The 111,467-nt window shown below is 63.4% G+C and carries 108 protein-coding genes and 1 pseudogene (2 of these 109 running past the window's edge); 54 read left to right on the forward strand and 55 right to left on the reverse strand.

All coding sequences use genetic code 11. The features are described from left to right. A protein-coding gene (locus AC1RMG_RS10905) for a low temperature requirement protein A (RefSeq protein WP_493169202.1) crosses the window boundary here: on the forward strand, positions 1–944 show its 3' portion. The gene continues 244 nt to the left of window position 1, outside the view; 944 of the gene's 1,188 nt are visible here — the last part of the coding sequence; its start codon lies beyond the left edge, outside the window; the stop codon is at positions 942–944. Between the two features lie 82 nt (positions 945–1,026). Further along, complete coding sequence (locus AC1RMG_RS10910; RefSeq protein ID WP_123473808.1) at positions 1,027–1,392, forward strand: 5-carboxymethyl-2-hydroxymuconate Delta-isomerase; 366 nt, start codon at positions 1,027–1,029, stop codon at positions 1,390–1,392. A 3-nt stretch (positions 1,393–1,395) separates the two neighbouring features. On the opposite strand, the gene AC1RMG_RS10915 is transcribed toward AC1RMG_RS10910, so the two are convergent. From AC1RMG_RS10915 to AC1RMG_RS10935, 5 genes are all read right to left on the reverse strand, one after another. Continuing rightward, positions 1,396–2,334 carry a LysR family transcriptional regulator gene (locus AC1RMG_RS10915; protein ID WP_011059825.1) on the reverse strand — a complete coding sequence of 313 codons (939 nt, stop codon included), beginning with the start codon at positions 2,332–2,334 and terminating at the stop codon, positions 1,396–1,398. Between the two features lie 180 nt (positions 2,335–2,514). After that, a complete protein-coding gene (locus AC1RMG_RS10920) occupies positions 2,515–3,423 on the reverse strand; it encodes a DMT family transporter (RefSeq protein ID WP_072443275.1) in 909 nt (302 codons plus the stop codon). A gap of 16 nt (positions 3,424–3,439) precedes the next feature. Further along, complete coding sequence (locus AC1RMG_RS10925; RefSeq protein WP_072443277.1) at positions 3,440–4,624, reverse strand: cyanate transporter; 1,185 nt, start codon at positions 4,622–4,624, stop codon at positions 3,440–3,442. A 208-nt stretch (positions 4,625–4,832) separates the two neighbouring features. Then, entirely contained in the window at positions 4,833–5,303 is a 471-nt protein-coding gene (cynS, locus tag AC1RMG_RS10930; RefSeq protein ID WP_011059828.1) for a cyanase, read from the reverse strand. Between the two features lie 36 nt (positions 5,304–5,339). Next, entirely contained in the window at positions 5,340–5,999 is a 660-nt protein-coding gene (locus AC1RMG_RS10935; RefSeq protein WP_011059829.1) for a carbonic anhydrase, read from the reverse strand. A gap of 109 nt (positions 6,000–6,108) precedes the next feature. Here AC1RMG_RS10935 and cynR point away from each other — a divergent pair, with 109 nt between their 5' ends. After that, positions 6,109–6,999, forward strand: a complete 891-nt coding sequence (gene cynR, locus AC1RMG_RS10940; protein ID WP_011059830.1) for a transcriptional regulator CynR — start codon at positions 6,109–6,111, stop codon at positions 6,997–6,999. Here cynR and AC1RMG_RS10945 read toward each other — a convergent pair. Further along, on the reverse strand, positions 6,972–7,760 hold the full coding sequence (locus AC1RMG_RS10945; protein WP_011059831.1) for a transporter substrate-binding domain-containing protein: 789 nt from the start codon (positions 7,758–7,760) through the stop codon (positions 6,972–6,974). The two genes, cynR and AC1RMG_RS10945, sit on opposite strands and share 28 nt — an antisense overlap. A 163-nt stretch (positions 7,761–7,923) precedes the next feature. Here AC1RMG_RS10945 and AC1RMG_RS10950 point away from each other — a divergent pair, with 163 nt between their 5' ends. The 4 genes from AC1RMG_RS10950 (at position 7,924) to AC1RMG_RS10965 (ending at position 11,185) form a co-directional block, all read left to right on the forward strand. Beyond that, positions 7,924–8,586, forward strand: coding sequence for a class I SAM-dependent methyltransferase (locus AC1RMG_RS10950; RefSeq protein WP_011059832.1), 663 nt, complete (start codon positions 7,924–7,926; stop codon positions 8,584–8,586). A gap of 122 nt (positions 8,587–8,708) precedes the next feature. Continuing rightward, positions 8,709–9,842, forward strand: a complete 1,134-nt coding sequence (gene rnd, locus AC1RMG_RS10955; RefSeq protein ID WP_011059833.1) for a ribonuclease D — start codon at positions 8,709–8,711, stop codon at positions 9,840–9,842. Beyond that, positions 9,839–10,132 (forward strand): YcgL domain-containing protein, encoded by a 294-nt coding sequence (locus AC1RMG_RS10960; protein ID WP_011059834.1) that lies wholly within the window; start codon positions 9,839–9,841, stop codon positions 10,130–10,132. Before rnd ends, AC1RMG_RS10960 begins: the two co-directional genes overlap by 4 nt. Positions 10,133–10,252: 120 nt before the next feature. Further along, on the forward strand, positions 10,253–11,185 hold the full coding sequence (locus tag AC1RMG_RS10965) for a D-2-hydroxyacid dehydrogenase (protein ID WP_011059835.1): 933 nt from the start codon (positions 10,253–10,255) through the stop codon (positions 11,183–11,185). Positions 11,186–11,298: 113 nt separating this feature from the next. Here AC1RMG_RS10965 and AC1RMG_RS10970 read toward each other — a convergent pair whose 3' ends face one another. Further along, on the reverse strand, positions 11,299–11,892 hold the full coding sequence (locus tag AC1RMG_RS10970) for a nitroreductase family protein (protein WP_011059836.1): 594 nt from the start codon (positions 11,890–11,892) through the stop codon (positions 11,299–11,301). A gap of 274 nt (positions 11,893–12,166) precedes the next feature. On the opposite strand from AC1RMG_RS10970, the gene AC1RMG_RS10975 reads away from it, so the two are divergent. Both AC1RMG_RS10975 and AC1RMG_RS10980 read left to right on the forward strand, forming a co-directional pair. Further along, positions 12,167–12,616, forward strand: a complete 450-nt coding sequence (locus tag AC1RMG_RS10975; RefSeq protein WP_015634549.1) for a YcgN family cysteine cluster protein — start codon at positions 12,167–12,169, stop codon at positions 12,614–12,616. Between the two features lie 45 nt (positions 12,617–12,661). After that, positions 12,662–13,897, forward strand: a complete 1,236-nt coding sequence (locus AC1RMG_RS10980; protein WP_493169206.1) for a hypothetical protein — start codon at positions 12,662–12,664, stop codon at positions 13,895–13,897. Between the two features lie 44 nt (positions 13,898–13,941). Here the strand turns inward: AC1RMG_RS10980 and AC1RMG_RS10985 are convergent, their stop codons facing one another. The 4 genes from AC1RMG_RS10985 to AC1RMG_RS11000 all read right to left on the reverse strand — a co-directional run bounded on the left by AC1RMG_RS10985 (position 13,942) and on the right by AC1RMG_RS11000 (position 16,174). Continuing rightward, a complete protein-coding gene (locus tag AC1RMG_RS10985; protein WP_011059839.1) occupies positions 13,942–14,313 on the reverse strand; it encodes a YgaP family membrane protein in 372 nt (123 codons plus the stop codon). Between the two features lie 82 nt (positions 14,314–14,395). Next, positions 14,396–14,863 carry an RNA methyltransferase gene (locus AC1RMG_RS10990; protein WP_011059840.1) on the reverse strand — a complete coding sequence of 156 codons (468 nt, stop codon included), beginning with the start codon at positions 14,861–14,863 and terminating at the stop codon, positions 14,396–14,398. 197 nt (positions 14,864–15,060) lie between these two features. Further along, positions 15,061–15,438 (reverse strand): YajD family HNH nuclease, encoded by a 378-nt coding sequence (locus AC1RMG_RS10995; protein WP_011059841.1) that lies wholly within the window; start codon positions 15,436–15,438, stop codon positions 15,061–15,063. A 49-nt stretch (positions 15,439–15,487) separates the two neighbouring features. Then, entirely contained in the window at positions 15,488–16,174 is a 687-nt protein-coding gene (locus AC1RMG_RS11000) for a spermidine synthase (protein ID WP_493169208.1), read from the reverse strand. A 75-nt stretch (positions 16,175–16,249) separates the two neighbouring features. On the opposite strand from AC1RMG_RS11000, the gene AC1RMG_RS11005 reads away from it, so the two are divergent. Further along, positions 16,250–16,561: a hypothetical protein gene (locus AC1RMG_RS11005; RefSeq protein ID WP_011059843.1), complete on the forward strand. Its 312-nt coding sequence runs from the start codon at positions 16,250–16,252 to the stop codon at positions 16,559–16,561. Between the two features lie 30 nt (positions 16,562–16,591). On the opposite strand, the gene AC1RMG_RS11010 is transcribed toward AC1RMG_RS11005, so the two are convergent. Together AC1RMG_RS11010 and AC1RMG_RS11015 are read right to left on the reverse strand one after the other, a co-directional pair. Next, on the reverse strand, positions 16,592–17,065 hold the full coding sequence (locus AC1RMG_RS11010; protein ID WP_011059844.1) for a cyclic nucleotide-binding domain-containing protein: 474 nt from the start codon (positions 17,063–17,065) through the stop codon (positions 16,592–16,594). 102 nt (positions 17,066–17,167) lie between these two features. After that, entirely contained in the window at positions 17,168–19,222 is a 2,055-nt protein-coding gene (locus AC1RMG_RS11015) for a S9 family peptidase (protein ID WP_493169210.1), read from the reverse strand. A gap of 100 nt (positions 19,223–19,322) precedes the next feature. Here AC1RMG_RS11015 and AC1RMG_RS11020 point away from each other — a divergent pair, with 100 nt between their 5' ends. From AC1RMG_RS11020 to AC1RMG_RS11030, 3 genes are read left to right on the forward strand one after another with little or no spacing between them, the layout of a single operon-like run. After that, a complete protein-coding gene (locus AC1RMG_RS11020) occupies positions 19,323–19,820 on the forward strand; it encodes a hypothetical protein (protein WP_011059846.1) in 498 nt (165 codons plus the stop codon). Positions 19,821–19,853: 33 nt separating this feature from the next. Beyond that, positions 19,854–20,630, forward strand: a complete 777-nt coding sequence (locus tag AC1RMG_RS11025) for a class II glutamine amidotransferase (RefSeq protein ID WP_011059847.1) — start codon at positions 19,854–19,856, stop codon at positions 20,628–20,630. 10 nt (positions 20,631–20,640) lie between these two features. Beyond that, a complete protein-coding gene (locus tag AC1RMG_RS11030; protein WP_011059848.1) occupies positions 20,641–21,183 on the forward strand; it encodes a DUF2937 family protein in 543 nt (180 codons plus the stop codon). Between the two features lie 212 nt (positions 21,184–21,395). On the opposite strand, the gene AC1RMG_RS11035 is transcribed toward AC1RMG_RS11030, so the two are convergent. Further along, positions 21,396–22,316, reverse strand: a complete 921-nt coding sequence (locus AC1RMG_RS11035) for a LysR family transcriptional regulator (protein ID WP_053156822.1) — start codon at positions 22,314–22,316, stop codon at positions 21,396–21,398. 137 nt (positions 22,317–22,453) lie between these two features. On the opposite strand from AC1RMG_RS11035, the gene AC1RMG_RS11040 reads away from it, so the two are divergent. The 4 genes from AC1RMG_RS11040 to AC1RMG_RS11055 all read left to right on the forward strand — a co-directional run bounded on the left by AC1RMG_RS11040 (position 22,454) and on the right by AC1RMG_RS11055 (position 26,176). Further along, positions 22,454–23,737, forward strand: coding sequence for an MFS transporter (locus tag AC1RMG_RS11040; RefSeq protein WP_011059850.1), 1,284 nt, complete (start codon positions 22,454–22,456; stop codon positions 23,735–23,737). Between the two features lie 71 nt (positions 23,738–23,808). Further along, positions 23,809–24,561, forward strand: a complete 753-nt coding sequence (locus AC1RMG_RS11045) for a 5-oxoprolinase subunit PxpA (RefSeq protein WP_015634555.1) — start codon at positions 23,809–23,811, stop codon at positions 24,559–24,561. Further along, positions 24,558–25,262, forward strand: coding sequence for a 5-oxoprolinase subunit PxpB (pxpB, locus tag AC1RMG_RS11050; protein WP_053156828.1), 705 nt, complete (start codon positions 24,558–24,560; stop codon positions 25,260–25,262). Before AC1RMG_RS11045 ends, pxpB begins: the two co-directional genes overlap by 4 nt. Then, the gene (locus AC1RMG_RS11055) at positions 25,259–26,176 is read left to right on the forward strand and encodes a 5-oxoprolinase subunit C family protein (protein ID WP_019093317.1); all 918 of its coding nucleotides are present in this window, start codon (positions 25,259–25,261) and stop codon (positions 26,174–26,176) included. The genes pxpB and AC1RMG_RS11055 overlap by 4 nt, the downstream gene beginning before the upstream one ends. A gap of 71 nt (positions 26,177–26,247) precedes the next feature. Here the strand turns inward: AC1RMG_RS11055 and AC1RMG_RS11060 are convergent, their stop codons facing one another. The 3 genes from AC1RMG_RS11060 to AC1RMG_RS11070 form a co-directional block, all read right to left on the reverse strand. Then, positions 26,248–27,426: a vWA domain-containing protein gene (locus AC1RMG_RS11060; RefSeq protein WP_011059854.1), complete on the reverse strand. Its 1,179-nt coding sequence runs from the start codon at positions 27,424–27,426 to the stop codon at positions 26,248–26,250. Positions 27,427–27,438: 12 nt separating this feature from the next. Then, positions 27,439–28,284 (reverse strand): AAA family ATPase, encoded by an 846-nt coding sequence (locus AC1RMG_RS11065; RefSeq protein ID WP_011059855.1) that lies wholly within the window; start codon positions 28,282–28,284, stop codon positions 27,439–27,441. 143 nt (positions 28,285–28,427) lie between these two features. After that, on the reverse strand, positions 28,428–29,504 hold the full coding sequence (locus tag AC1RMG_RS11070; RefSeq protein WP_053156838.1) for a DUF748 domain-containing protein: 1,077 nt from the start codon (positions 29,502–29,504) through the stop codon (positions 28,428–28,430). Positions 29,505–29,752: 248 nt separating this feature from the next. Between AC1RMG_RS11070 and cysK the strand changes: the two genes are divergently transcribed. From cysK to AC1RMG_RS11090, 4 genes are all read left to right on the forward strand, one after another. After that, positions 29,753–30,727 carry a cysteine synthase A gene (gene cysK / locus AC1RMG_RS11075; protein WP_011059857.1) on the forward strand — a complete coding sequence of 325 codons (975 nt, stop codon included), beginning with the start codon at positions 29,753–29,755 and terminating at the stop codon, positions 30,725–30,727. Positions 30,728–30,953: 226 nt separating this feature from the next. After that, on the forward strand, positions 30,954–31,892 hold the full coding sequence (locus AC1RMG_RS11080) for an aspartyl/asparaginyl beta-hydroxylase domain-containing protein (RefSeq protein WP_011059858.1): 939 nt from the start codon (positions 30,954–30,956) through the stop codon (positions 31,890–31,892). A 352-nt stretch (positions 31,893–32,244) separates the two neighbouring features. Continuing rightward, positions 32,245–33,108 (forward strand): DMT family transporter, encoded by an 864-nt coding sequence (locus AC1RMG_RS11085; RefSeq protein ID WP_019093320.1) that lies wholly within the window; start codon positions 32,245–32,247, stop codon positions 33,106–33,108. Between the two features lie 348 nt (positions 33,109–33,456). Then, the gene (locus tag AC1RMG_RS11090) at positions 33,457–33,834 is read left to right on the forward strand and encodes a type 1 fimbrial protein (protein ID WP_493169213.1); all 378 of its coding nucleotides are present in this window, start codon (positions 33,457–33,459) and stop codon (positions 33,832–33,834) included. A gap of 110 nt (positions 33,835–33,944) precedes the next feature. Here the strand turns inward: AC1RMG_RS11090 and AC1RMG_RS11095 are convergent, their stop codons facing one another. Together AC1RMG_RS11095 and AC1RMG_RS11100 are read right to left on the reverse strand one after the other, a co-directional pair. Next, positions 33,945–37,097 (reverse strand): autotransporter outer membrane beta-barrel domain-containing protein, encoded by a 3,153-nt coding sequence (locus AC1RMG_RS11095; RefSeq protein ID WP_368994411.1) that lies wholly within the window; start codon positions 37,095–37,097, stop codon positions 33,945–33,947. Between the two features lie 562 nt (positions 37,098–37,659). Then, positions 37,660–38,559 (reverse strand): DMT family transporter, encoded by a 900-nt coding sequence (locus AC1RMG_RS11100; protein WP_077933554.1) that lies wholly within the window; start codon positions 38,557–38,559, stop codon positions 37,660–37,662. Between the two features lie 248 nt (positions 38,560–38,807). On the opposite strand from AC1RMG_RS11100, the gene aceK reads away from it, so the two are divergent. The 6 genes from aceK to AC1RMG_RS11130 all read left to right on the forward strand — a co-directional run bounded on the left by aceK (position 38,808) and on the right by AC1RMG_RS11130 (position 48,651). Continuing rightward, the gene (gene aceK, locus AC1RMG_RS11105; protein ID WP_011059868.1) at positions 38,808–40,529 is read left to right on the forward strand and encodes a bifunctional isocitrate dehydrogenase kinase/phosphatase; all 1,722 of its coding nucleotides are present in this window, start codon (positions 38,808–38,810) and stop codon (positions 40,527–40,529) included. Positions 40,530–40,664: 135 nt separating this feature from the next. Then, positions 40,665–44,576, forward strand: coding sequence for an ATP-dependent RNA helicase HrpA (hrpA, locus tag AC1RMG_RS11110; protein WP_015634569.1), 3,912 nt, complete (start codon positions 40,665–40,667; stop codon positions 44,574–44,576). 274 nt (positions 44,577–44,850) lie between these two features. After that, positions 44,851–45,972 carry a beta-ketoacyl-ACP synthase III gene (locus AC1RMG_RS11115; protein WP_019093329.1) on the forward strand — a complete coding sequence of 374 codons (1,122 nt, stop codon included), beginning with the start codon at positions 44,851–44,853 and terminating at the stop codon, positions 45,970–45,972. A gap of 77 nt (positions 45,973–46,049) precedes the next feature. Beyond that, a complete protein-coding gene (locus AC1RMG_RS11120; protein WP_011059871.1) occupies positions 46,050–46,664 on the forward strand; it encodes an RNA polymerase sigma factor in 615 nt (204 codons plus the stop codon). After that, positions 46,658–46,891, forward strand: coding sequence for an anti-sigma factor family protein (locus AC1RMG_RS11125; RefSeq protein WP_011059872.1), 234 nt, complete (start codon positions 46,658–46,660; stop codon positions 46,889–46,891). Before AC1RMG_RS11120 ends, AC1RMG_RS11125 begins: the two co-directional genes overlap by 7 nt. A 425-nt stretch (positions 46,892–47,316) precedes the next feature. Next, the gene (locus tag AC1RMG_RS11130; RefSeq protein ID WP_011059873.1) at positions 47,317–48,651 is read left to right on the forward strand and encodes an OprO/OprP family phosphate-selective porin; all 1,335 of its coding nucleotides are present in this window, start codon (positions 47,317–47,319) and stop codon (positions 48,649–48,651) included. A 103-nt stretch (positions 48,652–48,754) separates the two neighbouring features. Here the strand turns inward: AC1RMG_RS11130 and AC1RMG_RS11135 are convergent, their stop codons facing one another. After that, on the reverse strand, positions 48,755–49,156 hold the full coding sequence (locus tag AC1RMG_RS11135) for a nuclear transport factor 2 family protein (RefSeq protein ID WP_026019998.1): 402 nt from the start codon (positions 49,154–49,156) through the stop codon (positions 48,755–48,757). After that, complete coding sequence (locus AC1RMG_RS11140; protein ID WP_011059875.1) at positions 49,137–50,504, reverse strand: MFS transporter; 1,368 nt, start codon at positions 50,502–50,504, stop codon at positions 49,137–49,139. Before AC1RMG_RS11140 ends, AC1RMG_RS11135 begins: the two co-directional genes overlap by 20 nt. A gap of 84 nt (positions 50,505–50,588) precedes the next feature. On the opposite strand from AC1RMG_RS11140, the gene AC1RMG_RS11145 reads away from it, so the two are divergent. Both AC1RMG_RS11145 and AC1RMG_RS11150 read left to right on the forward strand, forming a co-directional pair. Beyond that, positions 50,589–51,494 (forward strand): LysR family transcriptional regulator, encoded by a 906-nt coding sequence (locus AC1RMG_RS11145; RefSeq protein WP_368994412.1) that lies wholly within the window; start codon positions 50,589–50,591, stop codon positions 51,492–51,494. A gap of 75 nt (positions 51,495–51,569) precedes the next feature. Next, positions 51,570–52,694, forward strand: a complete 1,125-nt coding sequence (locus AC1RMG_RS11150) for a GNAT family N-acetyltransferase (protein WP_011059877.1) — start codon at positions 51,570–51,572, stop codon at positions 52,692–52,694. 16 nt (positions 52,695–52,710) lie between these two features. On the opposite strand, the gene aqpZ is transcribed toward AC1RMG_RS11150, so the two are convergent. The 5 genes from aqpZ to AC1RMG_RS11175 all read right to left on the reverse strand — a co-directional run bounded on the left by aqpZ (position 52,711) and on the right by AC1RMG_RS11175 (position 57,861). Next, a complete protein-coding gene (aqpZ, locus tag AC1RMG_RS11155) occupies positions 52,711–53,409 on the reverse strand; it encodes an aquaporin Z (protein WP_011059878.1) in 699 nt (232 codons plus the stop codon). Positions 53,410–53,613: 204 nt separating this feature from the next. After that, positions 53,614–55,446, reverse strand: coding sequence for an ABC transporter ATP-binding protein (locus tag AC1RMG_RS11160; protein ID WP_015634574.1), 1,833 nt, complete (start codon positions 55,444–55,446; stop codon positions 53,614–53,616). 90 nt (positions 55,447–55,536) lie between these two features. Next, positions 55,537–56,100 (reverse strand): peptidylprolyl isomerase A, encoded by a 564-nt coding sequence (locus AC1RMG_RS11165; protein WP_011059880.1) that lies wholly within the window; start codon positions 56,098–56,100, stop codon positions 55,537–55,539. A 3-nt stretch (positions 56,101–56,103) separates the two neighbouring features. Further along, positions 56,104–56,907 carry an alpha/beta fold hydrolase gene (locus AC1RMG_RS11170; RefSeq protein WP_011059881.1) on the reverse strand — a complete coding sequence of 268 codons (804 nt, stop codon included), beginning with the start codon at positions 56,905–56,907 and terminating at the stop codon, positions 56,104–56,106. 30 nt (positions 56,908–56,937) lie between these two features. Beyond that, positions 56,938–57,861 (reverse strand): PA3225 family LysR-type transcriptional regulator, encoded by a 924-nt coding sequence (locus AC1RMG_RS11175; RefSeq protein ID WP_011059882.1) that lies wholly within the window; start codon positions 57,859–57,861, stop codon positions 56,938–56,940. A gap of 49 nt (positions 57,862–57,910) precedes the next feature. Here AC1RMG_RS11175 and AC1RMG_RS11180 point away from each other — a divergent pair, with 49 nt between their 5' ends. The 3 genes from AC1RMG_RS11180 (at position 57,911) to AC1RMG_RS11190 (ending at position 60,106) form a co-directional block, all read left to right on the forward strand. Continuing rightward, positions 57,911–58,225: a hypothetical protein gene (locus AC1RMG_RS11180; protein WP_011059883.1), complete on the forward strand. Its 315-nt coding sequence runs from the start codon at positions 57,911–57,913 to the stop codon at positions 58,223–58,225. A gap of 158 nt (positions 58,226–58,383) precedes the next feature. Then, entirely contained in the window at positions 58,384–58,983 is a 600-nt protein-coding gene (locus AC1RMG_RS11185; RefSeq protein WP_011059884.1) for an FMN-dependent NADH-azoreductase, read from the forward strand. A 259-nt stretch (positions 58,984–59,242) separates the two neighbouring features. Next, on the forward strand, positions 59,243–60,106 hold the full coding sequence (locus AC1RMG_RS11190; RefSeq protein WP_011059885.1) for a carboxylate/amino acid/amine transporter: 864 nt from the start codon (positions 59,243–59,245) through the stop codon (positions 60,104–60,106). A gap of 89 nt (positions 60,107–60,195) precedes the next feature. Here AC1RMG_RS11190 and AC1RMG_RS11195 read toward each other — a convergent pair whose 3' ends face one another. Next, the gene (locus AC1RMG_RS11195) at positions 60,196–61,494 is read right to left on the reverse strand and encodes a mechanosensitive ion channel family protein (RefSeq protein WP_011059886.1); all 1,299 of its coding nucleotides are present in this window, start codon (positions 61,492–61,494) and stop codon (positions 60,196–60,198) included. 193 nt (positions 61,495–61,687) lie between these two features. Between AC1RMG_RS11195 and AC1RMG_RS11200 the strand changes: the two genes are divergently transcribed. After that, positions 61,688–63,028: a DEAD/DEAH box helicase gene (locus AC1RMG_RS11200; RefSeq protein WP_011059887.1), complete on the forward strand. Its 1,341-nt coding sequence runs from the start codon at positions 61,688–61,690 to the stop codon at positions 63,026–63,028. 61 nt (positions 63,029–63,089) lie between these two features. On the opposite strand, the gene AC1RMG_RS11205 is transcribed toward AC1RMG_RS11200, so the two are convergent. Continuing rightward, positions 63,090–63,365, reverse strand: coding sequence for a hypothetical protein (locus AC1RMG_RS11205; RefSeq protein WP_011059888.1), 276 nt, complete (start codon positions 63,363–63,365; stop codon positions 63,090–63,092). 312 nt (positions 63,366–63,677) lie between these two features. On the opposite strand from AC1RMG_RS11205, the gene AC1RMG_RS11210 reads away from it, so the two are divergent. From AC1RMG_RS11210 to AC1RMG_RS11220, 3 genes are read left to right on the forward strand one after another with little or no spacing between them, the layout of a single operon-like run. Beyond that, positions 63,678–65,420 carry a ShlB/FhaC/HecB family hemolysin secretion/activation protein gene (locus AC1RMG_RS11210; protein WP_493169219.1) on the forward strand — a complete coding sequence of 581 codons (1,743 nt, stop codon included), beginning with the start codon at positions 63,678–63,680 and terminating at the stop codon, positions 65,418–65,420. Between the two features lie 27 nt (positions 65,421–65,447). After that, a complete protein-coding gene (locus AC1RMG_RS11215; RefSeq protein WP_493169221.1) occupies positions 65,448–73,142 on the forward strand; it encodes a two-partner secretion domain-containing protein in 7,695 nt (2,564 codons plus the stop codon). A gap of 12 nt (positions 73,143–73,154) precedes the next feature. Further along, on the forward strand, positions 73,155–73,637 hold the full coding sequence (locus AC1RMG_RS11220) for a hypothetical protein (protein ID WP_011059894.1): 483 nt from the start codon (positions 73,155–73,157) through the stop codon (positions 73,635–73,637). Positions 73,638–74,803: 1,166 nt separating this feature from the next. On the opposite strand, the gene AC1RMG_RS11225 is transcribed toward AC1RMG_RS11220, so the two are convergent. Then, the gene (locus tag AC1RMG_RS11225; RefSeq protein ID WP_072444256.1) at positions 74,804–75,076 is read right to left on the reverse strand and encodes a hypothetical protein; all 273 of its coding nucleotides are present in this window, start codon (positions 75,074–75,076) and stop codon (positions 74,804–74,806) included. Positions 75,077–75,365: 289 nt separating this feature from the next. Here AC1RMG_RS11225 and AC1RMG_RS11230 point away from each other — a divergent pair, with 289 nt between their 5' ends. Beyond that, positions 75,366–75,950 carry a hypothetical protein gene (locus tag AC1RMG_RS11230; RefSeq protein WP_493169224.1) on the forward strand — a complete coding sequence of 195 codons (585 nt, stop codon included), beginning with the start codon at positions 75,366–75,368 and terminating at the stop codon, positions 75,948–75,950. A gap of 137 nt (positions 75,951–76,087) precedes the next feature. On the opposite strand, the gene AC1RMG_RS11235 is transcribed toward AC1RMG_RS11230, so the two are convergent. Both AC1RMG_RS11235 and AC1RMG_RS11240 read right to left on the reverse strand, forming a co-directional pair. After that, positions 76,088–77,035 carry an AraC family transcriptional regulator gene (locus AC1RMG_RS11235; protein ID WP_493169226.1) on the reverse strand — a complete coding sequence of 316 codons (948 nt, stop codon included), beginning with the start codon at positions 77,033–77,035 and terminating at the stop codon, positions 76,088–76,090. 117 nt (positions 77,036–77,152) lie between these two features. Continuing rightward, positions 77,153–77,896, reverse strand: coding sequence for a DUF899 domain-containing protein (locus AC1RMG_RS11240; RefSeq protein ID WP_053149676.1), 744 nt, complete (start codon positions 77,894–77,896; stop codon positions 77,153–77,155). A 197-nt stretch (positions 77,897–78,093) separates the two neighbouring features. On the opposite strand from AC1RMG_RS11240, the gene AC1RMG_RS11245 reads away from it, so the two are divergent. Continuing rightward, on the forward strand, positions 78,094–78,486 hold the full coding sequence (locus AC1RMG_RS11245) for a hypothetical protein (protein WP_011059899.1): 393 nt from the start codon (positions 78,094–78,096) through the stop codon (positions 78,484–78,486). 7 nt (positions 78,487–78,493) lie between these two features. Here AC1RMG_RS11245 and AC1RMG_RS11250 read toward each other — a convergent pair whose 3' ends face one another. From AC1RMG_RS11250 to AC1RMG_RS11260, 3 genes are all read right to left on the reverse strand, one after another. Then, complete coding sequence (locus AC1RMG_RS11250) at positions 78,494–79,363, reverse strand: DUF6279 family lipoprotein (protein WP_493169228.1); 870 nt, start codon at positions 79,361–79,363, stop codon at positions 78,494–78,496. 65 nt (positions 79,364–79,428) lie between these two features. Continuing rightward, a complete protein-coding gene (locus AC1RMG_RS11255) occupies positions 79,429–80,148 on the reverse strand; it encodes a TorF family putative porin (RefSeq protein WP_065363342.1) in 720 nt (239 codons plus the stop codon). Positions 80,149–80,345: 197 nt separating this feature from the next. Further along, positions 80,346–80,534 carry a PFL_1563 family small protein gene (locus AC1RMG_RS11260; RefSeq protein WP_016962619.1) on the reverse strand — a complete coding sequence of 63 codons (189 nt, stop codon included), beginning with the start codon at positions 80,532–80,534 and terminating at the stop codon, positions 80,346–80,348. Positions 80,535–80,876: 342 nt separating this feature from the next. Between AC1RMG_RS11260 and AC1RMG_RS11265 the strand changes: the two genes are divergently transcribed. From AC1RMG_RS11265 to AC1RMG_RS11275, 3 genes are all read left to right on the forward strand, one after another. Next, positions 80,877–81,713, forward strand: coding sequence for a CvfB family protein (locus tag AC1RMG_RS11265; RefSeq protein WP_493169231.1), 837 nt, complete (start codon positions 80,877–80,879; stop codon positions 81,711–81,713). Positions 81,714–81,741: 28 nt separating this feature from the next. Next, entirely contained in the window at positions 81,742–82,164 is a 423-nt protein-coding gene (locus AC1RMG_RS11270) for a DUF2177 family protein (protein WP_493169233.1), read from the forward strand. Between the two features lie 86 nt (positions 82,165–82,250). Further along, positions 82,251–83,174: a DMT family transporter gene (locus AC1RMG_RS11275; RefSeq protein ID WP_053150154.1), complete on the forward strand. Its 924-nt coding sequence runs from the start codon at positions 82,251–82,253 to the stop codon at positions 83,172–83,174. Between the two features lie 8 nt (positions 83,175–83,182). Here the strand turns inward: AC1RMG_RS11275 and AC1RMG_RS11280 are convergent, their stop codons facing one another. Next, positions 83,183–84,343, reverse strand: a complete 1,161-nt coding sequence (locus AC1RMG_RS11280; protein WP_011059906.1) for a YbfB/YjiJ family MFS transporter — start codon at positions 84,341–84,343, stop codon at positions 83,183–83,185. Positions 84,344–84,447: 104 nt separating this feature from the next. Here AC1RMG_RS11280 and ptrR point away from each other — a divergent pair, with 104 nt between their 5' ends. Together ptrR and AC1RMG_RS11290 are read left to right on the forward strand one after the other, a co-directional pair. Next, on the forward strand, positions 84,448–85,341 hold the full coding sequence (gene ptrR, locus AC1RMG_RS11285) for a putrescine utilization regulator PtrR (protein ID WP_011059907.1): 894 nt from the start codon (positions 84,448–84,450) through the stop codon (positions 85,339–85,341). A 133-nt stretch (positions 85,342–85,474) separates the two neighbouring features. Next, positions 85,475–85,603 (forward strand): PA1414 family protein, encoded by a 129-nt coding sequence (locus AC1RMG_RS11290; protein ID WP_011059908.1) that lies wholly within the window; start codon positions 85,475–85,477, stop codon positions 85,601–85,603. 88 nt (positions 85,604–85,691) lie between these two features. On the opposite strand, the gene AC1RMG_RS11295 is transcribed toward AC1RMG_RS11290, so the two are convergent. From AC1RMG_RS11295 to speB, 6 genes and pseudogenes are all read right to left on the reverse strand, one after another. Beyond that, positions 85,692–85,952, reverse strand: coding sequence for a hypothetical protein (locus AC1RMG_RS11295; RefSeq protein WP_011059909.1), 261 nt, complete (start codon positions 85,950–85,952; stop codon positions 85,692–85,694). A gap of 27 nt (positions 85,953–85,979) precedes the next feature. Continuing rightward, a complete protein-coding gene (locus AC1RMG_RS11300; RefSeq protein ID WP_019093736.1) occupies positions 85,980–86,237 on the reverse strand; it encodes an acyl carrier protein in 258 nt (85 codons plus the stop codon). Positions 86,238–86,541: 304 nt separating this feature from the next. Beyond that, the gene (locus tag AC1RMG_RS11305; RefSeq protein ID WP_011059911.1) at positions 86,542–87,921 is read right to left on the reverse strand and encodes a sodium:solute symporter family protein; all 1,380 of its coding nucleotides are present in this window, start codon (positions 87,919–87,921) and stop codon (positions 86,542–86,544) included. 132 nt (positions 87,922–88,053) lie between these two features. Beyond that, positions 88,054–88,269: a hypothetical protein gene (locus AC1RMG_RS11310; protein ID WP_072451701.1), complete on the reverse strand. Its 216-nt coding sequence runs from the start codon at positions 88,267–88,269 to the stop codon at positions 88,054–88,056. A gap of 21 nt (positions 88,270–88,290) precedes the next feature. Next, positions 88,291–88,482, reverse strand: a pseudogene (locus tag AC1RMG_RS11315) (DUF4440 domain-containing protein); the annotation flags it as partial. Between the two features lie 165 nt (positions 88,483–88,647). Then, a complete protein-coding gene (speB, locus tag AC1RMG_RS11320) occupies positions 88,648–89,598 on the reverse strand; it encodes an agmatinase (protein WP_011059912.1) in 951 nt (316 codons plus the stop codon). A 359-nt stretch (positions 89,599–89,957) separates the two neighbouring features. Here speB and AC1RMG_RS11325 point away from each other — a divergent pair, with 359 nt between their 5' ends. Together AC1RMG_RS11325 and AC1RMG_RS11330 are read left to right on the forward strand one after the other, a co-directional pair. Further along, positions 89,958–90,851, forward strand: coding sequence for a LysR family transcriptional regulator (locus tag AC1RMG_RS11325; RefSeq protein WP_011059913.1), 894 nt, complete (start codon positions 89,958–89,960; stop codon positions 90,849–90,851). Positions 90,852–90,860: 9 nt separating this feature from the next. After that, the gene (locus AC1RMG_RS11330) at positions 90,861–91,457 is read left to right on the forward strand and encodes a tRNA-uridine aminocarboxypropyltransferase (RefSeq protein WP_011059914.1); all 597 of its coding nucleotides are present in this window, start codon (positions 90,861–90,863) and stop codon (positions 91,455–91,457) included. An 80-nt stretch (positions 91,458–91,537) separates the two neighbouring features. On the opposite strand, the gene AC1RMG_RS11335 is transcribed toward AC1RMG_RS11330, so the two are convergent. Together AC1RMG_RS11335 and AC1RMG_RS11340 are read right to left on the reverse strand one after the other, a co-directional pair. Beyond that, positions 91,538–91,933, reverse strand: coding sequence for a YbaN family protein (locus tag AC1RMG_RS11335; RefSeq protein ID WP_011059915.1), 396 nt, complete (start codon positions 91,931–91,933; stop codon positions 91,538–91,540). A 10-nt stretch (positions 91,934–91,943) separates the two neighbouring features. Then, entirely contained in the window at positions 91,944–92,531 is a 588-nt protein-coding gene (locus AC1RMG_RS11340) for a UPF0149 family protein (protein ID WP_011059916.1), read from the reverse strand. 274 nt (positions 92,532–92,805) lie between these two features. Here AC1RMG_RS11340 and recQ point away from each other — a divergent pair, with 274 nt between their 5' ends. Then, positions 92,806–94,932 carry a DNA helicase RecQ gene (gene recQ / locus AC1RMG_RS11345; protein WP_011059917.1) on the forward strand — a complete coding sequence of 709 codons (2,127 nt, stop codon included), beginning with the start codon at positions 92,806–92,808 and terminating at the stop codon, positions 94,930–94,932. A 119-nt stretch (positions 94,933–95,051) separates the two neighbouring features. Beyond that, a complete protein-coding gene (locus AC1RMG_RS11350) occupies positions 95,052–95,486 on the forward strand; it encodes a MarR family transcriptional regulator (protein WP_011059918.1) in 435 nt (144 codons plus the stop codon). A gap of 96 nt (positions 95,487–95,582) precedes the next feature. Here AC1RMG_RS11350 and AC1RMG_RS11355 read toward each other — a convergent pair whose 3' ends face one another. Next, on the reverse strand, positions 95,583–97,772 hold the full coding sequence (locus tag AC1RMG_RS11355; RefSeq protein WP_015634596.1) for a patatin-like phospholipase family protein: 2,190 nt from the start codon (positions 97,770–97,772) through the stop codon (positions 95,583–95,585). A gap of 71 nt (positions 97,773–97,843) precedes the next feature. Here AC1RMG_RS11355 and AC1RMG_RS11360 point away from each other — a divergent pair, with 71 nt between their 5' ends. Continuing rightward, entirely contained in the window at positions 97,844–98,131 is a 288-nt protein-coding gene (locus AC1RMG_RS11360) for an Rdx family protein (protein ID WP_011059920.1), read from the forward strand. Here AC1RMG_RS11360 and AC1RMG_RS11365 read toward each other — a convergent pair. Together AC1RMG_RS11365 and AC1RMG_RS11370 are read right to left on the reverse strand one after the other, a co-directional pair. Then, entirely contained in the window at positions 98,125–99,018 is an 894-nt protein-coding gene (locus tag AC1RMG_RS11365; protein WP_015634597.1) for a DMT family transporter, read from the reverse strand. The genes AC1RMG_RS11360 and AC1RMG_RS11365 overlap by 7 nt on opposite strands. A 51-nt stretch (positions 99,019–99,069) precedes the next feature. Next, on the reverse strand, positions 99,070–99,885 hold the full coding sequence (locus tag AC1RMG_RS11370; protein ID WP_015634598.1) for a helix-turn-helix transcriptional regulator: 816 nt from the start codon (positions 99,883–99,885) through the stop codon (positions 99,070–99,072). A 132-nt stretch (positions 99,886–100,017) separates the two neighbouring features. On the opposite strand from AC1RMG_RS11370, the gene AC1RMG_RS11375 reads away from it, so the two are divergent. Continuing rightward, positions 100,018–100,839 carry a UDP-2,3-diacylglucosamine diphosphatase gene (locus AC1RMG_RS11375; RefSeq protein WP_011059923.1) on the forward strand — a complete coding sequence of 274 codons (822 nt, stop codon included), beginning with the start codon at positions 100,018–100,020 and terminating at the stop codon, positions 100,837–100,839. Positions 100,840–100,861: 22 nt separating this feature from the next. Here AC1RMG_RS11375 and AC1RMG_RS11380 read toward each other — a convergent pair whose 3' ends face one another. Both AC1RMG_RS11380 and AC1RMG_RS11385 read right to left on the reverse strand, forming a co-directional pair. Then, positions 100,862–101,452: an HD domain-containing protein gene (locus tag AC1RMG_RS11380; protein WP_011059924.1), complete on the reverse strand. Its 591-nt coding sequence runs from the start codon at positions 101,450–101,452 to the stop codon at positions 100,862–100,864. Positions 101,453–101,526: 74 nt separating this feature from the next. Further along, entirely contained in the window at positions 101,527–101,838 is a 312-nt protein-coding gene (locus tag AC1RMG_RS11385) for an Mpo1-like protein (RefSeq protein WP_011059925.1), read from the reverse strand. A 159-nt stretch (positions 101,839–101,997) separates the two neighbouring features. Here AC1RMG_RS11385 and AC1RMG_RS11390 point away from each other — a divergent pair, with 159 nt between their 5' ends. Next, positions 101,998–103,059 carry an AraC family transcriptional regulator gene (locus AC1RMG_RS11390; RefSeq protein WP_011059926.1) on the forward strand — a complete coding sequence of 354 codons (1,062 nt, stop codon included), beginning with the start codon at positions 101,998–102,000 and terminating at the stop codon, positions 103,057–103,059. Here AC1RMG_RS11390 and AC1RMG_RS11395 read toward each other — a convergent pair. Beyond that, positions 103,016–104,470, reverse strand: a complete 1,455-nt coding sequence (locus AC1RMG_RS11395; RefSeq protein WP_011059927.1) for a TrkH family potassium uptake protein — start codon at positions 104,468–104,470, stop codon at positions 103,016–103,018. The two genes, AC1RMG_RS11390 and AC1RMG_RS11395, sit on opposite strands and share 44 nt — an antisense overlap. 122 nt (positions 104,471–104,592) lie before the next feature. Between AC1RMG_RS11395 and AC1RMG_RS11400 the strand changes: the two genes are divergently transcribed. Continuing rightward, the gene (locus tag AC1RMG_RS11400) at positions 104,593–105,159 is read left to right on the forward strand and encodes a nitroreductase family protein (RefSeq protein WP_011059928.1); all 567 of its coding nucleotides are present in this window, start codon (positions 104,593–104,595) and stop codon (positions 105,157–105,159) included. An 81-nt stretch (positions 105,160–105,240) separates the two neighbouring features. Here the strand turns inward: AC1RMG_RS11400 and AC1RMG_RS11405 are convergent, their stop codons facing one another. The 6 genes from AC1RMG_RS11405 to AC1RMG_RS11430 form a co-directional block, all read right to left on the reverse strand. Then, complete coding sequence (locus AC1RMG_RS11405) at positions 105,241–106,581, reverse strand: sensor histidine kinase (protein WP_011059929.1); 1,341 nt, start codon at positions 106,579–106,581, stop codon at positions 105,241–105,243. A gap of 66 nt (positions 106,582–106,647) precedes the next feature. Next, a complete protein-coding gene (locus tag AC1RMG_RS11410) occupies positions 106,648–107,085 on the reverse strand; it encodes a Spy/CpxP family protein refolding chaperone (RefSeq protein ID WP_015634603.1) in 438 nt (145 codons plus the stop codon). A gap of 143 nt (positions 107,086–107,228) precedes the next feature. Further along, positions 107,229–107,906 carry a response regulator transcription factor gene (locus AC1RMG_RS11415; RefSeq protein WP_011059931.1) on the reverse strand — a complete coding sequence of 226 codons (678 nt, stop codon included), beginning with the start codon at positions 107,904–107,906 and terminating at the stop codon, positions 107,229–107,231. 7 nt (positions 107,907–107,913) lie between these two features. Continuing rightward, entirely contained in the window at positions 107,914–108,324 is a 411-nt protein-coding gene (locus AC1RMG_RS11420) for an SH3 domain-containing protein (RefSeq protein ID WP_019093743.1), read from the reverse strand. A 110-nt stretch (positions 108,325–108,434) separates the two neighbouring features. Further along, the gene (locus AC1RMG_RS11425; RefSeq protein WP_011059932.1) at positions 108,435–108,734 is read right to left on the reverse strand and encodes a YciI family protein; all 300 of its coding nucleotides are present in this window, start codon (positions 108,732–108,734) and stop codon (positions 108,435–108,437) included. Between the two features lies 1 nt (position 108,735). Continuing rightward, positions 108,736–109,332, reverse strand: a complete 597-nt coding sequence (locus AC1RMG_RS11430) for a septation protein A (RefSeq protein WP_011059933.1) — start codon at positions 109,330–109,332, stop codon at positions 108,736–108,738. A gap of 87 nt (positions 109,333–109,419) precedes the next feature. On the opposite strand from AC1RMG_RS11430, the gene AC1RMG_RS11435 reads away from it, so the two are divergent. The 3 genes in view from AC1RMG_RS11435 to AC1RMG_RS11445 are tightly spaced (at most 13 nt apart) and all read left to right on the forward strand, a layout consistent with a single transcriptional unit that may run on beyond the window. Beyond that, positions 109,420–110,280, forward strand: coding sequence for a PHP domain-containing protein (locus AC1RMG_RS11435; protein ID WP_011059934.1), 861 nt, complete (start codon positions 109,420–109,422; stop codon positions 110,278–110,280). A gap of 13 nt (positions 110,281–110,293) precedes the next feature. Continuing rightward, positions 110,294–110,923 (forward strand): L-threonylcarbamoyladenylate synthase, encoded by a 630-nt coding sequence (locus AC1RMG_RS11440; protein WP_041120586.1) that lies wholly within the window; start codon positions 110,294–110,296, stop codon positions 110,921–110,923. Then, a protein-coding gene (locus AC1RMG_RS11445) for a segregation and condensation protein A (protein ID WP_011059936.1) crosses the window boundary here: on the forward strand, positions 110,924–111,467 show its 5' portion. 275 nt of this gene lie beyond the right edge of the window; 544 of the gene's 819 nt are visible here — the first part of the coding sequence; it begins with the start codon at positions 110,924–110,926; the stop codon falls past the right edge of the window.

Below are 111,467 nucleotides of genomic sequence, written 5' to 3' on the forward strand. Positions count from 1 at the left end.
GCCTCGGCCTGTTCGTGCTGATGGTGGCCGGGTTGCTGCTGTCGTCGTCGATTCCCCAGGCCTTCGGCGAGCGTGGGCTGCTGTTCGCCGGCGCCTATGTGTTCATGCAGGTGGGGCGCACCGCCTATTCACTGTGGGCAGTGCGCGGCGAGCCGCTGAACATGACCCGCAACTTCCAGCGGATCCTCTTGTGGCTGATGTTCTCGGGCGTTTTCTGGATCACCGGTGGCCTGCTCGAAGGCCCGCAGCGCCTGGCGTGCTGGGGGCTGGCCCTGGCCATCGAGGTGCTGTCGCCGTCGCTGTATTTCTGGGTACCGGGGCTCGGCCGCTCGACCCTGGAAGACTGGAATGTCGAAGGCAACCACATGGCCGAGCGCTGCGCTCTGTTCGTGATCATCGCCCTGGGTGAATCCCTGCTGGTCACCGGCGCCACCTTCGCCGAGCTGGCCACCAGTGCCGAAGGGGTACTGGCTTTCGTGGTGGCGGTGCTGGGCAGCATTGCCATGTGGTGGGTGTATTTCGACAGCGGCGCCGAGCGTGCCCACCACCGCATCGCCCACTCCAGCGACCCGGGGCGCCAGGCGCGTATTGCCTACACCTACCTGCATGTGCTGATCGTCGCCGGGATCATCGTCAGTGCGGTGGCCGACGAACTGGTGCTGGTGCACCCGCAGCATGCCAGCCAGGCCGCGGTGCTGGTGATCGTCGGCGGGCCCTGGCTGTTCCTGCTCGGTTGCGCGCTGTTCAAGTGGGTGATGAACGAGCGGCCGTTGCCGCCGCTGTCGCACCTGGCCGGGCTCGCGGCCTTGCTGCTGTTGTTGCCCGCGGCCTGGAACCAGTGGTTTTCCGCCCTGGCGCTGGGCAGCCTGACCACCCTGGTGATGCTGCTGGTGGCGGCCTGGGAAACCCTGGCCCTGCGGGAAAGGGCGGCGGCCAGGCAATGAGGCTAACGGCTACTGCGGCGGCGTGGGGCGGGTTGTGTAGTATGGAGCGCCTTTTTACCCCTGACTGACCGGGAGCTTTGCCATGCCGCACCTGCATATGGAATACACCGCCAACCTGCCGCAACTGGACGTCGACAAGGCGCTGCTGCGACTCAATCATGGGCTGGTGGCGTCCGGGCAGTTCTCCGATGAGTTCGACATCAAGAGCCGCGCAGTCAAGGTCGAAGCGTTCCGGGTCGGCACCGGGATTGGCGAGCGCGGCTTTGTCCACGTCAAGCTGGCCTTGCTCAGCGGCCGCTCGCCAGAGATCAAGAAGCAGTTGTCCGAGAGCCTGCTGGCGGTGTTGCAGGATCTGGCGCCATGGCCGGCGGATGTCCAGGTGCAACTGTGCGTGGAGATCGTCGATATCGACCGCGCGTCCTACAGCAAGGCCGCCGTCGGCCGCTGAGGATCAGGCCAGCCCCTGCTCGGCGCAGACCTTGACTATCTGTTCACGGAACCAGGTCTGCGCGCTGTCCTGATCGGTGTGCTGGCTCCACTGCATGTCCAGGCTGAATCCCGGCAGGCCGCTGGGGGCCTCGCAATGGTTGAACACTGCCTCGTTGGCCAGCAGTGCCTGGATGCGCCGGGGCAGGGTGAGGAGGAAGTCGGTGCCGGTGATCATCTTCAGCGCTGCGCTGTAGCTGTTGGAGCGGGCGACGATCTGCCGCTTGTGGGCCTGGCGCGCCAGCCAGCCGTCCACCATGTTGCTGTCCGACGTCCAGGGCGTGGGAAACACGTGCCGCCGCTCGACGAACGACTGCAGGCTGAAGCGCGGTTCCCTGGGCGGGGTCGCACGCTTGTCGAAGACACACACCAGGTCGTCCTCCAGCAGCATCTGCGACTTGAAGTCGGCGTGGCGGCGATGGAAGTCGGGCCCGAAACAGATCACCAGGTCGACGCTGCCATCGCGCAGGTCCTCGGCGGGAATATCACTTTCCAGCTTCTGCACGTTGACTGTCACCGGCAGGTCGGCGTAGTCGAAGCCCTTGAGCAGGCGCGGCAGGATCAGCAGCTCGAAGTATTCCGGGGCACAGAGGTTGAAGGTCACGGCCTGGCGGGTCGGGTCGAAGGCCGGCACACCGCTGTGGCACAGGTTGATGCTCTCCAGGATCCTCAGCACGTGGTTGTACATGCTGGTGGCCTTGTAGGTCGGGCGCATGCCGGTGCGGGTGTTGATGAACAGTTCATCCTCGAAGCCGTTGCGCAGTTTCTTCAGGCAGTAGCTGACGGTCGACTGGCTGACGCAGAGGGTTTCCGAAACCCCGGTGACACTGCTTTGCTCGTACACCGCGATAAAGACCATGAGGTCCTGCATGTCGAGTTTTCTGAGCACATTGCTGATGAGCATCCGTTCCATCCCGCTGAGCACCTGGCGCCGGTGGCGCGCAAACCGGATCGATGCTAGCGGAACGATCGTCCTAATTAAATGCCCGGGGCGGGGATTCGCGGACAGCATCGGGACATAAATGTCCGATAACACGACCTGCGCAGTTTCGCGCACTGCAATGGTGCTTGTCCCGGGTAGATTTCAGGCCGCCGCGGCTGTCGGGCGGCTGCCGCGCACCAGGCCGAGCATGCCCAGGGCCACCAGCAGGGCGCCGAGCATTTCTGTCAACTGTGGCCCCTGGCCCAGCCACAACCAGTGGAACAGCGTGAGGAACAGGGTGCTCAGGTAGATGTAGGAAATCACCGTGGACGGGGCGATGACGCCGATGGCCCGATGCAGCAGCCAGAAGGTTGCCAGGGTGGCGAACAGCGCCAGGTACAGCAGCCACAGCAGGTCGTTGCCGCGCAGTAGCGCGGCACTGCGCCAGCCGCCACTGGCCAGGCTGGCGACAAACAGGAACAGCGATCCGAACAGCATGTTCCAGAAGGTCATGGCCGCCGGGCTGCGCCCTTGCAGGCTGCCGGCCTTGAAGCGCTGGCTCAGCGGCGAGTAGGCGGCCATGGCCAGGCAGCCCAGGGCGTAGATACCCATGGCGTACAGCGACGGCAATTGCCCTGGCGCGCCGCCCTTGAGGATCAGCAGCAGCGCCCCGGCCCCCGCCACCAGCATCGGCAGCAGGCGGCGCCGCTGGCCGCTGCCAGGCAGCAGCCAGGCTTCGAACACCAGGGTCAGGAGCGGCACCAGCGTGAACAGGGTCCCGGTGTTGACCGCCGAGGTATAGCGCAGGGCTTCGAACAGCGAACCGAAATACAGCGCCAGCAGCAGGCCCAGCAGCCCATGGGCGCGCAAGCCGGCCAGGGTCATGGGCGCCGAACCCTTGAGCCACAACAGAGGCACGAACATCAGCGCCGAGAACAACAGGCGCAGGGCAGTCAGCAGCACCGGGTCGATGGCCTGGCTGACCTCGGCGGCGGCAAAGAATGAAGCGGCAATCAGCACCGCCCACAGCAGCATGCCGAGGTTGGCCTGGGTGAAGTTCACCGGGTTCATGATGGCCTCTCCCGGCTCAGCGGATGTGCTGGCGGTAATGCTTCGGATCGAAGCGCAGCACCATGAGGATCATCACCAGCATCACCGCGGCCAGTGACCACCAGGCCCATTCGAAGCTGCCCAGCTGGTCGCGGATCATGCCCGCCAGCAACGGCGACATCCCGGCAATCAGGTAGCCGATGCCCTGCACGAAAGCGGTCAGGCCACCGGCGCGGCGCGGGTCGCTGAGGTGGTCCAGGGAGACGATCAGGCTCATGGGAAACAGCCCGCCGATTCCCAGGCCCAGCAGGCACGGCCACAGCAGGCTGAGGTGTTTGGGGCTGAGGATCAGGCCGCAGAAGCCGGCGATGATCAGTACCAGCAGGGCCACCAGCACCAGGCGCCGGTCCTGGCTGCGGTTGGCGATGGCCGGGGTGACCAGCCCGGAAATCACTTCCATGGCGGTGAGAAAGCCCAGTAACAGGCCCGCGTTCTGCTCGCTCCAGCCGTTCTCCACGTAGTAGGGCGCCAGCCATGCCAGCACGCAGGTGTAGGAAGCGGTGCCGAGGCCGAAGAACACCGCCAGCAGCCAGGCCCGGCGATTACCGGCAAAGGACTCCCGTGCTCCACCTTTGCCCGGCAGCCTGGGCAGGGCCGCGCGCTGGGCGTACCAGAACACCAGGGCCAGCAGCGCCAGGGCGGCCCAGATCGCCAGGGCCAGGCGCCAACTGCCACTGTGGTTCATCACCAGGGGGGAGAAGGACGCGGCCAGTGCTGCACCGCCCATGATCGAGGTGACGTACAGGCCCATGAACAACGAGACATTGTCGGCAAAGCGCGACTTGATCAGCGCCGGCAGCAGTGCCTGGATCAGGGCGATGCCGATGCCGGCCAGCACCGCGCTGAGAATCAGCTCGGCCGCCGAATCCATGAACAGCCGCGAGACCGTGGCCAGGCCGATGACCAGCAGCGACAGGACCACGGTGCGGTGCTCGCCCAGGCGCTGGCTGATGCCCATGCCGAAGAACATCGCCAGGCCCATGGCCATGACCGGCAGCATGGTCAGCAGGGAAGCCAGGCTGAAGCTCAAGGGGATATCGCCACGAATGCCCGACAGCAGCGGGCCGACGGCGGCCATCGACGGACGCAGATTGAGCGCCACCAGAATCACACTGACCATCAGCCAGAGTGCGGGGCGGGAAGTTGCACGAACGTTTTCCATGGTCGGACCTTCAACAAACAAGGACCCGATTAGGCGGCTCGGTCTGGAGTGGGGGCAAATCAGAAAGTCCGCGGTGTTATTTAAAAACTAAATAACACCGCGGACCTGTAGCCGCTGCCGCAGGCTGCGATCCGGGCCGCAGGGCCGCAAACCGGACGATACGCACGCCCGGCAGGCACCTACCGCTGGAGCAACCTGCAACCCGGGATCAGAACGGCTTGGTCGGCAGGTACTTGCCGTCCAGGGTGATCACTGCGCGGGAACCGCCTTCCGGATCTTCGACCTTCTTGATGTCCAGCTTGAAGTTGATGGCGCTGATGATGCCGTCGCCGAACTGCTCGTGGACCAGGGCCTTGAGGGTCGAACCGTAGACCTGGAGCATTTCATAGAAGCGATACACGGTCGGGTCGGTGGGGATGCCGCCGGCGATGCTGCCGCGCAGGGGAATGCTCTGCAGCAGGCGGCTGGCGTCCTGGTCCAGGCCCAGCTTGTCGCACACCAGGTCGGCGGCGGTGGCCGGCAGGGCGTGCTGGCCCAGCAGGGCGGCGGTGACGAAGGCCAGGCTCAGCCCGGTGCCGTCGGTGAGGTCCTGCCACGACAGGTTCTTGCGCGCCTTGGCGTCGATGATGGTGTCGGCCAGGGCCAGGCGTGGAGCTTGGGCGAATTGGGATTGCAGCATGGGGTGACTCCTCTTGAGTGACGAAACGGGGGCTGCTCAGGCAGCGCTGGAAGCTTGGCTGGCCAGGGCACAGGTGTGCGGGTACTCGGCCAGGGAGACGAAACGCTGGGTGTTGCCGTCGAGGGCGACGATGGCGCCGCTCTCGATGTCATAGACCCAGCCATGCAGGTTGAGCCGGCCCTGCTCCAGGGCCAGGGCCACCGAAGGATGGGTCTTGAGGTTGGCCAGTTGGGCGATCACGTTGTCGCGCACCAGGGCGTCCAGGTGCTCGGCGGGCGAGGCGTGCTGGCGGGCGGCATTGATCACCTTGGCCGACTCGGCATGGCGCAGCCAGTTGGCCACGGCGGGCAGGTGGTCGAGGCACTTGCAGGTGGAAATGGCGGTCATCGCGCCGCAGTCGGAGTGGCCGCAGATGACGATGTCGCTCACCCCCAGCACTGCCACCGCGTATTCCACGGTGGCCGATACGCCACCCGGCTCGGGGCCGTAGCTGGGCACGATGTTGCCAGCGTTGCGGATCACGAACAGGTCGCCGGGCTCTTGCTGGGTCAGCAGTTCGGGCACCACCCGGCTGTCGGAGCAGGTGACGAACAGGGTGCCGGGGTTCTGGGTGCTGGCCAGTTGCTTGAACAGTTCACTGCGTTGGGGAAAGGCTTCGCGCTGGAACTTGAGGAAGCCGTCGATGATGTTCTGCATGGGGTTCTCCTTGCGTCGCTGATGGGGCAAGGATGGAAGTTTTCAGCTATAGCGTCCAAGACCGGCTTATTATGCTTTCCATAAGTACAGCCTATAGTTGGAATTCCCCATGCTGTTGCGTCACATCCGTTACCTGCTGGCCGTGGCCGAGCATTGCAACTTCACCCGGGCTGCCGAGGCGCTGCATGTGTCCCAGCCGACCCTGTCGCAACAGATCAAGCAGTTGGAGGAGGGTCTGGGGGCGCCGCTGTTCGACCGTTCCGGGCGCAGCGTGCGCCTCACCGATGCCGGCCAGGCCTATGTCGCCTATGCCCGCCGCGCCCTGCAGGACCTGGAGGCGGCCAGGCGGGCGATCCACGATGTGCAGGACCTGAGCCGCGGCTCGCTGCGCCTGGCACTGACCCCGACCTTTACCGCCTACCTGGCCGGGCCCTTGCTCAGCCGCTTTTACCGGCAGCACCCGGGAATCGGCCTGAGCATCGAGGAAATGACCCAGGACCGCCTGGAAGCGGCCCTGGCCGAAGACCGCCTGGACCTGGGTATCGCCTTCGCCGGCGAGCACCTGGCGGAGATCGAGAGTCAGGCGCTGTTCATCGAGACCCTGAGCCTGATGGTCGGCCCGCAGTATCCGCAGCCCGAGCGCCTGCCCCTGAGTGCCGAGGCCCTGGGCCGCCAGCCCCTGGTGCTGCTCAGCGCCGACTTCGCCACCCGCCGGCACATCGACCTGTATTGCCGGCAGCAGGGCATTGCCCCGCCGATCGCCGCCGAGGCCAATTCGGTCAGTGCGATTGTCGAGATGGTCCGGCGCGGGCAACTGGCGACCATCCTGCCCAGCTCCATTGCCCGGGAGCAGCCGGGGCTGCGCACCCTGGCCTTGCAGTCACCACCGGCGCCGCGCAGCGTGGTGCTGCTGGGGCGCAAGGGCGCCTATCGCAGCGCCGCCTGCCAGGCTTTCCGGCAGCTGCTGCTGGATCAGGACGAGGGCGCGGCCAGCCACTGATTGACCACCCGGTCGTAGGCGCCGGTGGCCTTGCTCAGGTGCAGCCATTGGTCGACGTAGCTTTTCCAGGCCACATCGTCCCGAGGCAGGAGAAAGGCCTTCTCGCTGTATTGCAGGTAGCGCTCGGGGTTGACTGCGCACAGCCCCGGCTTGTGCCGTTGCTGGAAGCGCGCCTCCGAGGCGTCGGTGATCATCACGTCGGCGCGGTGGGTCAGCAACTGATCGAAGATCGTCACGTTGTCGGCGAACAGGGTCAGGCTGGCCTTGGGCAGGTGGGCCCGGGCGAAGATTTCGTTGGTGCCGCCCGGTGGCTCGATCAGGCGCACCTCGGGCTGGTTGATCTGTTCCAGGGTCTGGTAGCGCTTGAGATCCTGGCAGCGCACCAGGGGGATCTTGCCGTCGATGCCCAGGGGCTGGCTGAAGAAGGCTTTTTTCTGCCGCTCCAGTGACACCGAAATACCGCCGACGGCGATGTCGCACTGTTGGCTCTGGAAGTCCGCCATCAGGCCTTTCCAGGTGGTGTTGACCCACTTCACCCGCACCCCGAGGCTCTCGGCCAGGGATTCGGCCAGGCTGATGTCGATGCCTTCGTAGTGGCCGTCGTCGCGCAGGTAGCTGTAGGGCTTGTAGTCGCCGGTGGTGCAGACCGTCAGGTGGCCGCGCTCGATCACCTGGTCCAGGTGCGAGGAGGGCTCCTGGGCGAAGCTCAGGGCTGGGGCGCTGAGGCCCAGCAGGGTACACAACAGCAGGCGCGGGAGCATGGAATCGTTCCTTGAGGGGCAGGGGGGCGGAGCATTATTGGCGCCAGCCGCCGACCAGGCAAGGCAAGTACCGGTGCTGGAAGGCGATGCGGGCTTTCGACCTTTTTTTCACGAATGGCACGTTAACCTGTGGCCCCTGGATTCCAAAAAGAGTTCGCCGTTCATGTCGTCCCATCCCCCACCGTCCATCGAACTGGAGTTCGCTCGGCGCTACGACCAGGAGCACGCGCGCGTCTGCCGCGAGCCCCGGCCAGCCGGGATTGGTGCGCGCCTGGCTGTCTGGCGCACGGCACGCCTGGTGCGTCACGCCCTGAAGGAAGCCGGCGAGCCGGGGCTGATCCTGGATGTGGCCTGCGGCGCCGGGCGCTACTGGCCGGTGCTGGGCGAGCACGGCAACCGGGTGATTCTGGCGGCGGACCCTTCCCAGGACATGTTGAACCATGCCCAGACCCACCACCCGGCCAGCCTGCTGAAACGGGTCAAGACCTTTCACAGCTCGGCGTTCAATATCGGCCTGTCGGCCAATGCGGTGGACTGCATCATCTGCATGCAACTCTTTGCCCACGTGACCCGGGGCGAGGATCGCCTGGCCCTGCTGCGCGAGTTCTACCGGGTCAGCCGGGACACGGTGATCCTGGCCACGCGGATCGAACCGCTGTTGCAGATCGCCCGACCCGCTTCTGCCAGCTCCGGCATGCTGCCGCTGGCCAGCAAGGTGCAGCTGGAAGCGGAGTTCCGCGAAGCCGGTTTTGAAGTGCTCGACCATCGGGACCTGCTGCCCGGTTGGGCGCCTTCGCGAGTCTATGTGCTGAGAAAACAGGGTTAGCCCAGAGTCTCGGACTATTCTTGCCCTCCGGCAGATGGTTTCTCACTTGCTCTTGTCGGGTGAATGCTCGGAAATCGCCGGAGGCGATATATACTGCGCGCCATTCTTCAAGGGAGAGCCGTGTGGCCATCGATATACATTGGATTCGCGACAACGATAGCCTCGGTCAGCTTTGCGCCCAGTGGCAGCAGTTGCCATTCGTCGCCCTCGACACCGAATTCATGCGGGTCGACACTTTCTATCCCATTGCCGCCCTGTTGCAGATTGGCGATGGGCAGCGCGCCTACCTGATTGACCCTTTGACCATCGACAACTGGCAGCCACTGGCGGCCCTGCTGGAGAATCCGGCAGTGGTCAAGGTGGTGCACGCCTGCAGCGAGGACCTTGAAGTCCTGCTGCGCCTGACTGGCAGCCTGCCGGCGCCGTTGTTCGACACGCAACTGGCGGCCGCCTACCTGAACCTGGGTTTCTCCATGGGCTATTCGCGCCTGGTGCAGGAAGTCCTGGGCATCGACCTGCCCAAGGGCGAGACCCGTTCCGACTGGCTGCAGCGCCCGCTGTCGGAAACCCAGGTCAGCTACGCCGCCGAAGACGCCGTGCACCTGGCCCAGGTGTTCACCGAACTGCGGCCCAGGTTGTCCGAGGACAAGTACCGCTGGGTGCTGGAAGACGGCGCCGAGCTGGTGGCCAACCTGCGCCGCGAAGTGGACCCCTACGAGGTCTACCGCGAAGCCAAGCTGGCCTGGAAACTGTCCCGCGCCCAGCTGGCGGTCTTGCGTGAGCTGTGTGCCTGGCGCGAGCGCGAGGCCCGTGCCCGCAACCTGCCGCGCAACCGTATCGTGCGCGAGCATGCCCTGTGGCCCCTGGCCAAGACCCAGCCGGACAACCTGTCGGCGCTGGCCAAGATCGAAGACATGCACCCGCGTACCGTGCGCCAGGACGGCGAGTTCCTCCTCGACCTGATCAAGCGCACCGCCAGCGTCGGCCCGGATCAATGGCCGCCGGCCGTGCCCGAACCCCTGCCGATCGAAGCCGCGGCCCTGCTCAAGCGCCTCAAGGCCGTGGGCCAGGCCCAGGCCGAGCGCCTGGGGATCGCCCCGGAAGTGATGCTGCGCAAGAAAACCCTGGAGAGCCTGCTCAAGAGCGGCTTCCCCAACGGGCCTTACCAATTGCCTGATTCGTTGCGTGGCTGGCGCCGCGAATTGATGGGCCAGGCGCTGCTGGACAGCCTGGCCACCGCCGGAGAACAGCCTTGAAACGTATCTGCTCCATCTACAAAAGCCCGCGCAAGAACGAGATGTACCTCTACGTGCTCAAAAGCGAGGCTCTGGAACGCGTGCCGGAAAACCTGCTGCTGGCCTTCGGCAAGCCGCAACATGCCTTCGACCTGGTGCTGAGCCCGGAGCGCAAGCTGTCCCGCGAGGACATCCACCAGGTGCTGGAAAACCTCGACAAGCAGGGCTACCACCTGCAGATGCCACCGGCAGAAGACGAGTACATCGAGCACTTGCCCGAAGAGCTGCTGCGTCGCAATGATCCGGTCTGACCTGTAGGCGCCCGGTCCCGGGCCTCCTTGTAAGTGCAACTGACTGACCTGGCAGCCGCCTTGATCGATGGAGCGATTCTCCGTCGGCGGCTGCCTGCACCGTTTTTTAAGGTTTGAGCCATGCGCGTTCTGATTGCCGAACACGATCACGCTGTTTATGCCCGCCTGTTGCGTCAGGCGGCCCCGGAGCTGGAAGTGCTGACCAGTGGCGACTCCGCCGAGCTGGCACGGTTGGCGGCGGATTGCCCGGTCTGGCTGGGGCAGCCGGACCTGCTGGCCACCCTGCTGCGCCAGGGGCACCAGCCCCAGTGGCTGCAGTCCACCTGGGCCGGCATTACCCCGCTGCTGGCCGACGGCCTGCCGCGGCACTACCGCCTGACCCGGGCCGTGGGCATCTTCGGCCAGGTGATGGCCGAGTACGTGCTGACCTACATCCTGGGCCATGAGCGCGAGGTGCTGGCGCGCCTGGTGAGCCAGGTCGAGCGCAAGTGGGACAACCGCCTGGGCCAGAGCCTGGTGGGGCGCAAGGTGCTGATCGTCGGCACCGGCGACATCGGCCAGAGCGTGGCGCAGTTCCTCCTGCCGTTTGGCGTGAAGCTGTACGGCATCGCCAGCCAGCCCCGGGAGCAGGCGCCCTTTATCGAAGTGGCCGGCCTGCAAGACCTGGGGCGCCTGGTGGGGGAGGTGGACTACGTGGTCAACCTGCTGCCCAACACCCCGAGCACCCACGACCTGTACGACGCGGCGCTGTTCAAGCAGTTCAAGCCCACGGGGTTGTTCATCAATGTTGGCCGGGGCGTGGCGGTGGTCGATGCGGACCTGGTGCAGGCCCTCAAGGATGGACATCTGGCGGGGGCGGTGATCGATGTCTGCCGCCAGGAGCCCTTGCCGCAACGGCATCCGTTCTGGACCGCCTGGGGCTTGCTGCTGACGGGCCACAGTTCGGCGCCGACCTCGCCGGAATTGATGGTGCAGTTGTTCGTCGACAACCTGCGGGCTTATCAGGCTGGGCAGGCCCTGCGCGGCGAAGTGGATTTCGCCCGGGGCTATTGAAACGTGCCTGATCGCAGGAGCGAGCTTGCTCGCGAAAGCCGCGCTTGCCAGGCAAGCGCGGCGCCCTTCAGGGCTTCGCGAGCAAGCTCGCTCCTACAGAGGCGATCGCGGCTTTAGAGGCTGAAATCGCCTTCGGCCACGGTTTCGCTCAGGGGGCGACGCGGGCTTGGCTCTTCCCGGGCCTGGAGGTAGTCGGCCAGGGTCGACTTGTCTCCCAGCTTGCCCACGGCCACGGCGGCGTGCACGGCATAGCCTTCGGGGATCTTCAGTTCCTTGCGGGTCAGTTCCTGGTCGAAACCGGCCATGCCGTGGGTGTGCCAGCCACTGAGGCTGGCTTGCAGGGCCAGGTGGCCCCAGGCCGAACCGGTGTCGAAGGTGTGCCACAGGGCCGGGGTTTCCTCGCTGGCGCCGGGCACGGTGAAGGTGGTCTTGGAAATCACGATCACCAGGGCCGAAGCGTGTTGCGCCCAGCCACGGTTGAATTCGTTGAGCAGGCCGAGGAAGCGTTCCCAGTTCGGCGTGTCGCGGCGGGCATAGAGGAAGCGCCAGGGCTGCGAGTTGTAGGCCGAAGGCGCCCAGCGTGCGGCTTCGAAGAAGCTCAGCAGGGTTTCTTCGGGGATGCTTTCGCCGGTGAAGGCCCGGGGCGACCAGCGCTGGGTGAACTGCGGGTGGATGGCGTAGTCGGCAACGCGAGTGTTGGCGCTCATGGAAAAACTCCTGGCAGCATGTGAGATGAGTGGAATAAACCGGCAAGCGCAGATGAGCTGAGCGAAGGGGTATTCCTGACCCCGTGCGGTTTGCCGGGTGCAACGCGGTCAAGCGTTAATGGCACACGGACGCGGGTCGGTCCGAGGGGCAAAGCTACTGTGCCCATGGCCCGCTGACAAGTCCCGGCCTACCGACAGTCGCCAGCGCTTGGCCCGCCGGTTCTTCGGCACTAGACTGGCGGCCTTTTCACCCTCGGATATTGATGCTTGAGCCATGGCCGCCAAAGTCGAACCTTTCTGGATACGCAAAACCCTCGAACAACTCGACCAGGACGAATGGGAGTCGTTGTGCGATGGCTGCGGTCTGTGCTGCCTGCAAAAGCTTGAAGACGAGGACGACAACAGCGTCTATTACACGCGCATCGCCTGCAAGCTTTTGGACCTCAAGACCTGCCAGTGCAGCGATTACCCCAACCGCCGCGACTCGGTGCCCGACTGCATCCAGCTGACCCCGGGCAAGGCCGACGAATTCAAGTGGCTGCCTCCCACCTGCGGCTACCGCCTGGTGAGCGAGGGCAAGGACCTGCCCCTTTGGCACCACCTGGTGTGCGGCGACCGCGATGCGGTGCACCACGAGCGTATTTCCCAGTCCGGCCGCATGCTCGCCGAAGGCAGCGTGGCGGAAGAGGATTGGGAGGATCATCTGATTTTCCGCGCAGGCTGAGGGTTCGCCGCGCCGGCTTCAAGGTTTCAATAGCAAGGAGAGGGTATGAGGGTGGGGGCGAAGCTGGCGCTGGCCGCTGCGATGCTGGCATTGAGCGCATCGGCGTTTGCGGCGAAGAAGGTCGATCTGGATTATCACGTGCGCTTCCTGCCCCAGAGCGATCAGGCCGAAGTGCGCCTGACCCTGGCCGACGGCGCGGCGCTGCGCAGCCTGGATTTCGATCTGGGCTCGACCGGCGACTACAGCGACTTCAAGGCCGACGGCCAATGGCAGGCCGCCCCCGCCGGTGCCGGCGGTCAGCGTGGGGTCTGGCGCCCGGCCAGCGGCAAGGCCAGCCTGAGCTACCGGGTACGCCTGAACCACAGCATCAAGAAGGGCAGCTATGACAGCCGCAGTACTGCCAACTGGGCCCTGCTGCGCGGCGAAACCCTGGTGCCGCCGGCGCACCTGGACCAGCAGGACGGCATCGAGCTGGTGGCGCGCCTGGATTTCGAACTGCCCGCCGGCTGGAAGAGCATCGAGACCTCCTGGCCGCGGATCGGCAAGCACCGTTTTCGCATCGACAACCCCTCGCGGCTGTTCGACCGTCCCGCCGGCTGGATGCTCGCCGGCACCCTGGGCAGCCGCCGCACGCGCCTGGGGGAAACCGACGTCAGCGTGGTCTCGCCACTGGGCCAGGGCATGCGGCGCATGGATGTGCTGACCCTGCTGACCTTTGTCTGGCCGCAGGTGCAGGCGGTGTTTCCCCGCCAGCCGAGCAAGCTGTTGATCGTCGGCGCGGCCGATCCGATGTGGCGCGGCAGCCTGGCCGGGCGCGATTCACTGTTCCTGCACAGCCGCCTGCCGCTGGTCAGCGAGAGCGGCGCCAGCCCCTTGCTGCGGGAGCTGGTGCAATCTCTGGCACGGATCAACGACAGCCAGCGCAGCGACTGGATCAGTGAAGGGCTGGCGCAGTACTACGCCATCGAGCTGCTGCGCCGTGCCGGTGGCATCAGCGATGAACGTTACCAGGTGCTGGAGAAGCGCCTGGCCCGGGACGGCCACAAGGTCACCAGCCTGCGCGGCGAACAGGTGGACAGCGCCACAGTGGCCAAGGCGGTGTTGCTATTGCAGGAGCTGGATCGGGAGATTCGCCTCAAGACCCGCAACAAGCGCTCCCTGGACGATGTCCTGCAAGCGGCGATGCGCCTGGAAAGCGTCAGCACCGCCGAATTCATCCAGCTCAGTGAAAGCGTGCTGGGCGAGCCCTCCAGGGTCCTCGACACCAGCCTGCTGCGCTGACCCGGCGCGGCTGGGGCCCAGGCGTCCATGAGGACGCCCCGGCCTCAGGCCTTGGGCACCTTCACTTCATCATTGCTGGCGGCCTTGGCGTTGCGGCCGGCGGCTTCGGCATCGGCTTTCAGGTTGCGCAGCTCTTCTGCAGCGCGTTCGATCTTGTTGCGCACGTTGTTCATGTCCTGGCGGCTTTTCTCCAGCAGGCTTTTCGCCGAGCTGTGCCCGGTGATGCCCCGGGCCAGGGCCACGCCGCCGATGGCTACCTGGATCAGGCCGAATACGCCGCCACGGCGCAGGCCCTTGCCCATCATCACCACGCCGCCGGCCAGCGAGCCGATGCGCTCCCAGCCCTGGACATTCTGGGTGGGCTGGCTCTGGAACGGGGTCGATTCGATGGTTTGCAGCTGTTTGCGCTCGCTCATGATCTGTCTCCAAGGGCGGTAAGGGATACAAGGCTGACTGCACGAAGGCGTCACAGGTTCCCGGGCAATGACCGGCGTGTGCTCAGAACTTGGGACCGGAGCGGGTGTTGTTACCCTTGGCCAGGCGATCGTAGAGCACCACGTTGACTGTCGCTGCCAGGTTCATGCAACCGGTGGTGGGGATGTAGACCACGTCCTCGCACCAGTCGCGGATCTCCTTGTCGAGGGAGCCGTCTTCCGGGCCGAAGATGTACAGGGCGCGATCCGGGTGGGTGTATTCGGGCAGTGGGCGGGCACCCTCGACCAGTTCCACGGCCACCGGTATGCAGCCCAGGGGGAGGATTTTCTTCAGGTCGTCGATGCCGATCAGCGGAATGTCCTGGTGGACCTTCTTGGTGTCGGTGACGAAGTCGCGGGCCCGCTCATAGCGCTTGCCGGTGTAGAACACCGAGGCGACGCCATAGCAGCCGGCGGCGCGCATCACCGAACCGACGTTCTCCGGTGATTTGGGGTTATACAAACCGATGCAGCTGTACCTTTTGTTTGCCACGAACAAAGCGCCTTGGGGGAAAAGAGCGCGATTATACGGGGATTGCCCACGGCTCGGTGGCTTGTTGTGGCGAGGGAGCGTGCTCCCGACGCCGGCCAATGCGGTATAGCAGGCCGGCCGGGGACACAGGGTTTACAGCTGCCTTGCCGCTGAACGGGAGCACGCTCGCTTGCCACAATATGCCCGGCGGCTGGTGCTTACTCCGGGTCTTTCTTCATCAACCCGGCCAGGGCGGCGAACGGGTTGTGGGTCGCCTTGGCGACTTTCGGGGTGCTCAGGGAGCCTTCGCCGAAGTACTGCTGGTCGGTGTAGCGCGAGTGCTCGTTATCGTGGCAGTACAGGCACAAGAGTTCCCAGTTGGAACCGTCCTGGGGGTTGTTGTCGTGGTTGTGATCGCGGTGGTGCACGGTCAGCTCGCTCAGGCGCTTGCCGGAGAACTCCCGGGCGCAGCGGCCGCAGACATGGGGGTACATTTTCAGTGCCTTGTCGCGGTAGCCCATTTCCCGGTCGCGCTGGGCGTCGGCAAGGATACGGTCCAGCTTGGCGGTGTTGGACGGGGGAGTGGACGAACTCATGGGTTCACCTTTGTAGAAGGACTAATGACGGTAATGGACAAAGTTTAGCTCAGGCCTTGAGCTTCTCGGCAATCCAGATGGTGTGCCGGGTGCCGCGATTGCCATGGGCGAAGACCTGCACTTCCTCGGCCTTGAAGCCGGCCTTGCGCAGGCGCTCGGAGAACTGCCGGTCGGCGCTGGCCGACCACACCGCAAGAATGCCCTTGGGCCGCAGGGCCCGGGCGCAGGCGGCCAGGCCGGCGCTGGAGTAGAGCCAGCTGTTGGCTTTCTGGGTCAGGCCTTCGGGGCCGTTGTCGACGTCGAGCATGATCGCGTCGAAGCCCTGGGGCTCGGCCTGCAGGACCTTGGCCACGTCTTCCAGGCGGATCACCGTGCGCGGGTCCAGCAGCGGCCGGCCGGACTTTTCGCCGAGCGGGCCACGGTTCCATTCCACCACCCCGGGCACCAGCTCGGCGACCACCACCTCGGCGCTCTTGCCCAGGTGCTTGAGAGCCGCGGCCAGGGTGAAGCCCATGCCCAGGCCGCCGATCAGCACCCGTGAGTTCGGGCGCCCGGCGACCTTGTTGCAAGGGATCTGCGCCAGGGCGTCCTCGGAACCGTGCATGCGTGTGTTCATCAACTGGCCGCCGTCGCCGCCCTGGATCTTGATGACGAAATCCTCACCGTATTCGAACAGGCACAAGGCACCGCCGTTTTCAGGAATCGCAGTAGTGTCCAGCAGTACGAAACGTTTCATGGAGATCTCATTGAGGAAGGCAAAACGCCCCGGTTGGGAGTAGCCTGACGCCAGACAATAGCAATGGAGCCATTGATGAAGCGCACTATTCTAACGGTGATTGCCCAAGCGGCGCTCGCCCTCACCGCTGCCCTGGCGCTTGGTGCCGGCCCGGCTTTGGCCGACGAGCCGCAAAGTGCCCCGGTGGTGACCCCGGCGCCGACCCTCGGCACCCCGGGTACCGCGACCCCTACGCCTTATCCGCAAGTCACCCCGCCCAGCACGCCGAAAGCCGGCAGCAGTGGCAGCGCGCCCCTGCTGCCGCCGATCGACATGCCCAAGCCGCCCAAGGACCAGACCCTGCCAGGGCTGGAGCAGAACGACAGCAAACCCAAGGTTCAGGGTTGATGGATGTAGCGGGCGAGGGTACCCCGGGGCTCAGATCTGCTGCGCGAGCAACTGGCCGTCGGCCATGCGCAGCCGCTTTGACAGCGACACGGCCAGGGCGCGGATGATCTTGGCGGCGATCTTTGGCGCATCGTTGAGCATCTTCTCCAGGGAGTCCTTGCCCAGGTTGAGCAACTGGCAATGGCTGGCGGCCACGCAGGTAGCCGAACGTCGCTCGCCATCGAGCACCGCCATTTCGCCAAAGGCCCGGCCGCTGCGCAGGGTCGCGATGGTCAGGGGCTGGCCGTCGTGGTTGCGCTTTTGCACAGCTACCTGGCCGCTGTGGATGATGCACATGAAGCTGCCGGCATCGCCCTCATGAAAGATCGCTTCGCCCTCGGCGATGCTGCTGATGCTGAAGTAGCCGGCCGCAGCGTTGAAGTCGGCGGGCAACAACTGGTCGAACAGGCCGCAGTCCATCAGCCAGTCGCGGATCTCGTTGTTCAGTAAGGTGGGTTCGGACATGGGATCACGGTCTTTTTCTTGTGTCTGTTGCACGGGCGCAGGCCCGGTCCGGCGGTTGCCGGCGGCGTTCTGGGTTAAGACAGGTACGCCGCCGGGAGTTCCTCAGGTCAGGCCCAGAATGTTCAGGATAAAGGCGTATTCGAGGGCTACGTCACGTAATCCCTGGTAACGCCCGCTCATGCCGCCATGGCCGGCCCCCAGCTCGGTCTTGAGCAGCAGCGGGTTGCCGTCGGTCCTGGTGGCCCGCAACCTGGCCACCCATTTGGCCGCTTCCCAGTACTGCACGCGGCTGTCGTTGTAGCCAGCGATCACCAGGAGCGCAGGGTAGGCCTGGGCGCGCACGTTCTCGTAGGGCGCGTAGGCCTTGATCCGTGCGTAGACCTCGGGCTCCTCGGGGTTGCCCCATTCGTCGTATTCGGTGACGGTCAGCGGCAGCTCCGGGTCGAGCATGGTGTTGAGCACATCGACGAAGGGCACTTCGGCGATGGCGACCTTGAACAGCTCGGGGCGCTGGTTGAGTACCGCGCCGATCAGCAGGCCGCCGGCGCTGCCGCCACTGATGGCCAACTGCTGGGCGCTGGTCAGGCCCTGGGCGATCAAGTGTTCGGCGCAGGCGATGAAGTCGCTGAAGGTGTTCTGCTTGTGTTCCTGCTTGCCGGCGCGGTACCAGGCCTCACCCAACTCGCCGCCGCCGCGCACGTGGGCGATGGCAAAGGCCACGCCGCGATCGAGCAGGCTCAGGCGGGCGTGGGAGAACCAGGGGTCGAGGCTTTCGCCGTAGGCACCGTAGCCGTAGAGGTACAGCGGCGTCGGCTGGCCCAGGCAGTCGCGCTTGACCACCAGGCTGATGGGCACTTGGGTGCCGTCGGCGGCGGTGGCCCAGAGGCGCTGGCTGACGTAGGCCTCGGGGTCGAACGGGCCCAGTACCGGGGTTTCCTTCAGCACCTGCTGCTGGCCGTCGGCCAGTTGCAGCTGGCGTACCTGGGCCGGGCGGTTCAGGGCCTCGTAGCGCAGGCGGATGCGCTCGCTGGAAAACTCCAGGCTGTTCTGCACGTGCAGGCTGTAGGCCGCATCCGGCAGTTGCACGCGGTACACCGGCAGGTCCCGGGGGTGCACTTCGATGATCGGCAGGCCGCCTTCGCGCAGGCTCAGGGTCATGGCTGCGGCGTTGAGGGTCACGCCGTCGAGCATTACCTCGGGGTTGTGCGGCACCAGCAGTTGCCAGTCGTCCTGCTCGGGGATCGCGCCGTTGTCCGCGGCCTGGTAGAGGGCGAAGTTGATGCCGTCGCGGTTGCTGCGGATGAACCAGGTCCATTGGCCGTCCAGCAGGCCGTGGTCGACATCGTATTCATGGCCTTCGACCCGCGGCGCCAGGCAAGTGAACGGCAGCTGTGGCTGCGTGGCGTCCAGGGCCCAGGTCTCGCCGGTGGTCTTGCTGCCCAGGGACAGCAGCAGTTGGCGTTCGGAGCTGGAACGGTAGCAATGCAGGAAGAAGCGTCCGTCCGGCTCGTGGAACACTTCCTCGGCGGCGGTGCCATCCAGCCGGTAGCGCAACAGCTTGTGCGGGCGGTGGGTATCGTCCAGCTCGCCGAAGAACAGGGTCAGGCTGTCGTTGGCCCAGGTCATGCTGCCGTCGCAGTTGTCGAAGGACAGCTCGCTGACTTTGTCGCTGGCCAGCTCCTTGACGAACAGGGTGTAGATTTCCTCCCCAGTGGTGTCGAGGCTGTAGGCCAGGCGCTGGTGGTCGGGGCTGATGCTGAAGGCCCCGAGGGAGAAGAAGCCGCCATTGGCCAGGGCGTTGGGGTCCAGCAGCAGTTGCTCGCGGCTTTCGTCCACCGTCAGGCTGTCGTCCGCCGGGCGCGGGCAGCGGTAGTGGCGGGCGTATTCGTCGCCGGCGGTGGTGCGGGTGTAGTACAGGTATGGGCCCCAGGGCGAGGGCAGGGACAGGTCGGTTTCGAGGATCCGCCCCTTGATCTCCTGGAACAGCGTTTCACGCAGGGGCCCCTGATGCGCCAACTGGGCGTCCAGGTAGCTGTTTTCAGCCTTCAGGTAATCGAGCACCGCGTCGGTGTCGCGTTCCTGCAGCCAGGCATACGGGTCAGCGCCTTCGGCCTTGTGGGCAATCGGGGCGCTGCTGTCGTTGGCGGTTAAGGGCATGGGTGGCTCTCGGGCGATGACAAATGAGGGCTGGGCAGACGGCGGTGCAGCCTGACACGGCAAAAGTCGTTATCATAAGCGCCTCTTTGCCTGCCTTGCCATGGACACCATGACCGAGAACGACTATCTGATCGCCTGGGGGCTCTATGCCTTCGCCGCCTTGGGCTGCCTGCTGGTGTGGATGCGCCTGACCCGCTGGATGTGGCGCTGGCTGCGCGAACCGCTGCGAGTGCTGGTGGCGGTGCTGCTGTTCAGCCCGACCATCATCGACCCGGTCAAGGAAAAATTTGCCCCGGCCGTGGCCATCACCGCCCTGGATATAGCCTTCAAGGTCGGCAACAACGCCTGGCGTGCGGTATCCGACCTGTTCATGTACGGCATGATCGCCTTTGGCGTCTACCTGCTGTTCGTGCTGATCCGCTGGCCCATCGAGCGCGCGGCCAGGGAGCGCCGGGAACGCAACGAAGCGGCGAAAGCTGCCGCCAAGGCTGCCGAAGTGGAGGATGACCAGCCCTTCGGTGGCGCCGGCAATGACCGTTACGGCCGCCAGCCTGCAGCCGGTACCCCCCTGAATACGCGGGTCGAACCGCGTTTGTAACGCTGCCCCCGGCATTGAAGCGAGAGTCCGAGCATGTGTGAGTTGTTGGGCATGAGCGCCAATGTACCGACCGATATCGTCTTCAGCTTTACCGGGCTGATGCAGCGCGGCGGCCGCACCGGCCCCCATCGCGACGGCTGGGGCATCGCTTTCTATGAAGGCCGCGGCCTGCGCCTGTTCCAGGACCCGGCGGCCAGCAGCGAGTCGGAAGTGGCCAACCTGGTTCAGCGTTACCCGATCAAGAGCGAAGTGGTGATCGGCCATATCCGCCAGGCCAACGTCGGCAAGGTCTGCCTGGCCAATACTCATCCTTTTGTCCGCGAGCTGTGGGGCCGCAACTGGTGCTTTGCGCACAATGGCCAGTTGGCGGATTTCCAGCCCCAGGCCAGCTTCTACCGCCCGGTGGGCGATACCGACAGCGAAGCGGCTTTCTGTGACCTGCTGAACCGGGTGCGGGCCGCCTTTCCCGAGCCGGTGGAAATCGAGGAACTGCTGCCGACCCTGATCCAGGCCTGCAGCGAATACCGCAGCAAGGGCGTGTTCAATGGCCTGCTCAGCGACGGTGACTGGCTGTTCTGCTATTGCTCGACCAAACTGGCGCAGATCACCCGGCGCGCCCCATTCGGCCCGGCGCGGCTGAAGGATGTGGATGTGATCGTCGACTTCCAGGCCGAAACCACGCCCAACGACGTGGTCACGGTGATCGCCACTGAACCCTTGACCGAAAACGAAACCTGGACCCGCTACCAGCCGGGCCAGTGGAGCCTGTGGCGGCGCGGTGAATGCGTCAGCCATGGCCAGACCGAATAAGGACATCCCTATGTTGCTCAGTTATCTGCGGCTGGTGCTGTTCGCCGCCGGCCTGTTGATCGGTGTGCAAGTGCCGGGTTTCATCAGTGATTACGCCAAGCGCGTCGAGGCGCATCTGATCGAGTCGCAGCACAGCCTGCAGGGCTTCCAGGGCACCGCGCAGCAATTCTTCAAGGGCGACATGAACGCCCTGGTGGCCCATTACCGGGCCAGCGACGATCCGGTGTTTCGCAGCGATGCCGAGAGCCTGAGCGGCTTGCTCAGCCGCCAGCTGGCCCTGGACAAGCAATACCAGGCGATGCAGGGGCCCTGGTACATCCGCCTGCTGCAAGTGGCCCTGGCCCCTGACCCGGAAATCCGCAAGGAAACCTGGGACGGCTACAGCTACCAGATCCTGCTGACCCCGGAAGCCATGATCTGGGGCATCAGTGGCGCCTTGCTGCTGTCCTTCGGCCTGGAATGCCTGTACCGGCTGATCGACTGGGTAGTGCTGGGCGGCAAGCGCCTGCGCCAGAGCCGCCCGATTGAAGAGCGCGACCTCAAAGGCCTCTGACCCCCTGTAGGAGCCGGCTTGCCGGCGACGGGGGCCGCGTGGCTTGCGCCTGACTGAAGATCGCCTTCGCTGGCAAGCCAGCTCCTACGGGAGCCGTATCGATTTTGTTTTCTGTGTAGGAGCCGGCTTGCCGGCGAAAGCGGCGCGCCTGACACACCGCAGCGCGCGGTTCGCTGGCAAGCCAGCTCCTACGAGAGAGGGGATGGCGATGTTCACTGGGGTTCGCTGAGCACCAGGTAATCCGCGCCGACCTTCTGCCCATAGCGCTGCACCACGCGCTGGCACAGCTCGACTATGTCCTCCACCAATTCCACTCCCACCCGCCACGACACCACCACTTGCAGGTTCGGCGGGCGCTGTTCGATGGCCAGCAGGGTCAGTTCGCCCCGGGCCAGTTCCTCGCGCACCAGCACCGGCGGCAGGGCGCCGATGCCGAAGCCGTCCCGCAGCAGGCGGGTGATGGCCGACACCGAGTTGACGCAGTTGAGCCGCGGCGCCAGCACGCCGTTGGCCTGCATCAGGCTCAGCACCTGCTGGTGGGGCAGGGAGTTCTTCGAGTAGGTGACGATCCGTTCCCGGGCCAGCTCGGCGACGTTGGCGTAGTCGCGGTTGTAGATCGAGTTGCTGGCGGCGATCCAGCCCATGGGATAGCTGGCCAGTTCCAGGCTGCGGATGCTTTCCTGGCGCAGCAGGTCGGTTTGCAGCACCAGGTCCAGAAAGCCCTTTTGCAACTGTTCGCACAGGTTCAGCGACGTGTCGGCCACCAGCTCGATTTCCACCTGCGGGTAGTGGTCCATCATCTCCGCCACCAGGGGGCTGAGCCAGGTGTGGATCACCGTATCCATGACCCCGATGCGAACCCGCCCGACCTTGCTCGACGGCGCTTGGATGGACTGTTTCAGCACCTGCAGGGTGTCGAGCATCTGCTCGGCGTGCTCCAGCACCTTGACGCCTTCCGGGGTCAGGCTGACGCCCCGGGAGTCGCGCAGGAACAGCTTCACGCCCAGTTCGCCCTCCAGCACCGCGATGCGGCTGGAGATCGCCGCCTGGGTGGTAAAGAGTTTTTCCGCGGTGTGGCTGAAGCTCTTCAGCCGCGCGACCCAGACGAAGGTTTCGAGGAACTTGAGGTTCATGGGATCAACTTTTCTTATGCATAAGGGCAGTTTTTATTAGTTGGACGCAGTTGGCGCTCGAGCCGAAGAATGCGCCAACCCACGATATGCGTCGTCGGGGCCCAGAACAACACCAATAAATTACCCTGGAGATCGCCATGAGTGCGCCCGAAACACTGGCCGCCAAGGCCCCGCGCCGCGCCGGCCCGTTTGACTGGTACCGGGACATCAACCAGCAGGAGCGCCGGACATTCTGGAGCTGCAAGCTCGGTTATGGCCTGGATGGCATGGACACGCAGATGCTCAGTTTCGTGATCCCGACCCTGATCGCACTGTGGGGCATCACCTCCGCCGAAGCCGGGCTGATCCATACCAGTACCTTGCTGGCCTCCGCCCTGGGGGGCTGGATCGCCGGGATCCTCTCCGACCGCATTGGCCGGGTGCGCACGTTGCAACTCACGGTCCTGTGGTTCGCATTCTTTACCTTTCTGTGTGGCCTGGCGCAGAACTACGAGCAGTTGCTGATCGCCCGGACCCTGATGGGCTTCGGCTTCGGTGGCGAGTGGACCGCCGGGGCGGTACTGATCGGCGAGGTGATCCGTGCCAAGAACCGTGGCAAAGCGGTGGGCATGGTGCAGTCCGGCTGGGCCCTGGGCTGGGGCATAACGGCGTTGCTATATGCGCTGCTGTTCTCCCTGCTGCCGCCGGAAGACGCCTGGCGCGGGCTGTTCCTGCTGGGCATCCTGCCGGCGATCTTCGTGATTTTCGTCCGCCGCCTGGTCAAGGACCCTGAGGTCTATCGCCAAACCCGGGCCCGGGAAGAGCCCAGCAACCCGGCCCGGTTCTACGAGATCTTCGCCCCGGGGATCCTCAGCACCACCCTGCGCGCATCGCTGTTGGCGGCGGGGGCCCAGGGCGGCTACTACGCCATCACTTTCTGGCTGCCGACCTTCCTCAAGACCGAGCGTGGCCTGAGCGTGCTGAGCACCGGCGGCTACCTGGCCATGGTGATCTTCGGCTCCTACATGGGCTATGTGATCAGCGCCTACCTGACCGATATTCTCGGGCGCAAGAAGAACTTCGTACTGTTCGCCGCCGGCTCTTTCACCATCGTCCTGCTCTATACGCAAATGCCGGTGAGCAACGCGGTGATGCTCTGGCTGGGCTTTCCCCTGGGCTTTTTCGCCTCGGGCATCTTCAGCGGCATGGGAGCGTTCCTCACCGAACTGTTCCCCACCCGCATCCGCGGTTCCGGCCAGGGTTTCTGCTACAACAGCGGCCGGGCGCTGGCGGCGCTGTTCCCCCTGCTGATCGGCCTGCTCAGCCAGCATGTGCCGCTGGGCGCGGCCATCGGCACCTTTGCCGCGGTGTCCTACGGCGTGGTGGTGCTGGCAGCCTTGAGCCTGCCGGAAACCCGCGGCAAGGAACTTGAGGCACGCTAACTGATAATCTGCGGGGCATTGCCAGCGCTGCCCCGCAGCGGACCCCTTATAAAAACACAGGAACACTGACCATGAGCCGCCTGTTATTGAATTGCGACATCGGCGAAAGCTTTGGCAACTGGACCCTGGGCCTGGATGCCGAAGTCATGCCCTTTATCGACTGCGCCAACATCGCCTGCGGTTTCCACGCCGGTGACCCGGGCATCATGCGCAAGACCGTGGCCCTGGCCCTGGCCAATGGCGTGCGCATCGGTGCCCATCCGGCGTACCAGGACCTGGCCGGCTTTGGCCGCCGCTCCATGAGCTACTCGCCCGAGGAAATCCAGGACCTGCTGCACTATCAGATCGGTGCGCTGGACGGCATCTGCCGAGCCCAGGGCGGCCGGGTCGAGTACGTCAAACCCCATGGCGCGATGTACAACGACATGATGGCCAAGCCTGCGCAACTGCGGGCGGTGATCCAGGCCGTGGCAGCCTACGACCCGCAACTGCCGCTGATGCTCATGGCCACCCGCGACAACAGCGCGGCCCAGGCCCTGGGCGATGAGTACGGCGTGACCCTGTGGTTCGAAGCCTTTGCCGATCGCGCCTACGACAACGCCGGGCATCTGGTGTCGCGGCAGTTGCCGGGGGCGGTGCACCATGACGCGCAAACCATCCTCCAGCAGGCCCTGACCATCGCCCGCGGCGAGCCCCTGGCCGCCAGCGACGGCAGCGCCTTGCTGCTGCACGCCAACACACTGTGCGTGCATGGCGACAACGCCAGTTCGGTGGCGGCGGTGCAGCGCATTCGCGAGGCCCTGAACCAGCAGTCCGGCCTATGAAGCCACAGGTTGAAGTAGTCGCCATCGACTGCCTGATGGTGCGGCTGTTCGAGGTGATCGCCGAGGACAACATGCCCTGGATGCTGGCCGCCGCCGAAGGGCTGCGGCGGGCCTTCGGCGAGTCTCTGGTCGATCTGGTGCCGTCCTATACCACGCTGATGGTGCATTACGATTTGCTGGCGCTGAGCCCGTCCGAGGCCCGGCAGCGGATCGAGATCGCCTTGGCCGACCTGGCGCCCGGCACCACCCAGGCCGGGCGCGAGCACGTGCTGCCGGTGTGGTACGACCTCAGTGTCGGGCCGGAACTGGTGCTGTTGTCCCGGCGCAGCGGGCTGTCGGTGGCCGAGGTGATCGAGCGTCACAGCCAGCGTGAATATCAAGTGTTTGCCCTGGGCTTCGCTCCCGGGTTTGCCTTCATGGGGCTGGTGGAGGAGGCACTCGCGGCGCCGCGGCTGAACACCCCGCGCAAGCGGGTGGCGGCGGGCAGTGTGGGGATCGCCGAACGGCAGACCGCGGCTTACCCGGTGGTATCACCCGGGGGCTGGAACCTGATCGGCCGCACCCCGAGCCGGTTGTTCGACCGCGAGCGCGACGGCTACAGCCTGATGCAACCGGGGGACCGGGTGCGCTTTGCCCCAGTGGAGCGGGCCGAGTTCCTGCGCCTGGGGGGCGATGACACGCCACTGGAGGTGCCGGCATGAGCCGACTGACGATCGAGGCCAGCACCCCGCTGTGCCTGCTGCAGGATGCCGGGCGCTTTGGCGTGCGCCACCTGGGCGTGACCCAGGGCGGCGCGCTGGACTGGGTGTCGATGTCCTGGGCCAACTGGCTGCTGGGCAATGCCCTGGATGCGCCGGTGGTGGAAATCACCCTGGGCGGTTTCACCCTGCAGGCCGAGGACTATTGCCTGCTGGCTTTGGCCGGGGCTGATCTTGGGGCCTATGTGGATGAGCGGCCTTTGACCCCGGGGCGCAGTTTCATCCTGCAAAAGGGCCAGCGGCTGCGATTCACCCAGCCATTTTCTGGGGCCCGGGCCTATCTGGCCGCCCCTGGCGGTTTCGACGCGCCCAAGGTGTTGGGCAGTTGCGCCAGTGTGTTGCGTGAAGCCCTGGGTGGCCCCGATGGTTATGGCCGCGCCCTGAGCGAGGGTGGGGTGTTGAGTTATTCGGGAGCTGGCGGTGCGCTCAAGAGCCTGTCGGCGGAGCAACTGCCGGATTGGCAATCCGCTGCACCGCTGGAGGTGATCCTGGGGGCGCAGATCGGCCAGTTCAGCGGTTTGAGCCTGTTCGATGCCTTCAATAGCAGTTGGAGCCTGGACAGCCGGGCCGACCGCATGGGCGCGCGCTTGCTCGGGCCGGTCTTGCAGTACCAGGGCCGGCCGATGATTTCCGAGGGCATTCCCCTGGGGGCGATCCAGGTGCCGCCGGACGGCCAGCCGATCATCCTGCTCAATGACCGGCAGACCATTGGCGGCTATCCGCGATTGGGAGCGTTGACGCCGCTATCACTGGCGCGGTTGGCGCAGTGCCTGCCGGGCAGCGAAGTGCGCCTGGCGCCGGTGGTACAGGAGACGGCGCATCGGCAGCAGGTGGCGTTCCTGCGCCGGTTCGGGTGAGGGGCTGAAAGCTTCGCCGGCAAGCCGGCTCCTACATCGCCCTGTAGGAGCCGGCTTGCTGGCGAACGGGTTTATTTGGACAGGAAGCGCATGCCTTCTTCCAGGCCACGCAGGGTCAGGGGGTACATCTGGTCTTCGATCAACTCGCGAACGATATTGGTCGAAGCGGTGTAGCCCCAGGTGTCCTTGGGATAGGGGTTGATCCAGATGAGCTTCTTGTACTTCTCCATGAAGCGCTGCATCCACACGTAGCCGGCTTCTTCGTTCCAGTGCTCCACGCTGCCGCCGGCCTGGGTGATTTCATAGGGCGCCATGGCGGCATCGCCGACGAAGATCACTTTGTAGTCGGCGCCGTACTTGTGCAGCAGGTCCTGGGTCGAGGTGCGCTCGGAGCCGCGGCGCATGTTGTTCTTCCACACCGACTCATAGATGAAGTTGTGGAAGTAGTAGTACTCCAGGTGCTTGAACTCGGTCTTGCAGGCCGAGAACAGTTCCTCGCAGATCTTCACGTGGGCATCCATGGAACCGCCGATGTCGAACAGCAACAGCAACTTGATGCTGTTGCGCCGTTCCGGGCGCATCTGGATGTTCAGCAGCCCGGCATCCCGGGCGGTGTGGTCGATGGTGCCGTCGATGTCCAGCTCCTCCGCCGCACCCTGGCGCGCGAACTTGCGCAGCCGGCGCAGGGCCACCTTGATGTTGCGGGTGCCCAGTTCCACCGAGTCGTCGAGGTTCTTGTACTCGCGCTGGTCCCAGACTTTCACCGCCTTGCCCTGGCGCTTGCCGGCATCGCCGACGCGGATGCCTTCCGGGTTGAAGCCACCGGAGCCGAACGGGCTGGTGCCGCCGGTGCCGATCCACTTGTTGCCGCCGGCATGGCGTTCCTTCTGTTCTTCCAGGCGTTTCTTGAACTCTTCGATGAGCTTGTCCAGGCCGCCCAGGGACTGGATCTGCGCCCGCTCTTCATCCGTCAGCGAGCGCTCGAACTCCTTGCGCAGCCAATCCTCGGGGATCAGCGCCTGCAGGTGGTCGTCGAGTTTTTCCAGGCCGTTGAAGTAGGCGCCGAAGGCCCGGTCGAACTTGTCGAAATGCCGTTCGTCCTTCACCAGGATCGCCCGGGCGAGGTAGTAGAACTCGTCCATGTCGGCGAAGGTCACGCGCTGCTTGAGCGCGTTGATCAGGTCCAGCAGCTCGCGCACCGACACCGGCACCTTGGCCGCGCGCATTTCATTGAACAGGTTGAGCAGCATGGCATCAGCCTCTTAACGACTACCGCGACGGCTCATGAACGCCAGGCGTTCGAGCAATTGCACATCCTGCTCGTTCTTCACCAGGGCGCCGGCCAGGGGCGGGATGGCCTTGGTCGGATCGCGCTCGCGCAGCACCGCTTCGCCGATGTTGTCGGCCATCAGCAGCTTGAGCCAGTCCACCAGTTCCGAGGTCGAGGGCTTCTTCTTCAGGCCCGGCACTTTGCGCACATCGAAGAACACGTCCAGGGCTTCGCTGACCAGGTCCTTCTTGATGTCCGGGTAGTGCACATCGACGATCTTCTGCAGGGTGGTGCGGTCGGGGAAGGCGATGTAGTGGAAGAAGCAGCGACGCAGGAAGGCGTCCGGCAGCTCTTTCTCGTTGTTGGAGGTAATGATGATGATCGGCCGCTGCTTGGCCTTGATGGTCTCGTCGATCTCGTAGACGTAGAACTCCATCTTGTCGAGTTCCTGCAGCAGGTCGTTGGGGAACTCGATGTCGGCCTTGTCGATCTCGTCGATCAGCAGGATCACCCGCTCCTCGGATTCGAAGGCCTCCCACAGCTTGCCCTTCTTCAGGTAGTTGCGGATGTCGTGCACCTTGTCCACGCCCAGTTGCGAATCGCGCAGGCGGCTGACCGCGTCGTACTCGTACAGGCCCTGGTGGGCCTTGGTGGTGGACTTGATGTGCCAGGTGATCAGCTTGGCGCCGAAGGATTCGGCCAGTTGCTCGGCAAGCATGGTCTTGCCGGTGCCGGGTTCGCCCTTGACCAGCAGCGGACGCTCCAGGGTGATGGCGGCATTGACTGCCAGCTTCAGGTCATCGGTGGCGACATATGCGCTGGTGCCTTCGAACTTCATCTGCAATTCCTCGAACGGTGACGGCGAGCTGCCCGGGGCAGGTCGATTGAATGGGGAGTGATGGCGCGACTATAACGCGCTGCCCGGTCGACTGTGAACGTGGACGCCCCATTCAGTCTCTGAATGGAGCGTCACGGGGTGACTCAGTCAGGCGACGGCTTGGGCTGCTCGTAGCGGGCATTGAAGGCCTGGATGAAACCGTTGCGCAAGATCTGCAAAAACGCCTGGAACGCGCTGATATCTTGCTGGTGCACACTGCCGCTGAGTTCGACCCGGGTGGCGAACTGGTTCTTGCGCTGGTTCTTCAGGAGGTTCTCCCCGGCGCCCACCAGGGCCTCCCACACCGAGCGGAAAATGCTCTTGTTGCGGTTCTCCACGTCCTGCTGCCAGTTGAAGACTTCCACGTCCCGCAACAGCGGCTTGATATAGCCGTGCAACTGGCCCTTCTCGGCCTGGGCTTCGATCACCACGTCACCGTGCCCGGCATTGAAGTCGAACTTGCCGTAGGCCGAGGCGAAGTCGTTGAAGCGCTTGAGCTCGATATCCCGGGCCCGCAGGCGGAACTCGAAGTTCTCGAAGTTGCTCAAGGGGTCGAAGGTGGCGGTGCTTTCCATGGGCGCCTGGCCCTGGAGCAGGGCCTTGCCGTCGAAGCGCGCATCGCGCTTGCCCTGGGTGTCCACCACGTTGGTCAGGTTGTAGAAGCTGGCGTTGACCTGGGTCGCGCCGATGTTCACCGGCGGCTTGGAGCTGAAGTTGCGAAAGTGGATCTTGCCGTCATCGATCCGCACTTCGTCGAGGGTGATGGGCAGCAGCTTGCCCAGTTGGGCCCGCCAGTCGGTGCCCTCACCGGTCTGCGATGCCTGCTTGTCGGCCCCGCCGTCGACGAAGTTCAGCTCCGGCTGGATGAACTGCACCTTGGCCACTACCGCGTGGTCGTACCACAGCGAATGCCAGCTCACCGAGAGGTCGATCAGCGGCGCCTTGACGAAGGGCACCGGCACCTTGCCGCTGACCTTGACGATCTCCAGGCCATTGATGCGGTAGGCGCCGCGCCACAGGGCCAGGTCAATGTCGCTGATGCGTCCGCGGTAGTCGCCCATGTCCGCCAGCTTGTCGTTCAAGTAGTCGCGCACCAGGTAGGGCAGGGCGATATGCAGGGCCACCAGCAGCACCACCAGGCTTGCCAGGACCCACAGGGGCCAACGGTAACGAGCTTTCATGATCAGCAGCCTCCAGCCGTATACAGGCATTGACTGCGTCCGTTGGCAGACGTTCGAGTCAATGTTCCCGGGGTGGCCTGGGGCGCAGGTTCGGGGAACGCAGGAGCCGGGCCATGAACTCGGCGTCGCTGATGTGTCTCTTGCATAGGCGCGACCGGCCCGGCTGGCCCGGGTGTTGCGCGACTGGACGCTCAAGGGCGCCAGGCATACCCTTGGGGACTTCTTCACTGCTGCATAAGGACCCAGCCATGAGCCGAATTTTTGCTGATAACGCCCATTCCATCGGCAATACGCCCTTGGTGCAGATCAACCGCATCGCCCCGCGCGGGGTGACCATCCTGGCCAAGATCGAAGGGCGCAACCCGGGCTATTCGGTGAAGTGCCGGATCGGCGCGAACATGATCTGGGACGCCGAAAGCAGCGGCAAGCTCAAGCCGGGCATGACCATCGTCGAGCCCACGTCGGGCAACACCGGGATCGGCCTGGCCTTCGTCGCCGCCGCCCGTGGCTACAAGCTGATGCTGACCATGCCGGCGTCCATGAGCATCGAGCGGCGCAAGGTGCTCAAGGCCCTGGGCGCCGAGCTGGTGCTCACCGAGCCGGCCAAGGGCATGAAGGGGGCGATCGAAAAGGCGGCGGAAATCGTTGCCAGCGACCCGGCCAGGTACTTCATGCCGCAGCAGTTCGATAACCCGGCCAACCCGGCGATCCACGAAAAGACCACCGGTCCGGAAATCTGGAACGATACCGACGGCGCGGTGGACGTGCTGGTGGCCGGGGTTGGCACAGGGGGCACCATCAGCGGTGTGTCGCGCTACATCAAGAAGACCCAGGGCAAGCCGATTCTCTCGGTGGCGGTGGAGCCGGCGACTTCTCCGGTGATCACCCAGAAACTCGCCGGTGAAGAGATCAAGCCCAGCCCCCACAAGATCCAGGGCATCGGTGCCGGTTTCGTGCCCAGGAACCTGGACCTGGCGATGGTCGACCGGGTGGAGCTGGTGACCGATGAAGAGTCCAAGGCCATGGCCCTGCGGCTGATGCAGGAAGAGGGCATCCTCTGCGGCATCTCCTGCGGCGCGGCGATGGCGGTGGCGGTACGCCTGGCGGAAACCCCGGAAATGCAGGGCAAGACCATCGTGGTGATCCTGCCGGACTCCGGTGAGCGCTACCTGTCGAGCATGCTCTTCAGCGACCTGTTCACCGAGCAGGAAAACCAGCAGTAAGCACGGATCAGGCATTCGCCCGCAGGAGCCGGCTTGCCGGCGAATGCTGACCCATATCAGGCCAGGGCCTGGCTGCTTATGCTACTTAACGCCTTTGTTGCATAACCGTTAACGCTGAATGTTGGGTTGTGCGGGTTTTTCCAGGGCCCAGGAGTGTTTATCATTGCCGGCTGCCAGGTCGGGTGAACGCTCCCCCTACAGGTGCCTATTTCCAAGGAGTCGTTGCATGAGCTTTTCCTTTACCGCCAAGGTCGCGGTGTTGTCGCTGTTCGTCGGCAGCATTCTCTACGTGCACCTGCGCGGCAAGGCGCGTCTGCCGGTACTGCGCCAGTTCGTCAACCATTCGGCGCTGTTCGCCCCCTATAACGCCCTGATGTACCTGTTCTCCGGGGTGCCTTCCAAGCCGTACCTGGACCGCAGCAAGTTTCCCGAGCTGGACATCCTGCGGGACAACTGGGAAGTGATCCGCGAAGAGGCCATGCACCTGTTCGACGAGGGTTACATCCGCGCCGCCGAGAAGAACAACGATGCCGGTTTCGGTTCCTTCTTCAAGAAGGGCTGGAAGCGCTTCTACCTCAAGTGGTACGACAAGCCGCTGCCTTCGGCCGAGGCCCTGTGCCCGAAGACCGTCGAGCTGGTGAGCGCGATTCCCAACGTCAAGGGCGCGATGTTCGCGCTGTTGCCCGGCGGCAGCCACCTCAACCCGCACCGCGATCCCTTCGCCGGTTCCCTGCGTTATCACCTGGGCCTGTCGACCCCCAACTCCGATGCCTGCCGGATCTTCGTCGATGGCCAGGAGTACGCCTGGCGCGACGGTGAAGACGTGATGTTCGACGAGACCTACGTGCATTGGGTGAAGAACGAAACCGAGATCACCCGGGTGATCCTGTTCTGCGACATCGAGCGTCCGCTGAGCAGCCGCCTGATGACCCGCATCAACCGCTGGGTCAGCGCCCAACTGGGCCGCGCCACCGCGCCGCAGAACCTGGACGACGAGCGTGTCGGCGGGATCAACCAGGCCTACGCCTGGAGCAAGCGCTTCAGCGACAGCTTCAGTGGCGTGGTCAAGCAGTGGAAGCGCCGCCATCCCAAGCTGTACCGCATCCTGCGCCCGGTGCTGGCAGTGGTGGTGCTGGTAGTCCTGTGGAAGTGGCTGTTCGGATAAATCTTGCAATGAATATCGGGCGCTGGTTATATTCGGCGTCCGATGAGTCCAGCGACTCAGGTTTTTCCTCTCTCGAGAACCATCAGTACATGGCCTTTTCCCTTCTCAGCGCGGTAGTGGTTTCAGCGGTCAACGCTGGCGTCGTGCCGTGCGGGAATCAGCAGCCTGTGCAGATCGGTCATTACCCCCCACCTGTCAGTAGCACGCCGGTGTACGCAGTCGTATCACCGCCGGGCGTTGGCTTCTCGGGCTGATCAGCAACCGCTGCTGCTCCCTGCGCCCGCCTGAAAAAAACACTACTGAACTTCAGCCTCGGCTGAATTGGCTTCTTGCCTGATTACAGGTGGTTTTCATGTTGCTCATTTCAAAAAAGTCCGCGCTCGCGGCCGCTTCCACGAGCCTGTTCGTCCTGCTCTGGAGCAGTGGCGCCATCTTCTCCAAATGGGGCCTGGCCCACGCTTCACCCTTTGCCTTCCTGCTGCTGCGCTTCGTCATTGCCCTGATCGGCCTGATGCTGCTGGCGCCCCTGCTCAAGCTCAGGTTGCCCCGGGGGCGCCGGGCCATGGGCTTTGCCGTGGCCACCGGCCTGGTGCTGCTGGGGGCCTACCAGATCTTCTACATCCTGGCCCTGGACCTGAAGGTGACCCCCGGGGTCATGGCCACCATCATGGGGGTGCAGCCGATCCTCACGGTGGTGCTGATGGAGCGCCAGCGCTCCTGGAGCCGGCTGTTTGGCCTGAGCCTGGGGCTGGCCGGGCTGGTGATGGTGGTCTACCAGAGCATCGGCCTGGCGGGGATGTCCATCACCGGCATGCTGTGCGGGCTGCTGGCCCTGGTCAGCATGACCGCCGGTTCGATCATGCAGAAACGCATCACCGACAATCCCCTGGGCACGCTGCCGGTGCAGTACCTGGCAGGGCTGCTGCTGTGCGCGCTGTTCGTGCCGTTCCAGCCGTTTCACTTCGAGCACAGCGCAGGTTTCGTGATTCCACTGCTGTGGATGGGGCTGGTGGTGTCGGTGCTGGCCACGCTGTTGCTGTATCGGCTGATTGCCCAGGGCAACCTGGTGAATGTCACCAGCCTGTTCTACCTGGTGCCCGCGGTGACCGCGCTGATGGACTACCTGTTCTTCGGCAACCGCCTGGGGCTGCTGAGCCTGGTGGGCATGGGCCTGATCATCGTCGGGCTGGTGTTCGTGTTCCGCAAGCAGCCTTGACCGCCCTGGGCGGCGTGAGCTCTGCGCGCCGTCGCTGACGACACCGGCCGGGTGCAATGCCCGGTCGGTTGTTTTCCCTATTTATGGCATGAAGGGTCGACTTTTATGTCGAATGGTGGCCATATGGCATCATTGTCGAAAAGGTACTCGCCAACAGCATTGGGACAGGGCTTCAGCGCCGCGTGAGGCAGCTCGAAGAGTCGCCTGAGCAACGCTTGCAGGTGATTTTGATAACCAGTTGATTGGACTTCTTTTCTAATGCTTCCAAACAGTCCATCAGACTTTTCTCAAAATCTAAAGCCCGTACCTAGACTGACGATACAGTCCTTACACACAAGGAGAGTCAGGATGAACGTAGCGCTTGCTTCCACTGCTTTGAGTCTGTTCCTTGGGCTATCGGGCAGTTGCCTTGCCGCCACTCCCTCAGGGCAAGGCATCATCCGTTTTTACGGCAAGATCGTAGAGTCCAACTGCACCTCCAATGCTGCCAGCGATGGGCTGAACTTGCGGCAGTGCCCTCAGGGCTCGCGCGGGGGATCCATTGACGTTCGGCGGGTCGACCCGCTGGCCAGCGCCAGCGGCCCGGGAAACTCCGTAGTCAAGGTCAAGCTCCTGGCCGACAGCGGGCGCGAGGGGCGCTATTACGACCAGCACTATGCCGTTATCGACCAGGCCGGCAAGGCCGTGACCTCGGGCGCCTACCTGATCACCCTGAGTGTTCCTTGAAGCCGCAGCCGTCGGCAGCCTCTGGCCATAGCACGCCAAGCTGAGGGCCTGGCTGCCGCCCGATCAGCGATATGGCGCGGCGTAGCCGCCGCACCGTGGTCATGGCCGGGTCAGAACTGGTAGCTAGCGTTCAGGCGCAGGCCGTGCTCGCTGGACGCATCACCCAGTTGCGCGCTGTATGCGGCGCCCAGGCTCAACTCAGGGGTCAGCCGGGTTTCCACGCCCGTTTCGAGTACTGCACTGTTGCGTGAATAGGCCACGCCTTCGACACGGAAAGCATCACTTGCGTCGAAACGATAGGTGTTGGCCGGTGTAGCGCCGGCCAAGGCATGTTTCCAGCCGGCACTGGCAAAGAGGCTGAGCGACTTGCCGCTGTCCAGTGGCTTGCTGGCACTGGCACGCAACCCCAGGGTGGCGAACGTTTGTTGGTCCGAGACCTGTTTGGCGCTCAGGGCCGCGAGGCCCCCATGTTCCTTGAAGCCATCGCTCTTGACCTGCACGTGGGTCAGGTTGGCAAAGGGTTCCAGCTGTACTGAAGGGCCGAAGTCCAGGCGCCGGCCCACTTCACCGAACGCCTGCAGGGTGCCGGCTTGATGGGTGGACTGCAGATGGTCGCTATAGCCGGCAAAGTTCACCGAACGCTTGGCGTCGATCCGGCTCCAGGTGTAGGCCAGGCCGCCACGCAGGTCGAAGTCGCTGACCTGGGCCCCGCCATAGACCCCCAGGTGGATATTGTCGTTGTCGCTGGAAGCATCCCGTGACGAGCTTTTCAGTTCCGTTCGGCTGTAACCGGTTAACGCGCCGATATGACCGCTGTCACCGACCTGGGTGTCGACACCGGCGAGCACGCCCTGGGTGTCGCTGCGCAATCTGGCGACATTGCTGCCCCCCTTGAGCTCCCCCCAGTTGCCCAGCGTGGTGATCCAGGGGGTCAGGCCTGAATCGCTGTCACGGCTGGCGCCACTGTCCTGGGTGGCGGTCACCGAACGTAGGCGACTGTTTGCCGCGTCGCGGACCAGGCGGCTGTCCTGGATCAGCGCCGAACGGGTCGAACTGTGGAAATCCCCGGACAGTTGCTCGAAGGCCGCGCGGGCCTGGTGATCGTCGGGCAGGTAGGCGATGGCCTCGAATAGTTTGTTGTGCACCGGTGGCGTCAGAGCCGGTACGGCAGAACCCTTCAGGCTTTGCAGCGCAGTGGCCGTGGCGCGCTGGTTGCGCGAGAGGGCGGCGTCCTGGAACAGACGGGTCTGCTGTACATCCAGGTAGGCGTTGTGGCTGTCGTAGTTATCCACCAGATTGTAGAACGTCGAGACTCGGGTATCGCCGGTCAGGTTGTAGCGACCGCTCAGGCCCTGCTGGGTCGCGAGGATCAGGTAGCGCCTGTCCAGCTCGTAGCGGGCGCTGTCGAGCTTGTCGGCGTTGACGATGCTGCCGGCGTCCAGCCGCGCTGCGCCGTTCACCTGCAGTCGGTCGTTGGCGCCAGTGCTCAGCAGTTCGGTGTAGAAGGTCGAGCCGCTGTGCTGGTCCAGGTTGCCAGACACGGTGAGGGTGCCGATGTCGTTGCCCGGGGCCACTGTGGCACCGTCGTGCAGGGTGACATTGCCGACCTGGCCATTGCCGGCCAGGGTCGCGCCCGCATGCACGTCGGTGGAGCCACCGAGGGTGCCGTTGACGGCGAGGATACCGGCTTCGACCTGGCTTTGGCCGTGGAAGTTGGAACTGTTGCCGCTCAGTTCGGTGCGGCCGGTACCGCGCTTGTTGAGCGTACCGCTACCCGCCATTGAGCCCCCGAAGCGGTAGCTGTCGGCGCGGTTCAACACCAGGCTGCCGGGCGCATCGATCTGCACGTCACCGAGAATCGAGCCGCTGCGGCCGCCGCTTGTGCCGGCACCCAGTTGCAGGGTGCCGTTGCTGATCAGCGTGCCGCCGCTGTAGGTGTTTTCTGCGGTGAGCACGGTGGTACCGGTGCCACGTTGCTCGACCGAGCCGCTACCGGAAATCACCTGGTCGTACTGGTACGAGTTGTTGCGATCGAACACCACCTGGCCATCGTTGCCGATATCGCTCAGTACTGCGCCGGCACTGCCGTTGTGGGCGCCGATGTGCAGGCTGGCGTTGCGATCGACCTGCACCTGTCCGGCCATGGCGTTGTTCAGCAGCAGTTCGCCACCCTGGACATGCAGTTCGCCGCTGAAGGTGCTGGAGTCACCGTTGAACAGGGTCTGTCCGGCGATGTGGCTGATGCGTCCATGGCCTTCGAAGCCGGCGTCGAACGAGTGGTCGCTGTCGCTATGGTTGAACTGGACCAGCCCCTGGCCCAGGCCGAAGATCACCCGTGCGGCATCCAGTTGGCCCGCAGCCCGAGCGTCAGCGGCATTGGCGCTGGCCGCCCCCACATAGAGCGCAGCGCTGGCGCTGGCGTCCCGGGCAATCTGCAGGGCGCCGCTGCCGACCCTGGCCTGGCCTTGATCGGCCAGCGTCAGGGCCGCCTTGCCGCTCTGGCCCAGGGTCATGTTGCCGGAGACGTTCAATTGGCTGCCTGCGCCACTGATGTTGATAGCGCTGGTGGCGCCCGGGTCGGCCGCCACAATGCTGTCCCGAGCGTTGACCTGAGCGCCGTTGCCGACGGTCAGCGAACCGTTGCCGGCACCGCCGACAGTCAATGTCTTGTCGCTGGTCAGGGTTGCGCCGCCATCGACGTTGAGCGCGCCAGATGCACCCTGCTCGGCGCTGATCAGAGCATTGCCCTGGGTGTGGGCTCGCGAGCCGCTGCCCAGGTTCAACTCGCCGGACCCGCTTTTGCCGACGATCAAGTCACCGGCTGTGCCCAGTCTTGCGCCGTTGTTGAATGAGGCCTTGCCCACGGCGCCTTGTACGCTGCCCAGGGTGAGTGCGTCGGCGATTTCCAGCCAGCCGTTGCCGCCCACATTCAACTGGCCCAGGCCATTGCTACTGGTGCCGACGTTGAGACTGCCGATCATTTGTGCGCTATCCAATTGCGCGACATCGTTGGTTCCCCTGCTGAGCGGCCTGTCAACGTTGACGACTTCATTGCTGGCGGGAGCGCCCTTGCTCCAGTTGCCATTTCTTTCCCAGGCGTTGTCTTCGTTGACCCGATAGGCGTTGCCGTTCGGGTCGACTGCCAGGTGGTAGGCATCCCCGGTCCAGGTCGTCTCGGCAAGGACCGCGGGGGATAACGAACTCAGTGCTAGAGCAACAGCGGTCGTGGTACTGGCGTATTTGAAATGGTTCTTTTGCAACATTTTATTCTTCAAGGCGATGCCTGTTCAGTCGAGGGTTTGAAAACAACATTGAGCGTGTTGGCAAATAGCGTTGTGCAAGGGGGGAGTTACAGCGTTGGAGGGGCTAACTCTCGAGACGAAATAAGAACTATTGGGTTGTGAGTTGTCCTAGGCTCGTGCTGTAAAAAAGTCCGACTCGAGTGTTGTATTCATGCAAGTTCTGGCGGTGTTGGAACGGTCCGGGAAGTTGCAATGGGTTCGGTGGTTCAAAGAGGATAGGGGCGTGCTACAGGCAGGGGCAGAGGGGAGATGGAGTATTTCGGGGGAGTAAGGAATATCTGATTAAAGGCGCAGAATCGTCTTTGTTATTTGTAGGTTGTTTAAGTTGTTTTAGATTGGAAGTGTCTGATACTTGATTTCTGGATCAGTAGAATTTCATCTTTCCAGATTTTTTGCGGGGGAGTGTGACGAGGATGGAAGTGTGTTTTAGATGAGGCGGTGGGGGGAGTGCTTGAAAGTTGTTTTTAACTTTCCTTGTTATTCCACCACCGCAGGTATCTGGGGGAGATCAGCGATCGGTCAGCTATTCGCTCGGGATGGCCCGGGGTCCCGGCCTGAGCACCAGCCACAGCGCGGCGGCAATCAGCGCGCCGCCATACAGGTGGGCCATGGACAGCGGCTCGTCCAGCAGCAACGCGCCCCACAGTACGCCGAATGGCGGGATCATGAAGGTCACGGTCATCGAACGCACCGGGCCGATGGCGCTGAGCAGGCGGAAATACAGCACGTAGGCAAACGCGGTGCAGCCCAGCCCCAGCCCCAAAAGCGATAGCCATACGCTCCAGCCACCCCAGCTGGGGGGCGGCTGGCTGATGGCGTTGTAGGCGAACAGCGGCAACAGCAGCAGGGTCGCTCCCAGCATGCTGCCCAGGGCCGACAGGCGGCTGTCCAGGCCGCCGGCCTGGTCCAGCCAGCGTCGGGCGAGGAACCCGGCGAAGCCGTAGCAGGTGGTGGCCATCAAGCAGGACAGGGCGCCCAGCAGCAGGTCTCGGTCGAAGGCCACGGGGCCGGCGCGGGTCAGGATGCCGACGCCGAGCAGGCCCAGGCAGACCCCGGCGAATTTGCTCGGGGTCAGGCGTTCATGGAAAAACAGGCCGCCGATCAACACCCCCATCAACGGCGTGGTGGCATTGAAGATCGCCGAGTAGCCGGCGGGCAGCACCTGGGCCGCCACCGAGTACATCGTCGCGGGTATCCCGGAGTTGATCACCCCGAGCAGCAGCACGGTCTTGAGCTTGCCGCGAAAGTTCCAGTCGACCCGCATCAACGCCAGCATCACCAGCAGCCCGAGCGCGGCGATGGACACCCGGAAGAAGGCCGTGGGCACGCTGCCCAGTACCGGGGCGATGATGCGCATGAACAAGAAGCTCGCGCCCCAGATGGCGGCCAGCGACAGCAGGCGCAGCAGATCGACAGGTTTCACAGGAGGTTCCTTGGGTTCGGGGCGAGGGATCTTGCCCAGCGTGGCCGGGCATGGCAAACCTTATTGGCGCACTGGGCGAAGAAAACCCGCACCCCGATTGTTGCGTTCAATCCTGCGTTGCAGAGGCCTGGAGACAGAGCGACCGCCGGGTCATTTTTCGGCGTACGTCCCATCACAAAAATACGCTTCTCTTCACCTCGTTTCACTGGCTAAGCTCTGGCATCGTAAATTCCCGCAGAGGTCTCTTTATGTCGCAGTCATGGCCCGCCGCCGATATCGCTCGAATGATCCTCGATGGCTTCGACGACTACCGCGAGCATTTTCGCCAGATCACCGACGGTGCCCGGCAACGCTTCGAGCAGGCGCAGTGGCAGCAAGCGCAAAAGGCCTCGGCAGCGCGGATCAACCTGTATGAAGAGAAGGTGGGCGAGACCGTGGCGCGCCTGCACCAGGCCTTCAGCACCGAGTCGCTGATGGATGTCAGCCAGTGGCCACTGGTGAAAAGCGCCTACATCAGCCTGATCGACCTGCGCTTTGACGATGAGCTGTCCGAGACCTGGTACAACTCGATCTTCTGCGGCCTGTTCAGCCACGACCTGATCAGCGACGGCTGCATGTTCATCCACACCACCCGACCCAGCCTGCGCCGGGCCCGGGCCGCGCAGACCCGCAGCTACAAGCCCCAGGGCGAACTGGCGACGATGCTCGAACAGGTGTTCGCCGACTACCGCTTCAGCGAGGACTACGCCGACCTGCCGGGGGACCTGCGGCGCCTGGAGGCGCAATTGCGGGAGAACCTGCCGGACTGGGTGTGCAAGGACCCGGAACTGACCCTGGAACTGTTTTCCTCGGTGCTCTACCGCAACAAGGGCGCCTACCTGGTGGGGCGCATCTTCACCCATGAAGAACAGTGGCCGCTGGTGATCCCGCTACTGCACCGCGAAGGCCGGGGGATCCAGATCGACGCGCTGATCACCGACGAGGCGGACGTCTCGATCATCTTTTCCTTCACCCGTTCCTACTTCATGGTGGACGTGCCGGTGCCGGCGGAATTCATCGGCTTCCTCAAGCGCATCCTGCCGGGCAAGCACATCGCCGAGCTGTACACCTCCATCGGTTTCTACAAGCACGGCAAGTCGGAGTTCTACCGTGCCCTGATCAACCACCTGGCCAGCACCGACGATCGCTTCATCATGGCCCCCGGGGTGCGCGGCATGGTCATGAGCGTGTTCACCCTGCCGGGCTTCAACACCGTGTTCAAGATCATCAAGGACCGCTTCTCGCCGTCGAAGAACGTCGACCGGGCCACGGTGATCGAGAAATACCGGCTGGTGAAAAGCGTGGATCGGGTGGGCCGCATGGCCGATACCCAGGAGTTCGCCGACTTCCGCTTCCCCCTGAGCAAGTTCGACCCGGCGTGCCTTGAGGAACTGCTGGAAGTGGCGCCCTCCACGGTGGCGGTGGAAGGCCAGACGGTACTGATCCGCCACTGCTGGACCGAGCGGCGCATGACCCCGCTCAACCTCTACCTGGAGCATGCCAACGAAGCCCAGGTGCGCGAGGCCCTGGAGGACTACGGCCTGGCGATCAAGCAGCTGGCGGCGGCCAACATCTTCCCCGGCGACATGCTGCTGAAGAACTTCGGCGTCACCCGCCATGGCCGGGTGGTGTTCTATGACTACGACGAAATCTGCTTCCTCACCGAAGCCAACTTCCGCCACATTCCGGCCCCTCGTACCCCGGAAGATGAAATGGCTTCCGAACCCTGGTATTCCATCGGCCCCCACGACGTGTTTCCCGAGGAGTTCCCGCCGTTCCTGTTCGCCGATGCCGGCCAGCGCAAGCTGTTCGACCAGCTGCACGGCGAGCTGTACAACGCCGATTACTGGAAGGGCCTGCAGGAGGCCATCCGCGCCGGCAAGGTGATCGATGTCTTCCCTTACCGGCGCCAAGGCCTGGAAGACGAATAAATAGACGTGCAGGAGCCGGTTTGCCGGCGAGGGCGCCCTCACTGGCCCCTTCGCCGACAAGCCGGCTCCTACGTATTGCATGGACTTTTCTGCGACAATCGCGCCCTGCCTAAATAGACGACCCTTGCGTACCTGATGACTGACGAATCGCCTGCAATCGACCAACTGCTGAAAAACCTCGATCAAGCCATGCTCGGCGACCGTCACCGGTTGCGCCGGCAGTTGCTCGAACTGCGCAAGAAGCCCGACGAGGCCAAGCTCGCCCAGTGGCTGGAGCGCATGCAGGCTTCCTGCAACCTGGTGACGGCGCGGCGCCAGAGCGTGCCGCAGATCCGCTATGACGACAGCCTGCCGATTGCCGCCAAGCGCGACGAGATCAAGGAGGCGCTGCTCAAGCATCAGGTGCTGATCATTGCCGGCGAGACCGGCTCGGGCAAGACCACCCAGTTGCCGAAAATCTGCCTGGAAATCGGTCGTGGCCAGCATGGCCTGATCGGCCATACCCAGCCCCGGCGGATTGCCGCCCGCAGCGTGGCCAGCCGGGTCGCCGAAGAGCTGGCCACGCCCCTGGGCTCGCTGGTGGGCTACCAGGTGCGCTTCGAGGACCAGAGCGATTCCAGCACCCTGATCAAGCTGATGACCGACGGCATCCTGCTGGCGGAAACCCAGAACGATCGCTACCTGGAACGCTACGACACGATCATCGTCGACGAGGCCCACGAGCGCAGCCTGAATATCGACTTCCTCCTCGGCTACCTCAAGACCCTGCTGCCGCGGCGCCCGGACCTGAAGGTCATCATCACCTCGGCGACCATCGACCTTGAGCGCTTCTCCAAGCACTTCGATAACGCGCCGATCGTCGAGGTCTCCGGCCGCACCTTCCCGGTGGAAACCTGGTATCGCCCGTTGACCCTGGAACAGGACGAGGAGGGCAACCGGGTCGAGGACGACCTCACGGTGGACCAGGCGATCCTCGCCACCCTGGATGAAATCGCCGCCCATGAACGCAGTGAAAGGCGCAGCCCCGGGGACGTGCTGGTGTTCCTGCCCGGCGAGCGGGAGATCCGCGACGCCGCGGAGATGCTGCGCAAGGCCCAGCTCAAGCACACCGAGATCCTGCCGCTGTACGCGCGCCTGTCGCCGGCCGAACAGCAGCGCATCTTCCAGTCCCACCCGGGCCGCCGCGTGGTGCTGGCCACCAACGTCGCCGAAACCTCGCTGACCGTGCCGGGCATCCGCTACGTGATCGACAGCGGCACTGCGCGCATCAGCCGCTACAGCTACCGGGCCAAGGTCCAGCGCCTGCCCATCGAGGCGATTTCCCAGGCCAGCGCCAACCAGCGCAAGGGCCGTTGCGGCCGGGTCGAACCGGGGATCTGCGTACGCCTGTACAGCGAGGAAGATTTCCTCGGCCGGCCGGAATTCACCGACCCGGAGATCCTGCGTACCAACCTGGCGGCGGTGATCCTGCAGATGCTGCACCTGCGCCTGGGGGAAATCACTGCCTTCCCGTTTATCGAGCCGCCGGATGGCAAGGCCATCAGCGACGGTTTCAACCTGCTGCAGGAACTCTCGGCAGTCGACCGCAACAGCCAGCTGACACCACTGGGCCGGCAACTGGCGCGCCTGCCGGTGGATCCGCGCATGGGCCGCATGCTGCTGGAAGCGGCCAAGCTCGGCAGCCTCCAGGAAGTGCTGATCGTCGCCAGCGCCATGTCGATCCAGGACCCCCGCGAGCGTCCGCCGGAGCGCCAGCAGGCCGCCGACCAGGCCCACGCTCAGTGGAAGGACGTGGATTCGGACTTCGCCGGGCTGGTCAACCTGTGGCGCGGCTTCGAAGAACAGCGCCAGGCCCTCACCGCCAGCCCGCTGCGCAACTGGTGCCGCAAGAATTTCCTGAACTACCTGCGCCTGCGCGAGTGGCGTGATTCGCACCGGCAATTGAGCCTGATCTGCCGCGACCTGCAACTGAGCCTGAACAAGGAGCCGGCGGACTACCCGAAACTGCACAAGGCGGTGCTGGTAGGCCTGCTCAGCCAGATCGGCCAGAAGACCGAAGACGGCGACTACCTGGGGGCCCGCCAGCGGCGCTTCTGGATCCACCCGTCCTCGGGCCTGGGCAAGAAGCGCCCGCAATGGCTGATGACCGCCGAGCTGGTGGAAACCACCAAGCTCTATGCGCGCATGGTGGCCAAGATCGAGCCGGACTGGATCGAGCCCCTGGCCGGCCATCTGGTGAAGAAGAACCACTTCGAGCCCCATTGGGAGAAGAAGCGCGGCCAGGTAGTGGCCTACGAGCAGATCACCCTGTTCGGCCTGATCGTGGTCGGCCGCCGGCCAGTGCATTACGGCCCGGTGGACCCGGTGGTGTCCCGCGAGCTGTTCATCCGCGAGGCCCTGGTGCGTGGCGAAATCCAGTCCAAGGCCAAGTGCCTGAGCGCCAACACCCAACTGCTGGAACAGCTCGATGCCCTGGAAGCCAAGGCCCGGCGCCGCGACATCCTGGCCGACGAGGAAACCCTGTTCGCCTTCTACGACGCACGCCTGCCAGCGGAGATCCACCAGACCGCGACCTTCGACAGCTGGTACCGGGTGCACAGCCAGAAGAACCCGCAGTTGTTGATCATGCGCGAGGAAGACGTGCTGGCCCGCGAGGCCAGCGAGGTCACCGCGAAGCAGTACCCGGACACCCTGCATATCGGCGACCTGGAACTGGCCCTGAGTTACCACTTCGAACCCAACCATCCCCGGGACGGCGTAACCCTGCGGGTGCCGGCGCCGCTACTGCCGGCACTGCCCGCCGAACGCCTGGAATGGCTGGTGCCGGGGCTGATCGAGGCCAAGTGCATCGCCCTGGTGCGCAACCTGCCCAAGGCCCTGCGCAAGAACTTCGTGCCGGTGCCGGACTTCGTCAAGGCCGCCCTGCAGCGCATGGTCTTCGCCGAGGGCTCCTTGCCCCAGGCCCTGGGCCGCGAGCTGCTGCGCATGACCGGTGCCCGGGTCAGCGACGAGGCCTGGAGCGAAGCCGAACAACAGGTGGAAAGCCACCTGCGGATGAACCTGGAAATCGTCGACGCCCAGGGCAAGTTCCTCGGCGAAGGCCGCGACCTGGCCGAACTGACCGCGCGTTTCGCCGAAGCCAGCCAGGCTGCCCTGGCGGTGCCGCAGACTGCCAAGAGCCAGCAACCGGTGCAAGCCAAGGTATTTGCCGCGGTGGCGGAAAAGACCCAGCAGAAGATCGCCGGGCTGTCGATGACGGTGTACCCGGCCCTGGTGGAGGAGGCGGGTACGGTCAAGGAAGGGCGCTTCTCCACCGCTGCCGAAGCCGAGTTCCAGCATCGCCGGGCCTTGCAGCGCCTGCTGTTGCAGCAACTGGCCGAGCCGGCCAAGTTCCTGCGGGGCAAGTTGCCGGGCCTTACCGAGCTGGGCCTGCTGTACCGCGAACTGGGCCGGGTCGATGCGCTGGTGGAGGACATTCTCCTGGCCAGCCTCGACAGTTGCATTCTTGAAGGCGAGGCCGTGCTGCCTCGGGATGGCGCGGGCCTGGCCTCCCTGGCCGAGCGCAAGCGTGGTGCCTGGACCGAGCACGCCGAGCGCCTGGCACGCCTGACCCTGGAGATCCTCAAGCTCTGGCACGGCCTGCAAAAGCGCTTCAAGGGCAAGATCGACCTGGCCCAGGCCGTGGCCCTCAACGACATCAAGGCCCAGCTGGCGAACCTGGTGTACCCGGGCTTTGTCCGGGAAACCCCGGCCCTGTGGCTCAAGGAACTGCCGCGTTACCTCAAGGCCGTGGAACTGCGCTTCGAGAAACTCGGCAGCCAGGTGCAGAAGGACCGGGTCTGGAGCAGCGAGCTCTCGGGCCTGTGGAGCCAGTACCAGACCCGGGCCCAGAAGCATGCCCAGGAAGGCAAGCGCGACCCGCAGCTGGAGCTGTACCGCTGGTGGCTGGAGGAGTACCGGGTGTCCCTGTTCGCCCAGCAGTTGGGGACCAAGGTGCCGATTTCCGACAAGCGCCTGAGCAAGCAGTGGAGCCTGGTCGACGCCTGATCTAAAGCCCTTCGCAGGCGCTGGCGTGCCAGCGAAAGCGCCGCCAGGGGCGGCATAGGGTTGACTCCGTCGATCTTGCAGTTGCGGCGAAATGGCGGAGGTTATGGCAAACTCCGCCGTCATAAATGCCGGCCCCGGCTTTCTGCATCGCAGGCAGCCTGGGCGGATCGGAATAAAGCGATGCCAGAAACGGCTCCCTTGGCGGGAGTCGTCCCTTTACGGTTTGGTACGTGAGTGCCAATACCTTCTGCCTCAACACATTAGAGGAACGACCGTGCACAACGTCGTCATCAGCGGCACCGGCCTGTTTACCCCGGCCAACAGCATCTCCAACGAAGAGCTGGTGGAATCGTTCAATACCTACGTCCACCAGTTCAACAGTGACAACGCTGCCGCCATCGAGCGCGGCGAAGTGCAGGCCCTGACCGAATCCAACGCCGCCTTCATCGAAAAGGCCTCGGGCATCAAGAGCCGCTTCGTCATGGACAAGGACGGCATCCTCGACCCGCAGCGCATGGCTCCACGCCTGCCGGAACGCTCCAACGACGAATGGTCGGTACTCTGCCAGATGGCCGTGGCCGCCGCCGAGCAAGCCCTGCAGCGGGCCGGCAAGACTGCCGCCGACATCGACGGGGTGATCGTCGCCTGCTCCAACCTGCAGCGCGCCTACCCGGCCATCGCCATCGAAGTCCAGGCCGCACTGGGCATCCAGGGTTTTGGCTTCGACATGAACGTGGCCTGCTCCTCGGCGACCTTCGGCATCCAGGCGGCCTGCAACAGCGTGCAACTGGGCCAGGCCCGGGCGATCCTGATGGTCAACCCTGAAGTCTGCACCGGGCACCTGAACTTCCGTGACCGCGACAGCCACTTCATCTTCGGCGACGCCGCCACCGCGGTGGTCATCGAGCGAGCCGACCTGGCCACCTCCGAGCACCAGTTCGACATCGTCAGCACCAAGCTGCTGACCCAGTTCTCCAATAACATCCGCAACAACTTCGGCTTCCTCAACCGCGCCGCGGAAGAGGGTATCGGTGCCCGCGACAAGCTGTTCGTCCAGGAAGGCCGCAAGGTATTTCGCGATGTATGTCCGATGGTGGCCGAGCTGATCGCTGCGCACCTGGAAGAAAACCAGCTCAACGTCAGCGACGTGAAGCGCTTCTGGCTGCACCAGGCCAACCTCAGCATGAACCACCTGATCGTCAAGAAGCTCCTGGGCCGCGAAGCCTCGGTGGAAGAAGCGCCGGTGATTCTCGACACTTACGCCAACACCAGTTCGGCGGGTTCGGTGATTGCCTTCCACAAGTACCAGGACGACCTGGCCAGCGGTTCCCTGGCCGTGCTCAGCTCCTTTGGCGCCGGTTATTCGATCGGTAGCGTGTTGCTGCGCAAGCGTTGATCCAGGGTTGGGGTGTGGCGTCGGGCGGGATTGGCGCGTCACACCCCCTCAAACCTGCATGATTGAACGAGGCACGAATGGCCGCTGCTGATGACACGCAACTGCTAGAGCGCCTGTTGGCGGGCGAACAAAAGGCTTACAAGGAACTGGTCGGCACCTACCAGAGCGCCATGCGCGCCGTGGCCTACGCCATTGTCGGCAACCGCCACGCCGACGAAGTGGTACAGGACGCCTGGCTGTCGGTGGTGCGCAACCTGGCGGGTTTCCAGGGGCGTTCCAGCCTCAAGACCTGGCTGCTGACCATCACCGCCAACGCGGCCAAGAGCCGCTACAAGCAGAACCGCCGGGAAGTGTTGCTCGACGATCTGCCGGCGCCCCATGGCACCGTGGGTGATGAGCGTTTCTCCTCCAGCGATGGTCACTGGCTGGTGGCGCCTTTCGCCTGGCACGAAGACACCCCGGAAGCCCTGCTGACCGAGTCCGAACTGCGTGACTGCCTGGAGCACACCCTGCTCAGCCTGTCGGAGTTGCAGAGCAGTGTCCTGCTGTTGCGCGAACGCCAGGGCCTGGAGCTGGAAGAGATCTGTAACCTTTTGGGGCTCACGCTCTCCAATGTCCGGGTACTGCTGCACCGGGCGCGTCTGAAGGTCTTCGCCACCGTGGAGCATTTTGAGGAAACCGGCCAATGCTGACCTGCAAGGAACAAGTGGCACGATCCAGCGATTATCTCGATGGCCAGTTGAGCTTTCGCGAGCGCTTGATGGTGCGCCATCATCTGTTGTTCTGCCCCAACTGCCGGCGTTTCATTCGCCAGATGCGCCTGCTCCAGGCCACCTTGCGGGTGCTTCCGGAGCCGCCCCTGGAAGGTCTCGACGAACTGGCCGAGCGTCTGGCCGCCGAGCGCCAGAACCACCGCTGATCCTGCTTCCCCCATGGCTCGGTAGCCGCTGTCGAGCCCCGGCGAGGCTGCGAAAAGGCCCGCAGGGCCTTGCTTGACGGTCTCCCGTCGAACCTCCAGCGCCCTCAGGATCGCGGCGTCTCCTACGGAGCCGTTCGCCGCCTCGCCGGGGCTCGACGGCTACAGACGCCACATGAAACTGTCATCCGATCAAAGGTGACAGTGTTCTTGTGTCCCCCTATTCCCCCGCAAAACCCAGGGCAAAGGCTCTAGTACAGGCTTTTTGCCTTATTTCATTTCGAAGTAAAAAAGTTCCCCTGTAATCAAATATTTATCTATCAGCAACCCGGCTGAAATAACCCCTCGCCAAGATTCCCACCCAACACCAGCGGGCCAACCCCGCGTGTTTTCCAACGCTACAGACCACCAATTAGGGGAACTCTTCGATGATCCGTAAGCACTTCGCCGGTTTTGCCGCCAGCGCCCTGGCCCTGGCAGTAACCGCCCAGGCTTTCGCTGGCACCGTCACCACCGACGGCGCCGATATCGTAGTCAAAACCAAGGGCGGCCTTGAGGTTGCTACCACCGACTCCGCGTTCAGCTTCAAGCTGGGCGGTCGTCTGCAAGCCGACTATGGCCGTTTCGACGGGTTCTACACCAAGAATGGTGACAGCGGCGACGGCGCGTACTTCCGCCGCGCCTATCTGGAATTGGGCGGTACCGCCTACAAGGATTGGAAATACCAGATCAACTACGACTTCTCCCACAACTCGGGCACCGCCGATGACGGTTACTTCGACGAGGCGTCCATCTCCTACGTCGGCTTCAAGCCGGTGACCCTGCGCGCCGGCCGCTTCGACGAAGACTTCGGCCTGGAGAAGGCCACCAGTTCCAAGTGGGTTACCGCCATGGAGCGTAACGCCGCCTACGAGCTGGCCGACTGGGTCAACTCCCACGAGAACGGCATGGGCCTGCAGGCCAGCTCGGTGGTCGCCGACATGGCCTACCTGTCCGGCAGCGTGGCGGCCAAGGACATCAACGACAAGGACGGCGACAGCGTCAAGCAGTTCAACGCCCGTGCCGTGTTCGCCCCGATGCACGAGACCGGCAACGTCCTGCACTTCGGTCTGGACTTTGCCAGCCGTGATGTGAGCGACACCGCTTTCGACTCGCGGATCCGCCCACGCCTGGGCGTGCGTGGTATCGCCACCAACGGCGGCAACGATGCCGGCACCAACGGCAACCGTGCCACCTTCGGCGGCGGCGCCGGCCTCAACGCGTCGAGCCAGACGGCCGTTGGCGCCTATGACAATGACCGGGTGTTCGGCGGTGAATTCGCCTTCGCCACCGGCCCGTTCTCGGCCCAGGCGGAATACCTGACCCGCAAGCTGCAGGCCGACAGCAACGCCTACAAGGACGTCAAGGCCACCGGTTTCTACGGCCAACTGGCCTATACCCTGACCGGCGAGGCCCGGGTGTACAAACTCGACGGCGCCAAGTTCGACACCATCAAGCCCGAGAACAAGCAGTACGGTGCCTGGGAAGTGTTCTACCGCTACGACAACATCAAGGTCGATGACAAGAACGTCGTAGCCGCCACCGCCACCCGTGACGTCGGCGATGCCAAGGCCACCATGAACACCATCGGGGTCAACTGGTACGCCAACGAGGCGATCAAGATTTCCGCCAACTACATCAAGGTCAACACCGACAAGATCACCAACAACGTTGGCGATGACAGCGGCGATGCCCTCGTAGCCCGTGTGCAGTACGTGTTCTAAGGCTGTTGCAACACCCAGGTAGAGCTCTTTCTCATCCGTTATAGCTCCTCTCGTTTTAACCCCGCCCCGGCGGGGTTTTTTTTGCCCGCTGAACGGGCGCCTCTCAAGGGCAGGCGGTTTCGTGCAGGTACAGCCACTGCGCCGCATCGCCCTGCACGCGAATGATCGCCAGGGACAGGCGCGCGCTTTCGACCTGGCCCAGGCGGTGGGTTTCCTTGTAGTGGATCGCCGCGCTCTGGCCTTCCTGCCACACACAGCGCACCTGGCTGATGCTGATTTCCAGACCGGGGCGTTGGCCCAGGCCTTCGCGAAACAGCTGTTCCACCTGCTCGCGACCGACCATGGCGCCGCCGGTGGTGACCATCTGGAAGTCTTCGGCGAACAGCCCCAGCAAGGGATCGATGCAGGCCTCGGCATCCCCGCGCTGGTTGGTGAAGACGCTGTGAATCAGTTGGTGAATCCAGTGCACGCTGTATTGCGCCTGTCTAGCGATCGAGTTGGGCATGGGAGGCCTCGGGTGGTGGGAGTCGGTTCAGGGTCAACAGGGGTAGCAGGCCGGCTGCGGCGGCCAGCAAAAGGCTCAGGTGGTAGGCGCCGGTGACGCCCCGATAACCCAGCAGCAGGTTGTAGAGCATCAACAGCAAGGCCGCGCCGAGGCTGAAGGCCATCTGCCGGTTGATGTTCCAGATCACGCTGGCCTTGTGCGTATCGGCGCCGTCGAAGTCCAGCAGGGCGGTGGTCTGCGCGGTATTGGCACCGGCGCCGCCGCCCAGGCCCATCAGCAGGTAGGCCAGGCTGATCAGGGGCAGATCGGCCAGCGAATCGACCCCGTACAGGCTGGCGATGCCGGCGCTGTGCAGCACCAGGGCGATGGCGAACAGCCGTGCGGCGCCCAGGCGATTGTACAAACGTCCGCAGGCGAGCATCGCCAGCAGTGCGCCGGCGGCATACAGCAGCATGAACATGCCGCTGTGCTGGGCGCTCAGGTGCAGGCTCTCCTGAAGGAAGAACAGGCTCAGCAGATTGACCCCGGTGAAGAGCCCGGGGATCGCGTGATAGATAGCCACCGACAGGCCCAGGCGCGGATTTTTCAGCAGCCGCAGTTCGACGATGGGCCGGGCGCAGGCCCGACAGTGACGCCGGTAGCACTCGGCCAATAGCAGGCCGGCAACCAGGCCCGGTGCGGCCTGATGGGCCGGGTAGCCGCTGCCGTACAGCGACATGCCGAGCAACAGGCAGCCCAGGCTCGCAGTCACCAGCAGCAGGCCGCGCAGGTCCGGGCGCGGCGGTGGCGCCGAGCGCTCGGCGTTGATCCAGCACCAGGACAACAACGCCGCCAGCAGCGACAGCGGCAGGCTGGCGAAGAACACCCAGCGCCAGGAACTGTGGTCGACAATGGCGCCACCCACCGTGGGCGACAGCGCTGGCGCCAGTAGCGCCACGGCCATCACCAGGGTGGAGATCCGCGCCCGTTGCGTGCCCTGGAACAGGTTGAAGGTCAGTGCCTGCCCCAGGGGAATCAGCAGGCCGCCGGCCATGCCCTGGACCAGCCGCCAGAACACCAGTGGCATGAAGCTGTCGGCCAGCCCGCACATCAGCCCGGCAACGCTGAACAGCAGCATCGAGGCGCAGAGCACCTGGCGGTTGCCGAAACGCGCCGCGAGCCAGGTGCTGATGGCGATCACCAGGGTCAGGCCGAGGATGTAGGCATTGGCGACCCAGGCCACGGCGGCGCTGGACACTTGCAGTTGGGCGGCGATAGTGGGCAGGGCCACCGCCGACATGAAAATGTTGACGCAGTCGATGAAGAATCCGAGAAGGAATACCACCGCCACTTTGTATCTGTAAGTCATGCCGTCTCCCTTTTGGCGCGCAGCTTAGGGAGCTTGGGGACAGGGTGTCGAGGTGCCTATACTTGACGCATTGTTTAATGAGATTTGACAGTGAGCGAAAATTTTCACGGCCAACTGCACCGGGTACAGACCTTTCTTGCGGTGGTGGACTTCGGTTCATACACCCGCGCCGCGCAGTACCTGGGCATCAGCAAGGCGATGGCCAGCCTGCACATAAAGGCTCTGGAGCAAGCGCTGGCGAGCACCTTGCTGATCCGCACCACGCGGCAGGTGACACTGACCGAGACCGGCCAGGCCCTCTACGACGAGTTCAAGGGGATTGTCGCCAATATCGACACCGCCTTCGACAATGTGCTGCACGGGCGCGACCGGGTCAGTGGCAAGTTGCGCATCAGCTCCACGGCGGAGTATGCCGAGACGTTCGTGTTGCCGATCCTGCCGTTGTTCACCGCGCGTTATCCCGAGGTGCGCCTGAGTTATCACTTCAACTCGTCGTTGAATGATCTGGTGGCGGAAAAGCTCGACCTGGTGATCCGCCTCGGGCACCTGGCGGACTCGGGGTTCAAGGGGCGCCAGCTGGCGGACTACGCCATTGTCCTGGTGGCCAGCCCGGCGCTGCTCAAGGACCGGCAGGTGACGCAGCCTGAAGAGCTCGATGCCTGGCCCTGGATTGGCAACAGCAACCTGGGCGGGCCGCCGGGCTGGACCTTCAGCCATCTGCGCCGTGGCGAGGTGGAGGTCAAGGTCAGCCCCGGGCACGAGTCCAACTCGGCGACGGCGATTCGCGCCATGGCCCTGGCCGGCCTGGGGCTGGCGGTGCTGCCGGAGTGGATGGTCCTCGATGACCTGGGCAACGGGCGGCTGGTGCGGGTATTGCCCGAGTACCGGCTGGCCACGCAGCCGGTGCATGTGCTGTTTCCCAACAGTGCGCACCTGCCGCGCAAGTCCCGGGTGTTCATCGACTTTCTGGCGGAGCACCTGGGGCGCTAGCGCTGCGGCGGTTTCGGTGAACCCGGGGATGGAGGATACTCCCCGGGTTGTTCGATCTGAATTCCGGGGACCCCGATGCCGCTGCAATCCTTGAACAGCCTGTCCGCCGTCGATCCTGCGCAATGGGATGGCCTGCTCAAGGACGGGCAACCCTTTGTGCGCCACGCCTTTCTCAGTGCCCTGGAAGACAGCGGCAGCCTTGGCCCGCGCTCTGGCTGGCAGGCCGAGCACCTGCTGCATGTCGAAGACGGTCGGCTGCTGGCGGCGCTGCCCAGCTATCGCAAATGGCATTCCTACGGCGAATACGTGTTCGATCATGGCTGGGCGGATGCCTGCGACCGGGCCGGAATCGACTACTACCCCAAGCTGCTGACGGCGGTGCCGTTCAGCCCGGTGAGCGGCGCCCGGGTGCTGGCAGCGACCCAGGCAGATGCGCTCGAACTGCTGAAAAGCCTGCCCGGCTACCTGGAGATCGAAGGGCTTTCCAGTGCCCATATCAACTTCACCGACGATTTCAGCGACGCGGCCCTGGAGCAGCAACCGGGCTGGCTGCAGCGCCTGGGCTGCCAGTTTCACTGGCAGAACCGTGGCTACCGGGACTTTCAGGATTTCCTCGATGCCCTGAGCTCGCGCAAGCGCAAGCAGATGCGCAAGGAGCGCGAGCAGGTGGCGGGGCAGGGCATTGATTTCCAGTGGCTCGAAGGCCATGAACTGGACCAGGCGCAGTGGGATTTCGTCTATGCCTGCTACGCCAACACTTACGCAGTGCGGCGCCAGTCACCCTACCTGACCCGAGCATTTTTCAGCCTGCTGGCCGAGCGTATGCCCGAAGCGATCCGCGTGGTCCTGGCCAAGCAGGGCGGGCGCCCGGTGGCCATGGCCTTCAGCCTGGTGGGCGGCGACAGTTTCTATGGGCGCTACTGGGGGTGCCTGGCGGAGTTCGACCGCCTGCATTTCGAGACCTGTTTCTACCAGGGCATGGAGTACGCCATTGCCCAGGGGCTGCAGCGCTTCGACGCCGGCGCCCAGGGCGAGCACAAGCTGATTCGCGGCTTCGAACCGGTGCTCACCCGCTCCTGGCACTACCTGCGCCATCCCGGGCTGAAGGCTGCGGTGAAGGATTTCCTGCAACAGGAACAGGCCGGAATCCGCGCCTATGCGCAAGAGGCGAGGGACGCCTTGCCCTATCGGCAGGCGTAACCCTCGCCGGCGTTGCTCAGCCGTCTTCCTTGCCCAGCCAGCGATAGACCACGCCGCCGATCACTGCGCCAAGGATCGGCGCCAGCCAGAACATCCACAGCTGCTGCAACGCCCAGCCGCCGACGATCAGCGCCGGTCCGGTGCTGCGGGCCGGGTTGACCGAGGTGTTGGTGACCGGGATCGAGATCAGGTGGATCAGGGTCAGGGCCAGGCCGATGGCGATGGGCGCCAGCCCCGCCGGGGCGCGTTTGTCGGTGGCGCCGAGGATGATCACCACGAACATCAAGGTCATCACCAACTCACAGACAAAACCCGCGGCCATGGAATAGCCGCCGGGGGAGTGTGCGCCATAGCCGTTGGACGCCAGCCCCGAGGCCAGTTCGAACCCCGGCTTGCCGCTGGCGATGAAGTACAGCAGCGCCGCGGCGATCACTCCGCCGATCACCTGCGCGACGATATAGGCCGGCAGTTCCCTGGCCGGAAAGCGTCCACCCACCACCAGCCCGACGGACACCGCGGGGTTCAAGTGGCAACCGGAGATATGGCCGATGGCGAAGGCCATGGTCAGCACCGTCAGGCCGAAGGCCAGGGCGACCCCGAGCAGGCCGATACCGACGTTGGGAAAGGCCGCCGCCAGCACGGCGCTGCCGCAACCGCCCAGGACCAGCCAGAACGTACCGAGCAATTCGGTGACAGAACGTTTGAACAAAGACATGAGAGAGTCCTTGATAGGTCAACCTATCAACGCGATACAACTGTTATGCATCCCGCAGGTTAACTACAGGTTCCGCTCCGGAACCTAGGCTGAGTACAGCAGGCTTTCGGCGCAATTCCACTCGCCCATGAAAAACGCCAGGGCCCCCTGAAACCGGGGGCTCTGGCGCATTGTGCGGCAACTTTCTGTAGCGGCTACAGAGGCTCAGTCGATGCCGACGAAGCCTCCGGTCTGGTGCTGCCACAGGCGCGCATACAGGCCGCCGTGGGCCAGCAGTTCGGCGTGGGTACCGGTCTCGGCGATGCGCCCCTGTTCCAGGACCACCAGGCGGTCCATGCGGGCGATGGTCGAGAGGCGGTGGGCGATGGCGATCACGGTCTTGCCTTGCATCAGGGTCTCCAGGCTTTCCTGGATCGCCGCTTCCACTTCCGAGTCCAGGGCCGAGGTGGCTTCGTCCATGATCAGGATCGGCGCATCCTTGAGCAGCACCCGGGCAATGGCGATGCGCTGGCGCTGGCCGCCGGACAACTTGACCCCGCGCTCGCCGACATGGGCGTCGAAGCCGGTGCGGCCCTGGGCGTCGGACAACAACGGGATGAACTCGTCGGCACGAGCCTTGCGCACTGCTTCCCAGAGTTCCTCGTCGGTGGCGTCGGGGCGGCCGTAGAGCAGGTTGTCGCGGATCGAGCGGTGCAGCAGCGAGGTGTCCTGGGTGATCATGCCGATGCGTTCGCGCAGGCTTTCCTGGGTTACCCCGGCGATGTCCTGGCCGTCGATGAGGATCTTGCCGCCCTGCAGGTCGTAGAGGCGCAGCAGCAGGTTGACCAGGGTTGATTTGCCGGCCCCGGACGGGCCGATCAGGCCGATCTTCTCCCCCGGGCGGATCTCCAGGTTGAGGTCGCTGATGACCCGGTTGGCCTTGCCGTAGTGGAACTCCACATGTTCGAAACGCACGCCGCCCTGGGCCACCGCCAGCTTCGGTGCCTGCTCGCGGTCGGTGAGTTGCAGGGGCTGGGCGATGGTCTTCAGGCCGTCCTCGACCATGCCGATGTTTTCAAAGATGCCGTTGATCACCCACATGATCCAGCCGGACATGTTGACGATGCGGATCACCAGCCCGGTGGCCAGGGCAATGGCCCCGGCGCTGATCAGCGACTGGCTCCACAGCCACAGGGCCAGGCCGGTGGTGCCGGCGATCAGCAGGCCGTTGAGGCTGGTGATGGTCACGTCCATGGCGGTGACCACGCGCCCGGCCAGCTGGCTCTTTTCGGTCTGCTCGGCGATCGCCTCGCGGGCGTAGCTCTGCTCGAAGTGGGTGTGGGCGAAGAGCTTGAGGGTGGTGATGTTGGTGTAGCCGTCGACGATTCGCCCCATCAGCTTGGAGCGGGCGTCGGAGGCGTCCACCGAGCGCTTCTGGATGCGTGGCACGAAGTAGCGCATGGCACCGATGAAGCCGGCGATCCACAGCAGCAGCGGGATCATCAGGCGCCAGTCGGCGTCGGCGAACAGCACCAGGGAACCGATGGCGTAGATGGTCACGTGCCACAGGGCATCGATCACCTGCACCGAGGAGTCCTGCAGCGAATAGCCGGTCTGCATGATGCGCTGGGCGATGCGCCCGGCGAAGTCGTTCTGGAAGAAGTTCAGGCTCTGGCGCAGCACGTAGCTGTGGTTCTGCCAGCGGATCAGGCTGGTCATGCCAGGGTTGATGGTCTGGTGCATCAGGAGGTCGTGCAGGCCCACCATCAGGGGCCGGAACAGCAGCGCCACCACCGCCATCCAGGCCAGTTCCAGGCCGTGGTCGGTGAACACCTGGACGCTGGGGGTGCCCTGGGCCAGGTCGATGATGGTGCTCAGGTAGCTGAACAGCGACACCTCGATCAGGGCCACGAACAGGCCCACCACCAGCAGGGCGACGAAGCTCGGCCAGACTTGCTTGATGTAGTGGAAGTAGAAGGGCAGGACCCGGTTGGGCGGGGTGGCGCTGGGAGCGTCGCGGAAGATGTCGATCAGTTGTTCAAAACGACGAAAGAGCATGGGGTCTGAAGCCCGGGGTACGGGCTCTCCTGTGCAGAAAACGGACGGGGCGCCGGGTAGGGCGCCGCCGTCGGGACAGGCTGCGAAGTATCAGTCGATACGCTTGGCCGACTTGATCAGTACCGGGTCGATCGGCACGTTCTGCATGCCCTGCTTGGTGGTGGTCTGGGAGTTGACGATCTGGTCCACCACGTCCATGCCGCTCACCACCTTGGCGAATACGGCGTAGCCGGCATCGCGGCCCGGGTCGAGGAAGGCGTTGTCGGCGACGTTGATGAAGAACTGGCTGGTGGCCGAGTTGGGGTTCGAGGTACGGGCCATGGACAGGGTGCCACGCACGTTATGCAGGCCGTTGGAGGCTTCGTTCTTGATCGGGTCGCGGGTGTCTTTCTGCACCATCTGCGCGGTGAAGCCACCGCCCTGGACCATGAACCCCGGGATCACCCGGTGGAAGATGGTGTTGGTGTAGAAGCCGCTGTCGACGTAGTCGAGGAAGTTCTTGCTGGAGATCGGTGCCTTGACCGGGTCCAGTTCCACTTCGATCTTGCCGAAGCTGGTGTCCAGCAGGACGTGGGGCGCCTTGGCCGGTTGCGCGGCCATCAGGTTGGCCGCGAAGAGTACGGAGCCGGCGACGAGGGCGATTTTTTTCAGCATGGGTCAGTGATCCTGGGTGGTGGTGTCGACTGTGGTCATGAAGTCCAGCAGGGTTTGGTTGAAGCGCTGCGGCTGGTCCAGCGGCGTGGCGTGTCGGGAGTCCTCGATCACCACCAGCCGCGCGTCCGGCAGCAGTTTGACATAAGCCTCCTTGAGCGCCACCGGGGTGTAGTCGCGGTCGGCGCTGACGACCAGGGTTGGACAGGTGATTCGTGACAGACGTTCCTGAACCCCCCAACCGACGATGGCGTCGAAGCTGGCGAGATAAGCACGTTTGTCGTTTTTTGCCCAGCGCTCGGCCATCTTCTGCCGCAGCTCGCCCTGCTCCGGCTTGGGAAACAGCCGCGGGCCCAGGGCCTTGCCGATGGCGCTCGGGCTCAGCACCCGGGCCAGGCTCCAGCGCTTGAACCACTGCCAGTAGTCGTTGGCGCTGCGCAGCTTGACCTCGGGGCCGCTGTTGACGATGCACAGGCTCTTGAGCAACTGCGGCTGGTCCACCCCCAGCTGGAAGCCGATCATGCCGCCCATGGACAGCCCGACGTAGTGGGCCGGGCCCAGGTTCAGGTGCTCGATCAGCGCCACGATGTCGGCGGTGAAGCCTTTGATGCTGTAGCGCTCCCGGGGCTTGTCGGAGCGCCCGTGGCCGCGGATGTCCGGGACGATCAGCCGATAGCGGGCCGAGAGCGCGGGGATCTGTTTTTCCCAGTCCAGGGCGCTGGAGCCCAGGCCATGGACCAGCAGCAGGGGTTCGCCCCGGCCGTATTCCTCGTAGTGCAGGGTGCAACCTTCATGCTCGAAATAGGCCATGGCAGAACTCCTGTTCTGGTGGGTGGGGCGTCAGGCTTGCTCGGGGGCGGCAAAGGGCGCATCCAGGGGCGCGGTGTCGAAGGTGCGCAGCAGCTCCACGAGGATCTGCGTCGCCGGGCCCAGGGGTTTGTCCTTGTTGGAGTAAAGGTAGAAGGTCGGGTGGCGGCTGCCGCCCTGGTCCAGGGGCAGGACCTTGAGCAGGCCTTCGCGCAGCTCGCGCTCGATCAGGTGCCGGGGCAGCCAGGCAAAGCCCAGGCCGCTGCCGACGAAGGTCGCGGCGGTGGCCAGGCTGCCCACGGTCCAGCGCTGTTCGGCGCCGAGCCAGCCGACATCTCGCGGTTGCTGGCGGCCGGAGTCGCGGATCACCACTTGCAACTGGCTTTCCAGGTCCTGGAAATGCAGTTCCCGCTGCAGGCGGTGCAGGGCGTGTTCCGGGTGGGCCACGGCGACGAACTCCACCGAGCTCATCTCGGTACCCAGGTAGCCGGGAATGTTGAAGCCGCTGATGGCCAGGTCGGCCACCCCTTCGAGCAGCACTTCCTCGACCCCGGACAGCACTTCCTCGCGCAGGCGCACGCGGCAGCCACGGCTTTGCGGCATGAAGGCGGTCAGGGCGCGTACCAGGCGCGCGTTGGGGTAGGCGGCGTCCACCACCAGCCGCACTTCGGCTTCCCAGCCCTGTTCCATATGGTGGGCCAGGTCTTCCAGCTGGCTGGCCTGCTTGACCAGTTGCCGGGAGCGGCGCAGCAACACGCCGCCGGCTTCGGTGAGCACTGCCTTGCGGCCGTCGATGCGCAGCAGCGGCACGCCGAGCTGGTCCTGCATGCGGGCCACGGTGTAGCTGACCGAGGACTGGGACCGGTGCAGCGCTTCGGCGGCCTGGGCGAAACCGCCGTGGTCGACCACCGCCTGCAGGGTGCGCCATTGATCCAGGGTCACGCGGGGCGCTTTCATGAGGGGCTCCTCTTGTCCTAAGCTGGCGCTCCTTACTGGAGACTGCCGAATGAGAAAATTCTGTTGTGTGTTGCTGGCTCTGTTGCCCTTGAGCGCCTGGGCCTATCCCATCGAAGTCGAGAAGCAGCTCAACGGCCAGAGCATCGATTACACGGCCTATGACACCGATGAAGACATCGGCTCCATCCAGTTGAACAACTACGGCAAGAGCGATGCGCTGTGCTCGGTGGTGTTTCGCAATGGCCCCGAAGCGCCGCGCACCCGCAAGGTGGAAGTCGCCGCAGGGCAGAGCAAGAACGTTACCGCCAAGTTCAATCGCAAGATCATCAAGCTGCGCCTGGACCTGACCTGCCAGGCCAAATGATCGAAGTGGGCCCGGCCCGGCCGGTTGCTGCAGGGCTGGCTCCGCTTATAAACGAATTTGTTGATTGGTTATAGCAGTTATTTGCGCTTTTTCATCGATATCACTCTGTTTAATCTGCGCTCCATCGACTTACGCATACCCCGATGGAGATTTGTGCCATGTCCCGCGTCCTGATCATTGAAAGCAGTGCCCGCCAGCAGGATTCCGTATCCCGCCAGTTGACCCAGACCTTTATCCAGCAATGGCAAGCCGCCCACCCGGGTGATTCGATCACGGTACGCGACCTGGCCCGCAACCCCGTGCCGCACCTGGATGCCAACCTGCTGGGGGGCTGGATGAAACCCGCCGAGCAGCGCAGCGCCGCCGAGCAGGACTCCCTGCAACGCTCCAATGAATTGACCGAGGAATTGCTGGCCGCCGACGTCCTGGTCATGGCCGCGCCGATGTACAATTTCGCCATTCCCAGCACCCTCAAGGCCTGGCTCGACCACGTACTGCGCGCCGGGGTGACCTTCAAGTACACCGACACCGGGCCCCAGGGCCTGCTCACCGGCAAGCGTGCCTACGTGCTCACTGCCCGCGGCGGTATCTACGCCGGCAGCACCGCGGACCACCAGGAACCCTACCTGCGCCAGGTGATGGGCTTTATCGGCATCCACGATGTGGAGTTCATCCACGCCGAAGGCCTGAACCTGGGGGGCGATTTCCACGAGAAGGGCCTGAACCAGGCCAATGCCAAGCTGGCCCAGGTGGCCTGAGCCGCGATTCTTGAGCCCAGGCGCCGCTCAGCGAAGGGCAGGGCGGCGCCGTTAATCCGCAGATAATCCACCGGTGTTCAAGTAGCGCCTGCGCATCCCCCTTCAAGCCGGTTCGCGCATCGAACCTCCCTTTGTACTGGTTGCTCCTTCAGTACCGACGCCCGATTGCACGCCTAGCGAGATCGGGCTTTTTTTTGCCCGGGATTTCATCTGAGGGGGCAAAACCGCTATCGTCGCCGCCATTCAAGACGAGGCGAACATGGGCTATCTACTTTTTGTCACGCTGATCCAAGCGTTTTCCTTCAGCCTGATCGGCGAATACCTGGCCGGGCATGTCGACAGTTACTTCGCGGTGCTGGTGCGGGTGCTGCTGGCGGGGCTGGTGTTCATTCCACTGACCCGCTGGCGCCGGGTGGCCCCGGCCTTCATGCGCGGCATGCTGCTGATCGGTGCGCTGCAGTTCGGCATCACCTACGTGTGCCTGTACCTGAGCTTTCGCGTGCTGACGGTGCCGGAAGTACTGCTGTTCACCATCCTCACGCCGTTGCATGTGACCCTGATCGAAGACGCCCTGAACCGGCGCTTCAACCCCTGGGGCCTGCTGGCGGCGCTGGTGGCGGTGGCAGGCGCGGTGGTGATCCGCTACGACAGCGTCAACCCGGACTTCTTCATGGGGTTCTTGCTGCTGCAACTGGCCAACTTCACCTATGCCGCCGGGCAAGTGCTGTACAAGCACCTGGTGGCGCGCTACCCCAGCGACGAGCCGCACTACCGGCGCTTCGGCTACTTCTACCTGGGGGCGCTGCTGGTGGTGTTGCCGGCGTTCCTGCTGTTCGGCAAGGCCCACTACCTGCCCGACGCGCCGCTGCAATGGGCGGTGCTGCTGTTCCTCGGCCTGGTGTCCACGGCCCTGGGCATGTACTGGTGGAACAAGGGCGCGTGCCTGGTGACCGGCGCCACCCTGGCGGTGATGAACAACCTGCATGTGCCGGTGGGGCTGTTGATCAACCTGCTGATCTGGAACCAGCACGAAGACCTGGGGCGGCTGTTGCTGGGCGGGTTGGTGATTCTGGGGGCGGTGTGGATCAGCCGCCGGGGCGCGGCGCCGCGCCTGACGCCCTAACCTGTAGGAGCCGGCTTGCCGGCGAAAGGGCCCGCAAGCGTTGCGTCTGGCCGGCCAACGCCTTCGCTGGCAAGCCAGCTCCTACCAGGTTACAGAGCCTGCTTCTCTACTGTCGGCACATGGCTGGCACCCAGCACCGCAGGCAGCAGGCCGGCCCGCAGGTCGGTGCCGCTGGGCTGCTGGTACAGGTTCAGGCCGAATTCCGGCATCACCGCCAGCAGGTAATCGAAGATATCCCCCTGGATGCGCTCGTAATCCACCCACGCGGTGGTGCGGGTGAAGCAGTAGATCTCCAGGGGAATGCCCTGGGCCGTGGTTTGCATCTGGCGCACCATGCAGGTCATGTTCGGCTGGATTTCCGGGTGGCTCTTCAGGTACGCCAGGGCATAGGCGCGAAAGGTGCCGATATTGGTCATGCGCCGGCGGTTGGCCGACAGCGCGGCGACGTTGCCCTGGGCTTCGTTCCAGCTTTTGAGCTCGGACTGCTTGCGCCCGATGTAGTCGGTGAGCAGGCGCACCTTGCTCAGGCGCACTTCTTCATCGTCATGCAGGAAGCGCACGCCGCTGGCGTCGATGTACAGGCTGCGCTTGATCCGCCGGCCGCCGGACTGCTGCATGCCGCGCCAGTTCTTGAACGATTCGCTCATCAACCGCCAGGTGGGGATCGAGACAATGGTCTTGTCGAAGTTCTGCACCTTGACCGTGTGCAGGGTGATGTCCACCACGTCGCCGTCAGCGCCGACCTGGGGCATTTCGATCCAGTCGCCGACCCGCAGCATGTCGTTGCTGGTCAACTGTACGCTGGCCACGAAGGACAGCAGGGTGTCCTTGTAGACCAACAGGATCACCGCCGACATGGCGCCCAGGCCCGACAGCAGCAACAGCGGCGAGCGGTCGATCAGGGTGGCGACGATGATGATCGCGCCAAACACGTACAACACCATTTTCGCCAACTGCACATAGCCCTTGATCGAGCGGGTGCGGGCGTGTTCGGTGCGCGCGTAGATGTCCAGCAGGGCATTGAGCAGGGCGCTCAGGGCCAGGAGCTGGAACAGGATGGTGAAGGCCATGGCCAGGTTGCCGAGGAACAGCAGGCTGGTCTTGCTCAGCTCCGGTACCAGGTGCAGGCCGAACTGGATCACCAGGGATGGAGTCATCTGTGCCAGGCGGTGGAATACCTTGTTGTGGCGCAGGTCGTTGAGCCAGTGCAGGGCCGGCTGGCGGCCCAGCAGCTTGACCGCGTGTAGCACCAGGTAGCGTGCCACTCGTCCGACCAGCAGGGCGACCACCAGTAACAGGGCCAGGCCGATGCCGGCGTGCAGGAGAGGGTGTTGGTCGAGTGCTCCCCAGAGATCCTGGGTATTGAGCCAGAGCTGTTTGAAATCCATGGGCTAAAACGATTCTTCTATAAGGCACAGGAGGGGGATTAGAGCATTTAACCCTGGGAAAGTTACGGTTAAGGACAAATCGGTTAACAAAAAACCAACTCTTTGCCACCGTTTGCACAAAGAAACTCGGCCTTCGCGCTCGAAACCGGTACCCTATGCAGCTGTTTTTTTGCATATCTTCGAGGTAGCACCCGTGTTTTCCCAATTCGCCCTGCACGAACGCCTGCTCAAAGCCGTGGCCGAGCTTAAATTTGTCGAGCCGACGCCGGTGCAAGCAGCGGCTATTCCGCTCGCGCTGCAAGGGCGTGACCTGCGGGTGACGGCACAGACCGGTAGCGGCAAGACCGCGGCTTTTGTCCTGCCGATCCTCAATCGCCTGATCGGCCCGGCGAAGATCCGCGTCAGCATCAAGACCCTGATCCTGCTGCCGACTCGGGAACTGGCCCAGCAGACCCTCAAGGAAGTCGAGCGTTTCTCCCAGTTCACCTTCATCAAGTCGGGCCTGATCACCGGTGGTGAAGACTTCAAGGTCCAGGCTGCCATGCTGCGCAAGGTGCCGGACATCCTCATCGGCACTCCGGGGCGCATGCTGGAGCAACTCAACGCCGGCAACCTGGACTTGAAGGAAGTCGAAGTGCTGGTGCTCGACGAAGCCGACCGCATGCTCGACATGGGCTTTGCCGAAGACGTACAGCGCCTGGTGGACGAATGCCCGAACCGCCAGCAGACCATGCTGTTCTCCGCCACCACTGGCGGCTCCGGCCTGCGGGAAATGGTCGCCAAGGTCCTCAACAACCCTGAGCACCTGCAACTCAACAGCGTCAGCCAGCTGAACGAAACCACCCGTCAGCAGATCATCACCGCCGACCACAACCAGCACAAAGAACAGATCGTCAACTGGCTGCTGGCCAACGAGACCTACCAGAAGGCCATCGTCTTCACCAACACCCGGGCCATGGCCGACCGCATCTACGGCCGCCTGGTGGCCCAGGACTACAAGGCTTTCGTCCTGCACGGTGAAAAGGACCAGAAGGACCGCAAGCTGGCCATCGACCGCCTGAAGCAGGGCGGGGTGAAGATCCTCGTGGCCACTGACGTCGCTGCCCGCGGCCTGGACGTTGACGGCCTGGACCTGGTGATCAACTTCGACATGCCGCGCAGCGGCGACGAATACGTGCACCGCATCGGCCGCACCGGCCGTGCCGGCAACGATGGCCTGGCCATCTCGCTGATCTGCCACGGCGACTGGAACCTGATGTCGAGCATCGAGCGCTACCTCAAGCAGAGCTTCGAGCGCCGCACCATCAAGGAAGTCAAAGGCACCTACAGCGGGCCGAAGAAGGTCAAGGCCTCCGGCAAGGCGGTGGGCGTGAAGAAGAAAAAGACCGACGCCAAGGGCGACAAGAAAAAGGCCGTGGCCAAGGCCCCGACCAAGCGCAAGACCGCCAACCGGCCCAAGAGCGACAGCCTGGTCAGCCAGGATGGCCTGGCGCCGCTCAAGCGCCGCAAGCCACAGGCCCCCGCCGCTGAATAAGCCTGGCGCCTGATGCAGATGAAAAGCCCGGACCTGGTCCGGGCTTTTTGCTTTGCGGGTGTCAGCTCTCGGCCTTTTTCTCGGCAGTGGCCAGTTCCTTGAGCCGCTGGTCGATCAACTGGCAATTGTCCGGCAGGTCCTTGCTGGAGGTGCTCAGGTCCATCTTCTGCAGTTCGGCGTTGATCTCCTTGGCCTTGGCCGGGTTCTGCTCGGTGATCTTGCTGACTTCCTGGGCCAGCTGTTCGCGCTTGGCGGTGGCTTCGTCCGGGGTGCAGGCCCAGGTGGGCAGGGCGAACAGCAGGCTGCTGGCGAGGGTAAGAATGCTCAGGTTCTTCATGGCGTAGGCCTCGTGATTCGGAACGGGCAGTCATCCGGTTGAGGCAGCGGAGGCAGGGAAAGTTCAGTTGGGTTGAGCCGGTGGCGGCGGCTTTGATTGCCGTGCCTGATCAGGAATTCTTACTCGGCAATTCAGATGGATCTGATTTGCCGGCGTCGCCGATAGCTCTAGCATCCGGCCTTGTAGCAGGGCGCGTGCCCCGCAAAACCAGCCATCCATCGACGATGCTCGCGCTTAATTGACGCCAGAATGGTGGCACATTAACATCGCGCGCCCTTTCTCTACCCTTGCTGCCGTTTCGAAGGACCGAATATGTCTCTCTCCACCCTCGGGATGAGGTTGTGCTGTGCCTTGTCCTGCTTGCTGCTAGTCACTGCGCTGCCCAGCGCCACTGCCGCGCCGTTGCCGGGCCCGGCTTTCAACCCCGGCGACCAGGACCTGATCCGCGACCGCCAGAACCGCCTGCTGGAAGAACAGCAGCGGCGCCTCGAAGAACTCAAGGACCTGCCCGGCAAGAGCGCCGCGCCTGTAGCGCCCACGGCGCCGGCCGACAGCCGCTGCTTCCCGATCAAGGACATCCAGCTCAAGGGTGCCGACTCGCTGTCGGCTGCCGAGCGCGAGCGCCTGCTCCAGCCCTACATCGGCCAGTGCCTGGGGGTAGCGCAGCTCAATGCACTGCTCAAGGTCATCACCGACCGCTATATCGAAAAAGGCCTGGTCACCAGCCGTGCCTACCTGCCGCAGCAAGACCTCTCCAGCGGCCAACTGCAAGTGCTGGTGGTGGAAGGCAAGCTCGAAGGGCTCAAGGCCGCCGAAGACAGCAAGCTCAGTGCCCGTGAGCTGAACATGGCCTTCCCCGGCAGTAGCGGTGAGCTGCTCAACCTGCGGCAGATCGAACAGATGGTGGACCAGCTCAACCGCCTGCCGTCGAACCAGGCGCAGATGGAACTGGCCCCGGGCCAGGCCGTGGGCGGCAGCGAGGTCTTGGTCAAGAACAACGCGCAAAAGCCCTGGCGCGTTGGCCTATCACGCAGCAACGAGGGCCAGAAGAGCACCGGCGAGCAGCAGTGGGGCAGCTCCTTCGAATGGGACAGCCCCCTGGGGCTGGCCGACCAACTGGTGCTGCGCGGCGGCCACGACGCCATCAGCGACCACCAGAAAACCTCGCGCAACGCCATGCTCTATTACAACCTGCCGTTTGGCTGGTGGAACCTCAGCTACAGCTACAGCCAGAGCGAATACCGTTCCCTGGCCCAGGCCGTGGGCTTCAACTTCAAGCAGACCGGCGACAGCCAGAACCACCAGTTGCGCCTGGAGCGGGTGATCCATCGCGACGCCCTCAGCAAAACCTCGCTCAATACCGGCCTGAGCTACCTGCGCACCAACAACTACATCGAAGACAGCAAGCTGAGCAACAGCAGCAACCGCCTCAGCGAGGCGCAGTTCGGCATCAACCATGGCCGGCGCATCGGCAGCGGTTTTCTCAACCTCGACCTGGGGCTGCAGGACGGCATCGGCGCCTTCGATGCCCAGCGTGAAAACCAGCGCGACCGTTTCGGCAACCGCCAGGCCAACGCCCGTTATCGCAAGTACAGCGCCACCGCCAGCTACCTGCAGCCGTTCAAGCTGGGGGAAGAATCCCTGGTGTTCAGCAGCCTGGTCACTGGCCAGCGCAGCGAGGACGTGCTGTTCAGTTCGCAACGCATGAGCCTGGGCAGCCAGTCCTCGATCCGCGGCTACAAGGACCAGAGCCTGAACGGCGACAGCGGCTACTACTGGCGCAACGACCTGCGCTGGACTCGTCCGGTGGGCTGGGACTGGCTGCGCCCGGTGTTCGCCGAATACGGCGCGGGGCTGGGCTATGACTTCGGCGCGATCCGCAACGACCGCTACAACGCCGAGCAGCATGGCCGGGTCTCCAGCGACTCCATCGAATTCTTCGCCCGGGGCAAGCACCTTGCCGCCAGCGTGACCTTTGCCCATTCCCTCGAACGGCCCGAAGCCCTGAGTGAACGGGAAGCCCCGATCTATTTCCGCCTGGACCTGTTCCTTTAACTCCGCTCTTTGCCCGAGATATACGACATGGACGCTCGTCAGTTCGCCTTTCTGGCCCGCCAGCCTTCCGCCACCCTGCAAGCGCGGGATTCGTTCTGGGGGCTGTCCAAACGCGGTCTGGCGTTCATCCTGGCCAACGTGATGTTCTGGCAGCCCGTGGTGGCGATGGCCGACGGCATCGTGGTCAACGGCAGCGGTACAACCCTGGGACAGGCCGGCAATGGCGTGCCCATCGTCAACATTGCCACGCCCAATGGCAGCGGCCTGTCGCACAACAAGTTCAGCGACTACAACGTCGGCCAGCAGGGGCTGATCCTCAACAACGCCACCGGCCGCACCCAGGAAACCCAGCTCGGTGGAATCATTCTCGGCAACTCCAACCTGGGTGGTCGCGCGGCCAATGTGATCCTCAACGAGGTCAACGGCGGCAGCCCCAGCCAGCTCAAGGGCTACACCGAAGTGGCCGGGCAAGCGGCCCATGTCATTGTCGCCAACCCCTACGGCGTGACCTGCAACGGCTGCGGCTTCATCAACACCCCCAAGGCCACCCTGACCACCGGCAAGCCGGTGATCGAGAACGGCCAGCTCCAGCGTTACCAGGTGGACCAGGGCAGCGTCGCCATCGAGGGCGCGGGCCTCAACGCGAGCAATATCGACCAGTTCGAAATCATCACCCGCAGCGCCAAGATCAACGCCGAGATCCAGGCCCGGCACCTGGCGGTGATCGCCGGGGCCAACGACGTCGATGCCAAGACCTTGAACGCCACGGCCCGCACCGCCAACCCGGCGGATGCACCGCAACTGGCCATCGACTCATCAGCCCTGGGCGGCATGTACGCCGGGGCGATCAAACTGGTGGGCACCGAGGCCGGGGTGGGGGTGAAGCTCGACGGCAAGCTGATCGCCAGTGGCGGTGATATCCAACTGGATGCCAACGGCCAGTTGCGCATGGCCGAAGCCACTGCCGAGAAGGGCGCGGTGGCGATCAAGGCCGGCAGTCTGGAGGCCCAGGGCGCGGTCTACGCCGGCAGCGAACTCAAGGTACAGACCCGGGGCGACCTGAGCAGCCAGAAAACCCTCGCCGCCCGCGACAGCATCCAGCTGGACAGCGGTGGCCAACTGAGCAACCAGGGCATCATCGAAGCCGGGGTCAATGCCGATAACTCTCGCAACGCCAACGGCGATATCAGCCTCAACGCCCGGGATCTCGACAACCGCGGCAAGAGCATTGTCGCCAGCCGCGACCTGACCCTGAACACGGTACAGATCTTGGACAACCGAGGCGGCACCCTGAGCGGGCAGCGCCAGGTGACGGTCAGTGCCGGGGCTCTGGATAACAGCCGTCAGGGCAAGCTGCTGAGCGCCGAGCGCCTGCAACTCGATGCCGAGCAAGTGCGCAACGGCCAGGGCGGCCTGATCAAGAGCCAGCATTCCCTCAATGCCAACCTGGGCCACCTGGGCAACAGCGGCGGCGAGCTGTCGAGCCAGGGCAGCAGCAACCTGGTGCTGGCCGGGATGGACAACCTCACCGGCGTGGTACTGGCGCAGCAGACCCTGACCATCACCGGCAGCGCTGAGCTGGACAACCAGGGCGGGCTGCTCTCGGGCTGGCAGGGCCTGACCCTCAATGGCACGGGCTTGAACAACAGCAACAAGGGCACCGTCTCCAGCCTCAAAGGCGGTGTCGAGGTCACCCTCAGCGACGCCTTGAACAACAGCCAGGGCGGTGGCCTGGTCAGCCAGCAGGCCCTGGACGTCAAGGCCGCCAGCCTCGACAACAGCCACCAGGGGGTGATCTCCAGCGCCGGCGAGCAAAGCCTCAAACTCAGCGGCCTGCTGGACAACAGCCAGGGCGGCTCCATCGACAGCGCCGCCACCCTGACCCTGCAGGCCATGGCCCTGGGCAACCAGGGCGGCACAGTCAACGCCGCCGGCGACCTGGAGTTCATCGGCAGCGACCTGGACAACAGCCACGGCACCTTCACCGGCAAGCAGGGCGTTACCCTCGACCTGCTGGGACACTTGATCAACAACCAGGGCACCCTGTCCGCCGCTGGCCCTTTGCTGCTCAAGCGCAGCACTAAGGTTGAGAACCAGGGCGGCGAACTTTTCAGCCAGCAGTGGCTGCGGCTGTTCACCGAACACTTGGACAACCGGCAGAAGGGCCGGGTCGCGGCCAATGAGTCGGTGTTGATCAGCGCCAGTGGCGAAGTGCAGAACAGCGATGGCGGAGAGATCCTCAGCCGCGAAGCCGACCTGCAACTCAATGCCGAGCGTCTGGATAACGCCAGAGGCCTGCTGCAGGCCAAGACCACCCTGGGCCTCGATGTGGCGGCCGACGCCGGTAACCAAGGCGGACAAGTGATTGCCCAGCAGGGCGACCTGACGCTCAAGGCGGGCCACCTCGACAACAGGGCCGGCAAGGTGTCCGCCCTCAACGGCGGCGCCACCCTGGAAACCGCGGCCGATGGCCGCCTCGACAACCGCGACGGCGCGCTCTTCGCCCAGCAGGCTCTGCATATCAGCGCCAGGGAGCTGGACAACAGCGCCGGCCAGATCAGCGCCCGGCAGATCGAGCTGGAGCTCGCTGGTGCCCTGAACAACCGCCAGGGCCTGATCGAAAGCGGCAGTACCCTGGCCACCGCTGCTGCCAGCCTGGACAACCAGCGCGGGCAACTGCGGGCCCTGGGCCTGGCCAGCAAGACCCGGTTCAGCATCGCTGGCACCTTCGACAACCGCGACGGCTCCCTGGAAACCGCCAACAACGACCTGGCCTTCGACGCCGGCGGCTTCAACAACCGCGGCGGCAGCCTGCTGCACAGCGGCAGTGGCGTGTTCGGCATCTCCATGGCCAACCTCGAAGACGTCGGCGGCCGCCTGAAGACCGCCGGCCAACTGACCCTGGAAGCCGAGCGCTGGACCAACAGCAGTGCAATCCAAGCCGACCGGTTGCTGGTCAAGGTCGACCACCTGACCCAGACCGCCGACGGCCAGCTCCTGGCGGGCACCGGCCTGACCGGCAGCGGCAGCCACTGGAACAACGACGGCCTGATCGGCAGTGACGCCGCGCTCAACCTCGACCTGAACGGCAACTACAGCGGCAAGGGGCGCCTGAGCAGCATTGGTCAACTGGACCTGCATGCCGCCCAACTGGACCTGGCGGACAGCGCCAGCATCGCCGGTGGCGCCAACGGCACCCTGAAGATCGACGGTGCGCTGAACAGCGCCGGGCGTATCACCGCCAGCCAGAAGCTGCTGCTGAATGCCGCCAGCATCCACAACCTTGGCACCCTGGGCAGCGGCGAAGACCTGAGCCTCAACGCCGCCACCCTGGTCAACGACCATGGCCTGATCTCCAGCGGCGGCAATATGCAGTTGCTGACCAACAGTTTCACCAACCGCTATGCCCAGGTGTACAGCCTGGGTACCGCGCTGATCGCCAAGGAAGACCAGCAAGCCAGGGCCGACCTGCTGGACAACCGCTCCGGGGATATCGAAAGCCTGGGCAAGCTGACCATCGCCGCCAGCACCCTCAACAACGTCATGGACGTGCTGCAGTACACCGAGCACGAAAAGAGTGCCGCCAGCATCACCCGCCTGTCCTGCACCCTGATTCCCGTCGCCGGCTGCGACGACCGCGGCGGTGGCCGCATCAACGGCCTGTGGGAAGTGGCCGAGACCGACCGCCTGCGGGTGACCAACAGCAGCGCCGCCGCCAGCCTCAACAGCGGCGCCGACCTGCAGATCGACACCCAGACCCTGACCAACACCAGCAGCCTGATTACCGCGGCCGGCGACATCAACATCAAGGCCGAGACCGTCCACAACCAGGGCCTGCAACCCCAGGAAATCACCACCCTGCGGCGCTACTGGAGCTTCGTCAACGAAACCGGCACCGCCGCAGCCCTAGCCGCCGCGTTCAACGCCCGCAACAACCCGACGCCTTCGAGCAGCTTCGCCTCCGACCTCAGCGCCTTCATTGCCTGGACCGGGGTGATGCTGTCCTCCAGCAGCAAGGTGGTGGACGGCGACCAATCCTTCGCCGCCACCATCCAGGCCGGTGGCAAGGTCAACCTCAAGGCTGACCAGACCCTCGACAACAGCGTGATCCGCTCCTTCTACGAGTACGTCGGCGCCGGCAAGACCCTGACCGACACCGGCGTTGGCAACGGCTACTCGACGCCGATCCGGATCAACCCGCAACTGCCCCCGGAACTGGCCCAGCAACAGGTCAACCCCCTGGAGCTGCCGGGCTTCACCCTGCCCACCGGCGGCAACGGCCTGTTCCGCCTCAGCGGCCAGGGCAGCACTTTGGCCCAGGCCCCGACGCCTGCGCAGATCGCCGGCCTGCCGGACGCCGCGAGCCTGTCCCGGCCGCACAAGTACCTGATCGAAACCAACCCGGCGCTGACCAACCTCAAGCAGTTCATGAGCTCGGACTACCTGCTGTCCAACCTGGGCTACAACCCCGATGAAAGCGCCAAGCGCCTGGGGGACGGTTTCTACGAACAGAAACTCATCCAGCAAGCCATGGTGGCCCGCACCGGCCAGCGCTTTATCGACGGCCAGGACAGCAACGAAAAGCTCTTCAAGCACCTGATGGACAACGCCATCCAGAGCAAGCAACAGCTTGATCTCTCGGTGGGCGTGACCCTGACCTCCGAGCAAGTCGCCGCCCTGACCCACGACATCGTCTGGCTGGAAAGCCATGAAGTGAACGGCGAACAGGTGCTGGTGCCGGTGCTGTACCTGGCCCAGGCCAACAACCGCCTGGCGCCCAATGGCTCCCTGATCGCCGGCAAGGACGTGAGCCTGATTGCCGGCAAGGACTTGAACAACGTCGGCACCCTGCGCGCGGCCAATGACCTGTCGGCGGTGGCGGGGGAGAACCTGGTTAATAGTGGGTTGGTGGAGGCGGGCAACCGCCAGGATCTGCTGGCGGGCAACCATCTGGTCAACCGCGCCGGCGGCATCATCGCCGGGCGCGACGTGACCCTGACCACCACCCAGGGCGACGTGATCAACGACCGCACCCTGACCACCCACCAAAGCAGCAGCGAAGACTACGTCCGCGAGCAGCGCCGCGACTTCCTCGACAGCGCCGCCCGCATCGAAGCCGGCAACAGCCTGAGCATCGATGCCGAACGGGACTTCGACAGCAACGGCAGCGTCCTGCACAGCGGTGGCGACACCCGCATCAAGGCCGGTCGCAACGTCAGCCTCAACGCCGTCGAACAAGTGGTCAGCAACGACCGCGGCATCGGCAACCTCGACCAGAGCAAAACCCAGCACGGCGCCACCCTGGAGAGCGGTGGGAACCTGAGTATTGAGGCCGGAGGCAACGTCACCGCCATCGCCAGCCAGATTGACGTCAAGGGCGACGTCTCGATGACGGCCAAGGACAACCTGACCCTGGCCTCGGCCGCCAATGAACAACACTGGGCCAGCAAGACCGGTACCACCAAGAGCGAAGAGGATCGTGTCCACCAGCAAGCCACCACGGTGACAGCGGGCGGGGATGTGACGCTCAAGTCCGGCCAGGACATGACCCTGATTTCCAGCAAGGTCAAGGCTGGGGATGAAGCCTATTTGGTGGCCGGTGGCGAACTGAACCTGCTGGCGGAGCAGGACAGTGAGCACTCGCTGTATGACATGAAGAAGAAGGGGGGCTGGGGCAACCTCAAGACCCAGCGTGACGAAGTCACCCGCACCACACATATCGGCAGCGAGATCAGCGCCGGTGGCAACCTGACCCTCAAGAGCGACGGTGACCAGAGGTATCAGGTCGCCAAGCTGGAGAGCGGCAAGGACATCACCCTGGATAGCGGCGGCGCTATCACCTTTGAAGGGGTGAAGGATCTGCACCAGGAGAGTCACGAGAAGACCAATAACAACTCCTTCTGGGTGTCCTCCAAAGGCAAGGGCAATACCGACGAAACCCTGCGCCAGACCCAGATGGTGGCGGCCGGCAATATCGTGATCAAGGCCGTTGATGGCCTGAAGATCGATGTGAGGCAGGTCAACCAGCAAACCGTCAGCCAGAGCATCGACGCGATGGTCAAGGCCGACCCGCAACTGGCCTGGCTCAAAGAGGCCGAGAAGCGTGGCGATGTTGATTGGCGGGTGGTGAAGGAGATCCACGACTCCTACAAGTACAGCAACTCCGGGCTGGGGCCGGCTTCGCAGATCATTATTGCGATTGTGATGGGCGCCGTGATTGGGCCTATGGCGGGTGGTCTGGTCGGTGGTGGTACTACCGGTGCGGTTGTGGGAGCTGTTGCGACGGGGGCGTCGACCAATGCGACCGTCAGCTTTATCAATAACGGTGGCAACCTTGGTGCTGTATTCAAGGATGTGACCTCTTCCAACGCGATGAAAGGGTATGTGATCTCTGGTGTTACTGCGGGGCTTACATCTGCTTACTTTGACGGTTGGACTGGCACTCATACTGATACGGCAACGAATCAGGTTATTGGGCCGAACCTCAGCACTTGGACAGGTGTTGGGCAATTTGCTGCGAGCCAAACACTGCAGAGCGGCACTTCCATGCTGTTGAGCAAGGCTCTGGGGCAGGGTGGCAGTGCAAGTGATGCACTGAAAAGTGCCTTGTTCAACACCTTGGCGGCGGCCAGCTTCAATGCGGTGGGTGATTACACCAAAGGTGTTTTGAACGACGGCATGCCTCCCAAAATATTGATCCACGCCATGGTTGGCGGCCTTCTGTCAAAAGCAACTGGCGGCGACTTCAAGACCGGCGCTTTGGCGGCGGGTGTAAATGAAGCTGTGGTTGTCCAGTTGGACAAACTGGTGAGTGGTAACAAGACACTACTGTCCATGAACTCGCAGATTGTGGGTGTGCTAGCAGCTGCTGCGCAGAGAGATGCGGATGCGCAATCGATAGAGAAGGGCGGCTGGGTTGCAAAAAACGCAACGCAGTACAACTATGCAGGGCATCAAGAAATTGACGACTTAGAGGAGCAGGCGCGTAACTGTAAAGCTCTTGGAAACTGTGATGAGGTCAGGGAGCGGTTTAGAAAACAGAGCGTTAAGCTTGATGATGAATTGGCGGCCGATTGTGCTAAAAATCCAGCCCTTTGCACGTTCTTGTATGGGGATCTCCTGCATGACAGAAATAGCCTGCAGGAGCGTCTTGGAAAGATGTATTTTGATGACAGTATTCCTTCGATGTTTAAGGAAGACTTGCATCGTTATCAGTTGCAGAATACAGCTGCTATAGGGGTTCTCATTCAGGCTCAGACTGAGTCTGCTCTTGAGAGTAAAGGAGTTTCGCCGGAAAAAGCTGCCTGGGTAAGTAAGCTTGTTGCGGCAATGGGCGGTTTTCTGGGCGGGAAGGGTAAAGGTGGAAACGGTGCTACAAGTGGAAAAGTAGCGGCTTCAGGTACTAGTAAACCTATTATTGATCATGTTGTTGTGTCTTCAGGTAAGGCTCCTAAAACAGCAGCACCAAACTCTATATATGAAATCTCTCGTGCGGATGGAAGTAAAAGTGTAACTTACTATGATGGTCAAGGACGGACCTTTTCACGGGAAGACTATGGCCAACAAAGAAGTCACGGTAGTTTAGGGTATGGTGTGGATGGGCGAGCAGTGCCCCATGAGCATAAGATTGAATATAATAGTCGGGGGTTTGTGGATAAACAGTATTATCGCGAAATCGATGCTGATGGTAAGCCTGTTGGAGCTTGGATTCTAGATAAGTAGAGGAGGACGGTTATGTCAAATGATGTTTGTGGTTATGTTTACCCTGCTCCAAGTCTGGAGTCCTGGATGGCGTTGGAAGAATATATCTCAAAAAGTAAATTGGGGATTCAGAGGATAAGGAGTAATGAGCTTTTTAATTATCCGTCAGAATTTATTCCTGATATAGACACTTTTATTTTTTTGATAGGGGATAGTCCGGGGTATCCTAATGCAACATATTTGACGGATTATAATGAATATGATCCTGACTTCTCAGATATTGGGTTTCCTTGTCACCCTAAAGACAGGGTTAAGATATTGTTGGGTGCTATAGGGGATATATTTTCAATATGTAAGTCTGAAAAGATATGTTTTTCTATAACGGATAGTAGTCAGGTGGAGGTCGTTAAAAGAATTTGCTTTTCTGAGATGTTTGATGTGGTGATTTCTGACTTTGAGAAGTATCAAGCCCCTCCTGATACTCTTTATGAAGTAAGGCGCGGTGGTTGTATTTAAAGTCAAGGGTGGAGAGGGGCGAGCTGAACGAAACTGGAATAATAGTGGGTGAAAGATTTTTTATTTGTGATTAAGTTTTTGATACTGAAGAGACGGCTAGGTTCTTGTCTTTAACGTTTGTGGGGCTATTGACTTGAGATTAATTAAAATATTCTGCAGGTAGACGTTAATGCTAGTGGCGTAAGTGGGAGGTGTCCAAATAGCTGGGTTACATATACATCGTCTGGCGGAAGAAGAACGAAATCATTGGCGCTCATTCGGGCGAAATAAACAATTCAAACCTCGATTATGCTGTGGAGGTGTTGTTGGCTAACGTGGATGGGACACGAAATACAAAATTAGTGACACAGTTTGCTGATGGAAATGTTTCGAAGATTAAAACGAGTACCTTGTTCCCCTCGTCCTGGACTGATACGCAAACTATGAGTGCTGTTTGGGCTACCGGAAATAGCCCGGCGCTCGCGCCTAGATCCGATGGCGTCTCGTTGCATCAAACAACAGTCAATGGAGTTGAGGTGATCAAGGTGGGGGATCGCGTTACTGCTAGCTATCCTTGTGGTAGGGACTGCACGGACCCAACGAAATTTTGATAGGTGAAGCCTGTTCAAAGAGTATGGTTTTTTACTAGCCTCTATAGGCTAAGAAGATTGTTGGTCTGATGTAGGTATTGATATCGCAGCCTCCAAAGTCTCTCAGTTTGATAATGTGAGTTGGGATGAACTCGAGTCTGTGCTATCGGTGAAGTCTGGAGTGTGGCGAGGTCGGTACGCAAAGTCCCTTGGCGATTCGAATGATGAGCGGGCCCTGCGTATTCTCTTAGTGCTTCTAAAGGCTGAAGAGGAGTCGGTTGTTGTTAATGCAATTGAATCAATGGAGTCAATTTTTTTAGCTGGTTATATTTTTGATAGGGCGCAGGTCATATTCGCGTTAAATGATGATTTGGAGAGCGGATGTCTAACGTTGAAGCTAATGAAGGCTACATTGGCTAAAAAGTTAAGGATGGTCTGAAGTAGTCATGTATTTCTGGCTGACTTCAGCCTCCGCTGATTTTGAGAACCGTAGATATCAAGGTTGAAGTCGTGCGGCTTTATACCGCCCCTTTCTGTTCATGCGAATTCTTAACAGACTGCGTTTTCACACAGCCCGATCAAGCCGCCCTTTTTGGCTTACTGGAGCACCTGCTCCTGCATCCGCCTCGTCGTCACATCCATCAAATCACACCCATCTCGCAGCAGAATGCTGCACACCAGCGATAGTTCCTGCAGCACCACTGCACCTCTGGGGGTGTCATCAGAAACCGTTAAGTTCTCCAGCAGTTGAGTCACGGCGCGAATGCGATACGCCACTGCATCGTGCAGGGCGTCAATGGCGGCTTGGGTATCGATCAGCTGGGAGGGGATGTTGCAGTCGTGGCCGGTTATAGCTTGATAACGCGTCATTTATTGAGCCTCTTTAGTTTGACTGAGGACTCTGTAAATCAGGTCGCCAACTCCGGTCGTTCTTTCAACGCCCCCTCGACTATATCCAGCGTTCCTCCCTGTCCTTTAAGCCTCATTCCTACTGGATTGTCTGCTTCTGCTGTAAGGCAATTCCTAATTTGTCGAGAGGACCTGTTCAAGCCGGTCCGCCGTGATTTTCCTGGCTTACAATGCCGCCGCTTATCGCCATGCCACAGGTGGTTTTTAGGTGGCGGTGCGTTGTTGAAAACCTCCTCAAGGAAGATCCGTCATGCGTCTGTTGTCTCTGCTCTTCACCCTCGCTTTGCTCGCCGGTTGTGCTTCCACGCCGGACTATTACATCTCGCCCAAACCAGTACGGATTCCCGCTACCGCCACTTACTGGATCGACACCTTCAACCTGCAGTTGGTCGGCGAGAGCGAGCGTTTTCTGCCCGAGGACAAGTTGCGTCAGCGACTGGGCATGGAGTTGATCCGGCAGTTGGGCAATGCCAATCGCTACGCCGCCACCAAGGACAGCGCCGACTACCTGCTGGATGTAGATGCGGTGTACAAGCGCCGCCTCAGTGATTCCCAGGGCGGGCTGGTGTCGATGGTCGTCGATGACAATACGATCCTTGCCAGTGTCGACTTTGGCTATAAGGTGCAGGTCAAGCGCGACGGCGCCGAGGTGTTGCATTTCGCCCAGGAGCGCGATGGTTTGCAGCCTGCCGGGGCCATGGGCCAGTTGCGCAATATGAAGACCATGTTGGGGGCGATCACCAACAGCGGTAACTCGGATGTGGAGAACTTCTACATTCGTGCTCTGCCGAGGTTCATCGTTCGCGATATCACGGCCATTCCTTCTCGTGAGTGAGTGTGTGGGGGGATTGTAGGAGCGAGCTTGCTCGCGATGAGCGCCAGGGCGTCGCGTTCTTTCAGTAGCGGCGCGTTATCGTTGGCGTTGTTCGCGAGCGAGCTCGCTCCTACAGGGGGATCAACGTGCTTTTTGGGTTATAGCTTTTTCACCGGAATGCAGATCTCACACTCCAGCTCCCCGGTCTTGACGTCGTAGAAGGCATCCGCCGGATAGCGTTCGAAGGCCGGGCGCGGGTCGAATTGCAGGCCGCTCTTGGGCAGCCAGTCGCGGCACAGTTCGATCCAGGCGTCGGCGATAGCCGGACCCAGGCCGCGGTAGTGGGCCACGGCGTAGAGGCCGCCGGGCAGGGTGGTGACGATGGCCAGGGCGCTGGCCTTGAAGTCTTCGGGCACTTCCACGCAGGCGTCGTAGCGGCATTTGTCGGCGGGGGTGAGGTCCGGGTCGTCGTGGCCGATGCCGTAGCGCACGCGGTTGAAAAGTTGATGTTCGAGCATCCACGGCGCGGCGGTTTCGCGCCAGAAAATGCCAATGCCCGGGCCGTAGGCGCCGATATAGCGCAGGTAGGCCACGCGGGTGGCGGGTAGTTGCTGCAGGGTGACCTTCATCGCGGTTTCCTTCAGGTGAATGAAGGCGTCAGGATCGTCGAAGGCGGGGATGTGGGTCTGATCAGGATTGCGCAATTCACGCAGGCGGCGTTCGCGGATGTCGTCCAGGCGGCGGTGCCAGCGTTTGGGCTCGGTATCGCGCCAGGTGCTGGGGGAGACCGAGAAGTGCTGTTTGAAGGCCCGGGAAAATGCCTCGCCGGAGCCGAAGCCGACTTCCAGGGCAATTTCCAGCACTGAGGCCGAGGGGCGGCTGGCCATGAGGTAGGCGCCGCAGGCCAGGCGTCGGCGGCGCAGGTAGGCACCCAGGGGCTCGCCGACCCAGGCGCTGAACAGGCGGTGGAAGTGGTAGGGCGAGAAATGGGCGACCCGCGCCAGGTCCGCCAGCTCCAGGGGTTGGTCCAGGTGTTGGTCGATATGCTCCAGCACCCGGCTCATGCGCAGGGTGTATTCGTGGAGGCTGTGATAGGCGGCGCTCATGTCTACAGCTTAGTTGGCTGGGTGGGTCGTCACAGTCTGCCGCAGATTTGTGCCGTTTGTGAGTGCGATTCGCCGGCAAGCTGGCTCCTGCGGCAGGTTCTGCCGGCGAACAGGTTCTCAATCGTCACAACAGCAACTGCTGCTCTTGCCCTGGGGCGTTGCCTGGTAGCGATCGTGGTGCCGGACCCAGCCCATGATCTGCTCTTCGTTGCGCCCCTTGGGCGTCAGGTCGAGGAAGTTGTAGGCCCCCAGCAACAGGTCCAGCCCGCGGGCATAGGTGGAATAGGTGTGGAATATCTCACCTTGCGGGTTGCGGTAGAACACGCTGAGCCCGGGCAACTCCTGCTCATCGCCACTGGCCTGTTCGTAGTTGTAGCTGGCAGTGCCCTGGGCCAGTTGCTCGGCGCTGAGGCTGACGCCGAAGTCCTGGTTGAAGTCGTCGCCGGCGCTGGAATACCAATCGAAATGCCAACCCATGCGCTGGCGAAAGGCCTGGAACTCGGCATAAGGGGCGTGGGAGATGGCCACCAGCGCTACATCGTGGTGGGCCAGGTGCTGGTTGGCGCCATCGAAGTGGTCGGCGACGAACGAGCAGCCCTTGCAGCCTTCCTCCCAACCTTCGGCAAACATGAAGTGGTAGACCAGCAGTTGGCTGTGGTCGCCAAACAGATCGGCCAGGCCCAGCGGGCCATCGGGGCCATGAAACTGATAGGGCTTGTCGATTTTTACCCAGGGCAGCGCCCGGCGTTCGGCGCTGAGCTGGTCGCGCTGGCGGGTAAAGGCCTTTTCGTGGATCAGGTGCTGTTTGCGGGCTTGCAGCCATTGTTCCCGGGAGACCACGGGATGCTCGGTAACGGACATGACATCTCTCCTCAAGGCAGTGGGGGCGATGGGTCTTACACACGCTAGTCGTTTGGCGCTGGAGTGGATCGACAAACCGCCCAGCGGTTTTCCGATCAGGGGGCGGCGGCCTGGGGTGGATTTCCTGAACGGCTGAATGGCCTGCCGGTCACAACGTGTGAAGGCATTTCATTCTCTTGTCTGGAGGTTGAATCAGGATGACGACTTATAACTGGGATCTGATCGAACGACTGCTGCACGAAGTGCAGAACGGCGCCGGCCACAGCTTCACTCCGCGACCCTATGCCGAGCAGCATGCGGCGGCCAAGGCGGCGGAAGGCGAGCCCACCGGCAATCTGGATGACCTGAAAGTCACCGCCACCGAGTACGAAAAGTTACTGCTGGACCGTGGCTTTATCGAAAGCCGGCCGGAAGAGGAGGGCGGCAATGGCGAGAACTTCGTGCTCACGCCCCGTGGTTCCAGCCTGCTGTGCCTGATCGACAGCAGCATCCCGGGCAATGATCACCCGCGCCAGGTGCTGGATGAGCAGGCCGATGCGCTGGATCCGGCGACCTTCGATCAGGTGGCCTCCAAGGCCCAGATCGCTTAGGTTGCACCTAGCCCTGGCGGGCGTTCTGCAGGCATTTGAGCTCGGCGAAGTCCTTGCGCACTCCGTCGATTTTCTTCAGCAGGCGCTGGCGCTGGGCCGGGGTGCTTTGTGCCATCAGGTCCACCAGCAGGCTGCGTGCGGCCTGTTCGGTGTGGGCGTAGGCCTGGCGATAGTCCGGCGTCCATAAGCTCTCGCGGTGTACCAGCAATTGCTCGATACGTTGTGGGAAATCGCTGTTTTGCCGTTGCTCCACGGCCGCGCTGAATTGCGCCTGCCAGTGGGCTCGGTTGGCGATCCACTGCTGGTTCTGCTCGCCCAGGCTGCTGGACCATTGTTCCACCCGTTGCTGCTGGCTCGGGCTTAGGGAGCCGAGCCAGACGTTCAAGCGCTTACTCATGCGTTGGCTGCGCTGCTCTATCTGTTGCGCCAACGGCGGCTTGAGGTATTGCTCCTGGTGTTCCTGCAGGTCCTTGGCGAAGGCGGAATTCATCTCTTTGACTTGCTGGTCGTTCAGACCCTGGAGCAGCTCCACGGCGGACGGGGCGATCTGCCGGGCGGTTTCGGCGATGGCTTGCTTGGCTTCCCGGGTGCGCTCTTGCAAGCCCTGGTCGCTGACCTGGTTGTTCTGCACCATCAGTTGCAGGCGGTCGAGCCAGTCCAGGTAACCTGGGAGCTGGGTGGTGCAATGCCAGCTCAGGTGCTGCTGCAAGCGCTGGTTGAACCAGCTCTTCTGCTCGCTGTTCATGTCCAGGTAGTCGTTGAGGTTCCAGGGAATGATCACATCCAGGTTGCGATAGGCCAGGCCGACCCGGCTACAGGCGCCCAGCAGCAGGCTGATGATCAGGAGCGGAATGAGGAGGTGCCAGCGGCGCGCCATGTTCGAGTCCTTGCGAGTGCGGGTTGCTGTATCTGAACCCTGAAGGCGCCTCGCAGTTCAGACGTTCAGTAGAACGCCCGTTCGGCCTTGAAGGTGAGCAGGCCGTCGCATTGCGGGTTATGCCCGGAGTAGGCGCTGCAGTCGTTGCCGCTGAGGCTGGAGTCACTGTAGATCAGGTTCAGGTCGATCCCCAGCCAGGGGCGCGAGAGCTTGATCGACCAGTCATTGAAGCCGGCCACGTAGCCGCCGTCGGCGATCGAGACGCCATTGTTCAGTTGATGGGTGGTGTATTTGACGCTGACGCCAATGCCGAACGGTACGTTGCCGCCCAGGTCAGCGAACAGGGTGCTGTTGCGTTTGTCCGGGTCATTGCTGAACGCCGCGCCGAAGCGGCTGCCGAGCAGGGTCAGGCCGCCGTAGAATTCCTGGCTGTCCTGGGTCCGCAACTGCGGGTAGTTGTAGTGGATCATTCCCAGTTCGTAGCCCAGGGTCTGGTCGAAGGGCTGCTTGAAGCCCAGGTAGGAATCCACCTCCAGTTTGCTGGAGGGGCTCAGGCCCATGCTGGGGGCCCACTGGCCGGCATACCAGCCACTGTCGTGGCTCAGGTCGAGGCCGCCGTGGAACGAGCCGCTGGAAGACGGCTTGACCAGGCCCTGGGCCATGCTGCGGCTGGGGCTGGTGCCCAGCTTGAGGTCGAAATCCCCCAGCTCGCGCTGGAAGATTTGCCCATGGGCAATGGGGCAGGCCAACAGCAGGCTGCAGGCCAGCAACGCGGATTTGAGCATGCAGCACTCCCTGAACTGCGCGGAGCGACAACCTGAAAGGCGGCTGAAACGATTGATCTAGAGGGGGTAAAGGATACCGGCGAATGCCATTGGCTGAAGGCCGTTCGTCGATTTGCTGGTAGTGGGGAGGAGAGCGGGTGCCAGTCCTAGCGCTTTGAGGGCAAAGCGCTAAGGGACCAGGATAATGCGCGGGGGAGTTACTTCTTGCCCAGGCTGATCTGCTTGGACGGGCCGAAAGTCTGGCCGCTGACGCCTTTGGCGATCTGCTGGATTTCGCCGCCCGATTTCAGGAACGCTGCGATCTGTTCGTTGATCGATTCACTGGTTTCAACGGCGGGAGCTGGTTTTGCTTTGCTGTTGGAGGCTTTTACTCGCATGGCGGCCATTTAACCTTTCGGGAAAATTAATTTGGCCAGGCATCTTATCAGAAATACTTGACAATTGCTTGGTAAATATCCCCTGGAACAGAAAGGCGCTTCCTGCTGTTTTTCCTAAGTTTATTTTTCGGATATTTTCCTAAGTCGCTGTTTTAACTAAGGACCCATCGAAAAAAATGCCCTCTCGCTGTGCTCCGCAAAGGCTCGATGCACGGCTGTTTGCCTGACGAGCGGCCGGTTGAGCGCCGGGAACGCCAGAAAAATCAAGGATTTCGTGGCCGGCGATTCAGGAGCGTCAACGCAGGCCTGGAAAACAGGTAGAATGCCGCCCAAGCAATGAGGGTATTGGAAATGGCTTTAGTCGGGCGCTACAACAGTTTGCAAGTGGTTAAACACACTAACTTTGGTTTGTATCTGGACGGTGGGGCAGACGGCGAAATATTGCTGCCCAATCGTTATATCCCCAAGGACATTCCCAGTGAAGATGAAGACTGGCTGAATGTTTTTGTTTACTTGGACAGTGCTGACAAGTTAATCGCAACTACCGAAAAGCCGAAAGTTCAAGTTGGTGAGTTCGCCAGTCTTAAAGTCGTCGAAGTTAACAGTATCGGGGTGTTCCTGGACTGGGGGCTGCCCAAGGATCTGCTGCTGCCGTACTCCGAGGAAAAGCGCCAGATGAACGCCGGCGAATACTGCGTGGTGCATGTCTACCTGGACAAGCACACTCGCCGTATCACCGCCACGGCCCGTCTGGACCGCTACCTGGACAAGACGCCGGCCAACTACAAGGCCGGCCAGGAAGTCGACTTGCTGGTGGCCGAGTCCACTGACATGGGCTTCAAGGCCATCATCAATAACAAGCACTGGGGCCTGATCCACAAGAACGAAGTGTTCAAGTTCCTGCGCTCGGGGATGCAAGAGAAAGGTTTCATCAAGGAAGTGCGCGCCGACGGCAAGATCAGCCTGAGTTTGCAACCTGTCGGTGAACAGGCGGCCACCAGCCTGAACTCGAAGATCCTCGCCAAGTTGCGGGAAAACGATGGCTCGCTGGCGGTCAGCGACAAGAGCGATCCGGCCTTGATCAGCAGTTTGTTCGGGGTTAGCAAGGGCAACTTCAAGAAGGCCATCGGTGCCCTCTACAAGCAGGGCCAGATTGTCATTCACCCGGATCGTATCGAGCTAAGCTGAGACTCACTTCACGCGGCGGGCGAGGCTTATGAAAACCACGCTGGTTGCCTGGCTCACCACCTTGCTGGCGTTCCTGCTACTCGACGCGCTCTGGCTGGGGCTGATGATGGGCGAAACCTACCGGACCCAGTTGGGGGCGCTGCTGCTGGAACAGCCACGGCTGTTGCCGGCAGCGCTGTTCTACCTCCTCTACGTTAGCGGTTGCCTGCTGTTCGCCGTGCGGCCCGCCCTGCAGCAGGGCGGCTGGCGCCGGGCTGCGTGCCTGGGGGCGCTGCTCGGGCTGGTGGCCTACGGCACTTATGACCTGAGCAACTGGGCGACCTTGCAGGGCTGGTCGGCTTCCCTGGCGCTGCTGGACATGGCCTGGGGCATGCTGGCCAGTGCCCTGGCCTGCAGTTTCGGCGTCTTCTGTGCCTGCCGCTGGGCGCCTGGCGCAAACGACGGGAACTAGGTCTGCTCCAGGGGACCCGTCAGGCGCGGCGGCAGTTCTTTATTTCGGGTAGGGGTCATGTCATTGAATCAATGTGAGGTACGGCGGTGAGCATCGAACGGCGCAACGCCGATGGGTTTGCCCTGCAGGTGATGTTGGGGCTGTGCCTGATCTGGGGCGTGCAGCAGGTGATGATCAAGTGGGCCGCGGCGGACATCGCGCCCATCATGCAGGCGGCAGCCCGTTCGGGGATCTCGGCGCTGCTGGTGGCTGTACTGATGTGCTGGAAAGGCGGCTGGTCCCAGGTTTCCAGTACCTGGCGCGGCGGCTTGCTGGCCGGCGCTCTGTTCGGCCTGGAGTTCCTGTTTATCGCCGAAGGCCTGAAGCTCACCAGTGCCGCGCACATGTCGGTGTTTCTCTACACCGCACCGATCTTCACCGCCCTTGGGGTCAATTGGCTGTTGCCCAGCGAACGCTTGCGGCCCTTGCAATGGTTGGGGATCGTCCTGGCCTTTATCGGCATCAGCATTGCCTTTGCCGGCGGGATCTCCCTGGACAACCTGGACCGGCGCATGCTCCTGGGCGACATTCTGGGATTGCTGGCGGGGCTGGCCTGGGGCGCGACCACGGTGGTGGTGCGGGCTTCGCGGCTGTCCGAGGCGCCAGCGACCCTGACCCTGTTCTATCAGTTGATCGTCGGTTTCGTCGGCCTGTTGCTGATCGCCGTGCTCAGCGGCCAGGTGACCCAGGTCAGCCTGACGCCGGTAGCGGTGGCCAGCGTGTTGTTCCAGGGGCTGGTGGTATCGTTCTTCAGCTACCTGACCTGGTTCTGGCTGCTGCGGCGTTATCTGGCGGCGAACCTGGCAGTGTTTTCCTTCATGACCCCGATGTTCGGCGTGACCTTCGGCGTGCTGTTACTGGACGAGCCCTTGAGCCTCAACTTCGTGCTGGGGGCAATGCTGGTGCTGCTGGGTATTACCTTCGTCAGCGCCGAACAGTGGCTGCGGCGGCGGATCCAGCGCTTGTTGTAGCCCGCGCTTCACGAGACGACCGCACAGCGCTGTGCCCTTGGTCGCAGTTGCCAGAGCAGGCTGGCGCCGATCAGCAAGCCGCAGCCCGCCACCACCAGCGCCAGTTGCAGGTCGCCGCTGAAGTGGCTGCTCAGGGCGGCCAGCAACGGGCCGCTCAACTGGCCCACGGCAAAGCAGGCAGTGAGCAGGCCGGCGTTGCGCTGGGCCGACTGCGGTGCCAGCTCCCGGGAGCGCTGCATCACCAACTGCATGCAGGCCAGGAACGGCGTGCCGCACAGCAACACGCCCAATACCAGCCCCAGGCCACTGCCCAGCAGGCAGGCAAAGACCCCGGCGGCCTGCAGCCACAAGGTCGCCATCAGCCATTGCCGGGTGCTGTGCGGGGTGTGCCGACGCAGGCTGGCCAGGGCCACGCCTACGGCCGCGGCCAGGCCGAAACCGGGCCAGAACAGGTCGGCCTGCCACTGGCCCTGGAAGCGCGCATTGGCCATCTGCGAAAGGAAGGTCGCGGGGATGATGTAGCCCACGCCATACAGGGCGTAGACCAGCCCCAGGCGCGCCACGCTGTGCTCAGTGGCGCAGGCGCTCTGCGTTTCGCCACTGGGGCGCGCCGAGGCCGGGGGCAGGATCGGCAGGATCACCAGCAGCATCAACAAGGCGACCGCGGCATACAGCAGCCACAGGTTGGCCGAGCTTTGCCCCAGAAGATTGGAGCCCAGGGCCAGTAGCCCGGTGAGCATGATGCCCAGCCCCGGGCCGGCGAACACCAGGGCCCCGAGGCGTGGCCGCCCCGCCGCCTGGGCCAGGGGTTGGCTCAGCGCCGTGATCATCACCAGCACCCAGGCGCTGGCCACCCCGGTGCCGAAGCGCAGCAGCAGGTGCGGCCAGAAGCCCTGGGCCCAGAACGAGGCCAGGGTCAGCAGCACGCACAGCCACAAGCCGCCCAGCAGGCGCAGGCGCACCTGGGCCGGACGCCGGGCGAACATGGCGTCCAGGGCTCCGAGGAAATAGCCCAGGTAATTGGCGGCGGCAATCAGCCCGGCGGCGGTCAGGTCGACCTGGCCTTCGCTGATCAGGTGCGGCAGTTGCGGGGTCAGGGCGAAGCGGCCAATGCCCATGGCCATCATCAGGGCAATGAAGCTGGCGAGCAGGCGGAGCAGGGGAGACATGGTCGGCTTTCCATCGATGGGGACAATGACCGTCAGGCTAGGACTGATTGACTTTCTTTAAAAATGAATAATATTGAGTAACTTGTTCAGTTTTGGAGAAAGTCATGGAGTTCAGCCAATTGCGCATCTTCCAGGCCGTGGCCGAGGAAGGCTCCATCACTCGCGCCGCCGAGCGCCTGCACCGAGTGCCGTCGAACCTCTCGACCCGGCTCAAGCAACTGGAGGAGCAACTGGGGGTCGAACTGTTCCTGCGCGAGCGTCAGCGCCTGCAGTTGTCGCCGGCGGGCAAGGTGCTGCTGGATTACGCCGCGCGCCTGTTCGCCTTGCACGACGAGGCCCATGCCGCGGTGCAGGGCGGTCAGCCGGCCGGGGAGTTTGTCCTGGGCACCATGTACAGCACCGCGGCGATTCACTTGCCTGCGTTGCTGGCGCGTTATCACCGGGCTTATCCGGCGGTGAACCTGCAGGTGCAGTCCGGGCCCAGCGGCGAGTTGCTCGAAGGCTTGCTCACCGGGCGCCTGGATGCAGCCCTGGTGGACGGGCCGCTGGAGCTGGCAGGCCTGGATGGCGTGCCCCTGTGCGACGAGACCCTGGTACTGATCAGCGAAGCCGACCATCCGCCGGTGCGTACGGCCCGGGACGTGGAGGGCCGTGCGGTGTTCACCTTTCGCCAGGGATGCTCCTATCGCATGCGTCTGGAATCCTGGTTTGCCCACTACCACGCCGCGATGGGGCGGGCCATGGAGATCGAGTCCTATCAGGGCATGCTGGCCTGTGTGATCGCCGGTTCCGGGGTGGCGCTGATGGCTCAGTCGATGCTCGACAGCCTGCCGGGGCGCGAAAGCGTGGCGGTGCATGCCCTGGCCGAGCCTTTTGCCCGTGCCACTACCTGGCTGATGTGGCGCAAGGGCATGGTCGGGGCCAACCTCAATGCCTGGATCGAGCTGCAACAGGGCGCTGGCGTGCAGCTTGCGCAGCAGGCGCGGGCCCATGCTTGAGCACCCGATGGCCATTGGCTTTAATCCAGTAACAGTTCATTGCCATTGCGCAGCAGCGCGCTGGAAAAGATAGGGCTATTATCTGCTTGAGGCGGCGCAGTATCGCCGCTCGGCACGACCCTGAGGGGGCACTATGAAAGACAAACTGCAAAGCTGGCTGCACGACCTTGGCGTCGCACTGGGCCTGATCGAGCCACCGCTGCAACCGGTGCCGATTCCTACCGACGAAGAGCTGCGGCGCCGTCAACAACGTCGTCGCTGAAGCAGAGGCGAGAGCGGAGTGCAGGCTCCGGCTCTCGCGGATGTTTTCTAGCCGGCAGTCGCTGGGCCACAGGCCTGGGGCAATCGGGTCAATCCTGGTTTTGCCGGGCCTTTTCCAATAACCATTGCACCAGGTCATCCACCCTTTCCAGCTGCCCTAGCGCTCGCTGCTCTTCACGGGGCAAGACACCCAGGTCGAACCTGTCCTCCAGGCGCCACAGCAGCGCCTCGATATCATCCCTGTCCAGCCCCAGTTCAGAGAGACCGCTCTGGTCATCGAAATCCACAGGCTCATCCAGCCAGTGGCGAATGAGCAGGTGCACTGCCGCGCGCGCTTGGGCCCGATTCATCTGCGTTGCTCCCGATACGACAGCAGGTCAGGCGGGACGGGCAGCGTCGGCGCGGGTCTTTTCCAGGATGAACAGGCTCAGCTCGCTGATGCTGCTGATTCGATACAGGTCGCGGTCGGGATCCAGGCGAATGTTGAACTCTCGCTCCAGGCTGTGCAGCAGGGCCTTGAGGTCCAGGGAGTAGGTGTCGTGTTCGCGGGCCTGGCAGGGCGGGGTTGGCCACTTCTGGGCCATTTGTGCATCGATGGCATGACGGATGCTTTGCTGGATGGAGAAACGGTCCATAAACACCTCGGGGCAGGGAGAGGCTCTTATTGTTTTATGACCCCATCCAAGGGTGAAGCGATAGCGTGCACTGAGGCGGCCAGCGATCCTTGTACTGTTTCCCTGCGGGAACAGTCGTCGCTGGATCTGAGTACAGCACAGGTTTTTTTCCGGCGGGGTAACCATTCGTCCATTCATGGCCCTGACGAAAATGGCTGCGGGCTTTGCCCGTCGGTGCCGTGAGGCTTTTGCCAGGCGAAAAAAAACGGGTGCGGCCACCGACGCCGCACCCGTCGAAGAAAAGCTTCAGACCTCCGGCTTCACGTCAGATTGCGTTGGCCAGGGGCGCAGGGCGCCGGGAAGCCAGGCTCACCACCACGAAACTCACCAGGCCCACGGCCAGGCTGTAGTAGATCGGTGTGTTGGCATCCAGGCCGTCCTTGAACATGAAGGCCAGAGCCGTGACGAAGCCCAGGCCCATGCTGGCGATAGCGCCGGCAGTGGTGGCGCGTTTCCAGAAAATGGCGCCGATCAGCGGGATCAGCATGCCGCCCACCAACAGGTTGTAGGCCAGGGTCAGGGCGCTGATCACGTCGTTGACCACCAGGGCAATGCCCAGCACCACGATGCCGGTGAGGAAGGTGAACAGGCGGTTGATCCCCAGGCTCGATTGCTTGCCGCCGCGCAGCCTTGGCAGCAGGTCTTCGGTCAGGGTGGTGGAGGCGGCCAGCAGGCCGGCGCTGGCAGTGGACATCATGGCGGCCAGCGCCGCAGCGATCACCAGGCCACGGATGCCGTCCGGCAGCGAGGCTTTGACGATGGCGGCAAAGGCGTTGTTGACGTTGTCCAGGTCCGGCAGCAGAACATGGGCGGCCATGCCGATCAGGGCGCAGGCCAGGCCGTAGAGGATGCAGTAGAAGCCCGCCAGGGTGCCGGCGTATTGCGCGACTTTCTCGGTCTTGGCGGTGAACACCCGTTGCCAGATGTCCTGGCCGATCAGGATGCCGAAGAAGTAGATCATGAAGTAGGTGATGATGGTGTCCCAGCCGATGGCGGTGAAGCTGAAACTGGACGCTGGCAGCTTGGCCACCAACTCATCCCAGCCGCCTACGCGGTACAGGCAGATCGGCAACAGGATGAACATCAGGCCCACGGTCTTGATCACGAACTGGACGATGTCGGTCAGGGTCAGCGACCACATGCCGCCGATCGCCGAGTACACCACCACCACGCCGCCTCCCAGCAAAACCGAAACCCAGAACGGCAGGCCGAACAGCACTTGCAGAACGGTGCCGATGGCGAGGATCGAAGTCACCCCGATCATCAGCGCGTAGGCCAGCATGATCACTGCGCTGGCCTGGCGGGCCATGGGGTTGTAGCGCTTCTCCAGCACCTGGGTGACGGTGAAGATGCGCAGCTTGAGCAGCGGCTTGGCCAGCAGCAGGTTCAGGGCAATGATCCCCGCCCCCAGGGCGGCGCACAGCCAGAAACCGGAAATGCCGTGGACATAGCCCAGGCGCACGGTGCCGACGGTGGAGGCACCGCCCAGGACCGTGGCGGCCATGGTGCCCATGTACAGGGTGGGGCCCAGGTTGCGGCCGGCCACCAGGTAGTCCTCGTGGGTCTTGGCCTTGCGCATGCCGTAGTAGCCGAGTACGAGCATGCCGGCGGCATAGATGAGTACGACAAATAGATCTAAAGCCATGGTGGCGTGTCTCCGATTATCTTTTTTATGTGAAACAAACGGTTCATGCAGGTGCTGGCTGCTCAGCGAAGGCGGGGTCAAGTCTTGTGCAAGACCCAGGGGCTCTATCGCGAGACGGGCCGCTCCAGGAGGTTATCCGGGCAGTAGCGCGCGACTTGCCAGCAGCCCGCTGGTACAGCGGCTGGCCATGCTGGAGTGCGCAGTTTCGAGAGTGGCGATGGCGGTGCTGGCCAGGCCGGAGGGTAGGCGAAACAGGTCGCAAGGCCTGGTGTCGCGCTGGTGCTCGAGGATCTGTCCGATCCTGTTGGTTGCGATGTTGCTAGGGGTTTTTTCTTTGTTGTTATTCATGATCTGCTCCGATCACATTGGCTAAGGGGGTGGCAGCCCTTCCGGCACAGCGGACAAATGGTTGTGACAGGCCAGCCAGAGGCCTTGTTGTTTTGTGCGAGACCCAATGGTTTCGCGTTCCTGGCTGAAGTCTTGCTCCCCTTGCATGCGCAGCTTCGTGGCTACGTCATGAGTCAATCCGGCGCCGTCCCCCTGTGGGCGGACGACGGCGTTGTCCGGGATGCGTCACCGCACCTCGGAACCATCCTTGGCCCCTTATCGGCCCGGCTAATGCCTGGCAGGCATTGCGCAACAGCAGCCGAGGACGGGGTAAAGATGAAGCGGGTAGTACCGCTTTGCGCCGCAAACGGTCTGGCGGCGCGCAGCATGTGCTGAGTCTCAGCGATGGGCGACGCCAGGCAGTACGCAGAGCATTTCGTACAGCAGGTTGGCGCCCAGCAGCGAGGTATTGCCGGTGGTGTCATAAGGCGGCGAAACCTCCACCAGGTCGCAGCCCACCAGGTCCAGGCCCTGGCAGCCACGGACAATCTCGATGGCCTGGATGGTGGTCAGGCCACCGATTTCCGGGGTGCCGGTGCCTGGGGCCCAGGCCGGGTCGATGCCGTCGATGTCGAAGCTCAGGTACACCGGGCCGTTGCCGACTTTCTCGCGGACTTCGGCCATCAAGGGCTCCAGGGATTTGTGCCAGCATTCTTCGGCCTGGACCACGCGAAAGCCCTGCTTGCGGCTCCAGTTGAAGTCTTCGGCGGTGTAGCCCTGGGCGCGCAGGCCGATCTGCACCACGCGGTCGCAGTCCAGCAGGCCTTCTTCCACGGCGCGGCGGAAGGTGGTGCCGTGGGCGATTTTCTCACCGAACATGTGGTCGTTGACATCGGCGTGGGCATCGATGTGCACCAGCCCGACCTTGCCGTGTTTCTTGTGGATGGCCCGCAGGATCGGCAGGGTGATGGTGTGGTCGCCGCCCAGCGTCAGGGGAATCACGTTGTGTTCGAGGATGCCGTCATAGGCTTCTTCGATGATGCGCACCGCGTCCAGCAGGTTGAAGGTGTTGATCGCTACGTCGCCGATGTCGGCCACCGACAGCGAGTCGAACGGGGCAGCACCGGTGGCCATGTTGTAAGGGCGGATCATGACTGATTCGGCACGGATTTCCCGCGGGCCGAAACGGGTGCCGGCACGCAGCGAGGTGCCGATATCCAGGGGCACGCCGACGAACGCAGCGTCCAGGCCGGCAGCGGATTGCAGATGGGGAAGACGCATCATGGTGGCGATGCCGCCGAAGCGCGGCATTTCGTTGCCGCCCAGTGGTTGGTGGAGAATCTTGTCCACGGGATAGGCCTCATCGTTGTTTTATATTTATGGGGTCGACGGCGCAGCGAATCCTGCCCGAGCAACCGAGTGGGGCCGATTCTGCGAAATGTAGTGCGGGGAAAGAATCGCTACGAACAAATACTTAGTTCAGATTTTTCTAAACTAATGGCCGATGGCGCGCTAGACTCCCGCGCTGCTCCCCGGGCCCTTGGTGGCGAGGGAGCTTGCTCCCGTCCGGTGGTGCAGCCACCGTTATCCGGGTTGCAGGGTTGGATTGAAAGCGGGCATGGAGGCCATCGGGGTTGCTTTGCCGCTCGGCGAGAACCCGCACCCTCGCCGCAGGGACGTTATCGTTTTGCCTGTTATCGGAGCCTGTCATGGCCAACGCTTTACCTGATCTGAAACTATTGCGCATCTTCGTCAGCGTGGTGCGGCATCAGGGGTTCGCCAACGCCCAGCACGAACTCAATCTTTCCACCTCGGCCATCAGCACCTACATGAGCCAGCTGGAGGCATCCCTGGGCCTGGTGCTCTGCCACCGTGGCCGGGGCGGTTTCAGCCTGACCAGCAAGGGCGAGCTGTTCCACCAGGAAACCCTGCGCCTGCTGGGCGAGCTGGAAGGTTTCGAACAGTACGCCGCAGCCCTCAAGGGCGAGCTTCGCGGGACCCTGAACCTGGGGGTGATCGACTCCACGGTGAGCGATAAGGCCCTGCCGTTCGCCGAGGCCATCGGCGCCTACAGCCAGGAGCATCCGGCGGTGCACCTGCACCTGTCGGTGATGAGCCCCCACGAGTTGCAGCTGGGGGTGCAGGACAATCGCCTGGACCTGGCCATCGGTGCCTTTTCCACGCGCATGAGTGGCCTGGTGTACATGCCGCTGTACCGCGAGCAGCATTGGCTGTATTGCAGCAACCGTCACCCGCTGTACAGCGAGCGGCGCATTCCCGAGCAGGTGATCACCCAGCAACGCATGGTCGGCCGCGGCTACTGGAGCCAGGCCGAACTGGCCCGGCACGGCTTCAAGCACAGTGCGGCGACGGTGGAGAGCATGGAGGCGCAGTTGATCCTGGTGCTGTCCGGCGCCTACATCGGCTACCTGCCGGAACATTACGCCCAGGCCTGGGCGGACAAGGGCGACTTGCGGGTGCTGTTGCCGGCAACCTTTGGCTACCAGGCGCCGTTCTCCATGATCATGCGTCGCGGACGCGGTCGAGAGCCGCTGATCCAGACCTTTCGCGACCTGCTCAAGGCGCAGCTCAACCAGTCATAAGGAGGTCCCATGTCTCGAGCACGCTGCGAGCGTTGCCTGCGCCCTGCGGGCCATTGTCTGTGCCCGCTGATTCCCCAGCTACCCAGCCGCACCCGAGTGCTGTTGTTGCAGCATCCCAGTGAGGTCAATCATGCCTTGAACACCGCACGTCTGGCGGCGTTGGGGCTGAACAACGCCGAACTGGTGGTGGGGGAGGTGTTCGAGGAGCTGCCGGCGTTGCTCGACCAGCCCGGATATCGAGCATGCCTGCTGTTCCCGGCGGATGATGCCCGGCCATTGCAGGCCTATGCCGAGACGGATGTACCGCTGCTGCTGGTGGTGCCCGACGGCACCTGGCGCAAGGCGCGCAAGTTGCTGCACCTCAATCCGTTGCTGGCGGCGCTGCCAAGGGTGACCCTGGCGACTGGGGTGGAGTCTCGCTATCGCCTGCGCAAGGCCCCGGGGCCGGGAGCCTTGTCCACTGTGGAAGCGATCGTTCAGGCATTGCAGGTACTTGAAGCTCCTGCTTCGTTCGAGCCGCTGTTGCGGCCTTTCGAGGCCCTGATCGAAGGGCAGATTGCCGCGATGGGCGAAGACACCTACCAGCGCAACCACGCCAAATCCTGACCGCTCCCGAATCTGGCGCCGCTGCCGCAGGTGGCGATGGTGCGCGGTGGCCCCGCTCTTGCCGGCCACCCCACAAACCTTCAGGAGCGCCGCAGGGTCTTCTGCCGCAGGATATAGAGACTCACCAGCACTGCGCTGGTCAGCATGAAGCCCCGGGCCCAGGGCGATGGCACCAGGTAGCAGGAGAAGCCGATGCTCAACCACATCAGGCCGATGGCGTAGACCTTGCCCTTGAGCGGAATGCCGTTGCCGTCGAGATAGTCGCGGATCCACGGACCCAGGCGCGGGTGTTGCACCAGCCATTGGTAGAAGCGTGGCGAGCTACGGGCAAAGCAGGCGGCTGCCAGCAGCAGGAAAGGCGTGGTAGGCAATACAGGAAGGAAGATACCCACTACCCCCAGCGCTACGCTCGACCAGCCGATGGCCAGCAGAACGTAACGCCATAGCAGGGGGCGTTGGCCTATGGGCTTGGCCATAGGCAACGACTCAGTGGTGGCGCGGCTTGAGCAGCGCAGGTTTTTCGTCGGGGGCGTTGCACAGCAGGTACAGCGCGGTCAGCGCTTCCGGGATCTGCACGATCATGTCGTCCATCAGGTTGGCATCGCTGGCGATGTCGGAGAACTCCGGCTGTTCATCGAACAGGCCGGAACCCACCATGATCGGCAGCAGCATCTCGCTGACTTCTTCCTCGGCGGTTTCGAACCAGGCCGCTTCACGCAGGAACACGCCTTCCATGAAGCCGATGCACCAGCCGCGCAGGTCGGAGTCGTCCGGGTCCTCGCCCAGGTCGAGTTCGCAGGGCAGCTCGAATTCTTCGTCGGAAGCCAGTTGGCGGGCGATATGCGCCTTGAGGGCCAGCAGGGTCGACTCGATGGCTTCGCGTTCGGCGTCGTCACGGTAGTGCGGCTCTTCGGCGAACAGGGCGTCGATCCATTCACGGTCCGGAACGCTTTCCGAGCAGATGGACAGCGCGGTCAGGTAGCCGTGAGCGGCCACGTAGTCCAGCGCCTCGTCGTGCAGATCATCTGCATCGAGGAAGACTTGCAGGCGGGTTAGTTGCTCAGCGAAGGACATTGACGGCTACCTTGGGGAATAAACGATGCTGAATTCTAGGCTTTCTTGCGCGCTCAAGCCAGCCGCGGTGCCGATTTGAGCGGTTCTAAAGGTTACCAGCGGTCCATTGTCGGTGCCCTCTGCCGGGAAGGGGTCGGGTATACTCGCGCGTTTTGTGATGCCCTGCAGGCTGGCCGTCCGCTCCGGACAAGTCCGCTAACGCAAATGTCGGTGAAGCGTGCCGGCTTTTCGTCCAGTCTGCCCCCAGGGATTTCAGCGATTTTTGGAGTTTTTCATGCTCGAACAGGCTCAACGCGTCCTCAAGGACATCTTCGGCTACGACAGTTTCCGTGGTCGCCAAGGTGCGATCATTGAGCGCGTGGCCAGCGGCGGCGATGCCTTGGTACTGATGCCCACCGGTGGTGGCAAGTCGCTGTGTTTCCAGGTCCCGGCGCTACTTCGCGAAGGGCTGGCGGTGGTGGTTTCGCCGCTGATCGCTCTGATGGACGACCAGGTTGCGACCCTGGAGGAACTCGGTGTCGCGGCGGCAGCCTTGAACTCCACCCTCAGCGCCGAGCAGCAGCGTGACCTGGCCGCGCGCATCCGGCGCGGCGAAGTGAAGATGCTCTACCTGGCCCCCGAGCGCCTGGTCCAGCCGCGCATGCTGGCGTTTCTGCAGAGCTTGGAAATCGCCTTGTTCGCGATTGATGAAGCCCACTGTGTGTCCCAGTGGGGCCACGACTTCCGCCCCGAATACCTGCAATTGGGGCAGCTGGCGGAAATGTTCCCCCAGGTGCCGCGCATTGCCCTGACCGCCACGGCTGACAAGCGCACCCGGGAAGAGATCGTCAATCGCCTGCACCTGCAGGACGCCGAGCGTTTTCTCTCCAGCTTCGACCGGCCGAACATCTTCTATCGCATCGTGCCCAAGGAGCAGCCACGCAAGCAGTTGCAGGCCTTCCTCAACGAGCGGCGCAGCGATGCCGGGATCGTCTATTGCCTGTCGCGCAAAAAGGTCGACGAAGTGGCTGCATTTCTCTGCGAGCAGGGCTTCACCGCGCTGCCCTACCATGCCGGGTTGCCCAATGAGCTACGGGCCTATCACCAGAAGCGCTTCCTTAACGAAGAAGGCCTGATCATGGTGGCCACCATTGCCTTCGGCATGGGCATCGACAAGCCCAACGTGCGCTTCGTGGCCCACATGGACTTGCCCAAGTCACTGGAAGCCTACTACCAGGAGACCGGTCGCGCCGGTCGTGACGGCCTGCCGGCAGACGCCTGGATGGCTTACGGGCTGCAGGACGTGCTGATGCTCAAGCAGATGCTGCAGAACTCCGAGGGCGACGAGCGCCACAAGCGTCTTGAGCAGCACAAGCTCGATGCGATGCTGGCCCTGTGCGAGGAAACCCGTTGCCGGCGCCAGACCCTGCTGGCCTATTTCGATGAAGACATGCCGCAACCCTGCGGTCACTGCGACAACTGCGTCGATGGGGTACAGACCTGGGACGCCACCGAGCCGGCACGCCAGGCGCTGTCGGCGATCTATCGCACTGGCCAGCGCTACGGTGTCGGTCACCTGGTGGATGTGCTGCTGGGCAAGGACACGGAAAAGGTCCGCAGTTTCGGCCATCAGCACCTGTCGGTATTTGGTGTCGGCAAGGCCCGCAGCGAAGGCGAATGGCGCTCGCTGTTCCGCCAGCTGGTGGCCCGCGGCCTGGCCGACATCGATCTGGAAGGTTATGGCGGCCTGCGCCTGAGCGACAGCTGCCGCCCGCTGCTCAAGGGCGAAGTGACCCTGGAGTTGCGTCGTGATCTCAAGCCGCAAACCACCCCCAAGAGCAGTACCAGCCAGGCCAGCCAGTTGGTACGGGGCGAGGAGCGCGAGCAGTGGGAGGCGCTGCGGGCCCTGCGACGCAAGCTGGCGGAAGAACATGGGGTGCCGCCTTATGTCATTTTCCCTGATTCCACCTTGCTCGAAATGCTCCGCAGCCAGCCCGGCTCCATGGCCGAAATGGCCGAGGTCAGCGGCGTGGGTGCGCGCAAGCTGGAGCGTTATGGCGCAGCCTTCCTCGAAGTCCTCGGCGGCGGTGTCGAGGCGCCGAAAGTGGTTGCCGACCTGCGCCATGAACTGATCACCCTGGCTCGTGCGGGGATGACCCCGGTGCAGATCGCCGGCCAGTTGCAGTGCACGGAAAAGAACGTCTACACCCTGCTCGCCGAAGCCATCGGCAAGCAGCAGCTGTCGCTGGAGCAGGCCCTGGACTTGCCGGAAGACCTGCTGGGAGAGATCCAGGATGCGTTCCTCGACGGCGAGGGCGAGTTGCCGCCAGTAGCCGAGGTTATCCCGGTGTTTGCCGGAAGGGTGCCGGAAGGGGTGCTGTATTGCGTACGTGCGGCCTTGGAGTCGGAGTTTGAAATGTGAAGGGGTGCGTCAATGTTGTAACGATTCAGTCCCTTACAGGCCTTGCCTCCGGGCAAGGGGCATGCTTAGCTGACTAATAATTAGTTTTTCTTTATTTTCAGTCTGATCATGAGTGTTTTATGCCGTTAACCGATGAACACCGTTTTGGTATGCAGCTGGCGCATATGTCTCGCGGCTGGCGTGCCGAACTGGACCGCCGCCTGGCGGGGCTCGGCCTGTCCCAGGCCCGCTGGCTGGTGCTGTTGCATTTGGCCCGCTTCGAAGAGGCGCCCACTCAGCGCGAGCTGGCGCAAAGCGTCGGCGTAGAAGGGCCGACCCTGGCCCGGCTGCTGGACAGCCTGGAAACCCAGGGCCTGGTTCAGCGCCAGTCGGTGGTGGAAGATCGCCGGGCGAAGAAAATCGTTCTCTGTCCGTCCGCCCGGCCCTTGATCGAACAGATCGAAACCATCGCCACCGCCCTGCGTCATGAGCTGTTCGTTGGCGTTGACGAAGAAGACCTGCGGGTCTGCATTCGCGTTCATGAGCGCATCCTGGCCAATCTGGAAAAATCCTGACGCCTTCAACCGGGGTTGCCTGACCCCGGTTTGTCTTGTTCCTCTGCCATTCTGAATTCAAGCCTGCTGCGCCCAGGGGCGTTTTTTGCGTGCCTGTCAAAAGGTCTGGCCCAGATTCAGTGACAGGGCTTTCTGGTTGTCGTCGTTGAAGCCGTAGCTGAAGTTCAGCGGCCCCAGCGGCGTGTCGAAGCCGAGAAAGATGCTCGCCGCGTTGATGTAGCCGCTGTCGAAGGCATTGTCATTGTTCCACACCCGGCCCCGCTCCAGCGAGCCTCCCAGGTACAGTGGAAAGTCCAGGGGCAGGTAGGAGCGCGGTGTCAGGCGACGGAAGTACACGGCGCGAGCCAGGCTGATGTTCTGCCCGGAGAGGGCGTCCTGACGGAAACCGGACAGTTGTCGAGCTCCACCGAGCAGGAAGCTGGACGTCACCACGTCGGCGTTGTCCAGGGTCCGGCCATAGCGACCGCCCAGGACAAAGGTATTGGGGCCGCTGCTCAGCGCCTTGTCCAGCTTGAACTCCCACTGCCGGTAGCGATTGTCCGAACCCAGGCTCGGTTCGAACTGGCGCAGGCTCAGCTTGATGTCTTCGCCGGAGTGAGGAAAGTAGACGTTGTCCAGCGAGTCGAAGGAGTACTGCAACTGGTAGTAGCCTTCGTTGAAGTTTTCGCTGGGCAGGTTATGGTCGCCGATGCGCACATCGGCCTTGCCCCAGGCCTCGCCGACGCCGAAACGCACTTCGCCGCTGTTGCCGATCTGGCGCCCGAGGTTGAGCCCGAAACCGTAGCGTTCCACGCGATATTCGGCGATCGGGTCGTTGTCCAGCACCGCCTCGACGTTTTGCGCTTCGGCGGCGATGAAGGGCGCAATGAAGTAGCGTGAACCGGCATCCAGTGGCTGGTAGAACTCGCTGTAGAGTTCCTGCTGATCACCGATCTGCACCCGGGTCAGCCATTCTGCACCCAGGCTGTTGATGCCGTTCATGCGGTAGCTGGCGCCGATATTGAACGCGCTGTCGCCACGCATGTCATCGGACAGGTTCAGCCCCAGGCGCAGGTAGTCGGTACCACTGCGCTTGCCCCGGGCGCTGATCACCAGGGTGTTGTCCTGCCCCTTGTGGGCTACGCGATACTGCACCTGTTCGAAGAAATCCAGGCCGTACAGGGTGCCCATGTCGGTTTCCAGGCGGCCCAGGTCCAGCGGCTCGCCGATGCGCTGGCGGATGTAGTAGCGGATCACTTCGTCGCTGACCTTGGAGTCGTTTTCCACCTTGATCGCGCTGATGATCGGAGTGCGCTGGCTGGGCTGGCGCGCAGCGGTCAGTTCGGCATCCAGCGCATGGGCCGGACGCAGACGGGCCAGGCGCGCGTCGAGGATGCGGGTGGCGCGGTAGCCGGCGTCGATCATTTCCTGGGCCCGGCCAAAGTCGGTAACGCCAAAGCTCGACAGCGCTGGCTGGATCAGCACGTCGTCCTTGTGCAGTGCCGCCAGTTGCACCTCCGAGTTGCGCCGGGTCATCAGGGTGATGGACTGGTTGAGCACGTCGACCACGGTATTGAGTTGCTTGCGCGAACGCAGCGGTGTGCCGATGTCCACCACGATGGCGATGTCGACTCCCATGTCCCGCGCCACGTCCAGGGGAATGTTATCGGTCATGCCGCCGTCCACCAGCAGACGGCCATCCAGTTCCACCGGTGCGAAGACCGCCGGGATCGACATGCTGGCGCGGATCACCTGGGGCAGGTGGCCCTTGCGAAACACCACTTTCTCGCCGCTGGCGATATCGGTGGCCACGGCCCGGAAGGGGATCGGCAGCTTGTCGAAGTCACGGGTATCGCTGGCGTGGGCCAGCTTGCTTTCCAGCAGCAGTGCCAGGTTCTGTCCCTGAATCACCCCCAGCGGCAGGCCCAGGCTGCCATCGTCGCGGAAGCTGAGCTTCTGCTTGACCAGAAAATCCCGGTCGTCCTGCTTGCGCCGGAACGGCACGTCTTCCCGGGGCGGGGCATCGGACAAGGCCTGTCGCCAGTCGATGTTCAGCGCGAGCTTTTCCAGCTCGTCGATCTTGTAGCCCGAGGCATACAGCCCACCGATCACCGCGCCCATGCTGGTGCCGGCGATGGCGTCGATGCGGATGCCCTGTTCCTCCAGGGCCTTGAGCACCCCGATGTGGGCCAGGCCGCGGGCGGCGCCCCCAGACAGCACCAGGCCGATTTTCGGTCGTGGCGCTTCGGCAGATTGAGCAAGCAAGGGCAGCAGGCAGAGGAACAGGCAGGACAGCAGGCGGCGCATTACGGTTCTCGGGGCGGGCGATAAAGCCGGCTATTATAACGACGCCCTTGAATCCAGGAGTCGGCCGTACCATGACTGAACGTAAACCCGAAGTGATCATCACCTATTGCACCCAATGCCAGTGGCTACTGCGGGCGGCGTGGCTGGCCCAGGAGCTGTTGAGCACCTTCAGCGACGACCTGGGCAAGGTGTCCCTGGAGCCGGCAACCGGCGGGGCTTTTCGCATCACCTGCGATGGCGTGCAGATCTGGGAGCGCAAGGCCGATGGTGGCTTTCCCGAGGCCAAGGTGCTGAAGCAGCGGGTTCGCGACCAGATCGACCCCGAGCGCGACCTGGGCCACAACGACCGTACTCAGTGAGAGCCGGCTTCAGCCGTGGCTGCCTTGCTGCCCGAACCCGCCGACAGGCGGCTTGAAACCACGATGGCAACGATGATCAAGGCCCCACCGAACAACATGCGCAGGGTCGGGTTTTCGCCGAACAGCAACCAGGCCACGGTAATTCCGTAGACCGGTTCCAGGGCAAACACCACCGCTGCGGTGCGCGCCTTGATCACTGCCAGGCTGGCGACAAACAGGCTGTGGGCCAGACCGGTGCAGAAAATTCCCAGCAGGCTGATCCACAGCCAGTCCATGGCCCGCACCTGGCCAAGCTCGGGAGCCGCCACCGGCAACAGGCACAGGGCGACCACCACGTTTTGACAGAGCGCCGCCTGCACCGCGGGGATCCGCCCGGAGCTGGCACGGTTGTTCAGTGACAGCAGCGCAAACAGCAGGCCCGAGCCCACGGCCCAGAGCAGGCCGGTGGTGGCCTGGCTGGCCAGGTCGAAGTCCGGGGTCACCAGCACCAGGCCGATGCTGACCAGCAGCACCAACAGCATTTCGTTGAAGCGGATCCGCTCGCGGAAGATCAGGCCTTCGAGAATCACGGTGAACGCCGGGAAACTGGCAAAGCCCAGGGTTGCGATAGCCACCCCCGCGACCTTCACCGCCACGAAGAAACTCACCCAGTGCCCGGCCAGCAGCAGGCCGCTGAGCAGCAGGCGCCGCCAATCGGTGGCGGCCAGTTTCTGCCAGGGGGTGTTGCTCGCCAGGCGGGCGAAGACGCCCAGGGCGAGCACGGCAAAGGCTGCACGGCCGAAGACGATGACCGCGGGCGAAGCGGCGGCGAGCTTACCGAATACACCGGTCAGGCCGAACATCAGGGCACCGATATGCAAGGCGCCAAGGGCGGTACGCGGAGTCATTTTTATCCTTAACCACAAGACGGGCAGTAATGGCCTTAGGCGGCAATGGGCTCAGTCTACGGGCGGGGCGGCCTGTTGGTCTGTCGCGATCCTGGCGTTTTTTGTCGAGGGACTAGCGTCTGCCCCTTGGCGCAGTTGGCGCGGCGAGTGGCCGTACTGCCGCAGTATCGCCGCGGCAAAGGCACTCTGGGAGCTGTAACCCACGCGGCTGGCGATTTCGCCCATGGGCAAGGTCGATCCGCGCAACAGTTCCAGGGCCATGTGCAAGCGCCGGCGTCGCACGTATTCCATGGGGCTGGCCCCGCACTCGGCGATGAACCGTGCATGCAGGCGGGCAGCGGACAGCCCGGCGATACGGGCCAGGTCGGCCACCTGCAAGGGGTGGGCGGCGTGATGATCGATATGGGCATTCAGGGCGGCATAGGGCAGGCGGCGCTCGCGGGGCTGGCTGTCGGCGCGATGATTGAGGCTGGCCAGCAGCAAGACCGCGCCTTGCTGGGCAATCAAGGGGTCGTCCACCGGGCTGTCCGCCAGCCAGTTGACCAGGCGGCTCTGGCTCGGCCCCAGGACCTGGTGTCGGGGCGCATCGAGCAAACGCCGACTGGCCTCGGCATGTTCCCCCAACGATTGCTGCACCCAGTGTTCGCCGGGTATGTCCAGCACCAGGCAATGGCTGCCGCTGGGGCTGCCGCAGACATGCCGGGCGCCGGCCGGCACCACCACGAAGCTCTGCTGCTGCACCTGGCTGCCCTGGCCTTCGACTTCGAAATCGAGCTGGCCACGCAGGCCGAACACCAGTTGCGCATGTTCATGGCTGTGGGCGATCAGGTCATGGGTGTAGTGGCGCAGGGTGAGGATAGATCCCATCACGGTCTCCTTGGCAGGCGGCCAGTCTACACCGGCGGTCGGGCGTTTCGCGCTGTCATCGCACTGCCGCATTTGTGTCATGGGCTATTAATCGCTGGGGCGCAAGCTCGCAAAAAATCCAGGAGAGCGTCCATGACCCATGCCGAACTCGCCAAGCCCAGCCGCAAGCAACGGGTGCGGACCCTGTGGATTTCAGATGTGCACCTGGGCACCCGGGATTGCCAGGCCGAACACCTGGCACGCTTTCTCAAGGCCTATCACGCCGATCGCATCTATCTGGTGGGCGACATCATCGATGGTTGGAAGCTGCGCGGCGGCATGTACTGGCCCCAGGCCCATACCAACGTGATCCGGCGCCTGCTGACCATGAGCAAGCGTGGTACCGAGGTGATCTACGTCACCGGCAACCACGACGAATTCCTGCGGCGCTACTCCAGGCTGATTCTCGGCAATATCCAACTGGTGGACGAGGCGGTGCATGTCACTGCGGACGGGCGTCATCTGCTGGTGATCCACGGCGATCAGTTCGATGTGATTACTCGCTATCACCGCTGGCTGGCCTTTCTCGGCGACTCGGCCTACGAATTCACCCTGACCCTCAACCGCTGGCTCAACCACTGGCGGGCGCGTTATGGCTATGGGTACTGGTCGCTGTCGGCCTACCTCAAGCACAAGGTCAAGACGGCGGTGAGCTTCATCAGCGATTTCGAGGAAGCCATTGCCCACGAATGCGTCAAGCGCGAGTTGCACGGGGTGGTCTGTGGCCATATTCACCATGCCGAGATCCGCAAGGTGGGCGAGGTGGATTACCTCAATTGCGGTGACTGGGTGGAGTCCTGCACGGCCCTGATCGAGCACTGGGACGGCAGCATCGAACTCTATCGCCTGGCCGAGGCCCAGGCCCGTGAGGCCCAGCTCAAGGCTGAGCGGATGAAAGTCGCGGAGCCGGCCTGAGCCCGGGGCCGAACACGGTTTTTCAGGCCGGGCTGGCCTGCTCCATGGCCGCCTTGTACAGCGACTGCCGGGGCTGGGCGAACAGCCGTTGCAGCATGGGCTTGAAGAAGCTCAGGGGCAGGCTCTCGTAGGCCGGATCGAAGGCGGCGGCGTCGTACTTGGCGCAGAACTCGGCGGTGTACTGGTACAGCGGGTGGTCACTGAACTGCTCGCGCAGGTGGCGATCCATGCCCAGGTGATGAAAGAAGTAGTAACCCTGGAAGATCCCGTGCTTCTCCACCATCCACAGGTTTTCCGGGCTGACAAAGGGCTTGAGAATGGCGGCGGCGATATCCGGATGGTTATAGGAACCCAGGGTATCGCCGATGTCGTGGAGCAGGGCGCAGACCACGTATTCCTCGTCGCGCCCGTCATGCCAGGCGCGGCTGGCGGTCTGCAGCGAATGGGTCAGGCGGTCCACCGGGAAGCCGCCGAAGTCGCCTTCCAGCAATTGCAGGTGGGCCAGGATGCGTGTCGGCAACTGCTTGGCATAGGCACTGAAATCCGCGGCGATGATCGCCCAGTCCTCCTGGGTGCCGTCCTGCATATGGGTAAAGCGCGCATGGGTGTTCATCGGCCATCCTCTTGTTGTCATGGGGCGGGTCTGCAAGGCCTGGCCCTGTGGGGAGCCGCTGGCGGCCCTGGGGTCTAGAAGGGCACCTTGCCGAGGATCATGTCGCGGTACATGACGAAGTCCCCCAGCAGGCTGTACAGCGGATGCTGGAAGGTGGCCGGGCGGTTTTTCTCGAAGAAGAAATGCCCGACCCAGGCGAAGCCATAGCCGGCTATCGGCAACACCAGCAGCAGCCACCAGGCGCCTTTGCCGATGGCCAGGGCGAGGATGAAGATCACCAGGCTGGTGCCGATGAAGTGCAGGCGTCGGCAGGTGCTGTCGCTGTGCTCGCTCAGGTAGTAGGGGTAGAACTCGGCGAAGCTGTTGAACTGTCGGATGTTTTCCATGGCCGCGATCTCTGTGTCTGTTGTTCTGTCGGCGGATGTTCGGCGGGGAGCTTATTTGAGTCTAGAGTCCTTGGCGGCGCAGGCCAGTGACAATAGGCGCCACTTTAGTATCCTTGGGAAATTGGCCGTAGCATGCGGCTCATCATGTAAGAACCCCTCATGAGCGAACGAACGACTTCTGCAAGCTGGACCCTGGGAATCGTCAAGGCCCTGGAGATGGACGGCCTGGATTGCCGGGCCCTGTTCAAGCAGCTGGGGCTCGACTACGGTGCCCTGGAAGATCCCGACGCGCGCTTCACCCAGGACTCCATGACCCGGCTCTGGCAGCGCGCCGTCGAGCTTTCCGGCAACCCGGCGATCGGCCTGAACATGGGCAAGGTGGTGCGTCCTGCGTCTTTTCACGTGGCCGGGTATGCATTGATGTCGAGTCGTACCCTGGCGGAGGGGTTTCAGCGGCTGGTGCGTTATCAGCGGATTATTGCCGAAAGCGCTGACTTGAGTTTCCGCCTTCTTCCCGAGGGCTATGCACTGATCCTGACGGTGCATGGCGACCATCTACCGCCCACCCGGCAAAGTGCCGAGGCTTCGCTGGCTTGCGCCCTGGCCTTGTGCGGCTGGCTGACGGGGCGCGCGTTGCAGCCGCGCAAGGTGTTGCTGCAGGGCGAGCAGCCCGGGGACCTGCAACCCTACAAGGACATGTTCCACGCGCCCCTGGTGTTTGCCGCGCCCTTTGATGCGCTGATCTTCGAGCGTGCCGACATGGAGGCCACGCTGCCCACCGCCAACGAGGCCATGGCCCTGCTGCACGATCGTTTCGCCGGCGAATACCTGGCGCGCTTCTCCGAAAGCCGGGTGACCCACAAGGCGCGGCAGGTCTTGTGTCGCCTGCTGCCCCAGGGGGAGCCCAAGCGCGAGATGGTGGCGCAGACGCTGCACCTGTCCCAGCGCACCTTGCAGCGCCGCCTGCAGGAAGAGGGCACCAGCTTCCAGGCGCTGCTGGATGACACCCGCCGGGAACTGGCAGAGCAATACCTGGCGCAGCCGCGCATGACCCTGCTGGAAATTGCCTACTTGCTGGGGTTTGCCGACCCGAGCAACTTCTTCCGTGCATTCCGCCGCTGGTTCGATGCCACGCCCGGTGAGTACCGAGCGCGGTTACAGGCCGCGCCGGCCCCGGTCAATGACGCCAGAATGCCGGAATACACAACACGAACACCGTGATGATTTCCAGCCGGCCCAGGAGCATGCCCAGGGACAGGATCCACTTGGCGGCGTCCGGCAGGGTCGAGAAGTTGCCGGCCGGGCCGATGGTTTCGCCCAGGCCCGGGCCCACGCCTGACACGGTGCTGGCGGCACCGGTGAGGGCGGTCATCCAGTCCAGGCCCAGCAGCGACAGGGCCAGGGCGATCATGCAGATGGTGATGGCGAAGAAGAACGAGAAGGTCAGGATCGAGCGGACGATTTCTTCGTCCAGGCGATGGCCGTTGTACTTCTGCTTGATCACCGCCCTCGGGTGAATCAGTTGATTGAGGTTGGCCTTGAGCAGGATGTAGGCGACCTGGAAGCGGAAGATCTTGATCCCGCCGGCAGTGGAGCCGGAACAGCCGCCGACAAACCCCAGGTAAAAGAACAGCATCAGTGAGAAATTGCCCCACAGGCTGTAGTCGCCCAGGGCGAAGCCGGTGGTGGTGACCACCGACGTCACGTTCAGCGCCACGTGGCGCAGGGCCTCGAGCCAGTGCAGGTTGGTGGTCCACCAGTACCAGGTGCCGAGTACCAGCCAGGTCACCAGCAGCAGCCCGAGCAGGCCCTGGACCTGCTGATCCTTGATCAGCGCCCGGCGGTTGCCACGCAAAGTGGCCACATAGAGGGTGAAGGGCAGGCTGCCGAGGATCATTACCACCACCGCCACCCAGTGCACCGCCGGTTGTTTCCAGTGGGCCAGGGAATCGTCCGAGGTGGAGAAACCGCCGGTGGAGATCGCCGACATGGCGTGGTTGATGGCATCGAACACGTTCATCCCGGCCCACCAGAACGCCAGGCTGCCAAAGATGGTAATGCCCACGTAGGTGGCGACGATCAGCCGGGCGACCATGTGCGAGCGCGGCATGACCTTTTCCGAGCGGTCCGAGGATTCGGTCTGGAACAGGCGCATACCACCGATACGCAGCAACGGCAGGATCGCCACCGCCATGCCGATGAAGCCGATGCCCCCCAGCCAGTGCAGCATAGAACGCCAGATCAGGATCCCAGGCGACATGCTGTCCAGGCCGCTGAGCACCGTGGCGCCGGTGGCGGTGATGCCGGACATGCTTTCAAAGAACGAGTCGGTGTAGCTGATGTGCTGGGTCAGCAGGAATGGCAGGGCGGCAAAGATGCACACCACCAGCCAACTGGAGACCGTCAGCAGGTACATGTCGCGGGGGCGCAGATGAACGTGCTCGGGGCGCCCGGGGATCACCAGGGCCAGGCCGGCGATAAAGGTGATCATGCTGGCCCAGAGGAAGGACGGCAGGTCGCCGGTACGTTCGAAGACCACCAGGGTCGCCATCGGCACCACCATGGCGATCGCCAGGGTGATGAGGAAGATGCCGATGATGAAACCAATGATCCTTAAGGTCGGCAACGCCATGTGTTCCGCTCGGGCTGGTAGATGAAGGGCGCCCATTCTACCTGCGGGGCAGGGCATGTAAACCGGCACCCGGCCGGCAGATCCCGCTAGAATGGCCGGACATTTTTTTCAGGAGGTGGCCGATGGAGGCTCTCGACGCTTTGCTCAACCGTGTTTCCGTGCCGCGCCTGGTGGAGCCCGCGCCTAGCGCCGCGCAGCGCGAAGCCTTGTTCGCCGCCGCCCTGCGCGCGCCGGATCATGGCCAGTTGCGCCCCTGGCGGTTCCTTACCGTCGAAGGTGCGGCACGCGAGCAGTTGGGCGAGTTGCTGGTGGAGGCGGTACAGCTGCAGGGCGGCGAAGTGACCCAGGCGGCCCTGGACAAGGCCCGGGCCATGCCCCTGCGCGCACCACTGGTGGTTGTGGTGGTCGCCCGTTTGCAGGAGCACTTCAAGGTGCCCAGGAGCGAGCAGTTGCTGGCAGCGGGCTGCGCGGCCCACGGTATCCTGCTGGCGGCCTACGCCCAGGGGATCGGCGCGGTGTGGCGTACTGGCGAGTTGTCCTACTCGCCCCATGTAGCCAAGGGCCTGGGCCTGGAGGACGGCGAAGAGATCATTGCCTTCCTGTATCTTGGCACGCCGCTGAATGAGCCGCGGATCGCCCCCAAGGTCGATACCGCCGAGTTCGTCAGCGCCTGGACTGCCAAGGCCTGATTTTCCTCTTCTAACGCTGTGTACCTCGCGGGCAAGCCCGCTGTTGCCGGACCCGGCGGCAGCGGCTTGCCCGCGTTGCGTTCAGGCCTGCACCACGGCGCCGGGGACCAGGGGCAGTTCCAGGGTGGCGATGAATCCGCCCTGAGGGTGGTTGGCCAGCAGCAGGCTGCCACCGTGACGCTCTGCGGCGCGGCGGGCGATGGCCAGCCCCAGGCCATGGCCCGGAGCGCTTTGTCCCGGGGCGCGGAAGAAGGGCTCTCCCAGCTGGCTCAAGTGCTCGGCTTCTACGCCGGGTCCATGATCGCGCACGCTGATCTGGATCTTCTCGCCCTGGCGTTGGGCCGTGACTTCGATCGCTTGCCCGGCGGGGTTGAAGCGCTGAGCGTTGCGCAGCAGGTTGTCCACTGCCCGCTCCAGCATGGTCGGCCAACCGCGCAGGTGCAGCTGTGGCGGGGCGGTTATCAGCACCGGCTGTTCCGGGCAGGCCAGTTGCGCGTCTTTCTGCACGGCGACCAGCAAGGCGTTGAGGTCCACTTCTTCGGCGCTGGCGTTGTCCGCATCGACCCGGGCCAACACCAGAATCTCGCTGATCAGCGCTTCCAGGCGGTCACATTCGCGGGTCAGCCGCGGCCAGAGCTTTTCCCGTTCTTCGGGGGCGGCCCGTTCCGCCAATGCCAGGGCGATGCGCAGGCGGGCCAGGGGCGAGCGCAGTTCGTGGGACACGTCCCGCAGCAGTTGGCGCTGGCTGCCGATCAGGCTCTGCAGGCGCGAGCCCATGCGGTTGAAGTCCCGGGCCAGTACACCGAATTCGTCGCGGCGGTTGGACAGGCGCGCCAGGCTGTTCTGCTGGTAGGTGGCCTGGCCCAGGTCGTGTACCGCGCCGCGCAGGCGGCTCAGGGGGCGGGTGATGGACAGGGTGACCAGGAGGCTGAACAGGGTCAGCACCACCAGGGCGATGGCCAGGGCGCTGAGGGGCCAGGTCAGGCTGTCGCGGTGCCAGGCGTCCAGTTCCGGATGGGGGATGCGATAGATGAACAGGTAGGTGTCGCCGGTTTTCGGGCTGGTGTATTCCGCCGTCAGGCGGCGCCAGGGCAGGTGCCGGTCGTCATTGTTCTGCCGGGCTTCGAAGGCCGCGGCGCGGCGCGGGAAGGTGCCGCGAACCACTGGGTCGCCGCTCTCGTTGAGCACCTGGACATCGATGTGGTACTGGCGCTTGCGCTGCTGGAGGATGTCCTGGGCAGCGTCCTCGCCCTGGTTCTCGTAGGTCTGTGTCCATTCCTCGGTCAGGCTGTTGAGGCCGGGGTGACGGCTGAGGATCCAGGCATCCTGGTTGAGCATGTGCCCGAGCAGGATCGACAGCCCTGCAACCAGGGTGATGGCCAGCCAGAAGCTGGCCAGGATGCGCCAGAACAATGAACGCACAGGAACTCCTCGAACGCGAAAGCCCAGTGGGGGGAGGCCACTGGGCTGGGGGTGGACGCTAGCGCATTATTGCGCTTTTTGCGGTTGCTGCGCTTTCCAGGCCTTGAACTCGGCCCATTCGGCGCGACGCTCCTCTTGTTTCTTGACGATGGCGTCAAACTCTTTCTGCTGCTCTGGCTTGAGCAGGGCGCGGATATCGGCCTGGGTTTTCTGGTGCTTGGCGGTCAGCTCATCCTTCATGGCTTTTTGGTCGGCCGGCGAGAGTTTCTCCAGGTACTTTTCCACCACGGCCTTGCGGTCGTGCATTTGCTCGCCCATCAGCTTGCCGATCTGCTGGCGCTGTTCACGGCTCAGGTCCAGTTGGCTGAAAGGGCCTTTGCCGCGCATGTGCTCGCTGTGCCGAGGGCCGTCCATGGGGCCCATCGGGCCGTGACCTTCCGGCATGGCCATGGCCACGGTTGGCAGGGCGGCGGCGAACATCAGAGCGATCAGGGTCTTGCGCATGGTGTATCTCCTTGTCTCATTCCCGGTAAGTTCCGGATGAGTTCAGGTTACCCAGATCAAGGTCAGCGGCAGTCAGCGGAGGGTAAAGCTTGGGTAAAGAAGGTATTTCACGGCCCTGACATATCTGCCAGGGCACATCGGGATCAGAGGCTGTAGTAGTAGCCGCGGCTGCGCAGGGCGACGATCCGTGGACGGCCGTCGGGGTGCGGGCCGATCTTCTTGCGCAGGTTGCTGACATGCATGTCCAGGCTGCGGTCATACAGGGTCAGCTTGCGGCCCAGGGCGATCTGCGCCAGTTCCTGCTTGTCCAGGGGCTCGCCCGGTTGCTTGAGCAGGGCTTCGAGCAGGCGGCTTTCGGAAACGGTCAGGGTAATGTCCTGCTCGTCGATGTTGACCACACCGCGCAGCGGGCTGAAGCACAGGTCGCCCAGTTCCATCTGGCTGGAGGCCGCCACCGGATGGCTGCGGCGCAGTACGGCACGCAGGCGGGCGGTGAGTTCACGGGGGTCGCAGGGCTTGGCCAGGTAATCGTCGGCACCCAGTTCCAGGCCGAGGATGCGGTCCAGGGGTTCGCCACGGGCCGAGAGCATCAGCACCGGCAGGTCGGGGTGCTCATTGCGCAGTTGCTTGAGCAGCTCCAGGCCGCTGCCGTCGGGCAGCATCACGTCCAGTACCACCGCTGACGGCGCCGTTTCGGCCAGGGCGCGACGGGCGCTCAGGCCATCGTGGCAGGCCCGCACCAGAAAACCTTCCTGGCTCAGCCAGCTGCTCAGGAGCTCGCACAGCTCCTGGTCATCATCAATCAGTAACAGGTCGCTCATGAATCTCTCAATTTAGCCATTGTCGACGCTTGCGATGCCCGCCACTGGCGAAGATCCCGCAGAGCAGGGCCAGCAGGGCCACGCCGCCGCCGGTGACGAACCACTGCTGTTGATCGGTCAACAGGCGGGGTGCCGGGTTGGCCTGGGCCTCTTTGAGCTGCAGCTTGAGGCGCTGGTTCTCCTGGCGCAAGCGGGTCAGTTGGGGGCTTTCCCGTTCGGCATCGGTATTTTGCAATTGTTTGCTCAGTTCATCGCGCAGGCGCTCGCTTTCTTTCAAGCGTTGCTGCAACTCGGTGATCTGACTGCCGGCGCTCAGGGACAGCGGCGTGGAATGGCCGGTGTCCTGGGTTTCCTCGGCAAGGGCTGGAGCCCCGATCGACAACATGACCAACAGCAGGCACAGCGGACCTTGGCGCATCGAAACTCCTGATTCCAATCGAGTGTTGGGCAGGTTGTCGGCAGTCAAACGAGAATAATGAGCGATTGAGAGCGCGATGAACCGCGAAGGTTCATCGCACCCGGGAGGATTTACGGCATCGATTGCTTGAACGGCTTGACCAGTACATGGGCGTAGACGCCGCAGGTCACGAACGGGTCGGCGTCGGCCCAGGCCTGGGCGGCGCTCAGGGAGTCGAACTCGGCGACGATCAGGCTGCCGCTGAAACCGGCCGCGCCCGGGTCATTGCTGTCGATCGCCGGGTGCGGGCCGGCGAGTACCACGCGCCCCTGATCCTTGAGCACTTGCAGCCGCTCCAGGTGCGCCGGCCGGTTGGCCAGGCGTTTTTCCAGGGAGTTGGCGACGTCTGTGGCAATGATTGCGTAAAGCATGTCAGTCCTCGGTTTTTGGGGTGGTGGGATCGGCGTCATGCAGGTGGCGCGAGAGGTAGATACCCTGGCCCACCAGGAACAATACGGTCATGCCCAGGCTGCCGAAGACCTTGAAGTCGACCCAGATGCTCTGGAAGGTGAAGGCGACAAACAGGTTGGCGGCGCCGCAGAACAGGAAGAAGGCGATCCAGGCGATGTTCAAGCGGGTCCATACCGGGTCTGGCAACGTCAGGGCGTGGCCCATGATGCGCTTGATCAGCAGGCGGTCGCCGACGAAGTGGCTGCCGATGAAGGCCAGGGCGAACAGCCAGTTGACCACCGGAGCTTTCCATTTAAGGAAGGTTTCGCTGTGGAAGGCCAGGGTCAGGCTGCCGAAGACCAGGCAGGCGATCAGGGTCAGCCACTGGCTTTTTTCCAGCTTGCGCTGGGAGATGAACAGGGCGCCATACACCACCAGGGAACTGATGATCAGCACCGCTGTGGCGCTGTAGATGCCGCCCAGGGTGACTTCGTGACCGGCAAGGTCGACGACGCGGGGATCAATTTTATAGACGATGAAAAACAGGAACAGCGGGATGAAGTCGATGAATTGTTTCACAGTGGCAGCCAGAAGCAGGATGTCCCGGCATAATAACAAACATCCTTGGTAGCGAAAGCGCCAGCTGACTTGAGGTTTTATCGTCCTGTGAATGTTGATTTGCACTGCCATAGCACGGCCTCCGACGGCGCCCTGGCGCCCGCGGTTCTGGTTGCGCGTGCGTACGAGAGAGGCGTGCGAATCCTGTCCCTGACCGACCACGACACCCTCGAAGGGCTGGACGAAGCGCGCCAAGCGGCGCAGCAACTGGGCATGCAGCTGGTCAATGGCGTCGAGCTTTCCTGCACCTGGGGCGGCGCCACTATCCATGTGCTGGGCTACGGCTTCGATACCCAGGCCCCGGCTTTGGTGCAAGCCATCGAAAAACTCCACGAAGGCCGCTGGCTGCGTTCGGAGGAGATCAGCCGCAAGCTGGCCCTCAAGGGCATGCCGGGAGCGCTGGAAGGCGCCCGGGCGATCCAGCAGGAACTGGGGGACAGTGGCAATGCACCGGCGCGGCCGCACTTTGCCGACTACCTGGTGCGTGCCGGTTTCGTGAAGGATCGCGCCGAGGCGTTTCGCAAATGGCTGGGGGCCGGCAAGCTGGGGGACGTCAAGCAGCACTGGCCGACCCTGGAAGAAACCGTCGGCACACTGCGGGCCGCGGGGGCCTGGGTCAGCCTGGCCCATCCCTGGCATTACGATTTCACCCGCAGCAAGCGTCGCCGCTTGATTGCCGACTATATTCAAGCCGGTGGTCATGCTATCGAAGTGGTCAATGGCCACCAACCTGCAGAGCAAGTGGGCAGTTTGGCTATCCTTGCTCGTGAATTCGGACTGCTGGTCAGCGCTGGCAGTGACTTTCATGGCCCTGGAGGCTGGTCCGAGATTGGTGAGTATCGCCCGGTCCCGGAAGACCTGCCGCCCCTTTGGTGTCGGTTCAAACATGAGCCAATTATTGCCGCCTGAACAGGTAGAGACAGTGAGTCAATTTTTCCAGATCCACCCGGAAAACCCCCAACCACGCCTGATCAAACAGGCCGTCGAGATCATTCGCAGCGGCGGTGTGGTGATCTATCCCACGGATTCGTCCTACGCCGTCGCCTGCCAGATGGGCGACAAGGGCGCAATCGAACGGGTTCGACGCCTGCGCCAGCTGGACGACAAGCACAACTTCGCGCTGATCTGCAGCGACCTTTCGCAGTTGGGCCTGTTCGCCAAGATCGACACGGGCACCTTCCGTCTGCTCAAGGCCCATGTGCCGGGGCCCTACACCTTCATTCTCAACGCCACCCGGGAAGTGCCGCGCCTGCTGCTGCACCCCAAGCGCCGGACCATCGGCCTGCGGGTGCCGAGCAACCCGATCGCCCTGGCGCTGCTGGCCGAGCTGGGCGAGCCGCTGATGAGCGTCAGCCTGATCATGCCCGGTGATACCGAGGCCCTGAGCGATCCCTACGAGATGCGCCAGTTGCTGGAGCACCAGGTGGACCTGATCATCGATGGCGGTTTCGGCAGCACCGAGTCGTCCACGGTGATCAACCTCGCCGACGGCGAGCCGGAAGTGATCCGCGTCGGTTGCGGCGACCCCGCGCCGTTCATGGCCGAGGCCTAGATGTCCGCAGTGGAAACCGTCGACGACCAGGCCGGCGCCCAGCAGGAGCTGCCCTTCGCCATGGTCTACGGCCAGGCGGTCATGGAAATGCCCCTTGACCTGTACATCCCCCCGGATGCCCTGGAAGTCTTTCTCGAAGCCTTCGAAGGCCCGCTGGACCTGCTGCTTTACCTGATCCGCAAGCAGAACATCAACATCCTCGACATCCCGGTGGCGGAGATCACCCGCCAGTACATGGGTTATGTGGAGCTGATGCAGTCGGTGCGCCTGGAGCTTGCCGCCGAGTACCTGGTGATGGCGGCAATGCTTGCCGAGATCAAGTCGCGCATGCTCCTGCCGCGCTCAGCCGAGGTCGAGGAAGAAGAGGACGATCCGCGGGCCGAACTGATCCGCCGCCTGCAGGAATACGAGCGCTTCAAGGCGGCCGCCGAGGGCATCGACGGCCTGAGCCGGGTCGGTCGCGATGTGCTGGTGCCCAAGCTCGACGCCCCGGAGGCCCGGGCGCGCAAGCTGCTGCCGGATGTGGCCCTGGAAGAGTTGCTGA

It is taken from the genome of Pseudomonas sp. GW822-FHT04H02 (genome assembly GCF_058800645.1).

Coding starts and splice junctions, on each gene's coding strand:
- AC1RMG_RS11015 (WP_493169210.1), bottom strand. CDS start 19,222: ATGCCCTTAACCGCCAACGACAGCAGCGCCCCGATTGCCCACAAGGCC.
- cynR (WP_011059830.1), top strand. CDS start 6,109: ATGCTGTTGCGTCACATCCGTTACCTGCTGGCCGTGGCCGAGCATTGC.
- AC1RMG_RS11255 (WP_065363342.1), bottom strand. CDS start 80,148: ATGCTCAAATCCGCGTTGCTGGCCTGCAGCCTGCTGTTGGCCTGCCCC.
- AC1RMG_RS11225 (WP_072444256.1), bottom strand. CDS start 75,076: ATGACGCGTTATCAAGCTATAACCGGCCACGACTGCAACATCCCCTCC.
- AC1RMG_RS11265 (WP_493169231.1), top strand. CDS start 80,877: ATGGCTTTAGTCGGGCGCTACAACAGTTTGCAAGTGGTTAAACACACT.
- AC1RMG_RS10910 (WP_123473808.1), top strand. CDS start 1,027: ATGCCGCACCTGCATATGGAATACACCGCCAACCTGCCGCAACTGGAC.
- AC1RMG_RS11150 (WP_011059877.1), top strand. CDS start 51,570: ATGCCGCTGCAATCCTTGAACAGCCTGTCCGCCGTCGATCCTGCGCAA.
- AC1RMG_RS11080 (WP_011059858.1), top strand. CDS start 30,954: ATGAGCTTTTCCTTTACCGCCAAGGTCGCGGTGTTGTCGCTGTTCGTC.
- AC1RMG_RS11395 (WP_011059927.1), bottom strand. CDS start 104,470: ATGGCGTTGCCGACCTTAAGGATCATTGGTTTCATCATCGGCATCTTC.
- AC1RMG_RS11160 (WP_015634574.1), bottom strand. CDS start 55,446: ATGCTCTTTCGTCGTTTTGAACAACTGATCGACATCTTCCGCGACGCT.
- AC1RMG_RS10995 (WP_011059841.1), bottom strand. CDS start 15,438: ATGAGTTCGTCCACTCCCCCGTCCAACACCGCCAAGCTGGACCGTATC.
- AC1RMG_RS11270 (WP_493169233.1), top strand. CDS start 81,742: ATGAAAACCACGCTGGTTGCCTGGCTCACCACCTTGCTGGCGTTCCTG.
- AC1RMG_RS10985 (WP_011059839.1), bottom strand. CDS start 14,313: ATGAGCGAGCGCAAACAGCTGCAAACCATCGAATCGACCCCGTTCCAG.
- cysK (WP_011059857.1), top strand. CDS start 29,753: ATGAGCCGAATTTTTGCTGATAACGCCCATTCCATCGGCAATACGCCC.
- AC1RMG_RS11370 (WP_015634598.1), bottom strand. CDS start 99,885: ATGGGATCTATCCTCACCCTGCGCCACTACACCCATGACCTGATCGCC.
- AC1RMG_RS11235 (WP_493169226.1), bottom strand. CDS start 77,035: ATGAGCGCCGCCTATCACAGCCTCCACGAATACACCCTGCGCATGAGC.
- AC1RMG_RS11055 (WP_019093317.1), top strand. CDS start 25,259: ATGAGCCGACTGACGATCGAGGCCAGCACCCCGCTGTGCCTGCTGCAG.
- AC1RMG_RS11410 (WP_015634603.1), bottom strand. CDS start 107,085: ATGCGCAAGACCCTGATCGCTCTGATGTTCGCCGCCGCCCTGCCAACC.
- AC1RMG_RS11290 (WP_011059908.1), top strand. CDS start 85,475: ATGAAAGACAAACTGCAAAGCTGGCTGCACGACCTTGGCGTCGCACTG.
- AC1RMG_RS11005 (WP_011059843.1), top strand. CDS start 16,250: ATGAAGCGCACTATTCTAACGGTGATTGCCCAAGCGGCGCTCGCCCTC.
- AC1RMG_RS11185 (WP_011059884.1), top strand. CDS start 58,384: ATGTCCCGCGTCCTGATCATTGAAAGCAGTGCCCGCCAGCAGGATTCC.
- AC1RMG_RS11025 (WP_011059847.1), top strand. CDS start 19,854: ATGTGTGAGTTGTTGGGCATGAGCGCCAATGTACCGACCGATATCGTC.
- AC1RMG_RS11260 (WP_016962619.1), bottom strand. CDS start 80,534: ATGGCCGCCATGCGAGTAAAAGCCTCCAACAGCAAAGCAAAACCAGCT.
- AC1RMG_RS11170 (WP_011059881.1), bottom strand. CDS start 56,907: ATGGCCTATTTCGAGCATGAAGGTTGCACCCTGCACTACGAGGAATAC.
- AC1RMG_RS11210 (WP_493169219.1), top strand. CDS start 63,678: ATGTCTCTCTCCACCCTCGGGATGAGGTTGTGCTGTGCCTTGTCCTGC.
- AC1RMG_RS11350 (WP_011059918.1), top strand. CDS start 95,052: ATGCCGTTAACCGATGAACACCGTTTTGGTATGCAGCTGGCGCATATG.
- AC1RMG_RS11205 (WP_011059888.1), bottom strand. CDS start 63,365: ATGAAGAACCTGAGCATTCTTACCCTCGCCAGCAGCCTGCTGTTCGCC.
- AC1RMG_RS11240 (WP_053149676.1), bottom strand. CDS start 77,896: ATGTCCGTTACCGAGCATCCCGTGGTCTCCCGGGAACAATGGCTGCAA.
- AC1RMG_RS11355 (WP_015634596.1), bottom strand. CDS start 97,772: ATGCGCCGCCTGCTGTCCTGCCTGTTCCTCTGCCTGCTGCCCTTGCTT.
- AC1RMG_RS11335 (WP_011059915.1), bottom strand. CDS start 91,933: ATGGCCAAGCCCATAGGCCAACGCCCCCTGCTATGGCGTTACGTTCTG.
- aceK (WP_011059868.1), top strand. CDS start 38,808: ATGTCGCAGTCATGGCCCGCCGCCGATATCGCTCGAATGATCCTCGAT.
- AC1RMG_RS11060 (WP_011059854.1), bottom strand. CDS start 27,426: ATGCTGCTCAACCTGTTCAATGAAATGCGCGCGGCCAAGGTGCCGGTG.
- AC1RMG_RS10980 (WP_493169206.1), top strand. CDS start 12,662: ATGAGGGTGGGGGCGAAGCTGGCGCTGGCCGCTGCGATGCTGGCATTG.
- AC1RMG_RS10970 (WP_011059836.1), bottom strand. CDS start 11,892: ATGAGCGCCAACACTCGCGTTGCCGACTACGCCATCCACCCGCAGTTC.
- AC1RMG_RS10945 (WP_011059831.1), bottom strand. CDS start 7,760: ATGCTCCCGCGCCTGCTGTTGTGTACCCTGCTGGGCCTCAGCGCCCCA.
- AC1RMG_RS11340 (WP_011059916.1), bottom strand. CDS start 92,531: ATGTCCTTCGCTGAGCAACTAACCCGCCTGCAAGTCTTCCTCGATGCA.
- AC1RMG_RS11250 (WP_493169228.1), bottom strand. CDS start 79,363: ATGGCGCGCCGCTGGCACCTCCTCATTCCGCTCCTGATCATCAGCCTG.
- AC1RMG_RS11070 (WP_053156838.1), bottom strand. CDS start 29,504: ATGAAAGCTCGTTACCGTTGGCCCCTGTGGGTCCTGGCAAGCCTGGTG.
- AC1RMG_RS11120 (WP_011059871.1), top strand. CDS start 46,050: ATGGCCGCTGCTGATGACACGCAACTGCTAGAGCGCCTGTTGGCGGGC.
- AC1RMG_RS11190 (WP_011059885.1), top strand. CDS start 59,243: ATGGGCTATCTACTTTTTGTCACGCTGATCCAAGCGTTTTCCTTCAGC.
- AC1RMG_RS11280 (WP_011059906.1), bottom strand. CDS start 84,343: ATGTCTCCCCTGCTCCGCCTGCTCGCCAGCTTCATTGCCCTGATGATG.
- AC1RMG_RS11140 (WP_011059875.1), bottom strand. CDS start 50,504: ATGACTTACAGATACAAAGTGGCGGTGGTATTCCTTCTCGGATTCTTC.
- AC1RMG_RS11095 (WP_368994411.1), bottom strand. CDS start 37,097: ATGTTGCAAAAGAACCATTTCAAATACGCCAGTACCACGACCGCTGTT.
- AC1RMG_RS10950 (WP_011059832.1), top strand. CDS start 7,924: ATGTCGTCCCATCCCCCACCGTCCATCGAACTGGAGTTCGCTCGGCGC.
- AC1RMG_RS11195 (WP_011059886.1), bottom strand. CDS start 61,494: ATGGATTTCAAACAGCTCTGGCTCAATACCCAGGATCTCTGGGGAGCA.
- AC1RMG_RS11010 (WP_011059844.1), bottom strand. CDS start 17,065: ATGTCCGAACCCACCTTACTGAACAACGAGATCCGCGACTGGCTGATG.
- AC1RMG_RS11325 (WP_011059913.1), top strand. CDS start 89,958: ATGGCCAACGCTTTACCTGATCTGAAACTATTGCGCATCTTCGTCAGC.
- AC1RMG_RS11375 (WP_011059923.1), top strand. CDS start 100,018: ATGACCCATGCCGAACTCGCCAAGCCCAGCCGCAAGCAACGGGTGCGG.
- AC1RMG_RS11220 (WP_011059894.1), top strand. CDS start 73,155: ATGTCAAATGATGTTTGTGGTTATGTTTACCCTGCTCCAAGTCTGGAG.
- AC1RMG_RS11245 (WP_011059899.1), top strand. CDS start 78,094: ATGACGACTTATAACTGGGATCTGATCGAACGACTGCTGCACGAAGTG.
- recQ (WP_011059917.1), top strand. CDS start 92,806: ATGCTCGAACAGGCTCAACGCGTCCTCAAGGACATCTTCGGCTACGAC.
- pxpB (WP_053156828.1), top strand. CDS start 24,558: ATGAAGCCACAGGTTGAAGTAGTCGCCATCGACTGCCTGATGGTGCGG.
- AC1RMG_RS11165 (WP_011059880.1), bottom strand. CDS start 56,100: ATGCTGAAAAAAATCGCCCTCGTCGCCGGCTCCGTACTCTTCGCGGCC.
- AC1RMG_RS11360 (WP_011059920.1), top strand. CDS start 97,844: ATGACTGAACGTAAACCCGAAGTGATCATCACCTATTGCACCCAATGC.
- AC1RMG_RS11040 (WP_011059850.1), top strand. CDS start 22,454: ATGAGTGCGCCCGAAACACTGGCCGCCAAGGCCCCGCGCCGCGCCGGC.
- AC1RMG_RS11125 (WP_011059872.1), top strand. CDS start 46,658: ATGCTGACCTGCAAGGAACAAGTGGCACGATCCAGCGATTATCTCGAT.
- AC1RMG_RS10975 (WP_015634549.1), top strand. CDS start 12,167: ATGGCCGCCAAAGTCGAACCTTTCTGGATACGCAAAACCCTCGAACAA.
- AC1RMG_RS11300 (WP_019093736.1), bottom strand. CDS start 86,237: ATGGACCGTTTCTCCATCCAGCAAAGCATCCGTCATGCCATCGATGCA.
- cynS (WP_011059828.1), bottom strand. CDS start 5,303: ATGCTGCAATCCCAATTCGCCCAAGCTCCACGCCTGGCCCTGGCCGAC.
- AC1RMG_RS11130 (WP_011059873.1), top strand. CDS start 47,317: ATGATCCGTAAGCACTTCGCCGGTTTTGCCGCCAGCGCCCTGGCCCTG.
- AC1RMG_RS10935 (WP_011059829.1), bottom strand. CDS start 5,999: ATGCAGAACATCATCGACGGCTTCCTCAAGTTCCAGCGCGAAGCCTTT.
- AC1RMG_RS11295 (WP_011059909.1), bottom strand. CDS start 85,952: ATGAATCGGGCCCAAGCGCGCGCGGCAGTGCACCTGCTCATTCGCCAC.
- AC1RMG_RS11420 (WP_019093743.1), bottom strand. CDS start 108,324: ATGCGCCAAGGTCCGCTGTGCCTGCTGTTGGTCATGTTGTCGATCGGG.
- hrpA (WP_015634569.1), top strand. CDS start 40,665: ATGACTGACGAATCGCCTGCAATCGACCAACTGCTGAAAAACCTCGAT.
- AC1RMG_RS11230 (WP_493169224.1), top strand. CDS start 75,366: ATGCGTCTGTTGTCTCTGCTCTTCACCCTCGCTTTGCTCGCCGGTTGT.
- AC1RMG_RS11365 (WP_015634597.1), bottom strand. CDS start 99,018: ATGACTCCGCGTACCGCCCTTGGCGCCTTGCATATCGGTGCCCTGATG.
- AC1RMG_RS11390 (WP_011059926.1), top strand. CDS start 101,998: ATGAGCGAACGAACGACTTCTGCAAGCTGGACCCTGGGAATCGTCAAG.
- AC1RMG_RS11020 (WP_011059846.1), top strand. CDS start 19,323: ATGGACACCATGACCGAGAACGACTATCTGATCGCCTGGGGGCTCTAT.
- AC1RMG_RS11310 (WP_072451701.1), bottom strand. CDS start 88,269: ATGAATAACAACAAAGAAAAAACCCCTAGCAACATCGCAACCAACAGG.
- ptrR (WP_011059907.1), top strand. CDS start 84,448: ATGGAGTTCAGCCAATTGCGCATCTTCCAGGCCGTGGCCGAGGAAGGC.
- AC1RMG_RS11090 (WP_493169213.1), top strand. CDS start 33,457: ATGAACGTAGCGCTTGCTTCCACTGCTTTGAGTCTGTTCCTTGGGCTA.
- AC1RMG_RS11175 (WP_011059882.1), bottom strand. CDS start 57,861: ATGAAAGCGCCCCGCGTGACCCTGGATCAATGGCGCACCCTGCAGGCG.
- AC1RMG_RS11305 (WP_011059911.1), bottom strand. CDS start 87,921: ATGGCTTTAGATCTATTTGTCGTACTCATCTATGCCGCCGGCATGCTC.
- AC1RMG_RS11065 (WP_011059855.1), bottom strand. CDS start 28,284: ATGAAGTTCGAAGGCACCAGCGCATATGTCGCCACCGATGACCTGAAG.
- AC1RMG_RS11415 (WP_011059931.1), bottom strand. CDS start 107,906: ATGAGCGACCTGTTACTGATTGATGATGACCAGGAGCTGTGCGAGCTC.
- AC1RMG_RS10920 (WP_072443275.1), bottom strand. CDS start 3,423: ATGAACCCGGTGAACTTCACCCAGGCCAACCTCGGCATGCTGCTGTGG.
- AC1RMG_RS11380 (WP_011059924.1), bottom strand. CDS start 101,452: ATGAACACCCATGCGCGCTTTACCCATATGCAGGACGGCACCCAGGAG.
- AC1RMG_RS10925 (WP_072443277.1), bottom strand. CDS start 4,624: ATGGAAAACGTTCGTGCAACTTCCCGCCCCGCACTCTGGCTGATGGTC.
- AC1RMG_RS11215 (WP_493169221.1), top strand. CDS start 65,448: ATGGACGCTCGTCAGTTCGCCTTTCTGGCCCGCCAGCCTTCCGCCACC.
- AC1RMG_RS11330 (WP_011059914.1), top strand. CDS start 90,861: ATGTCTCGAGCACGCTGCGAGCGTTGCCTGCGCCCTGCGGGCCATTGT.
- AC1RMG_RS11425 (WP_011059932.1), bottom strand. CDS start 108,734: ATGCTTTACGCAATCATTGCCACAGACGTCGCCAACTCCCTGGAAAAA.
- AC1RMG_RS10965 (WP_011059835.1), top strand. CDS start 10,253: ATGCGCGTTCTGATTGCCGAACACGATCACGCTGTTTATGCCCGCCTG.
- AC1RMG_RS11400 (WP_011059928.1), top strand. CDS start 104,593: ATGGAGGCTCTCGACGCTTTGCTCAACCGTGTTTCCGTGCCGCGCCTG.
- AC1RMG_RS11035 (WP_053156822.1), bottom strand. CDS start 22,316: ATGAACCTCAAGTTCCTCGAAACCTTCGTCTGGGTCGCGCGGCTGAAG.
- aqpZ (WP_011059878.1), bottom strand. CDS start 53,409: ATGTCTTTGTTCAAACGTTCTGTCACCGAATTGCTCGGTACGTTCTGG.
- AC1RMG_RS11385 (WP_011059925.1), bottom strand. CDS start 101,838: ATGGAAAACATCCGACAGTTCAACAGCTTCGCCGAGTTCTACCCCTAC.
- AC1RMG_RS10915 (WP_011059825.1), bottom strand. CDS start 2,334: ATGCTCATCAGCAATGTGCTCAGAAAACTCGACATGCAGGACCTCATG.
- AC1RMG_RS11000 (WP_493169208.1), bottom strand. CDS start 16,174: ATGAAACGTTTCGTACTGCTGGACACTACTGCGATTCCTGAAAACGGC.
- AC1RMG_RS11030 (WP_011059848.1), top strand. CDS start 20,641: ATGTTGCTCAGTTATCTGCGGCTGGTGCTGTTCGCCGCCGGCCTGTTG.
- AC1RMG_RS11180 (WP_011059883.1), top strand. CDS start 57,911: ATGAGAAAATTCTGTTGTGTGTTGCTGGCTCTGTTGCCCTTGAGCGCC.
- AC1RMG_RS11085 (WP_019093320.1), top strand. CDS start 32,245: ATGTTGCTCATTTCAAAAAAGTCCGCGCTCGCGGCCGCTTCCACGAGC.
- AC1RMG_RS11135 (WP_026019998.1), bottom strand. CDS start 49,156: ATGCCCAACTCGATCGCTAGACAGGCGCAATACAGCGTGCACTGGATT.
- AC1RMG_RS11045 (WP_015634555.1), top strand. CDS start 23,809: ATGAGCCGCCTGTTATTGAATTGCGACATCGGCGAAAGCTTTGGCAAC.